Annotated in this window: 104 protein-coding genes (1 of these 104 running past the window's edge); 54 read left to right on the top strand and 50 right to left on the bottom strand. The window is 67.8% G+C overall.

Translation table 11 applies throughout. From position 1 onward, the window contains the following. The 4 genes from ACFXOO_RS14285 to ACFXOO_RS14270 form a co-directional block, all read right to left on the bottom strand. On the bottom strand, window positions 1–1,358 hold a 1,358-nt coding region (locus tag ACFXOO_RS14285), incomplete at its 3' end, for a discoidin domain-containing protein (protein ID WP_394563918.1). Between the two features lie 173 nt (window positions 1,359–1,531). After that, window positions 1,532–3,811, bottom strand: a complete 2,280-nt coding sequence (locus tag ACFXOO_RS14280) for a family 78 glycoside hydrolase catalytic domain (protein WP_378841989.1) — start codon at window positions 3,809–3,811, stop codon at window positions 1,532–1,534. Between the two features lie 81 nt (window positions 3,812–3,892). Then, window positions 3,893–6,163, bottom strand: a complete 2,271-nt coding sequence (locus ACFXOO_RS14275; protein ID WP_378841988.1) for a glycoside hydrolase family 3 N-terminal domain-containing protein — start codon at window positions 6,161–6,163, stop codon at window positions 3,893–3,895. A 111-nt stretch (window positions 6,164–6,274) separates the two neighbouring features. Continuing rightward, window positions 6,275–7,300, bottom strand: coding sequence for a LacI family DNA-binding transcriptional regulator (locus tag ACFXOO_RS14270; RefSeq protein ID WP_378841986.1), 1,026 nt, complete (start codon window positions 7,298–7,300; stop codon window positions 6,275–6,277). 239 nt (window positions 7,301–7,539) lie between these two features. Here ACFXOO_RS14270 and ACFXOO_RS14265 point away from each other — a divergent pair, with 239 nt between their 5' ends. From ACFXOO_RS14265 to ACFXOO_RS14235, 7 genes are all read left to right on the top strand, one after another. Then, entirely contained in the window at window positions 7,540–8,817 is a 1,278-nt protein-coding gene (locus ACFXOO_RS14265; protein ID WP_378841985.1) for an ABC transporter substrate-binding protein, read from the top strand. A gap of 93 nt (window positions 8,818–8,910) precedes the next feature. Beyond that, window positions 8,911–9,831 carry a carbohydrate ABC transporter permease gene (locus ACFXOO_RS14260; protein WP_378841983.1) on the top strand — a complete coding sequence of 307 codons (921 nt, stop codon included), beginning with the start codon at window positions 8,911–8,913 and terminating at the stop codon, window positions 9,829–9,831. Window position 9,832: 1 nt separating this feature from the next. Next, window positions 9,833–10,654: a carbohydrate ABC transporter permease gene (locus ACFXOO_RS14255; protein ID WP_378841981.1), complete on the top strand. Its 822-nt coding sequence runs from the start codon at window positions 9,833–9,835 to the stop codon at window positions 10,652–10,654. A gap of 151 nt (window positions 10,655–10,805) precedes the next feature. After that, the gene (locus ACFXOO_RS14250) at window positions 10,806–11,246 is read left to right on the top strand and encodes a fluoride efflux transporter FluC (protein ID WP_378841979.1); all 441 of its coding nucleotides are present in this window, start codon (window positions 10,806–10,808) and stop codon (window positions 11,244–11,246) included. Beyond that, complete coding sequence (gene crcB, locus ACFXOO_RS14245) at window positions 11,243–11,623, top strand: fluoride efflux transporter CrcB (RefSeq protein WP_378841977.1); 381 nt, start codon at window positions 11,243–11,245, stop codon at window positions 11,621–11,623. The genes ACFXOO_RS14250 and crcB overlap by 4 nt, the downstream gene beginning before the upstream one ends. Before the next feature lie 102 nt (window positions 11,624–11,725). Beyond that, the gene (locus tag ACFXOO_RS14240) at window positions 11,726–12,235 is read left to right on the top strand and encodes a redoxin domain-containing protein (RefSeq protein ID WP_378841975.1); all 510 of its coding nucleotides are present in this window, start codon (window positions 11,726–11,728) and stop codon (window positions 12,233–12,235) included. 54 nt (window positions 12,236–12,289) lie between these two features. Then, the gene (locus ACFXOO_RS14235; protein WP_378841973.1) at window positions 12,290–12,784 is read left to right on the top strand and encodes a DsbA family protein; all 495 of its coding nucleotides are present in this window, start codon (window positions 12,290–12,292) and stop codon (window positions 12,782–12,784) included. 112 nt (window positions 12,785–12,896) lie between these two features. Here ACFXOO_RS14235 and ACFXOO_RS14230 read toward each other — a convergent pair whose 3' ends face one another. Continuing rightward, entirely contained in the window at window positions 12,897–13,157 is a 261-nt protein-coding gene (locus ACFXOO_RS14230; protein WP_378841971.1) for a hypothetical protein, read from the bottom strand. A 23-nt stretch (window positions 13,158–13,180) separates the two neighbouring features. Beyond that, window positions 13,181–14,308, bottom strand: coding sequence for an FAD-dependent monooxygenase (locus tag ACFXOO_RS14225; RefSeq protein WP_394563917.1), 1,128 nt, complete (start codon window positions 14,306–14,308; stop codon window positions 13,181–13,183). A 251-nt stretch (window positions 14,309–14,559) separates the two neighbouring features. On the opposite strand from ACFXOO_RS14225, the gene ACFXOO_RS14220 reads away from it, so the two are divergent. The 5 genes from ACFXOO_RS14220 (at window position 14,560) to ACFXOO_RS14200 (ending at window position 18,198) form a co-directional block, all read left to right on the top strand. Beyond that, window positions 14,560–15,282 (top strand): alpha/beta fold hydrolase, encoded by a 723-nt coding sequence (locus tag ACFXOO_RS14220; protein ID WP_378841967.1) that lies wholly within the window; start codon window positions 14,560–14,562, stop codon window positions 15,280–15,282. Window positions 15,283–15,307: 25 nt separating this feature from the next. Then, window positions 15,308–16,924 (top strand): MFS transporter, encoded by a 1,617-nt coding sequence (locus tag ACFXOO_RS14215; protein WP_378841965.1) that lies wholly within the window; start codon window positions 15,308–15,310, stop codon window positions 16,922–16,924. Window positions 16,925–17,146: 222 nt separating this feature from the next. Continuing rightward, window positions 17,147–17,485, top strand: coding sequence for a hypothetical protein (locus tag ACFXOO_RS14210; RefSeq protein ID WP_394563916.1), 339 nt, complete (start codon window positions 17,147–17,149; stop codon window positions 17,483–17,485). 11 nt (window positions 17,486–17,496) lie between these two features. Next, on the top strand, window positions 17,497–17,880 hold the full coding sequence (locus ACFXOO_RS14205; protein ID WP_378853793.1) for a nuclear transport factor 2 family protein: 384 nt from the start codon (window positions 17,497–17,499) through the stop codon (window positions 17,878–17,880). Window positions 17,881–17,913: 33 nt separating this feature from the next. After that, window positions 17,914–18,198: a hypothetical protein gene (locus tag ACFXOO_RS14200; protein ID WP_378841960.1), complete on the top strand. Its 285-nt coding sequence runs from the start codon at window positions 17,914–17,916 to the stop codon at window positions 18,196–18,198. Window positions 18,199–18,203: 5 nt separating this feature from the next. Here the strand turns inward: ACFXOO_RS14200 and ACFXOO_RS14195 are convergent, their stop codons facing one another. Then, a complete protein-coding gene (locus ACFXOO_RS14195; RefSeq protein WP_378841958.1) occupies window positions 18,204–18,866 on the bottom strand; it encodes a YoaK family protein in 663 nt (220 codons plus the stop codon). Between the two features lie 270 nt (window positions 18,867–19,136). Here ACFXOO_RS14195 and ACFXOO_RS14190 point away from each other — a divergent pair, with 270 nt between their 5' ends. Further along, complete coding sequence (locus ACFXOO_RS14190) at window positions 19,137–20,354, top strand: cupin domain-containing protein (RefSeq protein ID WP_378841956.1); 1,218 nt, start codon at window positions 19,137–19,139, stop codon at window positions 20,352–20,354. A 176-nt stretch (window positions 20,355–20,530) separates the two neighbouring features. On the opposite strand, the gene ACFXOO_RS14185 is transcribed toward ACFXOO_RS14190, so the two are convergent. Further along, the gene (locus tag ACFXOO_RS14185; RefSeq protein ID WP_378841954.1) at window positions 20,531–20,728 is read right to left on the bottom strand and encodes a hypothetical protein; all 198 of its coding nucleotides are present in this window, start codon (window positions 20,726–20,728) and stop codon (window positions 20,531–20,533) included. 218 nt (window positions 20,729–20,946) lie between these two features. Beyond that, entirely contained in the window at window positions 20,947–23,640 is a 2,694-nt protein-coding gene (locus tag ACFXOO_RS14180; protein ID WP_378841952.1) for an AAA family ATPase, read from the bottom strand. Between the two features lie 182 nt (window positions 23,641–23,822). Here ACFXOO_RS14180 and ACFXOO_RS14175 point away from each other — a divergent pair, with 182 nt between their 5' ends. After that, a complete protein-coding gene (locus ACFXOO_RS14175) occupies window positions 23,823–24,548 on the top strand; it encodes an alpha/beta fold hydrolase (protein ID WP_378841950.1) in 726 nt (241 codons plus the stop codon). 1 nt (window position 24,549) lies between these two features. Further along, window positions 24,550–25,656: a PucR family transcriptional regulator gene (locus ACFXOO_RS14170; RefSeq protein ID WP_378841948.1), complete on the top strand. Its 1,107-nt coding sequence runs from the start codon at window positions 24,550–24,552 to the stop codon at window positions 25,654–25,656. 150 nt (window positions 25,657–25,806) lie between these two features. Here ACFXOO_RS14170 and ACFXOO_RS14165 read toward each other — a convergent pair whose 3' ends face one another. After that, window positions 25,807–26,655, bottom strand: coding sequence for a helix-turn-helix transcriptional regulator (locus tag ACFXOO_RS14165; RefSeq protein WP_394563915.1), 849 nt, complete (start codon window positions 26,653–26,655; stop codon window positions 25,807–25,809). A 149-nt stretch (window positions 26,656–26,804) separates the two neighbouring features. On the opposite strand from ACFXOO_RS14165, the gene ACFXOO_RS14160 reads away from it, so the two are divergent. The 4 genes from ACFXOO_RS14160 to ACFXOO_RS14145 all read left to right on the top strand — a co-directional run bounded on the left by ACFXOO_RS14160 (window position 26,805) and on the right by ACFXOO_RS14145 (window position 29,595). Then, window positions 26,805–27,545, top strand: coding sequence for an SDR family oxidoreductase (locus ACFXOO_RS14160; protein ID WP_378841944.1), 741 nt, complete (start codon window positions 26,805–26,807; stop codon window positions 27,543–27,545). Between the two features lie 129 nt (window positions 27,546–27,674). Continuing rightward, entirely contained in the window at window positions 27,675–28,454 is a 780-nt protein-coding gene (locus ACFXOO_RS14155; RefSeq protein WP_378841942.1) for an SDR family NAD(P)-dependent oxidoreductase, read from the top strand. Between the two features lie 82 nt (window positions 28,455–28,536). Beyond that, window positions 28,537–28,878: a hypothetical protein gene (locus ACFXOO_RS14150; protein WP_378841940.1), complete on the top strand. Its 342-nt coding sequence runs from the start codon at window positions 28,537–28,539 to the stop codon at window positions 28,876–28,878. Between the two features lie 108 nt (window positions 28,879–28,986). Beyond that, the gene (locus tag ACFXOO_RS14145; RefSeq protein WP_378841938.1) at window positions 28,987–29,595 is read left to right on the top strand and encodes a nucleoside deaminase; all 609 of its coding nucleotides are present in this window, start codon (window positions 28,987–28,989) and stop codon (window positions 29,593–29,595) included. A gap of 15 nt (window positions 29,596–29,610) precedes the next feature. Here ACFXOO_RS14145 and ACFXOO_RS14140 read toward each other — a convergent pair whose 3' ends face one another. Both ACFXOO_RS14140 and ACFXOO_RS14135 read right to left on the bottom strand, forming a co-directional pair. Continuing rightward, entirely contained in the window at window positions 29,611–30,648 is a 1,038-nt protein-coding gene (locus tag ACFXOO_RS14140) for a methionine synthase (protein ID WP_378841997.1), read from the bottom strand. A gap of 17 nt (window positions 30,649–30,665) precedes the next feature. Next, entirely contained in the window at window positions 30,666–31,658 is a 993-nt protein-coding gene (locus tag ACFXOO_RS14135) for a DUF1852 domain-containing protein (protein ID WP_378841936.1), read from the bottom strand. A gap of 123 nt (window positions 31,659–31,781) precedes the next feature. On the opposite strand from ACFXOO_RS14135, the gene ACFXOO_RS14130 reads away from it, so the two are divergent. After that, the gene (locus tag ACFXOO_RS14130) at window positions 31,782–32,723 is read left to right on the top strand and encodes a LysR family transcriptional regulator (protein WP_394563912.1); all 942 of its coding nucleotides are present in this window, start codon (window positions 31,782–31,784) and stop codon (window positions 32,721–32,723) included. 16 nt (window positions 32,724–32,739) lie between these two features. On the opposite strand, the gene ACFXOO_RS14125 is transcribed toward ACFXOO_RS14130, so the two are convergent. Further along, window positions 32,740–33,312: a flavin reductase family protein gene (locus ACFXOO_RS14125; protein WP_378841932.1), complete on the bottom strand. Its 573-nt coding sequence runs from the start codon at window positions 33,310–33,312 to the stop codon at window positions 32,740–32,742. Window positions 33,313–33,529: 217 nt separating this feature from the next. Here ACFXOO_RS14125 and ACFXOO_RS14120 point away from each other — a divergent pair, with 217 nt between their 5' ends. Together ACFXOO_RS14120 and ACFXOO_RS14115 are read left to right on the top strand one after the other, a co-directional pair. Further along, on the top strand, window positions 33,530–33,970 hold the full coding sequence (locus ACFXOO_RS14120; protein WP_378841930.1) for a TlpA family protein disulfide reductase: 441 nt from the start codon (window positions 33,530–33,532) through the stop codon (window positions 33,968–33,970). After that, window positions 33,957–34,508, top strand: a complete 552-nt coding sequence (locus ACFXOO_RS14115) for a DUF4395 domain-containing protein (RefSeq protein WP_378841928.1) — start codon at window positions 33,957–33,959, stop codon at window positions 34,506–34,508. Before ACFXOO_RS14120 ends, ACFXOO_RS14115 begins: the two co-directional genes overlap by 14 nt. Window positions 34,509–34,610: 102 nt before the next feature. Here ACFXOO_RS14115 and ACFXOO_RS14110 read toward each other — a convergent pair whose 3' ends face one another. After that, the gene (locus ACFXOO_RS14110) at window positions 34,611–35,447 is read right to left on the bottom strand and encodes an alpha/beta fold hydrolase (protein WP_378841926.1); all 837 of its coding nucleotides are present in this window, start codon (window positions 35,445–35,447) and stop codon (window positions 34,611–34,613) included. Between the two features lie 160 nt (window positions 35,448–35,607). Beyond that, a complete protein-coding gene (locus tag ACFXOO_RS14105) occupies window positions 35,608–36,441 on the bottom strand; it encodes a helix-turn-helix domain-containing protein (protein WP_378841924.1) in 834 nt (277 codons plus the stop codon). An 87-nt stretch (window positions 36,442–36,528) separates the two neighbouring features. Between ACFXOO_RS14105 and ACFXOO_RS14100 the strand changes: the two genes are divergently transcribed. Continuing rightward, a complete protein-coding gene (locus ACFXOO_RS14100; RefSeq protein ID WP_378841922.1) occupies window positions 36,529–37,521 on the top strand; it encodes a phytanoyl-CoA dioxygenase family protein in 993 nt (330 codons plus the stop codon). Between the two features lie 21 nt (window positions 37,522–37,542). Here ACFXOO_RS14100 and ACFXOO_RS14095 read toward each other — a convergent pair whose 3' ends face one another. Further along, entirely contained in the window at window positions 37,543–38,565 is a 1,023-nt protein-coding gene (locus tag ACFXOO_RS14095) for a LacI family DNA-binding transcriptional regulator (protein WP_378841920.1), read from the bottom strand. Window positions 38,566–38,722: 157 nt separating this feature from the next. Between ACFXOO_RS14095 and ACFXOO_RS14090 the strand changes: the two genes are divergently transcribed. The 5 genes from ACFXOO_RS14090 to ACFXOO_RS14070 all read left to right on the top strand — a co-directional run bounded on the left by ACFXOO_RS14090 (window position 38,723) and on the right by ACFXOO_RS14070 (window position 46,250). Continuing rightward, window positions 38,723–40,798, top strand: a complete 2,076-nt coding sequence (locus ACFXOO_RS14090) for a beta-galactosidase (RefSeq protein WP_378841918.1) — start codon at window positions 38,723–38,725, stop codon at window positions 40,796–40,798. After that, complete coding sequence (locus ACFXOO_RS14085) at window positions 40,795–41,736, top strand: carbohydrate ABC transporter permease (protein ID WP_378841916.1); 942 nt, start codon at window positions 40,795–40,797, stop codon at window positions 41,734–41,736. Before ACFXOO_RS14090 ends, ACFXOO_RS14085 begins: the two co-directional genes overlap by 4 nt. Continuing rightward, on the top strand, window positions 41,733–42,671 hold the full coding sequence (locus ACFXOO_RS14080) for a carbohydrate ABC transporter permease (protein WP_378841914.1): 939 nt from the start codon (window positions 41,733–41,735) through the stop codon (window positions 42,669–42,671). The genes ACFXOO_RS14085 and ACFXOO_RS14080 overlap by 4 nt, the downstream gene beginning before the upstream one ends. 49 nt (window positions 42,672–42,720) lie before the next feature. Continuing rightward, window positions 42,721–44,055: an ABC transporter substrate-binding protein gene (locus ACFXOO_RS14075; RefSeq protein WP_378841912.1), complete on the top strand. Its 1,335-nt coding sequence runs from the start codon at window positions 42,721–42,723 to the stop codon at window positions 44,053–44,055. A gap of 131 nt (window positions 44,056–44,186) precedes the next feature. Further along, a complete protein-coding gene (locus tag ACFXOO_RS14070; RefSeq protein ID WP_394563910.1) occupies window positions 44,187–46,250 on the top strand; it encodes an alpha-galactosidase in 2,064 nt (687 codons plus the stop codon). Between the two features lie 16 nt (window positions 46,251–46,266). Here ACFXOO_RS14070 and ACFXOO_RS14065 read toward each other — a convergent pair whose 3' ends face one another. From ACFXOO_RS14065 to ACFXOO_RS14055, 3 genes are read right to left on the bottom strand one after another with little or no spacing between them, the layout of a single operon-like run. Next, on the bottom strand, window positions 46,267–46,740 hold the full coding sequence (locus ACFXOO_RS14065) for a YdeI/OmpD-associated family protein (protein ID WP_378853775.1): 474 nt from the start codon (window positions 46,738–46,740) through the stop codon (window positions 46,267–46,269). After that, window positions 46,737–47,426, bottom strand: a complete 690-nt coding sequence (locus ACFXOO_RS14060; protein WP_378841903.1) for a response regulator — start codon at window positions 47,424–47,426, stop codon at window positions 46,737–46,739. The genes ACFXOO_RS14065 and ACFXOO_RS14060 overlap by 4 nt, the downstream gene beginning before the upstream one ends. Then, a complete protein-coding gene (locus ACFXOO_RS14055; protein WP_378841902.1) occupies window positions 47,423–48,628 on the bottom strand; it encodes a sensor histidine kinase in 1,206 nt (401 codons plus the stop codon). Before ACFXOO_RS14055 ends, ACFXOO_RS14060 begins: the two co-directional genes overlap by 4 nt. A gap of 167 nt (window positions 48,629–48,795) precedes the next feature. Here ACFXOO_RS14055 and ACFXOO_RS14050 point away from each other — a divergent pair, with 167 nt between their 5' ends. The 4 genes from ACFXOO_RS14050 to ACFXOO_RS14035 all read left to right on the top strand — a co-directional run bounded on the left by ACFXOO_RS14050 (window position 48,796) and on the right by ACFXOO_RS14035 (window position 52,337). Continuing rightward, a complete protein-coding gene (locus tag ACFXOO_RS14050; protein WP_378841901.1) occupies window positions 48,796–49,491 on the top strand; it encodes an ABC transporter ATP-binding protein in 696 nt (231 codons plus the stop codon). Beyond that, window positions 49,488–50,792 carry an ABC transporter permease gene (locus ACFXOO_RS14045; RefSeq protein ID WP_378841900.1) on the top strand — a complete coding sequence of 435 codons (1,305 nt, stop codon included), beginning with the start codon at window positions 49,488–49,490 and terminating at the stop codon, window positions 50,790–50,792. Before ACFXOO_RS14050 ends, ACFXOO_RS14045 begins: the two co-directional genes overlap by 4 nt. An 85-nt stretch (window positions 50,793–50,877) precedes the next feature. Beyond that, entirely contained in the window at window positions 50,878–51,816 is a 939-nt protein-coding gene (locus ACFXOO_RS14040) for an alpha/beta hydrolase (protein WP_378841898.1), read from the top strand. A 92-nt stretch (window positions 51,817–51,908) separates the two neighbouring features. Next, window positions 51,909–52,337: a VOC family protein gene (locus ACFXOO_RS14035; protein WP_378841896.1), complete on the top strand. Its 429-nt coding sequence runs from the start codon at window positions 51,909–51,911 to the stop codon at window positions 52,335–52,337. A 20-nt stretch (window positions 52,338–52,357) separates the two neighbouring features. Here the strand turns inward: ACFXOO_RS14035 and ACFXOO_RS14030 are convergent, their stop codons facing one another. Further along, window positions 52,358–53,992 (bottom strand): Na+/H+ antiporter, encoded by a 1,635-nt coding sequence (locus ACFXOO_RS14030; protein WP_378841894.1) that lies wholly within the window; start codon window positions 53,990–53,992, stop codon window positions 52,358–52,360. Between the two features lie 265 nt (window positions 53,993–54,257). Between ACFXOO_RS14030 and ACFXOO_RS14025 the strand changes: the two genes are divergently transcribed. After that, window positions 54,258–55,154 (top strand): ATP-grasp fold amidoligase family protein, encoded by an 897-nt coding sequence (locus ACFXOO_RS14025; protein WP_378841892.1) that lies wholly within the window; start codon window positions 54,258–54,260, stop codon window positions 55,152–55,154. Between the two features lie 22 nt (window positions 55,155–55,176). Here ACFXOO_RS14025 and ACFXOO_RS14020 read toward each other — a convergent pair whose 3' ends face one another. Then, window positions 55,177–56,364: a helix-turn-helix domain-containing protein gene (locus ACFXOO_RS14020; RefSeq protein WP_378841890.1), complete on the bottom strand. Its 1,188-nt coding sequence runs from the start codon at window positions 56,362–56,364 to the stop codon at window positions 55,177–55,179. A gap of 93 nt (window positions 56,365–56,457) precedes the next feature. On the opposite strand from ACFXOO_RS14020, the gene ACFXOO_RS14015 reads away from it, so the two are divergent. Continuing rightward, complete coding sequence (locus ACFXOO_RS14015) at window positions 56,458–58,725, top strand: helix-turn-helix domain-containing protein (protein WP_378841889.1); 2,268 nt, start codon at window positions 56,458–56,460, stop codon at window positions 58,723–58,725. Here ACFXOO_RS14015 and ACFXOO_RS14010 read toward each other — a convergent pair. Genes ACFXOO_RS14010 through ACFXOO_RS13995 form a run of 4 tightly spaced genes read right to left on the bottom strand, consistent with a single transcriptional unit; the run spans window position 58,714 to window position 63,593 of the window. Beyond that, window positions 58,714–59,817: an alpha/beta fold hydrolase gene (locus tag ACFXOO_RS14010; RefSeq protein ID WP_394563908.1), complete on the bottom strand. Its 1,104-nt coding sequence runs from the start codon at window positions 59,815–59,817 to the stop codon at window positions 58,714–58,716. The genes ACFXOO_RS14015 and ACFXOO_RS14010 overlap by 12 nt on opposite strands. After that, the gene (locus ACFXOO_RS14005; RefSeq protein ID WP_378841885.1) at window positions 59,699–60,643 is read right to left on the bottom strand and encodes a glycoside hydrolase family 43 protein; all 945 of its coding nucleotides are present in this window, start codon (window positions 60,641–60,643) and stop codon (window positions 59,699–59,701) included. The genes ACFXOO_RS14010 and ACFXOO_RS14005 overlap by 119 nt, the downstream gene beginning before the upstream one ends. Continuing rightward, window positions 60,634–62,538: a glycoside hydrolase family 2 protein gene (locus ACFXOO_RS14000; RefSeq protein ID WP_378841883.1), complete on the bottom strand. Its 1,905-nt coding sequence runs from the start codon at window positions 62,536–62,538 to the stop codon at window positions 60,634–60,636. Before ACFXOO_RS14000 ends, ACFXOO_RS14005 begins: the two co-directional genes overlap by 10 nt. An 11-nt stretch (window positions 62,539–62,549) precedes the next feature. After that, entirely contained in the window at window positions 62,550–63,593 is a 1,044-nt protein-coding gene (locus ACFXOO_RS13995; protein WP_378841881.1) for a LacI family DNA-binding transcriptional regulator, read from the bottom strand. A gap of 153 nt (window positions 63,594–63,746) precedes the next feature. Between ACFXOO_RS13995 and ACFXOO_RS13990 the strand changes: the two genes are divergently transcribed. Genes ACFXOO_RS13990 through ACFXOO_RS13965 form a run of 6 tightly spaced genes read left to right on the top strand, consistent with a single transcriptional unit; the run spans window position 63,747 to window position 70,871 of the window. Further along, window positions 63,747–65,057 carry an ABC transporter substrate-binding protein gene (locus ACFXOO_RS13990; protein WP_378841879.1) on the top strand — a complete coding sequence of 437 codons (1,311 nt, stop codon included), beginning with the start codon at window positions 63,747–63,749 and terminating at the stop codon, window positions 65,055–65,057. Beyond that, on the top strand, window positions 65,050–66,033 hold the full coding sequence (locus tag ACFXOO_RS13985; protein WP_378841877.1) for a carbohydrate ABC transporter permease: 984 nt from the start codon (window positions 65,050–65,052) through the stop codon (window positions 66,031–66,033). Before ACFXOO_RS13990 ends, ACFXOO_RS13985 begins: the two co-directional genes overlap by 8 nt. After that, on the top strand, window positions 66,030–66,932 hold the full coding sequence (locus tag ACFXOO_RS13980; RefSeq protein ID WP_378841875.1) for a carbohydrate ABC transporter permease: 903 nt from the start codon (window positions 66,030–66,032) through the stop codon (window positions 66,930–66,932). Before ACFXOO_RS13985 ends, ACFXOO_RS13980 begins: the two co-directional genes overlap by 4 nt. Further along, a complete protein-coding gene (locus tag ACFXOO_RS13975) occupies window positions 66,929–67,909 on the top strand; it encodes a glycoside hydrolase family 43 protein (RefSeq protein ID WP_378841874.1) in 981 nt (326 codons plus the stop codon). The genes ACFXOO_RS13980 and ACFXOO_RS13975 overlap by 4 nt, the downstream gene beginning before the upstream one ends. 43 nt (window positions 67,910–67,952) lie before the next feature. Continuing rightward, a complete protein-coding gene (locus ACFXOO_RS13970) occupies window positions 67,953–68,813 on the top strand; it encodes a phytanoyl-CoA dioxygenase family protein (RefSeq protein WP_378853771.1) in 861 nt (286 codons plus the stop codon). A 60-nt stretch (window positions 68,814–68,873) separates the two neighbouring features. Further along, window positions 68,874–70,871 carry a family 43 glycosylhydrolase gene (locus ACFXOO_RS13965; RefSeq protein WP_378853769.1) on the top strand — a complete coding sequence of 666 codons (1,998 nt, stop codon included), beginning with the start codon at window positions 68,874–68,876 and terminating at the stop codon, window positions 70,869–70,871. 60 nt (window positions 70,872–70,931) lie between these two features. Here the strand turns inward: ACFXOO_RS13965 and ACFXOO_RS13960 are convergent, their stop codons facing one another. Together ACFXOO_RS13960 and kynA are read right to left on the bottom strand one after the other, a co-directional pair. Further along, entirely contained in the window at window positions 70,932–72,176 is a 1,245-nt protein-coding gene (locus ACFXOO_RS13960; protein ID WP_378853767.1) for a kynureninase, read from the bottom strand. Then, a complete protein-coding gene (gene kynA / locus ACFXOO_RS13955) occupies window positions 72,173–73,021 on the bottom strand; it encodes a tryptophan 2,3-dioxygenase (RefSeq protein ID WP_378853765.1) in 849 nt (282 codons plus the stop codon). The genes ACFXOO_RS13960 and kynA overlap by 4 nt, the downstream gene beginning before the upstream one ends. Before the next feature lie 223 nt (window positions 73,022–73,244). On the opposite strand from kynA, the gene ACFXOO_RS13950 reads away from it, so the two are divergent. The 8 genes from ACFXOO_RS13950 to ACFXOO_RS13915 all read left to right on the top strand — a co-directional run bounded on the left by ACFXOO_RS13950 (window position 73,245) and on the right by ACFXOO_RS13915 (window position 83,417). Then, window positions 73,245–73,616 carry a hypothetical protein gene (locus ACFXOO_RS13950; protein ID WP_378841864.1) on the top strand — a complete coding sequence of 124 codons (372 nt, stop codon included), beginning with the start codon at window positions 73,245–73,247 and terminating at the stop codon, window positions 73,614–73,616. Between the two features lie 189 nt (window positions 73,617–73,805). Further along, complete coding sequence (locus ACFXOO_RS13945) at window positions 73,806–74,972, top strand: anion permease (protein ID WP_378853763.1); 1,167 nt, start codon at window positions 73,806–73,808, stop codon at window positions 74,970–74,972. A 5-nt stretch (window positions 74,973–74,977) separates the two neighbouring features. Further along, entirely contained in the window at window positions 74,978–75,301 is a 324-nt protein-coding gene (locus ACFXOO_RS13940) for a hypothetical protein (protein ID WP_378841860.1), read from the top strand. A gap of 94 nt (window positions 75,302–75,395) precedes the next feature. Continuing rightward, window positions 75,396–75,944 (top strand): cysteine hydrolase family protein, encoded by a 549-nt coding sequence (locus ACFXOO_RS13935; RefSeq protein WP_378841858.1) that lies wholly within the window; start codon window positions 75,396–75,398, stop codon window positions 75,942–75,944. A gap of 58 nt (window positions 75,945–76,002) precedes the next feature. Continuing rightward, window positions 76,003–76,848: an alpha/beta fold hydrolase gene (locus tag ACFXOO_RS13930; protein ID WP_394563907.1), complete on the top strand. Its 846-nt coding sequence runs from the start codon at window positions 76,003–76,005 to the stop codon at window positions 76,846–76,848. A gap of 204 nt (window positions 76,849–77,052) precedes the next feature. Further along, the gene (locus ACFXOO_RS13925; RefSeq protein ID WP_394563906.1) at window positions 77,053–77,868 is read left to right on the top strand and encodes a VOC family protein; all 816 of its coding nucleotides are present in this window, start codon (window positions 77,053–77,055) and stop codon (window positions 77,866–77,868) included. Window positions 77,869–78,041: 173 nt separating this feature from the next. Continuing rightward, window positions 78,042–80,375: a beta-galactosidase gene (locus ACFXOO_RS13920; protein ID WP_394563905.1), complete on the top strand. Its 2,334-nt coding sequence runs from the start codon at window positions 78,042–78,044 to the stop codon at window positions 80,373–80,375. A gap of 27 nt (window positions 80,376–80,402) precedes the next feature. Then, window positions 80,403–83,417, top strand: a complete 3,015-nt coding sequence (locus ACFXOO_RS13915; protein ID WP_394563903.1) for a DUF5107 domain-containing protein — start codon at window positions 80,403–80,405, stop codon at window positions 83,415–83,417. Here ACFXOO_RS13915 and ACFXOO_RS13910 read toward each other — a convergent pair. Genes ACFXOO_RS13910 through ACFXOO_RS13895 form a run of 4 tightly spaced genes read right to left on the bottom strand, consistent with a single transcriptional unit; the run spans window position 83,368 to window position 87,082 of the window. Further along, window positions 83,368–84,249 (bottom strand): helix-turn-helix domain-containing protein, encoded by an 882-nt coding sequence (locus tag ACFXOO_RS13910; RefSeq protein ID WP_378853751.1) that lies wholly within the window; start codon window positions 84,247–84,249, stop codon window positions 83,368–83,370. The genes ACFXOO_RS13915 and ACFXOO_RS13910 overlap by 50 nt on opposite strands. Before the next feature lie 54 nt (window positions 84,250–84,303). Further along, window positions 84,304–85,629 (bottom strand): LLM class flavin-dependent oxidoreductase, encoded by a 1,326-nt coding sequence (locus ACFXOO_RS13905; protein WP_394563902.1) that lies wholly within the window; start codon window positions 85,627–85,629, stop codon window positions 84,304–84,306. Further along, window positions 85,626–86,951, bottom strand: a complete 1,326-nt coding sequence (locus tag ACFXOO_RS13900) for an O-acetylhomoserine aminocarboxypropyltransferase/cysteine synthase family protein (protein ID WP_394563901.1) — start codon at window positions 86,949–86,951, stop codon at window positions 85,626–85,628. Before ACFXOO_RS13900 ends, ACFXOO_RS13905 begins: the two co-directional genes overlap by 4 nt. After that, a complete protein-coding gene (locus ACFXOO_RS13895) occupies window positions 86,948–87,082 on the bottom strand; it encodes a hypothetical protein (protein WP_378853745.1) in 135 nt (44 codons plus the stop codon). The genes ACFXOO_RS13900 and ACFXOO_RS13895 overlap by 4 nt, the downstream gene beginning before the upstream one ends. A gap of 262 nt (window positions 87,083–87,344) precedes the next feature. On the opposite strand from ACFXOO_RS13895, the gene ACFXOO_RS13890 reads away from it, so the two are divergent. Continuing rightward, entirely contained in the window at window positions 87,345–87,698 is a 354-nt protein-coding gene (locus ACFXOO_RS13890; protein ID WP_378841841.1) for an ATP-dependent DNA ligase, read from the top strand. A 9-nt stretch (window positions 87,699–87,707) separates the two neighbouring features. Here ACFXOO_RS13890 and ACFXOO_RS13885 read toward each other — a convergent pair whose 3' ends face one another. From ACFXOO_RS13885 to ACFXOO_RS13875, 3 genes are all read right to left on the bottom strand, one after another. After that, window positions 87,708–88,415, bottom strand: a complete 708-nt coding sequence (locus ACFXOO_RS13885) for a GAF and ANTAR domain-containing protein (protein WP_378841839.1) — start codon at window positions 88,413–88,415, stop codon at window positions 87,708–87,710. A 22-nt stretch (window positions 88,416–88,437) separates the two neighbouring features. Next, complete coding sequence (locus ACFXOO_RS13880; RefSeq protein ID WP_378853743.1) at window positions 88,438–89,142, bottom strand: GAF and ANTAR domain-containing protein; 705 nt, start codon at window positions 89,140–89,142, stop codon at window positions 88,438–88,440. Window positions 89,143–89,268: 126 nt separating this feature from the next. Continuing rightward, complete coding sequence (locus ACFXOO_RS13875) at window positions 89,269–90,345, bottom strand: fatty acid desaturase family protein (protein ID WP_394563900.1); 1,077 nt, start codon at window positions 90,343–90,345, stop codon at window positions 89,269–89,271. A 204-nt stretch (window positions 90,346–90,549) separates the two neighbouring features. Here ACFXOO_RS13875 and ACFXOO_RS13870 point away from each other — a divergent pair, with 204 nt between their 5' ends. Further along, on the top strand, window positions 90,550–91,293 hold the full coding sequence (locus ACFXOO_RS13870; protein WP_394563899.1) for an alpha/beta fold hydrolase: 744 nt from the start codon (window positions 90,550–90,552) through the stop codon (window positions 91,291–91,293). Window positions 91,294–91,348: 55 nt separating this feature from the next. Here the strand turns inward: ACFXOO_RS13870 and ACFXOO_RS13865 are convergent, their stop codons facing one another. From ACFXOO_RS13865 to ACFXOO_RS13845, 5 genes are all read right to left on the bottom strand, one after another. Continuing rightward, window positions 91,349–92,296 (bottom strand): manganese catalase family protein, encoded by a 948-nt coding sequence (locus ACFXOO_RS13865; protein ID WP_394563898.1) that lies wholly within the window; start codon window positions 92,294–92,296, stop codon window positions 91,349–91,351. A gap of 121 nt (window positions 92,297–92,417) precedes the next feature. Further along, complete coding sequence (locus ACFXOO_RS13860) at window positions 92,418–93,332, bottom strand: carbohydrate ABC transporter permease (protein WP_394563897.1); 915 nt, start codon at window positions 93,330–93,332, stop codon at window positions 92,418–92,420. Then, the gene (locus ACFXOO_RS13855; protein ID WP_378841827.1) at window positions 93,329–94,219 is read right to left on the bottom strand and encodes a carbohydrate ABC transporter permease; all 891 of its coding nucleotides are present in this window, start codon (window positions 94,217–94,219) and stop codon (window positions 93,329–93,331) included. The genes ACFXOO_RS13860 and ACFXOO_RS13855 overlap by 4 nt, the downstream gene beginning before the upstream one ends. A 2-nt stretch (window positions 94,220–94,221) precedes the next feature. Then, window positions 94,222–95,517, bottom strand: coding sequence for an ABC transporter substrate-binding protein (locus ACFXOO_RS13850; RefSeq protein ID WP_378841824.1), 1,296 nt, complete (start codon window positions 95,515–95,517; stop codon window positions 94,222–94,224). 128 nt (window positions 95,518–95,645) lie between these two features. Continuing rightward, window positions 95,646–96,326, bottom strand: coding sequence for a PhzF family phenazine biosynthesis protein (locus tag ACFXOO_RS13845; RefSeq protein WP_378853735.1), 681 nt, complete (start codon window positions 96,324–96,326; stop codon window positions 95,646–95,648). A gap of 120 nt (window positions 96,327–96,446) precedes the next feature. Between ACFXOO_RS13845 and ppk2 the strand changes: the two genes are divergently transcribed. Then, complete coding sequence (gene ppk2 / locus ACFXOO_RS13840) at window positions 96,447–97,340, top strand: polyphosphate kinase 2 (protein ID WP_378841820.1); 894 nt, start codon at window positions 96,447–96,449, stop codon at window positions 97,338–97,340. 42 nt (window positions 97,341–97,382) lie between these two features. Here ppk2 and ACFXOO_RS13835 read toward each other — a convergent pair whose 3' ends face one another. From ACFXOO_RS13835 to ACFXOO_RS13815, 5 genes are all read right to left on the bottom strand, one after another. Continuing rightward, entirely contained in the window at window positions 97,383–98,144 is a 762-nt protein-coding gene (locus tag ACFXOO_RS13835) for a ParA family protein (RefSeq protein WP_378841818.1), read from the bottom strand. Window positions 98,145–98,259: 115 nt separating this feature from the next. Then, window positions 98,260–98,556 carry a hypothetical protein gene (locus tag ACFXOO_RS13830; protein ID WP_378841816.1) on the bottom strand — a complete coding sequence of 99 codons (297 nt, stop codon included), beginning with the start codon at window positions 98,554–98,556 and terminating at the stop codon, window positions 98,260–98,262. A 1-nt stretch (window position 98,557) separates the two neighbouring features. After that, the gene (locus ACFXOO_RS13825) at window positions 98,558–99,910 is read right to left on the bottom strand and encodes an APC family permease (RefSeq protein ID WP_378841814.1); all 1,353 of its coding nucleotides are present in this window, start codon (window positions 99,908–99,910) and stop codon (window positions 98,558–98,560) included. A 360-nt stretch (window positions 99,911–100,270) separates the two neighbouring features. Beyond that, on the bottom strand, window positions 100,271–101,743 hold the full coding sequence (locus ACFXOO_RS13820; protein WP_394563896.1) for a phytoene desaturase family protein: 1,473 nt from the start codon (window positions 101,741–101,743) through the stop codon (window positions 100,271–100,273). Further along, the gene (locus tag ACFXOO_RS13815; RefSeq protein WP_378841812.1) at window positions 101,740–102,237 is read right to left on the bottom strand and encodes an SRPBCC family protein; all 498 of its coding nucleotides are present in this window, start codon (window positions 102,235–102,237) and stop codon (window positions 101,740–101,742) included. The genes ACFXOO_RS13820 and ACFXOO_RS13815 overlap by 4 nt, the downstream gene beginning before the upstream one ends. 215 nt (window positions 102,238–102,452) lie before the next feature. Here ACFXOO_RS13815 and ACFXOO_RS13810 point away from each other — a divergent pair, with 215 nt between their 5' ends. Then, a complete protein-coding gene (locus ACFXOO_RS13810) occupies window positions 102,453–102,908 on the top strand; it encodes an SRPBCC family protein (protein ID WP_378841810.1) in 456 nt (151 codons plus the stop codon). Window positions 102,909–102,934: 26 nt separating this feature from the next. Then, the gene (locus ACFXOO_RS13805) at window positions 102,935–103,129 is read left to right on the top strand and encodes a hypothetical protein (protein WP_378853725.1); all 195 of its coding nucleotides are present in this window, start codon (window positions 102,935–102,937) and stop codon (window positions 103,127–103,129) included. 34 nt (window positions 103,130–103,163) lie between these two features. On the opposite strand, the gene ACFXOO_RS13800 is transcribed toward ACFXOO_RS13805, so the two are convergent. Both ACFXOO_RS13800 and ACFXOO_RS13795 read right to left on the bottom strand, forming a co-directional pair. Further along, entirely contained in the window at window positions 103,164–103,733 is a 570-nt protein-coding gene (locus tag ACFXOO_RS13800; RefSeq protein ID WP_394563895.1) for a hypothetical protein, read from the bottom strand. A gap of 50 nt (window positions 103,734–103,783) precedes the next feature. Then, the gene (locus ACFXOO_RS13795; protein WP_394563894.1) at window positions 103,784–104,923 is read right to left on the bottom strand and encodes a zinc-dependent alcohol dehydrogenase; all 1,140 of its coding nucleotides are present in this window, start codon (window positions 104,921–104,923) and stop codon (window positions 103,784–103,786) included. Window positions 104,924–105,134: 211 nt separating this feature from the next. On the opposite strand from ACFXOO_RS13795, the gene ACFXOO_RS13790 reads away from it, so the two are divergent. After that, window positions 105,135–105,452, top strand: a complete 318-nt coding sequence (locus ACFXOO_RS13790) for a hypothetical protein (RefSeq protein ID WP_394563893.1) — start codon at window positions 105,135–105,137, stop codon at window positions 105,450–105,452. On the opposite strand, the gene ACFXOO_RS13785 is transcribed toward ACFXOO_RS13790, so the two are convergent. From ACFXOO_RS13785 to ACFXOO_RS13770, 4 genes are all read right to left on the bottom strand, one after another. Continuing rightward, window positions 105,449–105,715 carry a hypothetical protein gene (locus ACFXOO_RS13785; RefSeq protein WP_394563892.1) on the bottom strand — a complete coding sequence of 89 codons (267 nt, stop codon included), beginning with the start codon at window positions 105,713–105,715 and terminating at the stop codon, window positions 105,449–105,451. The two genes, ACFXOO_RS13790 and ACFXOO_RS13785, sit on opposite strands and share 4 nt — an antisense overlap. 145 nt (window positions 105,716–105,860) lie before the next feature. Beyond that, a complete protein-coding gene (locus ACFXOO_RS13780) occupies window positions 105,861–106,562 on the bottom strand; it encodes a hypothetical protein (protein WP_378853715.1) in 702 nt (233 codons plus the stop codon). Between the two features lie 77 nt (window positions 106,563–106,639). Then, complete coding sequence (locus tag ACFXOO_RS13775; RefSeq protein WP_394563891.1) at window positions 106,640–107,932, bottom strand: hypothetical protein; 1,293 nt, start codon at window positions 107,930–107,932, stop codon at window positions 106,640–106,642. Next, window positions 107,929–108,932 carry the 3' portion of a glycosyltransferase gene (locus tag ACFXOO_RS13770; protein WP_394563890.1) on the bottom strand. The gene runs 214 nt beyond the window's last position, so 1,004 of the gene's 1,218 nt are visible here — the last part of the coding sequence; the start codon falls outside the window, past its right edge — the gene reads right to left on this strand; the stop codon is at window positions 107,929–107,931. The genes ACFXOO_RS13775 and ACFXOO_RS13770 overlap by 4 nt, the downstream gene beginning before the upstream one ends.

The raw sequence follows: 108,932 nt of genomic DNA, 5'->3' as shown, positions 1-108,932 counted from the left end.
GCCGTACCGGTCTGCGTGAGCCGGAAGAACCGCAAGGCCTGCGCAGTGAAACCGATGTTCGTCGCCTTCACAGAACCCACCCCCACCGCCACCGTCGACCACAACACCCCATCACGCGACACATCCAAGCGGTACCCGCGAGCCCAGTCGCCTTCGTCTGTGGCGTCTCGTGCCGTGTCGATGGAGACGTTGTTCAACGTGACCAAGGCGCCAAGATCGACTTCGATCTCCTGCCCGGGGTTCTGGGCGACCCCCGTCGTCCATCGCGAGGTGACGTCGCCGTCCAGAGCGTTGGTGGGAGCAGAGCCTTCCGAGGCAGTGATCTCCCACGTGGAGCGATCGAGGATGTTTCCCGTCGAGATCGATACCTCCGCGATCGACCACCACTCCGAAGCAGCGCCATGGGAGACGATGCGCAGATACCTCGCGTACTTCCATGCCTTGAAATCCGCCTCGACGATCCTGTTCGTGCCGTACCCGCTCGCCACCGGCGTGAAGATGGCGTTGTCATCGGAGGTCTGAAGCTCCCACTGCCGCGGGTAATCGTCCGGATGCGCCGCGCCCGAGTCGACCAGCACCCGATCCATCTGCACAGATCGACCGAAATCCACGGTCACGGTTTGTCCCGGCGCTTGAGGGACCCCGCTTTGCCACACGGTGGAAAGCGCCCCGTCCATTGCTGCAGACGGCGTCACGCCAGGACCGCTGCTAAAAGCCTCGACGCGTTGCGGCGGGTTCGTCAGAACAGGGTCGAGGAACAGATTGAGCTCTCCGACGGACCAGAAGTACTCGGCAGTCGATGTCTGAGTAAGGCGAACGAAGCGCGAGGCCTGCATCGCGAACTTGACGGTGGTGACGCCACTCGTTCCGGGTTGGGCCGCGACGGACTCCCACGTGGAGCCATCCGAGGACACCTCGATGACGAGTGCGCGCGGAAAATCGCCAGACGCACCGCTGTCATCGAGGGAGAGTCGATTGAACTGCGTCGGTGCACCCAGATCGAGGTGCAGCCACTCGGTCCCGGACTGTAGCTCGCCGGTCGTCCACCTCGTGGCCTGCGATCCGTCCAAGACCGCCGCGGCCTCTCCCGAAGATACGGTGGCAGACCAACCGTGCCGATCGATGGCGAACTCGCCAAGAGGCGACATCCAGTCTTCTTGCGCCAGCCAGCCGCCGACGTTCGTCCCGCGAAGGTTGATCACATCCCCCGACCCGGACCCCGTCCGCAGAACGCTCCCGTCTGCTGTGAGGAAATCGGATCCGTCCAGAGCATCAGCGGCATGCGCCGGGAGCGGTGGCGCGAACGGGGTGACCAGCAGCACGGTTGCGGCCACGGCGAGCACAAATGACGTTCTCATCGATCCTCCTTGATCAGTCCCGTCGACCTGGCGCGCACAGTTGTGTGCTGCGGCCGGGCCATCGAGCGAGAATCTCCAGTCTCACCCGTCGCCGAGGAGCTCGTCAATCGGTTTACGCGAATTCGTCGACCGGTTGACGAAAGACCAGTGCCGTCAGTCGGCTGAGGGCTTGCTCACGCTGCCGCTTCGAGTTCAGCGGGGGCCGGGACGGAGATGCGATGGATGCCGGGGGTCAGTACCCGTTCGAGGTGATCGGGCCACTCGAATACGGCCGTCGTCCCCGTCGGGAGGACGATCTCGAAGTCGATGACGTCGCGGGCTCGTTCCCATTGCACGCTGACCGTGCCGTGAGGTGAATTGAGAGATGTGCGTGCCCAGTCGATGCCTGGTCCGATTTTGGGCGCGATGAGAACCTGCTGGTAGCCGGGGGAGAGGGCAGCGATGCCACCGATCTCCCGATGCATCCAATCCGCGACAGCTCCGAGCGCGTAATGGTTGAAGCTCGTCATGTCCCCCGGATTGATGCTGCCATCCGGAAGCATCGAGTCCCACCTCTCCCAAATCGTCGTCGCACCCATCGTGACCGGGTAGAGCCACGACGGGCACTCGCGCTGAAGAAGCAGGCGGTAGGCGGTGGCGGTATGACCCGTCGAGGTCAACGCGTCGGCGATGAAGGGCGTGCCGGCGAAACCCGTCGATATGTGGAAGCCGCTGTCGGCGACGAGCTCCGCGAGCCGGCGACCGGCCCACTGTTGCTGCGTCTCATCGAGGAGGCCGAAGACGATCGCCAGCGAGTACACGGTGGTCGAGTCACTGTGGATGCGATCACCACGCACGTACTCGGCAACGAATGCTTCTCGAAGATGGTGCGCGTGCTCAGTGAATTCAGCTTCTTCCGCAACGTGCCCGAGGATGCGGGCGGACGCGGCGATTCGGTGAGCTGTGCGATACGCGCATGCAGTGGCCACGACGCCGGGATCGGCTTTCGCAGAACCGGGGCTGTCTGCGGGAGCGTCAGGATCGAGCCAGTCTCCGAACTGGAACCCTGTATCCCAAACCCCGCTGGGTGAGAGCAGCGACTGCACCCGCCGGCCGTGGCTGAGCATGGACTCGAAAGAGCGGGCGAGGATGCGCGCGTCACCGTAGGCCTCCCACAGCGCCCACGGTACCCAGACGGCGGCGTCGCTCCAGAATGCTGCGGCCTCCTCCGCTCCCGCACCCGGCTGGGGGATGGTCGCGTTCTTGAGGATGTCCGGCACGATATACGGCACGACGCCATCATGATGGGCTTGTTCGAGGGCAAGATCCTGCAGCCAGTCGGCGAGAAACTCCTTGACATCGAAGAGGAATGCGGCCGTGGGCGCGAATGCGGATATGTCGCCAGTCCAGCCGAGCCTCTCATCGCGTTGCGGACAGTCCGTGGGGATGTCGATGAAGTTGCCGCGCATCCCGCGAACGATGTTGTCGTGCAGCTGGTTCAGTTCGGGAACGGAACATTCGAAGAGTCCGGTGCGGCGAAGGTCGGTGGAGATGACGATCGCGGTCACTGCTGCGGTGATGTCATCATCGCTTCCCGGCCAGCCTGTGATCTCGGCGTAGCGGAAACCGTGGAAGGTGAATGTCGGTTCGAACGCATCGTCCCCACCGCTGAAGATGTACCTGTCGACGGAGGACGCTGAGCGGAGTGTGCGCACGGCGAGTTCACCGTCTTCGAGGACTTCCGCGTGACGGAGTGTCAGTCGGTCTCCGCGCGGTCCACGGACCTGTACACGGAGAAATCCCACGATGTTCTCGCCGAAGTCGACGAGCGTGGCGCCACTCGGGCTCTTCCAGATCTGCCGTGGCCGAAGTTCATCGACGCGACGGACGGGTGGTGCCGGGTCTTGGTCGAACCTTTCAGGAACGAAGTCGACAGCGTGCGTGCGACCCCATAACGCGTCGTCGAATCCCGCGCTCTTCCAACGGTCGTCGTGGAGCCGTGCGTCGATGTGCTGGCCGTCGTAGAAGTCGTTGAAGGTGATCTCGCTGCCGCCGACTCTCCAGGTATCGTCCGTGACGATCTGTTGCTGGTATCCGTCGGCGTAATCTACGACGAGCTGAGCGTAGGCGGCGATCTCACGTCCGTACCGTCGCGTCTCGATCCATCCCAGCCTTCCGCGATACCAGCCGTTGCCGACCGCGATGGCGATCGTGGATTCCTGCGCCAGAAGGCGGGTCACGTCGTGCTCGACGTAGTGAACTCGCCACTCGTAGCTCGTCCACCCGGGTGTGAGCAGATCGTCAGAGACTGGCATCCCGTTGATCCAGGCCTCGCAGATTCCCAGCGCGCTGAGCTTCAGCGTGGCCGAGACGACGGCGCCATGGTCCGGCTCGAGCGAGAACTCGCGCCGGAACAGCGGAGCACTTTCGGGCTCGGCATCTGCGGCGATGAATCGTGCGGTCGGGGAGGACATCAGCAATCTTTCTCGTTGGTGGGCGTGGACCTCGTGCACTCGCAGCTCAGCGAGATGGGGCCGGAACTTCGGCCTGCGCTGTCACGCGGGGGCGCCGTTCACGATGAAGGTTTTCGTGAGGAGGTCGCGCGGTCGCGAGCTGCGCCCGACATGGAGTTCGAATACGCCCGATTCCACCGTTCGCGTGCCGGCGGCGTTGACGATACTGCATGCCGAGACGGGAACCGTCACGGTCACGTCCCTTCGCTCTCCAGGCTCGATGGTCACTTGTGTGAAGGCCTTGAGCTCCTTCTCGGCCCAGGTGGCGCTGGTCACGAGATCGCTGATGTATGCCTGCACGGTTTCGACTGCCGGGCGTTGCCCGGTGTTTTCGAGGGTGATCGTCGCGGCGACGGTGTCATCGGGGTCGAGCTCGGAACTCGTCAAGCGGAGGTCGGAGTATTCGATGGTGGTGTAGCTCAGGCCTTCACCGAAGACGAAGAGGGGCTCTTGGGTGAGGTCGGCGTACCGTTCTCCGTGTTGGCCGCGGACGGTGTTGTAGTAGACCGGCAGTTGGCCCGCATGGCGCGGGAAGGAGATCGGAAGACGCCCAGAGGGGTCGATGACTCCGGTGAGCAACTCTGCGATTGCTCGACCTCCCTGCATTCCCGGATTGAACGCCTCGATGATCGCCGCGGCGCGATGGGCGGATTCGGGTAGGACGCTGGGTTTGGAATGAACGAGAACCAGGACGACGGGGGTAGCAGTCTCGACCAGCGCGTTCAACAGTGCGGCCTGGGCTCCCTGCAGTTCCAGGGTCGCGGTCGATTTGCTCTCGCCGGTGAGGGCGACGGTGTCGCCGAGGACGACGACTGCCCAGTCCGCTCCCGCGGCTGCCTCGATGGCTTCGGCGATCAGAACCGGGTCGGGCGACGACGGGACGAAGACCTGGGGGCGGGGTTGTCCGTCCCGGAGTACCTCACCTGCGGGGTCGGGGCGCTCTTCACCGATGTCTGCTCCGCGAGCGTAGGTGACGGACCAGTCGCTCGGCGCGATCAGCCGAATCCCGTCCAAGACGGTCGTGGTGAGCTCGCGGGGATGTCCTTCCGGCAGCCAGGGAATCTGACCCGAAGCCCCGGCCCAGTCGCCGAGCTGGGCATGCTGATCATCGGCGTTCGGACCGATGACAGCGATGCGCGGCGGTCGGGATGCGTCGGGCGAGGGCTGGAAGGGAAGGATCCCGTCGTTGCGAAGCAAGACGAGGGAGCGGCGGGCCATCTCGAGATTGATCCGCGCGTGTTCCACGCTCCCGATGACGCTTCGTCCCGGCCGGCTGCTCCGGCGGGCGTTGCCGAAGAGCCCCAGGTCGAACTTCAGGGTGAGGATGCGGCGCACGGCGTCATCGATCAGGGCCTCCTCAAGGCGCCCGTCTGTCACAGCCTGCCGGGCGGCGTCGAAGAATTCGGGGGTGGTCATCACGAAGTCGTTGCCGGCCTCGACGGCGACGATCGCCGCCTCGACGTGGTCGGCGCAGACATGCTGCTCCCACACCATCCGGCCGACGTTGTCCCAGTCGGTGACCAGGGTGCCGGTGAACCCCCACTCGCCCTTGAGGACGTCTTTCAGCAACCATTTGTTCGCGGTGATCGGGACGCCGTCAATGGCTTGGTACCCCAGCATGAAGGTGCGGCATCCGGTCTCGACGGCCCGTTGGAAGGGCGGCAGGAACCATGATCGAAGTTTGCGTGGGCTGAGGTCGGCTTCGCTGGCGTCCCGGCCACCCTGCGTCTCGGAGTATCCCGCGAAATGCTTCGCGGTGGACAGGATCGCGGTGGGATCAGAGAGACCCGCCCCCTGGTACCCGCGGATCATCGCAGCGCCGAGTTCGCCGATCAGGTGGGGGTCCTCGCCGAATGTCTCGTCGACGCGACCCCAGCGCGGATCTCGGGCGATGCACAGCACGGGGGAGAAGGTCCAGTGCAAGCCCGTGGCCGACACCTCCATCGCCGTGGCGCGCGCGCCTCGTTCGACGAGTTCGGGATTCCATGTGCAGGCCATTCCGAGCTGTGTCGGAAAAATGGTCGCGCCCGGCCAGAAGGAGTGGCCGTGTATGCAGTCGTCGGCCATCAGCAGAGGAATGCGGAGGCGGGTCTTCGCGACCAGACGGTCCGCCTCGTCGATACGCTCCGGCGAAGCGTGCAGAAGCGACCCGGCCAGCTGGCGGGAGACGAGATCATCGAGGTCGCCCCGTGCGTCCGACTGCATCATCTGGCCGACCTTCTCGGCAAGTGTCATCGACCTCAGCAGCTCATCGACGAATGCAGGGCCCGTCTGCGAGGCGTGTTCGTAAGCGCTTTCCGGTGAGCCGGTCATCCTGTGCCTCCACCCGGATTGTGCACCGGTCTACATCGACGATTCGACCACCGTACGCACGAGGACGCCATCGTGTCAACCGATACACGTCCTCAGACGTGCGGGGATCGGTCACACCGTTTGCGTAGACGTGCGTGCGCGCAGTTCCGGCGAGATGACCTCGTGACGCGCCTCCGTCCGACCCTGCTGGATACGCTCGAGCAGCAGCCGAATGGCACGGATGCCAGACTCACGGCCGAATTGGTCCACGGTGGTGAGGGACATGATCGGATGAGACGCCAGGTCGATGTCGTCATAGCCCGCGATCGAAACGTCTGCGGCAGTGAGGCCCAGTTCGATTCGCGCACGGAGCGCGCCGATGGCGAGTGTGTCGTTCGCGGCGAAGATCGCGGTGGGTCGGTCGGACGCGCTCAGAAGACCCATGCTCGCGTCGTACGCCTCGGGCTCCAGCGGCCCGGAGAACACGGATCGCGGTGACAAACCGCGCGAGGCCATCGCGGCGTCATAGGCGCGACGCCGAATGGTGTGGGGGAGGAGGTCTTCCGTCACCTGCGGATACGCGGTGATCGAGAGATGCGCGATACGGCGATGGCCGAGCTCGAAGAGGTGCTCCATGACGAGCTCGGCGCCCCGGGCATCATCGTTCGTGACGGTGTCGTAGTTGATCGAGGGATCGTGCCGGCCCAGGAGCACGATCGGGATGTCGAGCCCGAGGCGCTCGAGCCAGTCGGGGGCTACTTCCGGGGAGATCGCCACGAAACCGTCCACCTGCCGGTCGACGAGCGCATTCAAAACGGGCGCACCCTTCAGGTCGCCGATGGCGGGAGCGATGATCAGCTGGTACCCCGATCCGCCCAGCTCGTCGGCGGCGCCCTGCATGATCTGCGTGAAGAAGTCGTTTCCGAGTTGCGGAATCTCGAAGCCGATCGTGTAGCTCGCCCCCCGCATCGAGCGGGCAGCGATACTCGGGCGATACCCGAGTGCGTCGATGGCAGATTCGACTTTCGCTCGCATTCCCGGGCTGACGCCATAGGCGTTGCGGATGACCTTCGACACGGCGGCCTTGGAGACGCCCGCGGCCGCGGCGACGTCGTCCATCGATGGACGCGACTTCCGCTGCACGTCGGGTGCCGTCATCGGTGAACTCCTCTGTCGCGGAAGTATCCGCCGCCTATCCCCCTCGCGAAGAGCGAGATGACTTCATGATACGTCGATCGATCTACATCGAACGGATAACGGGAACGTAGACCGGTTGACAAAAGCTGGACAAGCCGCTTATCGTCATGAACGCGCCACCGTGCCGCTTCTCCGCCGATGACGCACAACCCGCCCCGGGCGATAGGCCGGGATCACCCTGAAGTCCAATGGAGCATTTCATGCGAAAAGCAACAGCAGCAGCACTTCCCGTCGTCGCGTTGACGACGCTGGCACTCGGCCTGGCCGGCTGCTCTTCCGGACCACAGTCCGGCTCGGGCGGCGGCTCAGACGGCGACACCGTCCTCACCATGTCGGCGTGGGCGGACGATGACATCGCCGCGGCGCTCATCAAGAAGTTCGAAGCCGACAACCCTGGGGTGACCATCGACTACACCGGTCTCCCCTGGCCGGGTATCACCACCCAGATAAACACCGAACTGGTCTCGGGCACAGCCTCCGACATCGTTGTCGTGTTCCCCGGCAACGGCGGCCCCATCGCCGCGCAGGTCCTGGCGAAGGGTAACTACCTCGCTGACCTCAGCGACGCGGAATGGGTGGGCAACTACAACGACGCCAACAAGGCGGTCATGGGCGCTGACGACAAGATCCTGATGGGCTCGAATGGGTTCACGATCATTCCCGCCGTCTACAACACGCAAGCGCTCGAGGCCGTCGGCGCCACCGCACCGACGACCTGGAGCGAAGTGCTCGACCTCTGCTCCACCGCGAAGGCCCAAGGCAAGGTCGCTTTCGCCCTGGGTGCGCTGGCAGGAGGCAATTACAACTACCTCCCGTACGCCCTGTCCGCCACCCTGGTTTACGGCCCGAACCCCGATTTCGTCGAGCAGCAGACGTCGGGCGACGCGTCGTTCAGCGATTCGGAGTGGACGACCGTGCTCGACAAGTATCGCGAGCTCACGGATGCCGGCTGCTTCAGCGCGGACGCCACGGGAACGAGCCTCGAGGTCGCTCAGGGCCAGGTAGCCAAGGGCGAAGCGCTCGGCATCGTGACGGTCAGCCCCCAGATCAGCGCAATCGAAGAGATGGCACCGGAGGGAACCACGTTCGAGACGGCAGCCTTCCCCGCGACCGATGACGCGTCCGAGACGGTTCTCCCCGTCGGACTCGGTGCCGGCTACGGAGTCAACGCCAAGTCTGAGCACATCGACCTCGCCAAGAAGTTCGTCGACTTCTACCTCTCCGAAGAGGGGCTGAACATCGCCCTCACCACGGGATCGATGTTCCCCAGCGCACCGGTCGACGGCTTCGCTGCCCCCGAGGCTCTTGCCGGCGTCACCGAGCAGGCGCAGGGGGACAAGACGTTCTCCTTCCCCGACCAGACCTGGCCTAACGCCGTCGTGAACCAGACTTACGTCGACGGCCTCCAGGCTTTCCTCGGTGGCCAGACCTCCGCATCCGACCTTCTCAAGCAGATGGACGACGCCTTCAAGGGCTGAGGCCAGCCGACCTTCCGGGTCGCAGTGCCGGGGTGTTCACGACCCTGGCACTGCGACCCGCACCATGAAGGTCCCTAGTTAGGAAGCAACACCATGGCAGCAGTACCAGTTGTGCGGTTGGACAAGCGGCCGCGCGCAAGACGTCCCTATCGCGGGTTCGCCCACTCCGTGTGGTGGTTCGTCCTGCCGGCAGCGGCTCTCTACGTCTTCGCCGTCGTCTACCCCAGCATCCGCGGAAGCCTCTACGCCTTCACTGATTGGGACGGCGTCTCTCTGGACCCCAGCTGGGTCGGCCTCGATCAGTTCGCGCGCATCTGGTCGGACCCGAACGGTCTCACGGCGATCAGGAACACGCTCCTCATCGCCTTCGCCGTGACGGTGATCCAGAACGCGATCGGGCTGCTGATCGCACTCGCCGTCAACTCCCGTATCAAGACGAGGAACATTCTCCGGGTGCTGATCTTCGCCCCCGTCGTGGTCACGTCCATCGCCGTCGGCTTCCTCTGGAAGAACCTCTACGCGCCCGAAGGCGGTATCAACCAGATCCTCGAATCGGTCGGGCTCGGCGCGCTTCAGCAGAACTGGCTCGGCGATCCTTCCGTGGCCATCTGGTCGATCATCATCGTCATGTTCTGGCAGTTCGTCGGCTACTCCATGGTGATCTTCCTCGCCGGCCTGCAGGGCATTCCCGAGGAGGTCCTGGAGGCGGCGGCCATCGACGGGGCAGGCCCGATCCGACGATTCTGGTCCGTGATCCGTCCGCTCCTCGCACCCGCGATCACGATCAACGTGATGCTCTCCCTCATCGGCGGACTCAAGCTGTTCGATCAGGTCTTCGTCATGACCCAGGGCGGACCGGGCGGTGCGACCAACACCATCTCCACTCTGATCTACTCGAATGCGTTCGCGCTCGGACGTTTCGGCTATGCCGCAGCCCTCGCCGTTGTCCTGGCCATCTTCGTCGCCGTCGCGTCGATCATCCAATACCGTCTTCTCGCCCTCCAGGAGCGCTGACATGTTCCGCTACACCTGGCGCACAGGGGTCCTCGAGATCGTGATGATCATCGTCGGTCTCGTCTTCCTCTTCCCCATCTACGTCCTCGTCAACCTGTCCCTGAAGGCCCCCGGCGACCAGAGCGCCACGCTCGCCCCGCCACTGCAGCCCACCTTCCAGAACTTCATCGACGCGTGGCAGCAAGGCGGACTCGGTGGCGCCCTACTGAACAGCTTCATCGTCACCGTCGTAACAGTCGGCCTCACCGTGATCTTCGCCGCATCCGCCGCCTACCCGCTCTCGCGGCTAGGAGCACGGTGGTCGAAGCTCACCTACTTCGCCTTCCTCGCCGGGCTCCTCCTGCCCGCGCAACTCGCGCTGCTGCCGCTCTACCAAACCATTCGCGACCTGGGCCTGCTGGGAAGCCTCGCCGGCGTCATCCTTGTCGGCGTCGGAGGAAGCATGCCGTTCTCCGTCTTCCTGTACTCCGGATTCCTCCGGGCGCTCCCTGCCGAGTACGAAGAGGCGGCTGCACTCGACGGCGCGAACGCCTTCCGGACGTTCTGGTCGGTCGTCTTCCCCCTCGTCAGACCCATCACCGGCACGGTGGTCATCCTGACCGCGGTAGCGACGTGGAACGATTTCCTCACTCCGCTGCTCTACCTCTCCGGGAGTGACCAGCAGACGGTCACCGTTGCCATCTACGGATTCGTGGGGCAGTTCGGTGCGCAGTGGAACCTCATCTTCGCGGGCATCATCATCAGCATTCTGCCCATCCTGATCGCCTACTTCTTCCTGCAGAAGTACATTGTTCAGGGCTTCGCAGGTGGGTTGAAGGGATAGCTTCCGCCCCCACGGTTCGGTCAGCGTAGCGTTCTTGAACCGTCGCGGCGGCATGTGGGGGTTCAACCGGGGAGAGTTGCGACGAATGATGAAGCGCCATGCTGCGTGACATTCATAAGGTTCGGATCTGAGCAGACTCCCAGGAGAGCAGATGCATCCGAAAAGCAGCGCCGTTCCCATATCGTCTCGCGACGTTCTTCTTGTCGGCCTCGGTGGGTGCATCGGCACGCTCGTGCGGGCATGCCTGGTCGTGCTCATCCCCAGTGTCGGGCCGTTTCCCACCGCGATCTGCCTGATAAACATCAGCGGCGCATTCATTCTCGGCTGGTTGCTCGCGGTCCTGTCACCAATCAGTCCAGAGTCCGATCGGAGCCGCGCGGCACGCCTTTTCTTCGGGACGGGACTGCTCGGCGGCTACACCACGTACAGCACTTTCGCGGTGGATGAGCGAGGGTTCATCCTGGCAGGGGACATGGGCACGGCACTGCTGTTCGGTCTCCCCACGGCGGTCCTGGGCATCGTCGCGGCCGCTGCCGGGTCCGCTCTGGTGAAGACCTCGCATGCTCGTGGCATTCGGCGGACACGTTCATGAGCATCACCGTCCTACTGACCATCGCGGTCGCAGGGGGTTGCGGTGCTGCAGCGAGGTTTGCGCTGGACAGTGCGATCACCGCGAGCTCCAAGAGTCGAATCCCTGTCGGGACGCTGGTCATCAATATCAGTGGGTCGTTCTTGCTGGCGCTGGCGACCGGCCTGCTTGTCGGCAAACTGATCTCGGCTGACGTTCTTGCGATCGCCGGGACAGGCTTCCTCGGTGGTTACACGACGTTCAGCACAGCGAGCACGCAGACCGTCGACCTCATCAGAGACCGCCATTTCACTGACGCGGCGGTCTATGCCGCGGGGATGCTCCTCGGGTCCGTCGTGGCCGCCGCAGCCGGCTTCTGGCTCGCAACAGCGTGGGTGTGAAACCAGCTGATGTGAAATCTCGACATCTGTCCCGTGCCTCCCCGACCTGATGTCATTAGCGTTTCGAAGCACACGGAAGACATATCTGACGAGGATGATCCGATGACCGGTTACGTCGAGCACCACCCGAAAGACATCCTCGGCGTCGGCGAGAAAGCGCCCGACTTCGCACTCCACGACACCCCGGAACACACTCTCACTCTCTCGAGTCTTCGCGGTAAGCCCGTCATCTTGGTGTTCTACCCCGCGGACTGGAGCGCGGTGTGCGGAGACGAACTCAACGTATTCAACGCAGCCGAGACGTTGCTCAGTGCGGATAACGCCGTCGTGCTCGGCATTTCGGTCGACGGGGTCTGGTCGCACCAGGCGTTCGTCGCCGACCGCGGTCTCCGGTTCTCCCTGCTGAGCGACTTCGAGCCGAAGGGGGAAGTCTCCCGGCGATACGGTGCGTATGACTTTCACACCGGCACGAGCAAGCGGGCACTCTTCGTCATCGACGCCGCCGGCGTCATCGCTTGGAGCTACCTGTCACCCAACGACGTCAATCCGGGCGTCGACGGTGTCTTGGACGCGCTTGCCGCGTTGAAGGCACCGACCGAGCCACCTCATTGAGATTGGATCCCCATGTCACACCTTCGCATCCCCGTCTCCGATCACGACCACAGCTTGGGTCCGGCCGACGCGCCGATAACGCTCATCGAGTACGGGGATTACCAGTGCCCGTACTGCGGCGCGGCATTTCCTGTCGTGAAGGAGCTCCTCAAGAAATACGACGGAAAAATCCGCTTCATCTTCCGGAACTTTCCCATCGCAGAGATTCACCCCGAGGCCGTGGACGCAGCCTTCGTCGCCGAGTTCGCCTCGGAACACGGCGAGTTCTGGCAGGCCCACGACCTGCTCTACGAGAACCAGACCGATCTCGGGCCACAGCTGTACCAGCGGATCTGCGAAGCGCTCGGGCTGAGCGCCGCTGACCTGGAGCAGGCGGCGAAGGAGAACAAATACACCGCACGGATCAAGGCCGACGAAGACGGGGGCCTCCGCAGCGGCGTGAACGGCACACCGACCTTCTTCCTCAACGGCGCACTGGTCGAAGCCGGAACCGCCGGCCTCGCGGACGCGATCGCAGCCGAGATCGGGCACCTCAACACCGGAGGGTGACCCGTGCCGTCACGTGCCACACCGCTCGGATCGCCGCAGATGTCGCACACCGTGGGGTTCTGGTTGTCGCCACCGCGTTCCGCAGTGACGCTCCTAATGCGGACCCGGGACTTCACCCGAGTCCCGCACCTCGCAGCATCCGGCGGATCTCGAGGAGAGATTGCTCGGAGACGGGTGTTCCGCTGGGCTTGTGCAGGGTGAGCCGAACATTGTTCATGCGGACGATGAGTTGACTCCCTTCCTGCGTCGCCTCCACGTCAGCCACCTGCTCAAGCAGCGTAACCACCGCATCCCAGCTGATGTTCTGGGAAGTCGGGTGGTGCAGGATCTCAAACAGCGTTCGTTGCGCGGCGTCCGTCAGCGTCTTGTCCATGATTCCGTCCTCCTGCATTCGTGTCACAGCGGAAGCGATTCGCCGAGCTGCTGCCCATAGCGGGCGATGGTCCGACCGACAGGCAGCCGATCCTGGTTGTATTTTTCGAGTGCGTCGGCGACGGAGAGCTCCGTCCTCAGGAGGTCGACCAGGGCCATCGCATCGCCGGCCGCTTTCGCCGCTCCCATAGCGGTGTGGGGCCGAACGACGACGCCCGCATCACCGACGAGCGCAATGTTGTCTGTAGACAGACGAGGGGCTACATAGTCGTAGATGGCTTGGAGGAAGGGCTCCGGTTCGGCCGCGACCGCCTGCGCCATCGCCGGTGGAAGCTCGGTCGTCGCGGCCTGCACGAGCGTCTCGCGGAGGTCTGCGGGCAGGTCGCCGGGTGCGAGCGAGACTCCCGTCCGGCTGTGCCCACTCTGAACCATGAGATTCTCCAGGTCGGCGGGGGACAGCGAGCGGTACCAGACCCAGTTGTATCGCCTGAGGCCGCGAGTTGTCTGGCCGTCTGCCCCCGGGACGAGATAACCCAACATGTGCGCATGCCGGGCCGTGTAGAAGGCAAAACGGTCCAGGAGGACGTTGGCTGCTGGTTCTGGGAGCGCCTCCTCCGGGACGAGACCGCGCCAGGTGACGTACCCGACGTAGCTGTTGGCGGACTGTCCCGGAGCGACGGCGCCGCGGACTACGGAGTTGAGGCCGTCGGCGCCGACGACCAGATCGAAGGTTTGCTCCCGCCCCCTCTCGAGGTGGACGACCGCCTCGCGGCCCTGTGGACGCACCGCGGTGACCGCGCTTCCCAGCAGATAGCGACCGTCCGGGATGAGTGCCCGCAATCCGTCGTAAAGGTAGTCCCAGGAGAGTTGAGTCTGCGGCGTGGGATCCCGGTAGAGGACGTTGCCTCGGCGGTCGAGCGTGATCCGTTCGCGTGCTTCGACGCCGGAGCGCGCGACCGCTGCCAACTGCAGCCGGGCGAGGATGTCGTAGAGGTCCTGCTGACCGACAAGCCCCGCGCCCCGCCGCGCCAGCCCCGTTTGCGAGCGTTCGAGGACGGTGACGTGGTGGCCGGACTGATGCAACAACGCCGCGGTGAAGAGGCCGCCGAGCGATCCTCCGACGACGCCGACATTCAAGGGTGTGGTGGGCATCGGGCGCCTCCTAGATGGTGGGTGAGACGACGGTATCGATGGGAGGGAGTGCTCCGCTTCGACGTTCGCCGAAACTTCAGTCCACGCCCGGCGATGTCACGCGCCGTCGTCCCTCAGAGCCGGATGAACTTTCGCACCAGGCGAGGCGGCACGCGCAAAGTGGGAGCAACCTCTACGACTTCTGTCGAAAGAAGGTTGTGACTGCTCTTTATAGATTCGTTTGATCGCACCGGAACGACCGCGAGGTAACCATGACAGCAAGCACCACGGTCGTCCTCGTCCACGGAGCATTCACGGATGCCTCCACCTGGTGGCCAGTCGTGCTGCGTCTGCTCGGCGCCGGTCACCGCGTCCTCGCGCCGCCCGTCATCGGCCGGAGCTTCCACGCCGACTGCGATTACATCCGCGCTTTCGTCGAGCGCCTTGAAGGTTCAGTCCTCCTCGTCGGCCACGGCTATGGTGCGGCGGTCGTCACCGTCGCCGGCCACGCAGCCAACGTCAAAGGCCTGCTCTTCATCGCTGGGTACGTACCGGAGCGCGAGGAGAGTATCGAGGCGATGAATGACCTCTTCGCCCCGGCCGAAGCCTCCCAACACCTCGTTGCCGCGACATTTCAGGGCGACGGGGCGTCGGGCACGGAAATCACCATCGCCATCGATCAGTACCCGTACTTGATGGCCGAAGGTCTGCCTGACGACGAGACAGCTGTCCTCGCCGTGTCGCAGCGGCCGATCTCCGTCGCGGCTCTCGCCGAGCGCGCCGCAACCGATGCGTGGCGGACAACCCCAAGCTGGGGAGTAGTCGCGACCGAGGATCGAGCCGTGAGTCCCGAGTTGCAACGATTCGGCTACCAACGCGCACGCTGCCGGGAGGTCGCCGCCTTTCATGGCCCGCACCTGGTGATCCAAACTCACGCCGCGGAGATCGTGAGATTCATCGCCGCCATCGTGAGAGAGATCGCTGCAGATGGCTGACCAGCCGGTTGAACCTACACCCGCGGTGCAGACACGCGAATGGGCCGCAGGCTTCGCACCACTCACCGTGCCCATCTTCCGACTGGTGTGGCTGGCATCGCTCGTCAGCAACATCGGCAGCTGGATGCAGACGGTTGGAGCTCAATGGTTGCTTGTCGAGACGAACAGCTCCGCTTTGCTCGTGGCCCTCGTTCAGACGGCATCCGCTGCGCCCGTACTGATATTCGCCATCCCCTCCGGTGTCATCGGAGAGTTCTTGAACCGGCGGCTGGTGCTCCTGTACTCGCAGGCGGTACAACTCATTGTCGTCCTCGGGCTGACATATCTGACATGGATCGGTCAGACGACGACGTTGATTCTGTTGGCGTCCACGTTTGCGCTGGGAATAATCTCGGCCATCCAACTCCCCGCGTTTCAGGCGCTCGTGCCCGACATCGTTCCGCGGAACATGCTCGTCGACGCGGCGAGCCTCTCGTCCATCGGGGTCAACATTGCGCGCGCAATCGGTCCGGCCATCGCAGGTCTTGTCGTTGCGCAGTTCGGTGTCGCAGCTGTTTTCTTCCTCAACGCCCTCTCCTTCGTCGTCTTCCTGGGGGTGCTGCTTTTCTGGAAGACATACAAGCCACCCGTGGCCCGGCACGAGCCGTTCGTGGATGCCACCCGCGCGGGAACCCGATACGTGTTGCACTCCCACATCGTGCGGGTCATCCTGCTCCGACTCGCGATCTTCCTGGTCCCCGCGAATGCGCTTTGGGCACTCCTTCCGACGATCGCGAAGGGCTCCCTCGGACTGACGGCGAGCGGCTACGGACTCCTGTTGGCGGCCCTCGGGGCAGGGTCGATCATCGGTGCGTTCGTGCTGCCCTGGGCTCGGCGGGTGGCCGCGTTCAACGGTGTCATCCTCTTGTCCTCGGCCGTCTTCGGCGTGGGGCTCGTCGTACTCGTCCTCTCGCCGACCCTCTGGGTGACTTTTCCGGTTCTCGTGGCCACGGGGCTGGCCTGGATAGGGGTGGTGGCTACCATCAACGGCGCTCTCCAGGCATTCCTGCCCGTATGGGTGCGCACCCGCGGACTCTCGTTCTACCAGCTCGTGTTCTTCGGTTGCACGGCGGCCGGCTCAGCCGTGTCAGGGGTGCTCGCTGCCATCTGGGGATCCGAAGTCGTCGTCATCGCAGCCGGGATCCTGTGCGTCCTAGGCGCGCTTTCCCTGCTCGTCTCGCCGATCCCCAAAACCACAGGCATCGGACGCGACATCGTCGAAGTGCCTGGAGTCGACGACGAGCCGAGAGCAGACGGAAGCGATGACGCCGCCGTCCTCGTGCTGATTCGCTACACCGTTCCCCAGGATCGACGCGCAGAATTCCTATCGGTCATCACACAAGTCAAAGAGACACGGCTTCGCACGGGCGGCCGCGAATGGCATGTCTACAGTGACGCGGACGACGCCGACGTCATCGTGGAGGCTTACAGCGTCGGGTCATGGCGAGAGCATGTGAGCCAACACGAGGGCCGCACAACCGAGTTCGACGGCGCACTCATCTCCCGCGCTCGCGCCATGAGCGCCGTAGTGCCCACTGCGACGCACCTTCTCGCCATCCAGCCGACGCGCTTCCACAACCACATGCCCCGCGGCAACGGTTGAGCGCGGGGCGTGCTCCTGGAGCCTTCGCCGGGCAATGCGACAGGTTCCAACGGAAGTCGAAGAGCTCGAGCCGCTTCCCTCGCTACATTCGGCCGCACAGACCCCGAGGAGCGCCATGCTGACGATCGAGAGAATCGCGCCGCCGACCGTCCTGATGCGATGCGCGGCCGAGTTCGCCGACGCGCCCAGCATGCCGTCCCACGGTTGAAGATGGAGACCCCCGTGGCACTGCGAGCCCGATTCGGCACATTGCCTTCCGCCGTCGGCGGGGCGCTCGAGGCAGCATGCCGACATGACCTCTCCGAATTCTTGTCGTGCTTCACGAGGGACGCGAGCGTGGACGTGTGGGGGTGCTCTCACACGACATGCGCCTCCATCGAGTACTGGGCACGGGATCTGCTCTCGGACGACCAGTTCGGTTTGACGGACTTCATCTACGCGCAACTGGGCGAGATTACGGCTGTCCATGCACAGATGACGAGCCGCGACTATATCGGACCCGTCACCTTCGCGTTCACCCTCAACGGGGCACGCATCCGCGCGCTGCACATCACCACGTGAACGGAACGGATATGGACGAGCTTTCACGCGCGGCGAACTCCGCCATCGGGCAACTGGAGCTCGAACTGATAGTCCGCGATTTCATCACCGTACTCAACGAGGGTTCGCCTCGGGAGCTGCACGCCTTCCTCGCCGAGGACGTTCACTACAGACCATCCGCCGCCCGGACCATCTATGGGAGGGCGGCCGTCGTCGCCATGATCGAAGACATCAGGTGCGCGTTCGAGGAGTGGCGCACCTTCATGGTCGACGTGGCAGTGACGGGCGACGTCGTCTTGGCTGAGCAGTCCATGAGTCTTCGGCTGCCTGGAGGAGAACCGCACCTCGTGATGGGCTTCGCGAGCTTCCGCCTCGAGAACTTCCGTATAGCCGCTTGGCACCAGCTCCACGCCTAGTCCGACCAGCCGCACACCGAGAGAGAGAAAGCTATGCCCGATCAGCCGCTCACCGAGCACCTGTCAGAGAATCACCGCAACACGCTCTACCACCTCGAGCAGCACCCTACTTCCCACAACGTCGAGTGGCCGGACCTCCTCGCGCTCCTGGATGAGGTCGCCGATGTGACGGAAGAGCACAGCGGCAAATTCCGGGTCCGACTCGGGCAGTCCGAACTCTTCCTCACCAGACCGCATCACAAGGACATCGATGAATTGATGGTCATGGACGTGCGTCGTCTCCTCCGCATCAACGGCATCAGCACCGCGAAGAAGTAGCCCGGCTACGGCGTCGGCGCGTTCTGAGCGGGGTCCACCGGGCCTCGATGCGCGAGCGCCGCCGCGGCGAGCACGAGCAACGCGAGGGCCGCCGCGCCGAGGGAACTACCGACCCACCAACGGTCGATAGCAAAACCGATCCCACCACCCGCGGCGAACCCTACGAGAACGACGAGATACGCCCCCGCCTGCCGGAGGTGCGGTTGACCGTCCGTGGACACACGGTGTGCGAGCGCGCGCCCGACGAGGCTTGATGCCATCTGCAGAACAAGGGTCACCGCGACGTTTCCGTAGAGCATTCCGGATTCTCGGTGAAAAGCATTCCCCTGCACGCCGGCGAGAAAGCTGATGGCCCAGGCAACAACCACCGGCCCGAGAAGACCCGTCGAGTACAGCACCGCAAGTGCGATGAGGAACGCGGCCTCGACAACCAGAACCGGGACGGAGTAGGACGCACGCGCGCGCTCGAAGAGCAGAACCACAATGCTGCACGCGCACGCGCCCATCGCGAACGCGAAGATGGATACCAGCGCGGTGACCAGACGTTCGTACTCGCCGTCGACCAGAAGGTACCCGACGGACACGATGTTGCCCGACTGGACAGTGGCGAACGTGGACGCGTTCTGAAAGGTCCACGCGTTCAGGAGGCCCGAAACGACAGCGAGCACCACGGCTGAGTGAGGACGTTCGAGGACGGGGAAAGCGCGGGCCCCGCCCCGTGGTGCTGCAGATGGCATAGATGATCTCTCGCAGTAGACGGTGAAACGACGTCGCCCCACGCAATCGCGTTGCACCCCCGCCCGGCTACGACAAAGGTCGAATGATGACCCGCACCAAATCTTCAACATCTGTCGGAGAGATCGATGACGCGACACGAGTGTGCTGAGAGGGCGGGCCGAAGCTCGCGCACAGCTCGCGAGCTTGAACGGAGCCTCCTTATGAACGACAACGACAACCCCACCCCGCACCACGAGTCGCCCTCGCTCGGAAACCCGGACCTCCCCGCCGAGGGTGAGGCGAACACCGTCGACGACCCGGCCAGTCTGAGGATGACCGGCCCTCAGAACCGGATCATCGAAAGCCAGTTCCCGAGCCAGATGGACGCCCCCGGAACGGACATCTCGACCCAAGCGATCTTCTGGTCATCGTTCAATATCTCACCGCGCCGCGTGCAGCGCGGCGGCTGGGCGCGCGAACTCACAAAACAGGACTTCGCGATCTCCGACGAGATCGCCGGCGTCAATATGTATCTCGAGCCGGGCGGCATTCGTGAGCTGCACTGGCATCAGACTGCCGAGTGGGCGGTGATGACTCGCGGTCGTTGCCGTGTGACGACCATCAGCCGGTCCGGGCTACCCAGCGTCGAGGATGTGGAAGAAGGCGACCTGTGGTTCTTCCCCGGCGGGACCCCACACTCTCTCCAGGGCCTCGGACCCGACGGCGCCGAGTTCGTCCTGGCCTTCGACGACGGAGAGCAGTCGGAATCGAACACGCTGCTCCTGACGGACTGGTTCGCGCACACCCCTCCGGACATTCTGGCGAAGAACTTCGGAGTGGCCCAAGAGGTCTTCAGCGACATCCCACTGCACAACCTGTGGATCTTCCCCGGCGACGAACCCGGTGATCTCGCGAAAGACCAATCCGACGCGGGCGTGGAATGGGGTTCGGCAGAGCCCATCATCTTCCGACTCTCTCGGTCGCAGCCGCTGCACGAGAACTCCGGCGGACGGATCCAGGTTGCAGACAGTACGAACTTCCCTCTGTCCAACACTGTTGCCGCGGCACTGGTCACCATCGAGCCCGGCTCGATGCGGGAGCTGCACTGGCACCCCAACGCAGACGAATGGCAGTACTACCTACGGGGTTCCGCACGCATGACCGTCTTCAACACGGGCCCTCACGCGAACACCACCGACTTTCGTGCCGGGGATGTGGGCGTCGTCCGGAAGAACTTCGGGCACTACGTCGAGAACACCGGCGATGACGTCCTGCAGTTCCTGGAAGTCTTCAAGGCCCCGAAGTACGAGGAGATCTCGCTGGCGAACTGGCTGAGCCACGTTCCTCCGTCGCTCTTGGCCGCCCACCTGAACATCGACGAGGCAACTCTCGCGACGTTCCCGCGCGGCACGCAAGGCATCACCCCCATCCGCGATTGAAGGCCGCAATGCGCGTGGCGAGGGTGACCTGCCGGGACCCCGAACACCGCACCTTCCGCCCTCGCGCGCCCGGGGGAGCGCCGCGATCACGCTGACCGCCTCGACACGCGCCGAAGCGGGCCATGGGCCGAAGGCCATGGCCCGCTTCGGGTTCGGTCGCGGGAGGCCGCCTCCCGTCAGTAGTCCGAACGATTCTCCACCTCGGTGTCCACCTCTGTCGCGTCCTGCGCCCATGCCGCCAGAGCCAGGCGGAGCTGACGAGCCAGCCACTCCGTTCCGAGCTGCTCGACGTGGTCCTCGAGTGCGGTGAGTTGCGCGATTCGCTCGTCAACGCTCCCACTCAGGTCTGCGGGGTTGGAGTCTGTTCCGGTCATATCTCTCCTCGATCCTGTGACGACGTCGCTGTGCCGGTAGATCCGCGGCAGAGACGTGCGGTCACGATACGAGGTGATGCCGCCCCAATCATTCGACGGATGCCGAAAGTCATCGGAACATCAGCTACTGCAATGATCGGTCGAGATGCTCGCCAGGTGCCCGGAAAGTCTCTCGCGACAGGGCGCTATCCAGGAGCCCACCCTTGCGGGCCTGACGATCAGGGCTTGAGCTTCTTCAGCTCTGCCCGTCCCGAGATACCCAATTTCGGGTACGCCGAGTAAAGGTGTGCGCCGACCGTTCTGGGCGACAAGAAGAGAGCCTGAGCGATCTCGCGGTTGGTCATGCCGGTCGCCGCCAACCCGACCACCCGTTCTTCCTGCGACGTCAGTGCTCGCCCTGCGTCTCGCCTCTGCTTCGGGCTACGTTCTCCCGCCGCAGTCAGCTCAGCACGGGCCACGTCGCCCCACATCTGAAAGCCGAAATGGTCGAACGCGTCCCGCGCCTGCCTCAACCGCTCACGTGCCTCGCCGATCCTGTTCTGCCGGCGAAGCCATTCACCGTAACTGAGGTTGGCTCGAGCTCGAAGGTACGGCAGCGGATTGATCCTGTCGTCGGAAGCGCGAGCGAGGGCGTCCTCTCGCTCCTCGAGCGCCAGGACGGCGTGCGCGAACTGCAGTTCGCCACTCATTCGCTCGGATGCTGCGAACGACCTCATCGCCTGGTAATGCGTCAGCACGGGAAAGGCCAGCGAGCCGTTTCCGGATCGCGCCGCCGCATCCGCGTACTCCGCAAGACCGCGAGAACCGTAGAACCAGTGGTACGAACCTCCGGCCGGATCGACGAGCTCCGACAGTGTCTCGAATGCGTCCTGATGTCGACCACTCGCCGATTCGGACGTTCCGCGCGCGAGGAGGAAGTGCATCCGGAGGACGCCTCCCTGGAGGGCCGTTGCAGCCTCCGGATACTCTTGCTGCAGGGCGGCGGCGTCGACTGCGTGGCCCTCAGCGGCTCGTATCCACAACTGCGTGAGGCGGGCGGTGAGCCCGAGGAACGGCTCTTGAATCTCGCGAGCGTATGCGAGCGATTCCTCGCACGCCAGTCGAGCCTCACGCATCCGGCCCTGGAAATGCCGGTTGGTCGCCATGAGCACGAGCTGATGTCCGAGGCCGGCAATGCGGCCCCCTTCTTTCAACGCCTCGACGGCCGCGCTGCCGAATCGATCCGTTTCCATGACCGACCCCGCTGCCATGGCCGCGAACGCCAGCACCGCAAGCCCGTCCGCGTCGTTGATCGCGTGGACATCCATCGCGGCGAGCCGATCAGTGACACTCTCGGCGAGATCCGAGGGTGCCCCCAGAGCCTCGATCTGGAGTCGGCGAGGATCCATCGGGTTCGCGCCCCACGCCGCAACATCGTCCACGATCTGCCGCCAGTATGGACCAGGGATGGTCGTCGCCCCGTGGAAAGCCAGAGTGCTCAGGGCAGTGATGGCGTCGTCGTCATTCCCCGCTTCACGTAGTTTCTGGATCACGGCTAATGCCGCCACCCAGTCGCCCCCGCCGACCGTGCCGCCAGGGAGCAGCTGACGGATCCATGAAACCCGCGCCCGAACTGTGCGGTCGGTGGACGCGAGCTCGGTCTCGGTGAGAAGTGAGATGCTCTGCTCCGTCTTGAAACCGAAGAATGCCGTCTCGGCAGCGAGCAGAAGGCGGCGAGCGCGATCTGCCGGAGTAACACTCAGTTCGGCCGCGCGCCTGTAGGCGCTCACCGCGGCGTCCACCGCACCGAAGCTGCGAAAACGATTGCCACCTGCTGTGAGGGCATCTGCGAGAGCCTCGTCGGGATGTTCCGCGACCACAGCGAGGTGCCAGGTCGCTCGGTCGGAACCAGGCGGGAGAAGGGCCGCGACGGAGCGGTGAGCGCGCTCACGTTCTTGACTGGTCGCGCTCTGGACAACCGCGGAGCGAACGAGCGGGTGTTGAAAGATCAGATGTCCGCGTGAGCGGTTCACGAGGCCGGTGTCGATGAGAACGTTCAGCTCAGCGGGCATCACCACGCGACCGACGATTCGGCTGGTCGCCTCGAGAATGGCCGCCTGGGCGTCGTCACTGCTCACCGCGGCGACCAGCAGAACTGTGCGGGAGATCTCGTCCAGGGGCGCAAGCCTGTCGGTGAACGCGCGCTCGAGCCGCGCTGTCAGCGGCACGACGTCACCGCTTGCAGCGGTCCACGCGTGGGGTGACTCGCTCAGCTCGATCAACGCCAAGGCATTACCCATCGACCGCTCCAGAACGAGGTCCCGCGTCGACGTCGACAAGGTCGGCGCGACCGCGTCCAGCAGAAGACGCGCGTCTGTGGGGTCGAGTGCGCCGAGGCTGAGCCGCGTGAATTCCGCGTCATCCCACTCGGGTCGCGTATTGCCGCTCCGCTCGCCGACCAGCAGCATGATGGGCTCATCGGGAATCCGCCTCGCGACGAACGCGAGGATCCGCGACGTGACAGCGTCGACCCAATGCAGGTCGTCGATGACGATCAGCAGGCCGGCGCTTGTCGCGCGCTCAGACAACAACGTGAGGGTCGCGATGCCCAGAAAGAAGGCGTCAGCGGGCGAGCCCGCCATCTCGCCGAAGGCCACGCGAAGAGCATCTCGTTGCGGAGGGGGCAGCTCAGCGACGCGGTCCTGAAGCCCATGCGTCAGCTGGTGCAGGGCCGCGAGCGGAATATCCGACTCGGCTTGAACGCCGGTCGCGCGCAACACGTCGATACCGCGCCAGCGGGCATGTGCGATGACTGTCTCGAAAAGCGCTGTCTTGCCCACGCCGGGGTCGCCACTGACGATCACCACCCGCCCCGTGTCCGTGAGCGCGGAGAGGGCGTTCTGAATCAGCTGAAGTTCGCGATCCCGCCCCAAGAAGGGTCGCTCGTGCGCTGTCGGTTGAGTAATGGTCGGGCCAATCTAAGTAGCGTTCCGCAGCAACTAAGTCGGGTTTCCTGTGGCATGACCGCCGGGCCGTTTCTAGATTCGAGGAAGTTGCATCCCACGACTCTCCGGCCAGAAAGTCGTCGTTCCCTCTTAGCACGAAAGGTGCGATCGTGCCCAGGAAAACAACGATAGTGCTCGTGCACGGCGCATTCGTCGATGGAAGTTGTTGGGCATCGGTTGTCCGGATCCTGCTCGACCGTGGTCATGCCGTTCTCGTCCCTTCCGTGCCGAACCGGAGCCTCATCGGCGACGCCGCGTACATTCGTTCGTTCGTCGAGCAGATCGATGAGCCGGTTCTGCTCGTCGGTCATTCCTACGGTGGCGCGGTGATCACCGTTGCCGGTGTAGCGGAGAACGTCGTCGGACTGGTCTACGTCGCGGGCTACGCGTTGGAGGAAGGCGAGAGTCTCGGACAGCTCCAAGGACGATTCCCCGAGTCGGAGCTCGCATCGAATCTGGTGTACGCATCTTTTCCCAGCGGCAGGACCGAGCCGGGCATCGACGTCTCTGTCAGGATCAGCGCCTTCTACGACATCCTCGCCGAGGGCATGCCACCCGAGGCTGCGCAGGTGATGGCGCTATCGCAGCGACCTCTCGCGGCTGTTGCGTTCGGCGAGGCAGCGCCCGTCGCTGCATGGGAGAGCCGGCCGGGCTGGGGGATTGTGGCGAGCAACGACCGGACCATCAACCCGGTCGTCGAACGATTCGCCTACTCGCGAGCAGCGCTCCTCGAGGTGACCGAGGTCGAAGCCCCGCATCTGGTGATGATCACGAAGCCGGACGCCGTGGTCGCCGTCATCGAGACCGCGCTCGATGCGCTCGAAGCGAGCAGTTGACATGTCGATCGCTGAGGATGTCGTCCGCTCCGGCGCACATATAGACCTGCAGGGCGTCGTGAACCAGCTCTCGGAGACCCTGGCGCGGCCCATCGTCCTCGAGTCACGAGACGCGGCCGTTCAGGTGCGCAGTGACGAGCCAGACGGTGGCGTGTGCTCGACGGGGCACGTGGCAGGTCGAGATGAGCTCGATCTCGCCCGAGTCCAGATCGTCCGCGCCGGTGAAAGCGTGGGGTTTCTCTCCGCCCCGGTGGCGGGATTTCCCGCCCTCAGCCCCGCTCAATACGACGCGATGGATTCGGCTGCAGCGTTGCTGGGCGCGTTGCTCAGTGCAGACCGGGTGGACACTCACCGATCCGTTCGGGACGTCGTCTTCAGTGACCTCCTTTCCGAGGATCCCGATCGACGTCGAGCGGCGTACGCCACCGCGGTTGGGCATCGGTGGATCCCGCGCAGGGGAGAGATCGTCGTGCGAGCGTTGCTCACCGGCAGTGCAGCATCCGCCATCGATCTCGTGTCCTTCGGCAAATACTTGTCGACACTCCGGCCGACACCCCTGGCGCTCATCGCGCAACGTTCTCGTCTTCTGTTCACGGTCGGAACCCACATGGACGCATCCGTCGACACCCTGATCATTGCGGAAGGGCGTCGCCGCGGTGTCGAAGTGCTCGGCATCGGGACCGCGTCCGTGGACAACGAGACCGACGAGCTCTCCCGCGCTGCTGATCAGGCCGGCCTCGCTGCCAGGTTCGCATCCAGGATGAAGAGCTTCTATCCGTCCACGGATATCTCGAGTCTCGGCGGTTGGGTCTTCCTCGCGGGAGCTGACCTCGACCCATCGTGGTTGTCGTTGATCTCGCCCGCCGCAGCGGAATTACGGACTCAGGATGACTCGACGCTGCTGCGCACCGTCGAGGTCTACTTGGATGCTGGTGGCCAAGTCACGACCGCGTGCGCGCAGTTGTTCATCCACCGGACGACGCTCTATTACCGGTTGGAGAAGCTGCCGACGATCGTGCGCGAGGCACTTTCCGACGGGATGCAGCGAAGCACGCTGCACTTCGCCTTGAAGCTCATGCACCTCTGGGCGAGCCACGAGCGGATCTAGAGCAAGCTTGCGGATCAGCGCCGGTGTCGAGTCGATCGAGTGCGCCGTGCGCGCTCTTTCGACGACGCAGCAGGTCCGGACAGCATCAGCACGTCTCTGCGGCACTCGGGGACGGCGGCCTTGTTCTCTCGTGTTGGTCCTCGCGCGGCCCTACGACTCGTCCGACCCCGCCGCTGACGGCACCGAGGGGGTCGCGAGAGCGTCGAGCATGCGCAGTCGCTCGGCGCTCGGGCTGCCCTGCTCGGCGTAGTAGACGACGAGAACCAAGTCCTCGACCTGCATCTTCTCTCGATGGAGCTGCAAGTCCCCGACCATCGGGTGCTGGACCTGAACGGAGCCGCCGACGAAGTTCCTCACGCCCTGGCGCGCCCATTCCTCACGGAACCGCGCGCTTGCCAGCGAGAGCTCCCCGACAAGCTCGATCGCCCTGACGTCATCGACGTCGTCCGCGATCGAATGCCGGAAAAGCGCGATGAAAGCACTCACCGACTGCTCCCAGTCCCGATGGAACTCACGTTCCTCGGGGTCGAGAAGCAGGGAGCGGAGACGATTGTTGCCGGGAGCGAGACGCGGCGAGAAGGCGATGGCCGAAGGGTTCGCGGCGAGGACGTCGAAGTACCGACCTTCCACGAATGCCGGTGCGGCGATGGATGCCAGCAAGTGGTGCAGTCGAGCAGGGACGCGCTCTTCGCGCGGACGCCGACGGGAACGCGGACGCGGACTCCCGAGGCTCAGCAGATAAGCGGTCTCGACCTCGTCGAGCTGAAGCACCCGCGCCAGCGCCTCCAAGACCTGCAGGGAAGGACGACTGTCGCGTCCGCGCTCGAGCCGCAAGTAGTAGTCCGCGCTGATCCCGGACAGGAGCGCGACTTCTTCACGCCTGAGTCCCGGGACCCGCCGATTCGCCCCCGCGGTCAGACCGACTCGATCGGGAGTGAGGAGAGCGCGGCGGGCCTTCAAATACTCTCCCAGCCGGTTCGCAGTGCCGGAATCGTTCACGAACAACACGGTAGTTGCGATGTCCGCGCTGAGGGAGGCCCTGCCACTCCCCGGACCAGCGGGGACCTTCCTCCTCGACAGAACCTTCACGACCATTGGGTACGCGCCGCAGATTCGAGGGCGACCGATTGCAGAAGAAAGAAGACGCCATGAACATCCAAGGACGAACGGTCCTCATCGTGGGAGGAACCTCGGGCATCGGTCTCGGACTCGCTCACCGGTTCGCGGGAGCAGGAAGCACCGTCATCGTGGGCGGCCGAAACGTCGATCGCGTCGCCGACCTCGAGACCGTCCGGATCGATGTCACGGACCCCGACTCGGTGGCGAGTGCCCGAGACGAGGTCCTCCAGAACCACCCCGGCCTCGACGTCGTCGTCACCATGTCCGGTGTGATGATCCCCGAGGACCTCCGCGACCCCGCCCATTTCGCGATATCCGAAGTGACGATCGACGTGAATCTGCTCGGCACGATCCGAGTCATCGATGCGTTCACCCCGCACCTCATCGCCCGGGGCGGCGGCGACATCGTCACCGTGACCTCCGGAATCGCTTTCATGCCGTTTCCGGTCATGCCGACCTACGGTGCTTCCAAAGCGGGCGTGCACGCCTACACCGAAGCTCTCCGTCCTCAGCTCGCCGACGTGGGAGTCCGTGTCACGGAGATCGTTCCGCCGGCTGTCGCGACCGAGGCACAAGGCGGCATGAACCCTGCTGCCCTCCCGCTCGATGACTACCTCGATGAAGTCATCCGTTTGATCAGCGCGCCCGACGCCCCCGACGAGATCGTCGTCGACGCCGCGAAGCGTCTTCGCTGGGCCGAGCGCGACGGCACATACGACGAGCTTCTCGTTCAGCGTTCCCAGGCCCTCAAGATGCTTCCGGGGCACTGACCTCCGCGATCGTCGGGCCAGCCCGAATCCGACGGGGACACGGGCAGAGAGCGCGGGACAGCACCAGATCCCGCTCACGTCGTGAACGTCGCACAGGCGATGCCACGGAAAGAACAAAGGAGAACCACCATGACCGAATTGGCCGTCGTCACCGGAGCATCGTCAGGAATCGGACGCGAGTACGCCCGTCGGCTGGCATCGCGAGGCAGCGATCTCATCGCTGTCGGTCGCCGTCAGGAGCGGCTGGACGAACTCGCCATGGAGTTCCCCGGCGTTCACGTCCAGAGCGTTGTCGCAGATCTGTCGACGCACGAGGGCATCCAGAAGGTGATTGCGGCCGTCGGCGATCAGCCCGTCTCGCTCTTGATCAACAACGCCGGCGTCGCCCATTACAAGGCATTCATCGACCTGCCCGAGGACCAGGCCGCCGAACTCGTGGGGGTGAAGGTCCTCGCACCGACCCTCCTGACCCGCGCGATCGCGCCGGGCATGGTTCAGCGAGGTACGGGACAGATCGTCAACGTGGCAGGCATGATCGCCTTCAGCGGACCCGCCACTCTCGAGCAGGTCGGACTCCGCCGCGCCGTGTACGCATCCACACTCGCTTACACCGTCGCGCTCTCCCAGACGCTGAACGCCGAACTCGCCCCCCGTGGTGTGACGGTCCAGGTCCTCCTGCCCGGAGTCGTCGCGACCGAATTCCACGAGCGGCAGGGGATGGACCTGTCAGCGGCGCCCCGGATGAGCGCCGCCGACGTCGTCACCGCCAGCCTGCGCGGTATCGAGCGGGGTGAGACCGTCACCGCGCCGGGCGTGGAGCGGGGGGCCCTGCTGGAGGAGGTGTTCACGGCGGACTTGGCCGCGTTCGAGGGGCAGTCGCCCGCTCTCGCCACGCGCTACCAGTCCTGAGAGGTGAGCGGGCGTGATAGACGACACCGTCGGTTCTGGCAACCCGCTGTATCCCGGGGCGCCGGCGCGCTAGAAAGTGGGTATGAAGCGGATTGTCTACGCGGGAGCACGGTTGCTGACGGGCGACGAGATCGCGGACGCCGTCCTCGAGTACGGCGCAGCGCTGGCCGAGTCGGAGGCCGCCGAGACGGTGCAGATCCCGGTGCTGACCGAGGAAGGCCGACTCTCGACGGCGACACTGCTGCTCGGCCCATCCAGCCAGATCGTTGCCGAAGACGAGGTGACGGAGTTCGATGAACTCCTAGACCCGGACGCGGTCGAGGGCATTCAGGCCAAGACCCGCGCATATCGCCCGACGGTCAGGAGCACTCCGGATCGGGAAGACGGTGCGGACGATCATGGCGCGTGGACGGACGATTACTGACGCGCCGCGCGGGTGCGCCCGCAGAGCTCGGAACGTCCGACCCTTCTTCACGTCGGTGAAACGCGAGGGAAATCGGTCGCCCGTACTGTCGAAACCGACAGGAGCATCATGACTCACTCTTTCGCCACCCGCGTCTCCGCCCAGCTGCCGGAATGGCTGGTCGCCGAGCTCGACGCCTACGACATCGCTCCGGCCACCCACGGGGAGCGGATGGCGCTCGTCCACGGACTCGCGGGCCGCAACTACCGCGAGGGCAACGGTGGCCCGTTCGCCGCGATGGTCGTGGACCGGCGAACGGATCGCATCGTGTCGGTCGGTGTCAACGTGGTCCTCAGTTCTGGCTTGAGCGCCGGTCACGCGGAATTCATGGCGCTGTCGCTGGCGCAGGAGAAACTCGGCCGGTGGGATCTCGGAGCGTCGGCGGAGGATGATCTCGAGCTGGTCGTCAACTGGCGCCCGTGCATCATGTGCTTCGGGTCGCTGATCTGGTCGGGCGTGAAGCATCTGGTGATCGCCGGCGATGGCCCGGAGCTCGAGCAGCTCAGCGGGTTCGACGAGGGACCGGTGCCGGGCGGGGATTGGCGCGGCGAGCTCGAGGCGCGTGGCATCAGCGTCACGATGGACGTACTCCGCGACGAGGCCATCGCGGTGTTCGCCGAATACGGGGCATCCCGATCGATCGTCTACAACGCCCGGGGGACCGGCTCACGCATCTGACCGCGGTCGCAGCGGTCAGGGGTTCGCGGGATCGATCTCCGCGCGGACGATGGCCGCACCTGCGCTGAGCGCGCTCAGTTTTTCGAGTGCGACGCCGCGGGGCAGCGGCGCCATCCCACAGTTCGTGCTGGGGATGAGCTTGTCGGCATCGACGAACCTGAGCGCGTTCCGCAGGGTGTCGGCGACCTCCTCCGGGGTCTCGATCAGGGGGCTGGCCACGTCGATCGCGCCGAGCATGACCTTCTTGCCACGGACGAGCTCGAGGAGGTCCATGGGCACGTGGGAGTGCTGACACTCCAGCGAGACGGTGTCGATGGTGGACCGTTGCAGCAGCGGGAACGTGTGCTCGTACTGCCGCCATTCCGACCCCAGGGTCGCCTTCCAGTCGATGTTCGCCTTGATCCCGTATCCGTAGCAGATGTGCACGACGGTCTCCGCGCGCAGTCCCTCAGCAGCCCGCTCCAGCGCCGCCACCCCCCAATCCTGGACCTCATCGAAGAAGACGTTGAAGGAGGGCTCGTCGAACTGGATGATGTCGACCCCCGCGGCCTCCAGCTCTCTGGCCTCTTGATTCAAGATCGTCGCGAACTCCCACGCCAGCTTCTCGCGGCTCCCGTAGTGGCGGTCGGAGAGTGTGTCGATCATCGTCATCGGGCCGGGGAGAGCCCACTTGATCGGCTGATCGGTCTGCCGGCGGAGGAACTTCGCATCTTCGACGAAGACGGAGTGCTCGCGGCTCACCGCGCCCACGACGGTCGGCACGCTTGCGTCGTAGCGGTTGCGGATGCGAACCGTCTCACGGTGCTCGAAGTCGACACCTCCGAGATGCTCGATGAAGGTCGTGACGAAATGCTGGCGGGTCTGCTCCCCGTCGCTGATGATGTGGATGCCTCGCCGATGCTGCTCATGGACGACGCCGCGCAGCGCATCCTGCGTGCCCTCGACTAGCGCCTCACCCTCCAGCTTCCACGGAGACCACAGCGTCTCCGGCTCGGCGAGCCAGGACGGTTTCGGCAGACTGCCGACGATCGAGGTGGGCAGCAGCGCGCTCACCGACGACGCTCCGATGGTCATCGGACGAGGGTGGGGTAGTCGGCCGCCCACTGCTCCAGTGTTTCGCGGTGCGGCTTCACGAAGTGTTCCTCGGCGTACTTCCCCTGCTTCGCGGCGAGCTGACTGCGCTCCACGCGGTCGTAGGCGATCTGCGTGCGCGAGTAATCCTGCCGATCCAGGCTCGGTCGATAGATGCTCGCGGCGGCCGAATTCGCGTTGTAGATCTCTGGCCGATAGATCTTCTGGAACGTCTCCATCGTGCTGATCGTGCCGATGAGCTGCAGGGGGGAGTAGTCGCTCAGCAGATCGCCGCGGAAGTAGAACGCGAGCGGCGCGACGCTGCCGCGCGGCATGAAGTACCGGACCTGCAATCCCATGCGTCCGAAATAGTCGTCGGTCAGCGAGTGATCGTCCTGCAGGTACTCGACGCCGAGGACCGGGTGGCGATGATCGGTCCGGCGATAGGTCTTGCTGGTGGACACGCTGATGCAGATCACGGGGGCCGTCGGGAACCGTTCACGGTACGCGTCGGATTCGAGGAAGTGCTGGAACAGCTTGCCGTGCAGATCGCCGAAATCGTCGGGGACGGTGAACGTGCCGGCGGCCTCGGTGGCCGCCGGCAGCAGCACGCTGAAATCGAAATCCCGGACATAGGAGGAGAAGTTGTTCCCGACGATGCCTTGGTGGCGTTCGCCGGTTCGCCGGTCGATGATCTGGATGTCAAGGACCTCGAGCAGCGGGAATGCCCGATCCTCGGCCGCCGCGGTGAACTCGATCTCGACCGAGACGATCTCGAGCTCCACACCGTAGCGGTCGAGGTTCGGGTTGTCCTCGTGCGCGAGGTCGTTGAATCGGCGGTCGATCATCTCCAGCGCGTTGCGGAGGTTCTGCTGACGGTGCTCGCCACGGGCCAGGTTCGCGAAGTTCGTCGTGATCCTGGAGCTCTCGGACGGTGCGTAGTCTTCGTCGAAGCGGGTGGTGGAGATGGTGAACGCGAACTCGTTCGTCATGAGCGGCCAATCGTTGGCGAGTCGGCCGGGCAAGGCCGTGTGGACGTCTGTCCGGCTATCGTGCCCGGGTCGCACGACTATCGAGTAACTCGACTGACCTATGCAAGGCCATAGGCTTTGACTATGACCGGAGCATCGCGAGGGATCACCCTGCAACAGATGCAATACTTCGTCGAGGTCGCCGCGGAGGGGTCGATCAGTGCTGCCGCTGACCTGCTCTTCGTCGCTCAGCCGACCATGTCCGCGGCGATGAAAGATCTCGAGGTACGGGTGGGCCGCACTCTCCTCCTCCGCTCCGCCCGCGGGGTGACGCTCACCGCGGACGGCGCGGAATTCCTCGGGTATGCGCGGCAGGTCACCGAGCAGGTGGCGCTCCTCGAGCAGCGCTACCTCGGTCGGCCGCCATCGCGACGCCTGCTCGGCGTCTCGGCGCAGCACTACTCGTTCGTCGTCGACGCGTTCGTCCGGATGCTGAAAGGCAGCGGAGCGGCCGAGTACGAGTTCTCGTTGCGTGAGACCCGCACGTGGGACATCATCGAGGACGTCCGGACGCTCCGCAGCGAGCTCGGCATCCTTTACCGGAACGATTTCAACCGGAAAGTCATCGACAAACTGCTCCGGGACTCCGGCCTCGCCTTCCGACCGCTCTTCCTCGCCGAGCCGCACATCTTCATCTCACGGAAGAACCCACTCGCCTCTCGAGATCGCGTCGCCCTCGCCGATCTCGCCGACTCGCCGCGGCTCACCTTCGACCAGGGCGCGAACAATTCGTTCTACTTCGCCGAGGAGATCCTCTCCACCCTGTCGAGCACGCAGGAGATCAGGGTCTCGGACCGCGCGACCATCTTCAACCTCATGATCGGGCTCGACGGGTACACGATCTCCACGGGTATCGTCAGCGACGATCTCGATCCGGAGATCGTCGCCATCCCGCTCGACGTCGACGAGCGCATCGAGATCGGCTGGATCGGCCACTCGGCGATCCCGCTCACCGAGCAGGCGCAGCGCTACCTCACCGAACTGCGGGCGGTCGTGGCGGGCTTCGGTGTCGCGCTGATCGGCTAGCGGGGACGACTCGACGTCAGGGTACGTCGATGCGGGAATGATCTCCGAGGCGATGCCACTGGCGGTTCACGTAGACCAGACCACGATCGCTCGGCGTCTCGGGCACGTTGACCTGAAGCGCGTGCGCAACGATCACCGTTGACCCGCCCGCCTCGAATCGGTTGAGCACGCGCGCGCGAATCCACCGGGGCACCCCGTGGAACACCGGCTCACCGGTGACCAGGCGTGTCCACGAGCTCGTGTCGGCGAACCGGTCGACCCCGCTTGTCGCAGCCAGTCGCGCCAGGGGGAGATCATCCGCGTCGACGAGATGCACGACCACGGTCTCCGCTGTCGTGAGGGTGGTCGCGCTCGAAGACCGGGTCGACACCGAAAAGACGAGGAGCGGGGGGTCGGCGCTCACCGACGACACGGACGTCGCCGTCAGAGCGACCGGGCCGGTTCCCGCGTCGGCCGTGATGACGGATACGCCGCCGGGGTGGGCGCGGAACGCGGTCTTGAAGTCTTCGGCGGACACGATGCCGAACGCTCGGGCGGACGGCTGGTCGCCGTCGCTCGGGGACGGCTCGGAGCCGGCTCTGTACGTCATGGGTCCTCCGTGGTGGTCTCCTTCGAGCTTGCGCCACCGCGGGACCCGATGGGTCGGACGACGTCACTTCACGTCATAGTTTCGTGGCCGGCCCGATGCTGCTCGCCCCGGGCGCTGATGCACCTGCGGGGGCCGGGAGATGAGCCCGACATTACGCCGGATGTCGTGGAGCGACCCGGATCGCCGACCGCGGTCGGGGCGGTGATATTTTGGCGCGGTGGACCCGATCACCGCGCTGTGGGCGCTCGCCGCGCTCGTCGCAGGAGCGGCCGTCGTCGCCGTCGTCCTCCGGTCTCGCGAGGGTCGGGCGACATCCGTGCGGATGCCCGATCAGCTCGATCCGGCACTCATCGGTGCCGCGCGGTGGGGGGAGAGTGCGACGCTGCTGCAGTTCAGCACGGAGTTCTGCTCGCGCTGCCCGGGCGTGCGCCGCACGCTGGAGGCCATCGCGCGGGAACGCTCCGGCGTCGCCCACATCGATGTCGATCTGACGCACCGCGCCGACCTCGCGAACCATTTCCGCGTCCTGCAGACGCCCACCACCCTCGTGCTCGACCGCGACGGGGTGGTGCGCACCCGGTTCGGGGGAGCAGTCACCCGCGCCGCGCTGGAGCGGGAGGTTGACCGCATCACCGGAGGTCACCGTGTCGGAGTCTGACAGCACCGTCGTCTCGAGCGGCACCGCGGGCGGTATCGACCCGCGCGGACCGCGCTTCGCCGCTGCCATCACGTCGGCCGTCGTCCTGATCGCGACGTTCTTCGCGGCGACGGGCATCTCTGCCGCCCGTGACGGATCGACCTGGTCGCTTCCGGACGCCTCGCTCGCTCAGCGGGCGGGCGACGCCGGGTTCGTCCTGTTCGCCGTCATCGCCCTCCTCTTCCTCTGGGCGGTCGCGTTTCCTGCCAGCCAGCCCTACGGGGTGCTGTTCCGCACGGCGGTGAGGCCGCGATTGGCCCCTCCGGCCGAGCTCGAAGACCCTCGACCGCCCCGTTTCGCGCAGGGAGTGGGTCTGTTCGTCGTGACGGTCGGACTCGTGCTGCACCTGCTCGGCGTGCCTCTGGCGCTCCCGATCGCCGGCGCGGCCGCCTTCCTCGCGGCCTTCCTGAACGCATCGATCGGCCTGTGCCTCGGCTGCCAGCTGTATCTGCTGTTCGTCCGCGCCGGTGTCCTCGGCCGCCACTCCGCCACCGCCTGACCCCGAGTTCTGACCGGCCCGGCCGGGGTAGCGAGCGGGTGATGAAGAGACGGCGCACCCGAGGTCGTCTCGGGTGCGCCGTCTTTTCGTCGGGTGGTGCGGTTATTCCTGGATGAAGGCGAGGATGTCGGGGTTGATGACGTCGGCGTGGATGGTGAGCATGCCGTGGGGGTAGCCCTCGTAGATCTTCAGGGCGGAGTTGCTGAGGAGCTCGTGCTGTTTGAGGGATGCGTCTTTGTAGGGGACGACCTGGTCGTCGTCGCCCTGGAGGACCAGGACCGGGACGGAGATGGCCTTGAGGTCTTCCGTCTGGTCGGTTTCGGAGAACGCGGCGATGCCGAGGTAGTGGGCTTGGGCGCTGCCGGTCATGCCCTGCCGCCACCAGTTGTCGATCACCGGCTGTGAGACCTTGGCGCCCTCGCGGTTGAAGCCGTAAAACGGTCCGGAGGCGACGGCTTGGTAGAACTCGGCCCGGTTCGCTGCCAGGGCCTCGCGGAATCCGTCGAACACCGAGATCGGTGTTCCGTCCGGGTTCGCGTCGGTCTGGACCATCAGCGGGGGAACCGAGGACACGAGCACGGCTTTGGCGACGCGTCCCTGCGGTTCTCCGAACTGCGCGACGTAACGGGCGACCTGGCCGCCGCCGGTGGAGTGGCCGACGTGGACGGCGTTTCGCAGGTCGAGGTGTTCGACCACGGCGTTGGCGTCGCTGGCGTAGTGGTCCATGTCGTGGCCGGTGGAAATCTGCGAGGACCGTCCGTGACCGCGGCGGTCGCTGGCGATGACCCGGAAGCCCTTGTCGAGGAAGTAGAGCATCTGCGCGTCCCAGTCATCCGCCGACAGCGGCCAACCGTGGTGGAACATGATCGGCTGCGCGTCGCGGCTGCCCCAGTCCTTGTAATAGATCTCAGCGCCATCATCCGTGGTGACAAACGCCATGGTGCACCTCCAGGTTCATGTCGGCCCGAGCTGCTCTCAGGACGACGAGCGGACGCTCTCGGCCGGTGATCGGCGGGGAGCGCTCTCAAAGTAGCGCTCGACGCCGACCGGGGGGTTCCTACTTTTGTTCAGACTCTGCGGCCGTAGACGGACGGAGCGCTCATGATCCGGTCACCTGCGCGCGGCGCCAGGATGCGGGCGAGATCCCCGTCACCGCGGCGAATGCCGCATGGTAGGAGCTCGTGGACTGGAAGCCGACACGGGTTCCCACGGCGCCGGAAGGAAGGTCGGTCGTGAGAAGAAGACGTTGCGCCTCGGCCACGCGGTAGCGCTGGACGTAGCTCGTGATGCTGATGCCGAAGACGCCGCGGAAGGCCGCCGCGGCGCGGTGCGGATGAAGGTGCACGGCTCGCGCGACGTCGGGCACGCGGATGTCGCCGGCGAAGTTCGCTGCGACGAAGGTGGCCATGTCGGCCGCGCGTCGCAGGTCTTGCGACGATCGGCTGGACCCGGCCCGCGCTTCCGAGAAGTCGCCGTCCGACATCCGGATCACCAGCGCCTCGATCTCGAGCGCCGTCGCCCGCCGCGCGTTCTCGCTGGCCGCGCGCAGGTCTTCGGACCACCGTTCGAAACGCGACCCCAGGCCGTCGAACGCGTCGCGCCCGCGGAGGATTTCGCCGCCCAGCAGGCGGTCTTTGGCATCCGCGGGCACACGCCACGACAGGAAGCGTGCGAGCGGGATCGTCGCGTAGGCGAGCGGCACGTCAGGCGGGATGTCGACGAGCTGGTGGGGCGTCGCTCCCCAGAATGCGCTCGGCACCCCCGCGGGCAGGATCGATGTGCGACCCGCTGCGTCGTAGGTGACCGGCGCCGCACAGAAGTTTATCTCGATGTCATTGTGCGCGTGGGGCGCCGTCATCGCGACCGTCGTTCCGCGCCAGACCGCGAAGCCGAAGGTGTTGCCGGACAGACTCGGCGGCGACCAGAGACCCATGGTGACATTCTCGGAACGAAGGGGTGATTTTCACGAACTATGACGAGAATCTCGAGCCTAGTGTCGGTCAGGAGAGAAGGAGCAACCATGAGCCACACATCGCAGCCGACCGTGAACCGGGGGAGCGTCGCCGAGAACACCTACGCGCGCCGCGACTATCACCTCACGGAGGAGGAGATCGCGTTCTTCGACGAGAACGGCTATGTCATTCTGCGCAACCGCATCGGCGGCGATCTGCTGCGTCGGCTGCAGCAGGCATCCACCCGATGGATTGCCGACGGACACGCCCTGGAGAACGAGACGGATGGGGACGGAGACTACAACTTCGCCGACCGACCGTCAGGACGGGTGCTGTTCCGCGTCAACTACCTGCACAACAAGAGCGAGGCCGCCTCGCTCGAACTGCTGGGCAGCCCCGAAATGCTGGGTATCGCCGAGAGCCTCGCAGGCCCCGATTTCGTTCCCACTTACGAGTCGCTCGTCTTCAAGAACACCGGCGATGGGGCTCCGATCGACTGGCATCAGGACGCCGTGCACCCCCGCTCCCATCGCATCTTCAACGTCGACGTGTATCTGGACGAGAGTCGCAAGGGCGCAGGTTCGCTACGGGTGGCCCCCGGATCGCAGCGGCAGGTGGTGGACGTCTGCCAGCTTCAGGAGGAATTCGGGTGGGATGCTCCCGGTGTTGTGCAGACCGAACTGAATCCCGGCGATGTGCTGGTGCACGATGTCATGCTCGTGCACGGTTCCGAGGCGACAACGGCGGGCAAGCTCAGGCGCACGATCTACTACGAGTTCCGCGCCGCTGAGCAGATCCTCGACGAGGGTCCGTGGGACGCCGAGTTCATCGACCAGCGACTGAGACTCGTCGCGCTCGGCCGGGATGAGTGGAAGCGACGCCATCCGGACGCAGACGTCTTCGACTGGAACGTCTCTGCGGCTCTCGCCCCGCGGGTCGGCTCCGACGCGGCGCACGAGCTCCGGGTCGCGCACGGGGTCCACAGCCCCGGTTCGTACTGCAGCGCGGGCAGCGTGCCGTTCACACCCGAGTCGGCGGATACCGTGGGAACCGGCCTCTGACGGGCTCGTTGTCGCAGCTCGTCAGGCAGAATCTCGCCACACCACTTCGCAATCGAGCTCGACCTGCGAGGGGGCGGCGTCGCCGATGAGCTTGCCGAGTACCAGTCCCGCCGCGGTGGCTCCGAGCTCGCGCGCGGGTTGACGGACGGTGGACAATGCCGGTGTGGTGCGTCGCGACCACGCGCTGTCGTCGAATCCGACGATGCCGATGTCTTCGGGGATGCGGCGCCCGGCCGCCCGCACCGCCTCCATCGCGCCGGCGGCGACGGCATCCGACGCCGCGAAGATGCCGTCGAGGTCGGGGGCGCGCTCGAGGAGAGCCGTCGCCGCATCGCGCCCGGAGGAATAGGAGTACAGGGGAATGGCCTCGACCAGATCGGGATCGAACGCCGCACCCAGGGCGGCGCGGAAACCTGCCAGACGGTCTGCGCCGGAGTCCCTGTCGAGCGCCGCGGCGATCATGCCGATCCGGCGTCGGCCGGTGGCGGCCAGCCGCTCTGTGATGGTCTGCGCCGCGCTGCGGTTGTCGATGACGACGAAAGACGCCGAGGCCGGAGCGTCCGGGGGGCGCCCGACATACGCGGCAGGCAGTTCGAGTCGTTCGATCACGTCCGAAATGGGATCGTGCGAGCGCGCCGAGACGACGACCACCCCCTCGACGAAGCCCCCCGACAGATAGCGCGCGACACGTGCGGTGTCTCGTTCCGAATCGACCACCAGCACCACCATCTGATGGTCGGCGGCCGAGACCGCGGCGTTGGCGCCGAGAAGGATCTCGCCGATGTTGGGATCCTCCACGAAGGACGCCCCGGGTTCGTGGACCACGAACCCGACGGACTGGCTGCGCTGCATGACGAGGTTGCGCGCGGCGGTGTTGGGCACATACCCGACCTGGAGGATCGCCGCCTCGATCGCCTCACGTGCCGAGGCCGAAACGTACTGCTTGCCGTTGATGTAACGACTGACCGTGCCACGCGAGACGCCCGAATGGATGGCGACGTCGTGTACGGTCGCGCGCCGTTTTCTCGGGCGAGGAGTCTGCACGCCTTCACTGTATCGGGACGCGGCCTTGACGAAGCGGGAGCGAGATGACATTGTGTGTACGTGCACACACGGTGAGCCCATTTTTTTGGTTCGCTTCTGTGCACGTGCACAGAACCGCGCCCGCGGTACCACGATCAGCGCCGATCACTGGAGACACGTGAGTACGACTGCCACCCGCAGCCCTTCGGATGTCGACGTCCGGACGGACGAGAACGAAGGGCGTCCCCGCTTCACGCACCGGGGCATCGCGTTCGGCTGCGACTACAACCCGGAGCAGTGGTCGCCGGACGTCTGGCGCGAGGACGCGGCGCTGATGCGCGAGGCCGGCATCGATCTCGTGGCGATCAACATCTTCGGCTGGGCACGCCTTCAGCGACCGGACGGCACCTTCGACTTCACCGACCTCGATGCGGTGATCGAGCTGCTGCACGCTCACGGGATCCGGATCAACCTCGGCACCGGCACGGCGTCGCCGCCGCCCTGGCTGACGACGCGGCATCCCGAGATCCTGCCGATGGTCGAGGACGGCACGCGCCGCTACCCCGGCGGTCGCCAGGCGTGGTGCCCGAGCTCGGCGGTGTTCCGGCACGCCGCGCTCACCGTCGTCGCGGCGGTGGCCGAGCGCTACGGCAGTCATCCTGCGGTCGCCCTGTGGCACGTGTCGAACGAGCTGGGCTGCCACAACGCCTACTGTCACTGCGAAACCTCGACGAACGCCTTCCGGGCGTGGCTGCGGGCCAAGTACGCCACGATCGACGGCCTGAACGCCGCCTGGGGCACGGCATTCTGGAGCCAGACCTACACGGACTGGTCGGAGATCCTGACGCCGCGCGCGACTCTTTCCACTCGGAACCCCGGTCAGATGCTCGACTATCGACGTTTCTCCTCCGACGCCCTCCGGGAGTACTACATCGCCGAAGCAAACGTGATCCGACGGCACAGCGACCGGCCGGTCACGACGAACTTCATGGTCACCGCGCACATCAGTGCACTCGACTACTGGTCGTGGGCGCCCGAGATGGACGTCATCGCAAACGACCACTACCTCGATCATCGCCTCGGCGCGCCGGCCGCGGAGCTGTCCTTCGCAGCCGACCTCACGCGTGGCATCGCGCAGGGGGAGCCGTGGCTGCTGATGGAGCACTCGACCGGCGCGGTGAATTGGCAGCCGACGAATCTCGCCAAGCTTCCCGGCGAGATGCTGCGCAACTCGCTGGCCCACGTCGCCCGTGGTGCTGACGGGGTCTGCTTCTTCCAGTGGCGTGCATCGCTCCAAGGGTCGGAGAAGTTCCACTCGGCGCTGCTGCCGCACGCCGGCACGGCGAGTGCGGTGTGGGATGAGGCGCTCGAGCTGGGACAGGCCGTCGGATCCATCGCCGAGGTCCAGGGCAGCCGAGTGGTGTCGGAGGCGGCGATCCTGTTCAGCTGGGATGCCTGGTGGGCGACCGATGCCGAGAACAGGCCGTCCACGGCCATCACCTATCTCGAACAGGTGCACTCCGCGTACGAAGCGATGCGGGCTGTCGGAGTGACGGTGGACGTCGTGCACCCCGACTCCGACCTCACCGCGTACCGGCTGATCGTCGTCCCCGCGCTCCACCTCGTCACCGACCGCGCGTCGGCGCGGCTCGACGAGGCCGTGGCCGGAGGAGCGCACACTCTCATCACCTTCTACAGCGGCATCGTCGACGAGAACGACCGGGTCCGCCCGGGCGGGTATCCCGGCGCCTGGCGGTCACTGCTCGGGGTCCGTGTCGATGAGTTCGCGCCGGTCATGCCGGGAACCGCGCTCACGCTGACGTCGGGTGCGGGTGCCACGCTCTGGACGGAGCGGATCGTCGTCTCGGATGCCGAAGTCATCGACCGGTTCGCGGACGGACCCGCGACGGGTATGCCGGCGATCACCCGCCGCCGGTCCTCGGGTCCGACGGATGCTGCGGGCGACGCCTGGTACGTCGGCACGATGCTGAACCCCGCCGATCTCACCCGACTCGTCCAGCGGGTCGTCGAAGGCGCGGGCATCGTCCCCGAGCCCGGCGCCGGACCGGACGTCGAAGTCGTCCGCCGTCGGATGGACGACGGTCGCGCCTGGCGGTTCGTCATCAACCACAGCACGGACACCGTGGAGGTCTCGGGCTCCGGCACCGAGCTCCTCAGCGGTCAGCGGGTGAGAGGTGCACTCACGATCCCTCCCGGCAGCGTTCGCGTCCTCAGAGAGGAGTCTCAGAGATGAGCTCGATCAAGGCCTCCCCTTCGGTGCTCGCCCCGCCGCCGACAGCAGCGCCGCCGCACAGAAAACCTCGAATCCGGAACGCGCCGATCGGGGCACTCCTGATCTTCGTCGGGCCCTTCGCGGCGCTGTTCATCCTGTTCTACCTCGTGCCGATCTGCTACGCGATCTGGAAGTCGCTGCAGGTGGTCGAGCGCGAGGGGACATTCGGTGAAGCGAAGGAGGTGTTCGGCGGTCTCGCGCAGTACGCCCGGGTCTTCGAGAACGAGGTGTTCTGGCAGTCGGTCGGCCGAGTGCTCCTGTTCGGCGCCGTGCAGGTGCCCGTCATGCTCGGACTGGCGCTGATCTTCGCACTGCTCCTGGACTCGCCCCTCCTCAGGGGCAAGCGCTTCTTCCGGCTGGCCTTCTTCGTCCCGTACGCCGTTCCCGGCGTCATTGCGGCGATCATGTGGGGCTTCCTCTATTCCCCGCGGCTGTCCCCGTTCACCGCCTTGACGAGTCAGGTCGATCTGCTCTCGGCGGACTTCGTGCTCTGGTCGATCGCGAACGTCGTCACGTGGGTCTTCGTCGGCTACAACATGCTCATCATCTACTCGACTCTGCTGTCGATCCCGCCCGACCTGTACGAGGCTGCGCGCCTCGATGGAGCCGGTCAGCTGCGCATGGCCTGGTCGATCAAAATCCCGCTCGTCCGGCCGTCGCTCGTCCTGACCGCCGTGCTGTCGATCATCGGCACGCTGCAGCTGCTCGCCGAACCGCAGACCTTTCGCGCGTTCAGCTCGGCGGTCACCAGCACGTTCACTCCGAACATGACGATCTACGCCACGAGCGCCGTCCCCAACGTCCCGCTGGCGGCCGCCATGTCGGTGGTGCTCGCGCTCGCGACATTCATCCTGTCCTTCACGTTCCTCAGCCTCACGCGACGGAAGGCGGCATCATGAGCCTCGCGACGAATCCGGATGCTCCGCGCACGTCCTCGCTGGACACACGCGCTCTCGTGACAGGCTCCGGGCGGCGGAATGACCGCGCCCGCGGACCCCGCGAGGGGATCGTCCCCCGTGCCGCGGCGCTGCTCGTCATGACGGTGTTTACCCTGTACTTCCTGACGCCCATCTGGTGGCTGCTGGTGGCCTCGACCAAGTCGCGCGGCGACCTGTTCTCCACCAATCCCCTGTGGTTCGCCGAGCCGCAGTTCTTCGAGAACCTCACCGGGCTCTTCGGGTACCGCGATGGGGTGTACGCGCGGTGGCTGCTCAACAGTGCGCTCTATGCCGGCGTCGGGGCGCTCGTCGCCACGATCCTCGCGGGGATGTGCGGCTACGCGTTGGCCAAATACCGATTCCGTGGCCGCGAGACCATCTTCAACGTGGTTCTGGGTGGGGTCCTGGTGCCGGCGACGGCGCTCGCGCTTCCGCTGTTCCTCCTCTTCAGTCAGGTCGAGCTCACCAACACGTTCTGGGCGGTCTTCCTGCCCAGCATCGTCAGCCCGTTCGGCGTCTACCTCACGCGCGTCTTCGCCGAGGCATCCGTGCCCGATGAACTGCTCGAGGCGAGTCGCCTCGACGGGGCGGGCGAAGTGCGCACCTTCTTCACCATCTCGGTGCGTCTGATGTTCCCCGCGCTCGTCACGGTTTTCCTGTTCCAGTTCGTCTCGATCTGGAACAACTTCTTCCTGCCGCTGATCATGCTGCGCAGCGAGGAGCTGTTCCCGGTGACCTACGGCCTGTACGCGTGGAACTCCACGATCAACCAGTTCCCCGAACTGCGGACGTATGTGCTCATCGGCTCGCTCCTCTCGATCATCCCGCTGATCATCACCTTCCTGATCCTGCAGCGCTTCTGGCGCAACGGGCTCGGGGCAGGCGCCCTGAAGTAAACCCCCGCCCGCACCACGGACGGTCCACCCCCACCAAGAAAGAGAGATCATGCGCAAGACATCACGAGCGGTCACTGCAGCCCTGCTCGCAACCGCAGCACTCACCATCGCCGGCTGCTCCGGCGGTGGCTCCAGCACCACCGATCCTGCGGCGGGCGGCGACTGCGCCCCCTCCGGCGGCGATGTGACGCTGTCCTTCACCACCTGGATCCCCGGCATCGAGGACGCCGTGGCGATCTGGAACGAGGCCAACCCCGACATCCAGGTCGAGGTGCAGACCGGGCCGTCCGGCAATGCCGGTACGTACCAGAACTTCTTCAACCAGCTCGAAGCGGGGAACGCGCCCGACCTCGGACAGATCGAGTACGACGCACTGCCCAACTTCCGCGTGCAGGATGGCCTGGAAGACCTCTCGGCGTGCGAGGAGGTCGTCGCGGCCGAAGACCAGTTCCTCCCGTGGACCTGGGGACAGGTCACCCTCGGCACGGAGAACGAGGTTTACGGCGTTCCTCAGGACCAGGGGCCTATGGGTCTGTTCTACCGCTCGGACCTCTTCGAGCAGAACGGTATCCCCGTGCCGACGACGTGGGCCGAGTACCGCGATGCTGCGGTGAAGATCCGGGCACTGGGCGGCTACATCACGAACTTCTCACAGACCGACATCAACCAGTTCGCCGGGTTCGTCTGGCAGGCCGGCGGCGAATGGTTCAGCAATGACGGCGATGCGTGGTCGGTCGATCTGACCAGCCCCGAATCAGTCAAGGTCGCGGACTACTGGCAGGACCTGCTCGAGAACGATCTGGTGTCGACCTATCCGGCATGGACCGACGAGTGGAACAACGCCTACAACTCCAGTGAGGTGTGGACCTGGAACTCCGCCGTCTGGGGTGCGAACTCGATCCTGAGCGGCGCTCCCGACACCTCGGGCAAGTGGTCCGTAGCCCTCGCGCCGCAGTGGGAAAGCGGGCAGGAAGCCGCCGGTAACTGGGGTGGATCGTCGGTCGCCGTCTTCAAGGGCACCGAGCACCTCTATGAGGCGGCGAAGTTCGCGCTGTGGTTGAACACGGATGCCGAGGCTCTGACCTCGCTCAACAAGACGGCCCAGATCTACCCGGCCACCACCGCCGGTCTCGAGCTGCCGTCATTGTCGGAAGGCGTCGAGTTCTACGGCGGACAGAAGATCTACGACGTGTTCGCCGAAGCGGCGACCCAGGTCAGCCCCGACTTCGTGTGGGGCCCGACCATGACGCAGACGTACGCCGACGTGTCGGACGGCTTCAAGGCATCCGCCTCGGGGAGCGAGACGCTCGCCGACGCCCTGGCCGCCAGCCAGGCGTCCACGATCGAAGCGCTGAAGGCACAGTCCATCCCGGTCGCGGAGTGACGGCTTCATGATCACCCACCTCCGCGGGGGGGGGGGGGGGGGGGGGTGTTGGGGGCAGGATGCGGGGGCCCCCCCCTTTCTCTGCGCTCTCCCCCCCCCCCCCCCCCCCCCCCCCCCCGGGGGTGCCGTCCGTGATCCACTGGGGCGCGGACCTCGGTCACCTCGATGAGCGTTCGCTCGCCGCCTTGGCCGAGGCATCCGTCCCCGCAGTTCCGCCGTCGTCGATCGACGTGCCGCTGACCGTCTCCCTCGTGCCCACCATCGGCGAGGGCTGGACCGGCAGGCCGGCGCTGGCAGTCTCGCGTCCTGAGGGATCGAGGGGAGCATCGCAGGCGAGAGCGCTGCGGTTGCGTCGGGTCGGAGAGGCCGGTTCGAGCCCGGCGCAGGCCGTCGTCTACGCGCTCGCGGACGAAGAGGCCGGCGTCAGGGTCGAGATCGAGATGGAGCTCACCGACCAGGGCGTGCTGCGTTCGCGCGCGGTGGTCACCAACACTGGGTCCGATGGGCTCGGGGTGGCCACGGTCGCGATCGTGCTCCCGGTCCCCGAGCGGGCCGATGACCTGCTCGACTTCTCGGGTCTCTGGGCGCACGAGGGCCGTCCCATCCGCCGTCCGCTCGATCACGGAGTACATGCCCGCGAGAGCCGGCACGGCCGTGGTGGCCACGACAACCCCGCCCTGCTCTCGGCGGGCGTCGCGGGATTCGGCTGGGAGACCGGCGAGGTCTGGGCGCTGCACGCGGCGTGGAGCGGCGACACCGACCTGTGGGCGGAGCGGTCCGCTCTCGGGCGATCCGTCCTGGGCGCGGGCGAGCTGCTCGCGCCGGGCGAGATCGTGCTCGCCGCGGGTGAGTCCTACCGCTCCCCGTGGGTGATCGCGATCTACTCCTCGGAGGGGATGAACGGCATCAGCGATCGCGTGCATCCGTGGGTGAGGTCGTGGTCATCGGTGCCGCGTCTGCCCCGGCCGGTGGTGCTGAACACGTGGGAGGCGGTGTACTTCCGGCATTCCCTGGAGGCACTGACGCCTCTCATCGATGCGGCGCGAGAGGTCGGGATCGAGCGCTTCGTGCTCGACGACGGCTGGTTCCACGGACGCACCGACGATCGGAGGGCGCTGGGCGACTGGAGCGTCGATGAGACGGCCTGGCCGGATGGACTCGAACCTCTCATCCGCCGGGTCCATGAGGCAGGGATGCAATTCGGGCTGTGGGTCGAGCCGGAGATGATCAGCGTCGACTCCGACACTGCGCGAGCCCATCCGGAGTGGATACTCGGCCGGGAGGGCGACCTCGAGTGGCGCTTCCAGCGCGTGCTCGACCTCACGGCGCAGGGCGCCGCAGCCCACGTCTTCGACAGGATCGATGAGCTGCTCCGCGCCCACGACATCGCCTACCTCAAGTGGGACCACAACAGGGACCTGCTGACGGCCGGCGCACATCAGCAGACGGCGGCCGTGTACGCCCTCATCGATCGGCTGCGTGCCGCCCACCCCCACGTCGAGATCGAATCCTGCGCGTCCGGCGGCGCACGTCTGGATCTGGGGATGCTCTCGCGTGTCGATCGGGTGTGGCCCAGCGACACGAACGATCCGCTCGAGCGGCAGCGCATCACCGCATCCAGCGGGATCCTGATCCCGCCCGAGTATCTGGGAGCGCACGTCGGCGCGGAACGCGCCCACACCACGCACCGACATGCGGACGCGTCGTTCCGCTTCGCCACCGCCCTGTTCGGCAGCGCGGGTGTCGAGTGGGACCTGTCGAGGGCGACCCCGGAGGAGCGCGGCACCGTCGCCGGATGGATCGCCCAGCACAAGCGCCTGCGCTCGCTGCTGCACACCGGACGTGTCGTCCGTGCGGACACGGCGGATCCGGGACAGGTGGTCCACGGCGTCGTCGACCGATCGCGTCGCCAAGCCGTCTTCTCGATCGCGATCGTGGATTCCGCCCGCGGCGCCCTTGCTCCACCGGTGCGCTTCCCCGGCCTCGACCCGGACGCCCGGTACGCCGTTCGGCCACTGGACCTCGGGGCACCGGTCGTCACGATCGCCGACCGGCCACCGCCTTGGTATGCCGCGGGCGGCGCGCTCCTCGCGGGGCGGCTCCTGGTCGAGGTCGGACTGCCGATGCCGCTGCTGGCTCCGCAGCATGCGCTCGTCCTGCACCTGGTCGCCGTCGGCGAGAGCTCGTCCGACTGATCGGGCGGGCCCGTCGTCACAGGGCGTCGACGACCGCCTGGATGCGGCGGGCCCGCGTCGTCGCCGTGGCTGCGGCCTCGACGGGCGCGAGCCGTCTGCGACGTGCAGCAGGCGGCAGAGATTCCCACGCCGCGCGGGTTCCAGCTGCATCGAGGGAGTGAGCGACGTCCGGGGGCAGTGGAACGTCGTCGGGGTCGACGGGCGCGAGGTGGCCCCGAACGGGGTCTCCGGCTTCGAGGCGCAGGCGCCGGAGCAGGGATGCTCCCGCCCAGACGAACGTCCCGTCGAAGACCGGCGCCCGCGTCAGGGCGAGGTTGACGGGCACCCCTTCGAGCTCACCGGCTATGCGCCTGGTTCCGACCGACTGCGCCGCCTCGACCAGCGCCGGCGGCACTCGGATCACGGTGTACACCGAGGTGCCCCACGGCATCGGCTCGATGAACCCGTCGATGGGATGCTCGGGCCCCAGCGCCGGCCACTGAGGGCTCATGGCCCGGTGTCCCAGCCGGGCGCGAGCAGGCGGCTCTCGTAGGCGATGATCACGAGCTGGGCCCGGTCGTGGGCGTGGAGCTTCGCCATGATGCGGTTCACATGGGTCTTCGCCGTATGCGGGGAGATCACCAGGGTCTCGGCGATGTCCTGGTTGGACTGCCCGCGCGCGACCAGCAGCATGACCTCGCGTTCGCGGTCGGTCAGAGGTTCGAGCTGCGGCGGCACGGCCGGGGTCGTCCCATGGCCGGGCTTCGCGGTCGGGACCACGTATCGGGTGATCAGGCTGCGCGTGGCCGCGGGCGACAGCAGTGCGTCCCCGGCATGCACCGACCGCACCGCACGCGCGATGTCTTCGGGCTCCGCCCCCTTGCCGATGAATCCACTCGCCCCGGCTCGGAGCGCGGCCACGAGATACTCGTCCTCCTCGAACGTGGTGAGGATGAGCACCCGGGTGTCGACGAGTTGCGGATCCGAGCAGATGGCCGCGGTGGCCCCGATTCCGTCGAGGACCGGCATCCGGATGTCCATCAGGACGACATCCGGTCTCAGCCGGCGGGCGAGCGTGATCGCCGCCGTGCCGTCGGCCGCCTCGCCGATGACGTCGATGTTCGATTCTGCCGACAGGATGTCGGTGACCGCCTGTCGGATGAGGGATTGATCGTCGACGACGAGGACCGTGGTCACGACGGCTCCCCCTCTCGGGTGGGGAGACGGGCGGCGAGACGCCAGCCGCCCGGATGGGCTCCCGCCTCCATGGTTCCTCCGACCGACGCGGCCCGCTCACGGACGCCGAGCAACCCGTGCCCTCCCGAACGCAAGCCGTCCGCGGTCTCGGCGAGCGTTCCCCCCGCTTCGGCGGTGGGATTGGTGATGACCACGATGGTCTCGCCTTCTCCGACCTCGACGAGCACGTGCGCGCGGTGGAGGGCGCCGTGCTTGTGCGCATTCGTCAGGCCCTCCTGAACGATCCGGTAGCCGACGAAGGAGACGGCATCCGGCAGAGCGGCCGGATCGCCCTCGACGCGGGTGGTGACGGCGAGCCCCGCCGCAGCGAATTCGGAGACCAGCTCGTCGAGGTCGTCGAGTCCGGCCTGGGGACGGGCGACGTTCGGCCGCTGGTCCTCCCCGCGCAGGACTTCGAGCAGACTGCCGATCTCGCCGAGGACGGTCCGGGAGGCGTGGCGGATGCTCGCGAGCGCTTCCCGCGCGCGCTCGGGACGCGTCTCGAGCGTCGACGATGCGACGCCGGCGTTGAGGCTGATTACCGAGATCTGGTGCGCGACGGCATCGTGGAGATCGCGGGCGATGATCAGTCGTTCCTCCGCCACCCGGCGGCTCGCCTCGGCCTCTCGCGTCGACTCGGCGCGTTCCGCGCGTTCGGTCATCACCCTGATGTACTCGCGGCGTGATCGGTTGGCGTCCCCCGCCGCCGCGGCGAAGGCGATCGTGACGGCGAACTGCAGAGAGCGGGGATCGAAGACGCCACCCTCGGCCACGAGCAGACTGAGGAGCGTCACCGCGACCGCCGCGGCGACCGCGATGATCGCACTCGTCCGGCGGGGGAACCGGTTGGCGATGGTGAACATGGAGATCGCCGTCGCGAGGACGATTCCGGGCGACAGGGTGCCCAGGAGCGCCGCGACACCGTAGAGCCCGATGATGAGCCCCAGCACCACGACCGGCCACCGCCGGCGCGCGGGCAACAGCGCCGCCGGCGCGACCACCACGGCGAGGACGACCGCGTCGGCGGGACGGAACTCCGCCTGCGGGAAGGGGATGAACGCCGCCCAGACGACCACCACCGCGGCCAGGATGTCTCCCACCCAGGCGGGCGGCCGGCGATGGGGCGCCGCAGCGTCCCATGCATGCCGGGTCGCGTCTGCCATTCGACCAGTGTGCCGGGCGGCGGCCGGCACCGAGTCAACCCCACGCGGCATCCGACGTACCGCGATCGCGGTATCGAGGTGACTCCCGGCGGGGGACGCGGGGGGAGAGCATCCCGATCAGTCTGGGATCAGCCCGAAATCAGCCGGGTCTACGGAGGAGACGAACCATGACGCCGATCATCTCGGTCAAGGACGTGCGCAGGTCGTACGGACGCGGCCAGAACCGCTTCGAAGCTCTCAAGGGGGTGAGCTTCGACATCTCGGAGGGCGAGAGCGTCGCGATCGTCGGAAAGAGCGGGTCGGGGAAATCGACCCTGATGCATGTGCTCGCGCTCCTGGACGGTCCCACGTCGGGCGTTGTGGAGCTCGAAGGAGTCGACACGCGAGGTCTGCGCGGCCGACGGCTGAACCGCACGCGCAACAAGACCTTCGGCTTCGTGTTCCAGCAGTTCTTCCTCACCGCGAACGCCTCGGTGCTCGAGAACGTGATCCTGCCCCTGAAGATCGCGGGCGTCAGCCGAGGCGAACGACGGCGGCGAGGTCTTGCGGCACTCGAGCAGCTCGAGCTCGCCGACAAGGCGAAGAGCAAGGCCGTGAATCTGTCGGGCGGGCAGAAGCAGCGCACCGTCATCGCGCGCGCCCTGGTGAACAACCCGCGCATCATCTTCGCGGACGAGCCCACCGGCAATCTCGACACCGCCACCGGTGCGGTCGTGGAGGACATCCTCTTCTCGCTCAACCGGGAGCACGGCATCACGCTGATCGTGGTGACCCACGACGAAGATCTGGCCGCGCGCTGCGACCGCCGCATCTTCATCCGCGACGGCCTGCTCGTCGAAGACTCCCGGGCGGTGGCGGCGTGAAGACCATCGACCTGATCGGCGCCGCCGTCTCGAACACCTTCCGCTCGAAGACCCGCACGATCCTGACCATTCTGGCCATCTTCGTGGGAGCCTTCACGCTCACCCTCACCAGTGGGCTGGGCACCGGCATCAACGCGTACATCGACGACACCGTCTCGGGAATCGGCGCGTCCGACACCATGATCGTGACGAAGAACTCCGACGAGACGAGCGCGTTCGGCGCATCCGGGCCCCAGGAGTACAACCCGGATTCGATCGCGAGCTCTCAGGCGGGCCCTCCCGGAGCGACGGTCATCGCGCTCGGTCCGGATGACCTGGACCGGCTGGCGCAGGTGGACGGGGTGCTCGACGTGCAGGCCACGAAGTCCATCAGCGCGGACTACATCGTGGCAGGCGGGGGAACCGAATACGTCGTGAGCGTCGGCGCACTCGTCGCCGGGCAGACCGTCAACCTGCTCGCCGGGCAGGAGGCGTCCAACGACGCCGATGAGTTCGAGCTCGTTCTGCCGGCGTCGTACGTCGAGCCCCTCGGCTTCGCCAGTGACGATGACGCCGTGGGCCAGACCGTCTCGATCGGCATCACGGACGCGCAGCGCACCCCGCACGTGATCGTCGCGACGATCACCGGTGTCGCCGAAGAGAGTATCGCCTCCCCGACCGGCGCGGCGATCGTCCCGAACGACGCACTGACCGACGAGCTCTACGAGACGCAGAACATCGGGGTGCCCGCCGACCAGGTGGAGCGGTACGCGCAGGCGACCATCCGGTTCGCCCCCGACGCCACCGATCAGCAGATCACCGATCTCAAGGCGCGGCTGACGGACGCGGGCTACACCGGCACGACGGTCGCCGATCAGCTGGGCACGGTCAAGACCGTGATCGACGGCATCGTGCTCGTCCTGAACGCCTTCGCCGTCATCGCGCTGCTCGCCGCCAGCTTCGGCATCGTGAACACCCTGCTCATGTCGGTGCAGGAGCGCACACGCGAGATCGGCCTGATGAAGGCGATGGGCATGGGAAGCGGCAAGGTCTTCGGGCTGTTCAGTCTCGAGGCCGCCTTCATCGGATTCCTCGGCAGCGCCATCGGGGCGGCGGTCGCGATCCTCGCCGGAACCGGCATCAGCGCGGCGCTCTCGGGATCGCTGCTCGCCAACCTGCCCGGACTCACGCTGATCGCATTCTCGCCGGGATCGATCGCGATCATCATCCTCATCGTGATGGTCATCGCCTTCCTCGCCGGCACCCTGCCCGCGGCGCGAGCCGCCAAGGCCGACCCGGTGGAGTCCCTCCGCTACGAGTAGAGCCCCGCGGGAGTGCCCGCGGCGTCGATCAGCGGTCATCCGCTCTCATCGACGCCGCGGGTGACGCCGCGGGTAAGGTCGCACCATGGAGCCACTCGCCCCGGGGATGCGGCGCCTCGGCAAGGTTCTGCGCCGCATGCCGGGATCGTCGATCGCCACGGCGACCGACCCGCAGATCGAGCGCAGCTCCGGCGCCGAGGTTCCGGAACCGGTCGCCTCCGTCCTGATGGGCCGCAGTCCGAAAGGTGTGCGCGTCTCCGACCGCGTGGTCGGCGGAATCACCGTGCGCGTCTACACACCGGGCACACCGGGCACCCCCGGCAGCGGGCGCCCACTCGTGGTCTTCTTCCACGGCGGAGGGTTCGTGTTCGGAGATCTTCGCGGTGGTGATTGGATGTGCGGCACCGTCGCGAAGCGGCTCGATGCGATCGTCGTGTCGGTGCGGTACCGGCTGGCGCCGCGGCATCCGTTCCCCGCCGCTGTGGACGACTGCTACGCCGGGTTGGTGTGGGCAGCGGAATATGCGGCGGACCTGGGAGCCGACCCGTCTCGTGTGGGCGTCATGGGCGAAAGCGCGGGCGGCAACCTCGCCGCCGTCATCGCCCTCGCGGCACGCGACCGGGGGGGTCCGATGATCGCTCACCAGGCGCTGCTGTACCCGGCGACCGGCGCCGGCGACACGGAGTCCCGCAGAGCCAACGCCGACGGGTTCATCCTCACCGCGGCCGACATGAAGCGTTTCGGTGAACTGTACGGCGGAGACGAGGACGACTGGCGCGTGTCGCCGATCAGGGCGGTCTCCCTCGCCGGACTGCCGCCTGCCGTCGTCGTCGTCGCCGGCCACGACCCACTCCACGACGACGGGATCCGCTACGCCGAGAAGCTGCGGGAGGCGGGTGTCCCGGTCGATCTCATCGACTACCCGGCGATGCCGCACGGCTTCCTCAACTTCCCGCGCTTCGCGCGCGACGCCGAGCCGGCCATCAATGCCGTCGTCGAGGCGCAGCGGGCGGCACTCGCCTGACCCGAGGACGGGGAGGGGCGGCGATCCGACCGATCCCCGGGCGGGGTATTCGGTCCTGACGTTCCGGGCCGCAGCGGACTATCTTCGACGACATGGATGCTCGGGTCACCTTCATCACGCTCGCCGTCGCCGATGTCGCGGCCTCGCGGGGCTTCTATGTCGACGGTCTGCGCTGGCAGCCCGAGCTCGAGGTCGACGGGGAGGTCATCTTCTTCCGCGTCGCGCCGTCGGTCACGTTGTCGCTGTGGAGCAGGTCGCAGTTCGAGGCGGAAGTCGGGCCGGTGCAGTCCGGTCCCGGAGCACCTCCCCTCACCCTGGCGCACAACATGCCCGATCGACGCGGCGTCGATGAGGTGCTGGCGGATGCCGCGGCCGCGGGCGCCCCCGTCGAATCCCCCCGGGAGCGGGAGTGGGGTGGGTACTCCGGATACTTCCAGGACCCGGACGGGTATCGGTGGGAGGTCGCGTACAACCCGGGACCCATCGGGGTCGATCTGATGAAGGCCGCCGGGCTCGTCTGAGCCTGCACGGCGGTCGAACGTCAGTCGACCGGCTCGACTCCCGTCACCCGCAACTGCTCGACGTCCAGGCGGGTCTGGACCGTGCGGGCGACGGCGTCATCGATGACCCCCTCCCGCAGCAGCTGCAGGAGCACTTCGCGCTTGCGGTCCAGGACCGCGAGCCGCAGCTGATTGGACGCCTCTTCGCGCGCCACCGGGGCGGGAGCCTGGTCGTCTCCGCCCGACGCACCGCGGTCCGACATCGGGGGAGAGTCCTCTGAGGCGAGATCCGCCCGCGCCTCGACCAGCTCCAGCCGCTCGCGATACTCCTGGGTGAGGCGCTCGCGCGCGTCATCGGCCACGTCGAACCGCTCCGCGAGACCGTCGATCGCATCGATCGCCGCCTGAAGCGTCACGCGCTCCGCGTGTTCGAGTTCATCGGCCTCCTCGGTGTCGTCGGGCAGACGTGCCCACCGCACCACGAGGGGGAGCAACGGACCCTGGACGAGGAGGGTGAGAAGGATGACACCGGCCGTGATGAACAGGATCTCGTCGCGCCCGGGGAACGGGTCTCCGTTCGACACCGTCAAGGGCACCGACAGCGCGATCGCCAACGACACCGCACCGCGGAAGCCCGCGACCGTGCTGACGATGCGGGCACGGTAGGTCATCCGGCGGTCGCGTTGCGCGGGACGGCGATCGAGCAGACGGATGAGCTGCACGCTGACGGTCTGGAAGCCGAATCGGACCACCAGCAGCGTGACCCACACGGCGATCGTGATGAAGATGAGCGAGGAGACCTGCCGCATGTCGATCTCCCGCACGACCGCCTGCACCTGCAGCCCCACGAGCACGAACAGCGCCCCGTTCAGGAGGAGGGATCCGAGCGGCCATACCCATTCCGTCTGGCGTCTCGACGCGGGCGTGCTGATCCGGGGGGAGAGGAAGGTGATGATGAGCCCGGTGGTGACGACGGCGAGCACGCCCGACGCTTCGACGAGTTCAGCGAGGAGATAGGCGGCGAACGGGATGATCACGAGGGCCACGTTGATCAGCATCGGGTCGCTGAGCCGTCGCATCACGAGGTAGGCGACAGCGGCCACCAGCGCGCCGGCGACGAGGCCCCCGCCGTACGACAGCAGCAGGAGACCCGAGATCGACAACGGGGTGTACTGCCCGCCGACGGCAACACCCACGGCGATCGCGTACACCACCAGTGCGGTGCCGTCGTTCGTCAGGCTCTCGGCCTTGAGCAGCATGAAGTTGCGGCGGGGGAGTGTGCGTCCGAGGGCGGCGACCGCTGTGGCGTCGGGCGGGGCGATGGCGGCGCCCAGGATGAGCGCAGCCCCCCACGGGAGGCCCATCAGATGCGCGACCGCCGCGGCGCCGAGCGCGGTGGCGACCACCAGGAGCGTGCTCATCAGAACGATGCCGCGAAGGGCGCGCTTGATCGACCTCAGCGAGGTCGTGAGGCTCTCCCAGAACAGGATGACCGGCAGGAAGAGGAGAAGCACCGCCTCGGGCGGAAGCTCGATGGCGCGCAGCTGCGGCACGAACCCGAGACCGAGCCCGAAGACGAGCAGGATCAGGGGCAGGGCCACACGGATCCGCGGTGCCAGGACGGCACCCGCGAACACGGCGATGCCGAGGATGACGATGACCTCAAGACCTTGCATGGCGTGAACCTCCCGTTCAGCGCCGCAGAGCCAGCGAGTACGCTGCAGACGATCGGCCGCGAGCCTCCGGGTCACGCAGAAGGGTGAACCCTCGGAGGAAGCGCCTCCGCCCATTCTACGACCGCGCGCGAGCGGGGGACCGGTGAAGCCCGACGGGTTCTCGGACATCCGGGCGGTGCGCAACGCTCTCCGTCGAGCAGGTGTCCCCGCTCACGTGCGCACTAGCGTGTACACCTGTGCATCCGAGCGCACCACGGGGGATTCGATGAACGAGAAGCAGGTGCGCTGGCGCGAGCGAAGCCGTCTCGTGCGGGCGGCGCGACTGTGGCGGACGCGGCATCCACGCACCTTCCGAGAGAAGGTGCGCTACAAGATGCTGCGGGACCACCGGGAGCTGCTGGTGACCTTCGCCGACAAGGCCGCCGTCCGTCAGTACGTGGCAGCGCTCGTCGGAGAGCAGTACCTCCCCGTGGCGCACGCCGTCTTCGACGACCCCGGCATGCTCGACCGGGTGGAGCTGCCGGCCGCCTACGTGGTCAAGCCGACGCACGGCAGCGGCGCCGCGCTGATCGTCTCGGAGTCGGCGCCGGCGGATGCCCGTCTTCCGCAGGACGGGCAGAGCTGGACGTACAGCCACGTTCGTCCCGAGCACGTCACGCGCGAGCAGATCGCGCGACTGAGCAGGGGATGGCTCGACCAGGTCTACGGGCAGGGCCCCAACAAGGAGTGGGCCTACGGACGCGTACCGCGCGGCGTGATCATCGAGGAGATGCTCGTCGGCGCCGACGGTGGTGTGCCTGCGGACTACAAGTTCTTCGTCTTCCACGGCGCCTGCGCCTTCGTGCAAGTGGATGCCGGCCGCTTCGGGACGCGGACGCAGGACTTCTTCGACCCGCAGTGGCAGCACCTCGCACTGAGCGGCGGCCCGCCGTGGGCCGACCCCCCGCCGGCAGCGCCCGCCGCGCTGGCGGAGATGCTGGACGTGGCCGCACGCCTGGGAGCGGGGACCGACTTCGTGCGCGTCGATCTCTACGACGTCGCGGGCCGCATCGTCTTCGGTGAGCTCACGAGCTACCCCGCCGGCGGTGACAGCCCCTTCCACCCGGAGAGCTTCGACGAGGAGTTCGGGCGTCCGTGGGTGGTTCCGCGTCGATACCGATGATCGAGTGGGGGAGGACGTCGCCTCAGATCCGGCCGCTCGCCTCCCACACGCGCGTCAGTTTGAGGGCCAGATGCAGCGTGCTGCGCTGCATCCCGTCGGCCATCGCCGTGCGCACGACCTCCGGCATCTTCTCCAGCCGGTAGTAGAGCGTCGCGCGGTGGACGAAGAGCAGCTCGCACGCCCTGCTGACCTGCCCGCCGGCATCGAGAAGGGTCTCGATGGTGCGGCGCTGCGTGTCGTCGGCCTGCGCGACGAGCGCCTGCGCAGCGGGCGAGAAGACACCCAGCCACGAGGGGTCGGCCCCGATGGCGCTGAGCATGGCCCACCCGCCCAGTCGATCGATGTCGACCGAGGGGTGGAATTCCTCGAAAGACGCGGAGAGCTCCGCCGCCGCGACGGCCTGGTCGGCGGCGGCCCCGAGGTCGGTGGCCGAGCGGGTGGGTGACGCGGTGCCGATGCCGAGAATCCGGATGCCACGGCGTGCGCCCTCGTCGATGACCGCGTGATCGACCGACGCGTCGACCGACGGACCGACTGCGAAGATGATGTCCGGACGGACGCCCGCGAACCAGAGCGGCACGGGTCGCATCGTCGACAGGAAGTGCCCGAATGCCTGACACTGCACGTCGTTGACCGCGGTGCCGATGGCGAGGGCTCGCACGACCGTTCCCTGACCGCGCTGCAGCCAGCGACGACCGAGTGCGGTCTCGTACGAGCGGGCGCGGTCGTCGAGGCGCCCGGACAGGAGCGCGCCCATGACCTCCTCGCGATCGGATCCGACCGCGGGCCTTCCATCGCTCAGGATGGCGGTCACCAACATCACGGCGGAGTCGACGGCCTCCCACTGCGCAGCCGTGAGAAGGGGGAGCTGCGGGTGGGAGATCTCGAGCCGCCCGAGGGTCGTCGACGCGACGCGGACGTCCACGCCGGTGGTGTGCGGCTGCGGGTGGTCGGTGTCGGAGAGGGCGCGCAGGACGGTTCGGCCGGTGCTCGCGGCAAGCTCCGAGCCGTCGGGTCCGCGCAGGCAGACAGGTCGGTCCACGGCATCGGCGAGTTGATCGATCACGTCTCGCAGCGACGCAACCCCCGGTTCGTGAGCGGCGAGGTCGAGGTTGGTCATACGCATGATTCCCATCTGCCGGATACCGGATGCGTCGGCCCTCTGCTCGGCTTGTGCAGCAGTGGTGCGGACTGGGACTCTGAATGACATGGCCCCCGCATCCATCAGACCGCTGAGCACTGCGCGCGCACCACGAGGAAAGCATGAAGTTTCGGTATACACACCTGCGCGGGCCCGTCCCTGATGGCCGATCGCACTCTCGGTGAGCTTCTTCGGGCCCACCGATTGGCCGAGGACCTGACGCTCGAGGCGCTCGCCGAGCGCGCCACGGTCAGCGATCGCACGATCAGCGACATCGAGCGGGGCGTGAGTCTCGGCCCGCGCCGCAGTACCGTCGATGCCCTCGCCGCCGGTCTGCAGCTCGACCCCCGCGCACGCGATGAGCTGGTGACCGCCGCCCGTACGGGCAGGCGGTCCGCGGCCGCTTCTGCGCCGCATCTCGACCGTCAACCGCGCCGGCTGAGGGACTTCACCGGACGGGAGAAGGAGATCACCCGTCTCGTCGCCTTCTTCGCCGACGCCGCCGCCGACGCCGACCTGCCCGCGACGGCCGTTGCCGTGTTGAGTGGCGCGCCGGGTGTCGGGAAGACGACGATCGCCGTCGAGGCAGCGCACCGCGTAGCCGACGGCGACCGTGTGCGTCTCTTCGTCGACCTCGGCAGTTCGGGCGGCGCACGCCTTTCGCCTGTCCAGGTTCTGCAGGCTCTCCTGCGGCAGGTGACCCACGGCGCGGACGAGTCCCGCACGCTGACAGAGGCCAAGTCGGCGTGGTCGGCGGCGACGGAGAGATTCGGCGTGATCGCCGTCCTCGACGATGCGGCATCGGAGGCGCAGGTGCGTCCGGCGCTCAACGCCGCCGAGAACGCGATCGTGCTGGTGACCTCCAGGCGCAGCCTGGCGGGGCTCGAGGGCGCCCGTCACTTCTCCGTCGGCACCCTCGCCCGCAGCGAGAGCGTGCGTTTCCTCGAAGAGACCATTCCGGCGGACCAGAGGCGGGCCGGCGACCTGGACGAGCTCGCGGCGTTGTGCGGCGACCTCCCGCTCGCGCTGCGGGTCGCCGCGAATCGCATCGCGTCGAGACCCGCCTGGGATGTCGACGATTTCCTCCGTCGGCTCCGCTCCGAGCGCACCCGCCTGCGCAGCCTGGTCGCGGGCGATCTCGGCGTGGCACCGGCCTTCGCCGCGTCGTACGCCGATCTGCCGCCTCAGACGCAGGACTTCTTCCGCACGTTGTCGCTGCTGCACGGCTCCTCCTTCACCGCTCGACTCGCGGGCGCGGCATCCGGAATCGAGGAGGACGCGGCGTACGAGCTGCTGGAAGAACTCGTCGATCTCGGACTGGTCGAATCGCTCCGTGGCTACCGCTATCGTCTGCACGACCTGCTGAGGATCTATGCGGCGGAGAGATTGTCTGCCGACGTGCCGGCAGACGTCGTCGCCCGGCGCGAGCAGGCACTGCGCAGCTGGCTTCTCGCCACGGCGGCCGACGCGGGTCTCATGTTCGCCTCGGCTCGGCGCGGCGGGGAGGGCGCCGGCCCTTCCCGAGGATCGTTCGAGACCGCCGAGCATGCTCGGGCGTGGTTGATGGGTGAGGCCGACGCCTGGTTCTCGGCCTATCGGGAGACCGCCGCCCGCGGCCTGCACGGTGAACTCGTCGAGGCGGCCGCGGGCATCACACCCTTCGGTGACCGGTGGCATGCGTGGGGACACTGGCACGAGTTCTTCGAGCTCGCCGCCTCTTCTGCGGCAGCCGTGGGCGACGGCAGCGCGCAGGCGGACGCTCTGAACAACCTCGGACACATGCACGGGCACGAGACGTTCGATTTCGCTGCCGCGTTGGAGGCCGGGCGGCGAGCGCTGGCCGTCGCGCAGGAGTGCGGTGATGAGCGACAGATCGCGTGGGCGGGGGTGACCATCGGCTTCAGCGCGTACCACCTCGACGACATGGATCTGGCGCTCTCGTCCTCGAGCGAGGCGATCTCGCTCTTCCTCTCACTGGCCGACGCGGAAGGTGAGCTGCAGGCTCGCGCAACCGTGGCGTTGGTGCTGATGAGCCGCGACCCGGCGGCGGCGCTCGCCGAACTGGAAAGGATCCTGGACGTCACGGACGCACCCACCGCTGCGCTGTCGGAGCACTATCGGCACATCACCAGGCTCAACTCGTGGAACGCTCGCGCGAAGGCCCTCCTGAGTCTGGAACGCTACGCCGAGGCGGCGGATCAAGGATCGGCCCTCATCCGCGTCGCGGAGCTGTCCGTCCCCATCGACGACGCCGGGCGAGCCCGCGGTCACCGACACCGAGGCTTCGCGCGCCTCGGGCAGGGCGATCTGAAGGAGGCTCGGCGGGAACTGGAGAGAGCGCTCGAGCTGGCGGGCGAGCACCGTCCCGAGTACTGGGCGGACGAGATCCAGGCGGCACTCGATTCGCTGCCTCCGGGCTCAGACGATTGAGGGCTTCTCCGACAGAAAGGCGAGGATGTCCTGGTCGAGGGCGGCCTGGTAGGACCCGCTGATGCCGTGCGGCGCGCCGGGGTACACCTTCAGGGTGCCGTGCGAGACCAGGGCGATCGACTTCTCGGCGGAGACGCCCACCGGAACGATCTGATCGTCGTCGCCATGGGCGAGGAAGATCGGTACATCGAGCGCCCTGAGGTCGTCCGTGAAGTCCGTCTCGGAGAACGCCTCGACGCCGTCGTACGCGGCCGCCAGATTCAGGAGCTGTCCCTGGCGCCAGAAGTCACGTCTCACTCCCTCCGAGATCGCACCGCCCGGCCGGTCGGCACCGTAGAACGACTCGGCGAGCTCGATCCAGAACTGCGACGCATCCCGAAGCACGCCCGCGCGCATCGCATCCAGGGTTTCGATGGGGGTCCCGTGGGGGTTGGCCTCGGACTCCACCAGGATCGGCGCCACACCGCCGACGGTGAAGATCCGCCGCACGCGTCCCGCCCCATGCTGCGCGGCGTACCGGATGACCTCGCCGCCACCCGCGGAGTGCCCGATCAGAGAGACCTCGTCGAGGTCGAGCTGCTCCACGATCTCCGCGAGATCGCGGGCGTAGGTGTCCATGTCGTTGCCGGCATATGTCTTCGCGGATCGGCCGTGGCCGCGGCGGTCGTGGGCGATCGCCCGGTAGCCGCTGTCGGCGAGCAGTTTGACCTCCACCTGCCACGCGTCGGAGGACAACGGCCAGCTGTGGCTGAGGATGACGACGGGACCGCGCCCCTGGCTGGTGTAGTAGAGCTCGGTTCCGTCCGACGTCGTGATGTACGGCAGGGTCGTTCTCCTTCGCGACGAATGCCCGTTCGGCAGTCCGAAGGTAGGGCGGTCGGTGCGACCGCGGCATGGACATCCGTCGACTCCTCGTGCGACAGATGTCGAACCCCCGGCGACCCATCGCTGCTCGCGACCGGCGGCGCGCGACCTACCAGGGCGGGAGGACGACCACCGGACTGTCGGCCAGGAACCGAATCGGGGCGACGTGCATCTGCCGGGCCGTGCCCGCGGCGTTCCACGCGTGGAACACGATCGCGTCCGATCCATCGGGCGCCTGGACGAGCGAGTTGTGCCCGGGCCCGATGAGGCCGCCGCCGCTCGCGAGGAGGGCGGGCGCGCCGAGGGGAGCGTGCTGCCACGGGCCGCGCGGGTGGGGCGCGGATGCCCACGACACGGCGTATCCGGCACCCGTCCACGCGCCACCGGAGAAGGTCATCCAGTACGTCCCGTTCCTGCGCACCACCGAGGGGCCCTCGAGCGTGTGCCAGTCGTACACGCCGTCGTACATCGATCGATCGCGTTCATAGATCTGCCAGTCGGCAAAGGGTGCCAGGACCGACTCCACCCTCGTGAGCTCGGTCGGAGAATCGAGATCCCCGACGGCGAGATGCGTTCCCGGGCGGTCGGCGTCGAGGACGTCGCGGGCGTAGAAGAGGTACCACCGCCCGTCCGCGTCTTCGAACGGATGCGGGTCGATGGCGAAGCGCTCGCCCGGCGTCAGATTCACGCCGAGGTCGACGAAGGGTCCGGCGGGGCCGTCCGCCCTGGCGACCCGGATGTGGTGTCCTGAGATGTCGTGGCCCACGGAGAAGTACATCCACCACGCGCCGTCCCGTTCGCAGACCTCCGGCGCCCAGTACTGGTCTCCGATGTCGGCGGGCACGCGTTCGAGGGCCGGTCCCGCGCTCGTCCAGGTGACGAGGTCGTCCGAGAGCAGCACTTCGAAGACGCGGGCGCTGTCGGATGCTTCGGGGTGCGTGCCGTACGCGGCGTAACCTCCGCTGTCGAGCCTCACCACGAAGGGGTCGGCGAAGTAGCCGGGCCTCACCGGCGGACGCAGCCGGTCGTCGGTGCGCACGTCGTTCACGGCCACGCCTGGTCTTCGGCGTGCTGCGCCTGCTCCTCGACGGACTCCCACTGCTTCTCCTCCGTGAGCGCCCTCCGGCCGAGCATGGTCTTCCGGATGGTCTTGACGGGGAGCTTGGGTGTGCGGTCGGCGCGGACGAGTCCGTTCGTCTCCTGGAGGGTGTCGGCGAGCTGCGTGTAGCAGTAGCCCGCGAGCACCTGACTGTCGTGCACGGCGCTCATTACCGCGTCGAGGCGCTCGTGGAAGTCGCCGTCGGAGGACGCCTCGGTGTAGCCCCACGCGTTCTTCGTGCGCTCCACATCGAATTTGATGCCCCCGAACTCCGTGAGCATGACCGGCGCCTTCGACACGTCGCCTTCCACGACCAGACGTCGCCCGGCGGGGCCGATCCCCTCCAGCATCCGCTCGATGGCCGCTCGATCCCGATAGCGCCGTCGCAGGATCTTTCCGCTGCCCTCGTAGTCGTGGATGGCGAGGATGTCGGTGTTCACCTGCTCCCACCCGTCGTTCGAGACGACCGGGCGGGTGGGATCGAGTGCCTTCGTCAGGCTGACGAGCGATGCGGCGTAGTGCGTCATGGCGTCGTCGTGAGCGATGTGCTGAACGCCCCAGCTCTCGTTCAGAGGAACCCACGTGACGATCGACGGGTGCGAGAAGTCGCGATGGACGACCTCCAGCCACTCGCGGATCGTGCGCTGCACGGAGGTGGGCGTGAAGGTGAAGCTCGCGGGCGCCTCGCCCCACACCATGAGGCCGAGGCGGTCCGCCCAGTAGAGGAAGCGCGGGTCCTCGAACTTCTGGTGCAGCCGCGTCGCGTTGAAGCCCAGGTCCTTGATGAGCTGGACCTCTGCCCGGAGGGCATCCGCCGAGGGCGCCGCGAGGTGCGACTGGGGCCAGTAGCCCTGCGCCAGCACGGATCTGACGTACAGCGGCCGGTCGTTCAGCAGGAACGCGCCCCGGTCGACGGAGGTGCTGCGCATCCCGAGGTAGGACGCGACCACGTCGAGGTCCGCACCGCCGGCGGAGACTTTCAGCGTCGCATCGAGGAGGCGGGGGCGCCGGGGCGACCACAGCAGCTCCTCGTAGGCCTGCCCGTTGGTCTGCCGGGTCAGCGGCACGTGGAGCTCCACCTCTGCGCTGTCCACGGCCACCGCGGCTCGACCGAGGACGGTTCCCCGGTAGCGCAGTTCCACCTCCACCGTGGCGCCGGGGGGAGGTGTGGCGCTGAGCCCGATCCGGGCGTGCACCTGCGCCGTGGCGCCGTCGCTCCGCCAGTGGATCCAGTCGATCGCCGGCGTCGGCACCGACTCCAGCCAGACGGGCTGCCAGATCCCACTCGTGCGGTGGTACCAGATGACGTGCGGGGTCTCGCGCCAGTCCTGCTTCCCGCGGGGTTGACTGACGTCCGACGGGTCGTCCTCGACGCGCACGACGACGTCGTCACCGCCGTCGCCGCCGCGGACCACATCGGTGATGTCGACCGAGAAGGGAGTGTGCCCGCCCTCGTGCGATCCGACTCTCTCTCCGTTGACCCAGACGACGGCGCGGTAGTCGACCGCTCCGAAGCGCAGCATCAGCCGGCGCCCGACCGCGTGCCCCGCAGTGGCGATGTCTTCCGCGCTGAGCCGGCGGTGATACCAGAGCGCTCTGTGGAAGCCCGTGTCGTGCACGCCGGATGCGGCGGACTCCGGCGGGAACGGAACCAGGATCGTCCGGTCGAACTCAGGATGCTCGTACCAGCGTTCGCGGAGACCGATGTCGTCAGGGTCGAAGGCGAAGTTCCATGGCCCGCTGATGTCGACCCAGGCGGAGCGCAACAGCTGCGGCCGGGGGTGGCTGCCGTCCTGATGGGTCGCCGAAAGCTGAGCGGTCCGGTCGTCGTTGATCATGACGACCAGCATGCCTCAATTGTTCAGCGCTGTAAAACACTCTCCTGCGTCCGATCGGAGACGGCCGGGGCGCTTTCCCGGATGACGAGCCGGTGGCCGACCAGCTCATGGCGACCCGCGCCTTCCATCCCTTCGATGCGCTCGACCAGCATCTCCATGGCCCGGAGCGTCAGCGCGGCGGTGTCGGGGGCGAGCGAGGTGATGCTCGGATGCGTCACCCGGCTCATCATGATGTTGTCCCAGCCCGTCAGCGCGACGTCGTCCGGAACGCGGATCCCGCGTTCCTGCAGAGCCCGCAGTGCGCCGATGGCGGCGAGGTCGTCTCGGCAGACCAGACCGTCGAAGCGGGTTCCCTCGTCCAGCGCCCTCCCCACCCCGAGGACGGCCGCCATCGGCGTGACCGTGTCGCGGGGGAGGAGCAGCTGCGGATCGGGCGCGATCCCTGCGTCCTCGAGCGCCTGCTGGTAGCCCATGATGCGCTGGGAGGAGGCCGCCGACAGCTTGCCCGATTCGTGGCCCGCGAAGGCGATCCGCCGGCGTCCCAGCGTGATCAGGTGGTTCGTGGCATCCCGCGCAGCGCTGACGTTGTCGATCATCACGCGGTCCATGGTCAGCGGGGCGGCGCCTTCGCCCAGGATCACGATCGGCACGGCACTGCGGTGTCGAGCGATCTCGAGTGAAGACACCACGGCCGGTTGGAACAGCATTCCGTCCACGAGCCCGGCCTCGAAGCTCTCGAGCACGGCACGCTCGCCCTCGAGCGTGCCGTCGGTCTCGTCGACGAGCACGCGGTAGCCCATCGAATGGGCTGCCGCCGACACGAGCCGCGACAGCTCGGCGAAGTAGGGGATGCCGACGTTGGAGAACGAGAGGGCGATGAGGCCGGTGCGACCCGTCGCGAGGGTGCGTCCCATGAGGTTCGGTCGGTAGTCCAGCTCGTCGATGGCCCGTTGCACCCGGTCGCGCGTCGAGGTGCTCACGTGCTTGTAGCCGCGGACCACGTTGGAGACCGTCTTCATCGAGACTCCGGCCAGTTCGGCCACATCCTGAAGGCGAACTCCGCCCATGCGTCCCCCTTGTCCAGGCATCCGGTATCCGGGGTTCAGGGTACACCTTGACATCCGTTTTCCAGCGCTGTAAATTTCACACCAGCGACCGGTCGTCCTGTTTCCGGTCGCGTTCCATCCGGAAGGCCGGATAACTCAAAGGAGAGCAATCACATGAAGAATCCGTGGGCTCGCCGAGCGCTGAGTGCCGGAGTGGCACTCGCTGTCGGCATCGCACTCGCCGGATGCGCGTCGTCCGGCTCCACAGGCGGTGGTGCGGTCTCCGGCGACGGGGAATACACCGGACCCGCCGTCGACGTGACGTTCTGGCACGGCTGGACCGGGGGCGCGGCACCGTCGATCGTCCCGAAGCTGATCGAGCAGTTCAACTCGGAGCACGACAACATCACGGTGAAGGCTGTTCCGCAGGAGTGGGGCGACATCACCGCCAAGATGCCGCTCGCCATCAAGGCGGGCAAGGGCCCCGACGTGGCCGTGCTGCACGGCGACGACCTCGCCACCTACGCGGCGCAGAACCTCCTGCAGGACGCCGGCGGCATCATCGACGGTCTCGGCTACACCGCCGACGACTTCCCGCAGGGCGTGTTCGACAAGGGCAACTTCCGTGACGCGCAGTACGCGGTGCCGTGGAGCGTGACGCCTCTCGGGCTCTACGTGAACAAGACCGTGCTCGCCAAGGCCGGCATCACCGAGATCCCCACGGACGCGGCCTCCTATACCGCGGCGCTGGAAGCGCTCAAGGGCGCGGGCGTCGCCGGCGAATGGGTGGACGGGTACGTCTTCACCGGCACGTTCGAGTTCCAGAGCCTGATCTGGCAGTTCGGCGGCGACCTCTACAACGAGGACGTCACCGAGGCCACGTTCAATTCGGAGGCCGGTGTCAAGGCGCTCACGTGGATGACGGACATGGTCGACAAGGGATACAGCCCCGCCGACGTCGCCCAGGACGGGAACATCAAGGCGCTGATCTCGGGCGACACCGCCTTCAACTGGAACGGCGTGTGGCAGACCACGAACACGGCATTCGCTGATCTCGACTGGGCTGCGGCGCCCGTGCCCCAGATCGGCGACGAGAAGGCCGTCTGGTCCAGCTCGACGCACTGGGTGTTCCCCGCGAACAAGGGTCAGGACGAGAACAAGACGACCGCGGCATCCGTGTTCGTCAAGTGGATGAACGACAACTCACTGGGCTGGGCCGAGACCGGCGAGCTCCCCGCGGCGAATTCCGTCCGCGAGGATCCCGCGCTCCTCGAGCAGTACCCCAACCTGGAGCCGTTCATGAGTCAGCTCGACTACGCGCACTACGAGACCGTCTCTCCGGGACTCACCGAGGCCAACGCGCAGATCACCCTGGCGTTGAACGAGGCGCTCACCGGCAAGAAGGACCCGAAGACCGCGCTGGATGATGCCGCGAACAAGGCGAACCAGATCATCGAGCAGAACCAGGCCAAGTACGGTGACTGAGACAGCCACCCTGGTCGCCGCCCCTCAGCGCTCCGGCGCTGAGGGGCGGTCCCCCCGCACCTCACCGAGCGCGCGGTCCGCCTCGCGCAAGAAGACGCTGACGGCCTACCTGTTCCTGGCGCCGTTCCTGATCCTCTTCTTCACGTTCATCGTCGCACCGGCCGTCTTCGGGCTGTGGATGAGCCTCACGAACTGGAGCCCGTTCCGCGACGTCCAGAGCTTCGTCGGGCTGCAGAACTACATCGACCTCTTCACGCCCGGCACGGTCGTGTCGGCGGACTTCTGGAAGTCGATGAGCGTCACGGGCATCTTCGTCGTGGCCAGCGTCCCGTTCCTGGTGGTCGTGCCCCTGCTCATCGCGATGCTCCTGAACCAGCGCATCCGCGCGGCGGCGACGTTCCGCACCATCTTCTTCGCGCCGTACGTCCTGGGTGTCGCCGTCATCGGCGTGATCTGGGGCTACATCCTCGACACGCAGTCGGGCGTCCTGAACTACCTGCTCGGACTCCTGGGGCTGCCCTCCGACATCCCGTGGACCGTCAACGTGCCGTGGGCGTGGGTCTCGCTCGTCGGAGTGACGGTCTGGTGGACGATGGGCCTGAACACGATCATCTTCCTGGCCGGCCTCAAGGGGATCAACGCCGATCTCTACGAGGCGGCGTCCATCGACGGCGCCGGGGCCGGGCGCAAGTTCACGAACGTCACGCTGCCGGGTCTCCGACCGGTGATGGTCTTCATCACGACGACGACGATCCTGGCCTCGGCGAACATGTTCGGACAGTCCTACCTGCTCACCAAGGGCGGCCCGGGCACCGAGACCCGCACGGTGATCATGTACATCGCCGATCAGGGCCTGTCGCAGAACAACATGGCCCCGGCCGCGGCGATGAGCTACATCCTGTTCGCGGCGCTCGCCGTCATCAGCATCCTGAACTTCCGCTTTTCGCGTGAGCGCGTCGAGAAGGGCGTGAAATGACCACCACCACGACACCGTTGGCGGCCATCCCGCCGACCGAGACCGAGGCGAAGGCCCCGCGCCGACCCGGCCGCACCAAGGCTGCCTGGGCGCAGGTGGTGCTCTACGCCATCCTGATCGCTCTCGCCCTCGCGATCGTCCTGCCGCTGATCTGGATGCTCATCACGTCGTTCAAGACCGATGCGGATGCTGTGCGGTCGCCGTACTCGCTCCCCGACCCGTTCTCGATCGAGGCGTATCAGACGCTGCTCACCTCTGGTCAGCAGCCCATCTTCCTGTGGCTGTGGAACAGCTTCGCCGCCGCCACGCTGCAGACGGTGCTGATCCTCGTGACCGCGTCGATGGGCGCCTACGCCCTGGCGCGACTGGAGTTCCCCGGGAAGAAGATCGTGTTCGGCGCGATCATCTCCACTCTGCTCGTGCCGCCGGTCGTCTTCCTGATCCCGAACTACCTGATCGTGCAGAACCTCGGCTGGCTCGACACGATCTGGGCCATCACCGTGCCGGGTGCCGCCGGCGCCTTCGGCATCTTCTTCCTTCGACAGTTCTTCGTCGGGCTGCCGCCCGAGATCGAGGAGGCGGCAAGGATCGACGGCGCCGGCGACATCCGCATCTTCCTGCAGATCGTGCTCCCGCTCGCCCGGCCCGCCCTCGCCACCCTGGCCGTGCTGTCCTTCCTCGGAAACTGGAACGACTTCCTGTGGCCGGTGTATGTCCTGCTCAGTCCCGAGAACCTCACGCTGCAGCCGGGTCTGAATCAGTTGCAGGGCGCGTATTCGACGCACTTCGCGATCGTCATGGCCGGTGCCGTCATCGCCTCCGTCCCGGTCCTGATCCTGTTCGGCATCGCGCAGCGCCAGATCGTGGAGTCGGTCGCAGGCTCCGCGGTCAAGGGATGAGGGCGTCGGTGCGGCGGGCGGCTCTCGGGGTCGCGCTGGTCCTCGCGACCGGAGCGGGAACGCTCACGGCATGCGCACCCCCGCCCGAGCCGGCAGCCGGACCGACGATCGCCCCGTTCCTCATCGACCAGGATTTCGCCGATCCCGATGTGCTGGAGGTGGACGGACAGTACGTCGCGTTCGCGATCAACACCGGCGGCGTCAACGTGCAGTTCGCCACCTCCGACGATCTCACCGACTGGGATGTCTCCCTCGACGACGCCCTGCCGACGCTGCCGGCGTGGGCGAGCCGCGGACGCACCTGGGCCCCGGACGTCTCGGAGCTCCCCGCCGGCGGATACATCATGTACTTCGTCGCGGCGCACACCGCGTCGGACAAGCAGTGCATCGGAGTCGCGACGTCGCCCGACGCGACCGGGCCGTACACGCCCGTCGAGGGCGATCCGATCGTGTGCACGCTGGACGAAGGCGGCGCCATCGATCCGGCCGTCTTCACGGACGACGACGGCACCCGCTACCTCGTCTGGAAGAACGACGGCAACTGCTGCGCGTTGGACACCTGGATCCAGCTCGCGCCGCTCGACGCCTCGGGCACGGCGCTGGCGGGTCCCACCACGAAGCTCTTCACCCAGACCGAGGATTGGGAGGGCGCGCTGGTCGAGGGGCCCGTGCTGGTCAAGCACGACGGTGTCTACGCCCTCTTCTATTCAGCCAACGACTACGGCACCGAGGATTACGCGGTCGGAGTGGCGACAGCATCCGCTCTCACCGGCCCCTACGTGAAGCAGTCCGCACCGCTGCTCTCCTCGGCCTCGAGCGACGGCCTCTTCATCGGACCGGGCGGGCAGGACGTGGTCTCGACGCCCGACGGCGACGAGCTGTTCTTCCACGGGTGGAACGACCTGTTGATGTATCGCGGCCTCTACAGCGTGCCGCTCACCTGGGACGGCGGCCGGCCGGCCGTGCAGCTCCCCTGACGACGTGATCGCCGCCGGCGGTCGCCGCGACCGAGAGGACCTCATGAACACCGTGCCACGGGTGGAGCCCGACCTTCCTGCGCTGGACCAGCTCGACGAAGACACAGCAGCGACGGTGCGTTCCCTGTACTCCGACGGCGTCGACGGACGCAAGGGGCTCTTCACCGCCGAGTGGGCGGATGTGCTGCGCGAGGACCTCGAGATCGCGTATGCCGAGGCTCTCGGTCGAACAGGCGGCGCGGTGGGCCGCGGGACCAATCGCCACTACGTCGAGATCCACCCCGAGCAGATGCGCGGTTGGCTCGACCTCGTCGACCATCCGTGGGTCAGATCCGTCTGCACCGGCGTGCTCGGACCCGACTACGAGATCGTGGAACTGGGTTTCGACGTGCCCAATCCGGGGGCCAAGGATCAGCCGTGGCACCGCGACTTCCCGATGCCCGACGAGACGAAAAACAGGGGCCGGCTGACATCGCTCGCCTTCAACGTCACCGCCGTCGACACCGAGGCGGACATGGGGCCCTTCCAGATCGCGCCCACGACGCAGTGGGACCTCCCGGTCGGTTTCGAGCACGAGATGTTCCCCTCGGTCGCGCTCTACCCGCGCTTCCGGTCGCTCGGGGTCACCCGGTTCCCGCAGCGTGGTGACGTGTCGGTCAGATCGGCGCTCACCGTTCACCGGGGCACCGCCAACACGTCCTCGAAGCCGCGGCCGGTGCTGGTGCTCGGTGTGGACGCGCCGGGTGCCGGCAACGCCGAGCATCACGACATGGCCGTGACGCGGCGGTTCCACGACTCGCTGCCCGCCCGGGTGACCAGACATCTCGCCTGCCCGATCGTCGACGTCCTCACGCCGATCACCCAGAAGCACTCCATCGAGGGCCTCATGATGGGCGACGCGTAGCCGCACTCGCCGAACACCGACGCGGGCCGCACGGTTCCGCCCCACCTGAAGGAGTAGTCGATGAAGACGTTCCATTCCCCCCGATCGATGACGGTGACCGCGCTCCTCGCGGCCCTCATCGTCGTCGCGCCCGGCGGCATCGCCGCCGCCGACCCCGGACCTGATCCGGTCGACACGCCGTCGACGTCGGCCGACCGGTCATCGCCGGCGTCCGATCCGGCATCGGCGGCCGATCGACGCCCCGGCAAGCCGGGCCGGTACACGAACCCGCTTCTCCCGCAGGTCCCCGGCGGCGGGGCGGTCGAGAGCTGTGCCGACCCGAACGTGCTGCGCGGCCAGAGGCCCGGCGACACCGACTGGTACCTGTACTGCACCACCGATCCACTGAACGACGAGGACGTCGACGCGAACGGCGATCCGGTGTTCCGCAAGGTGCCGGCGATGACGTCACAGAACCTCGTGGACTGGACGTACGCGGGGGAGTCGTTCTCGACGCTCCCGAGCTGGGCCGAGCCGGACGCCGCGCTGTGGGCACCGGACGTCGTGTATTCGAGCACGTTCGATCAGTACTACATGTTCGTGGTGGTGACCGATACGGTCAGCGCGGTCAGCGGCGTCGAGGACTGCGCCAGCGACAGCGCCATCGGCGTGGCGACCAGCCGTGAGCCGACGGGGCCCTGGACCTTCTCCGACACCCCGGTCGTGGCCCCCCGCTCAGGCGGCGACGGCTGCAACTTCCAATGGACGTACGACCCCGATGTGCTGGGCGACACGGTCACCGACGCCGGCATCCTCTACTACGGCAGCTATTTCGGCGGTGTCTACGGGGCCTCGCTCCAGGTCACCGCAGACGGTGCCGTCGCCGACACCGACGGCGCGACGATGGTGGCGATCGACAACAAGTACGAGGGCGCGAACGTCGTGCAGCGGGACGGGTTCTACTACCTGTTCCTGAGCGCGACCAACTGCTGCAACGGTGCACTCACCGGTTACAGCGCCTTCGTCGGTCGGTCCGCCGATCCTCTCGGTCCGTTCGTGGACCGCGAAGGCGTGTCGCTCGTGGCCGAGCGCACCGGCGGGACGCCCTTCCTCACGATGAACGGCAACCGCTGGGTCGGCACCGGGCACAACACGGTGTTCACCGACGCGAACGGGGACTGGTGGACGATCTATCACGCCGTCGACCAGCTCGATCCCTTCTTCGCCTTCCAGACCGGCTTCACCAAGCGGCCGGCGATGCTCGACGCGGTCGACTGGGTCGACGGGTGGCCGACGGTCAACGGCGGCAGCGGTCCTTCGGTGGACCGCCAGGAGGCGCCGGCGGGTCAGCCGGGTCAGGTCTCGCGGCACCGCTACCGCCCCGCGACGGTGCAGGAGCCCCGGCGTGCGCTGACGGATTTCTCCGATGAGTTCGACGGCATGGCGCTGAGTCGTGACTGGGCGTGGCAGCGCGACGACATCGCCCCGTCTGCGACCGTCGCCGGCGGAACGCTGAGCGTTCCCGTACAGTCCGGCGATCTGTACGTCGACGCCGACAGCGCTGCGGTCCTGCTCCGCGACGCCCCGCGCGGGGACTACATGGTCGAGACGAAGGTGCGGATGGACGTGCCCGACGGATGCTGTTTCAACTACGCGCAGGTCGGCGTTCTGGCCTACGCCGGTGACGACGAGTACGTGAAGCTCACGGAGACGTCCATCTGGAACACGCGTCAGACGGAGTTCGCGAAGGAGATCGCCACGGCACCGGAAGGGTGGGCGCGCTACGGGAACACGATCGTCGGCCCTCCCGGCGACGATTGGACCTACCTCCGGATCGCCGTGCAGAAGCTCTCCGGATCGGAACGGCGCGATGCCGGCGACGGTACGCATCGGTTCACGGCGTACACGAGCCAGGACGGTCAGGCGTGGGTCACGGGCGGCACCTGGACGCACACCCTGGGCAAGGACGCGCAGATCGCCCTCGTCGCGTACGGCCTGCAGGACCCGGCGGTGCAGCTCACCGCCGAGTTCGACTACGTGCGCGTATCCACGGTGAGAGAGCGCAGCCCTCGCGACTGATCGCGTCCCCGCGCAGGTGTGCCTCGATCGCCCCGAGCACACCTGCGCGGGACTCCCCCGTCAGGCGGGCATCGCGGATGCGATCGCCAGAACGCCGTGGACGACCTCCGCGTGCGTGGTGCTCAGCGGGGAGAGCCCGACACGGATGCCGCGCGGTCCGCGGAAATCGGGGATGACTCCGTCATGCCACAGCCGCTCGGTGACCGAGCGGAAGGACGGATGCCCGAACAGCACGTGCGATCCACGCAGGTCGCTGTCGCGCGGCGACAGCAGCTCGACCCCGCGGGGGGCGAGGGCGTCGTCGTACGCGCGCACGGCGAGGTCGGTCAGCGTGCGACTCTTCTGCCGGACCGCGCCCAGCCCGGCGGATTCGATCAGATCGAGCATCCCCTGCATCGGAACCATCGCCGCCACGGGAGGGGTGCCACTGAGGAACCGTCGCATGCCCGGGGCGGCGCGGTACTCGGGACCCATCGAGAACACGTCGGCGGCTCCCATCCATCCCTGGATCGGCTGCTCGAGCACGTCGTGCAAGCCGCGGCGCACGTAGGCGAAGGCCGGTGATCCCGGCCCTCCGTTCAGGTACTTGTAGGTGCAGCCGACCGCGAGGTCGACTCCCCAGGCGTCGAGCTGCGTCGGGATGACGCCGGCGCTGTGGCACAGATCCCACAGGATGATCGCGCCCGCGCCGCGCACGAGCGCCGTGATCCCCGCCATGTCGGCCACGGCGCCGGAACGGTAGTCGACGTGACTGAGCACGACCAGCGCCGTGGTTTCGGTCAGCACAGCCTCGAGGTCTTCGGCGACGACCCCACGGATCGGATCGGGGTCGATCCGATCGACCACGAGGCCCTTGGTGGTCGCGATTCCGTCGACGATGAAGCGATCGCTGGGGAAGTTGCCGCGCTCGATCACGATGCGTCCGCCCGCCGGGGTGCGGGCCACGGCGGCGGCGATCAGCTTGTACAGCAGCACGGTGGTCGAGTCCGCGACCACGGTCTGGCCTGCGGCGGCTCCCAGCGTGACGCGACCGATGCGGTCGCCGAGCTCGAGGGGCAGCTCCATCCATCCCTCGTCCCACGACCGGATGAGGCGGGTGCCCCAGTCCTCCCGGACGAATCGCGCGATGCGCTCCGGCGTCCCCCGGACGGGGCGGCCGAGGGAGTTGCCGTCGAGGTAGGCCGAGACACCGGGTGCGGGCTCGAACAGGTCGACGAAGGAAGCAAGAGGATCGACCGCATCGAGAGCGGACGCCTCGTCAAGGAGAGCCGTCGCGCGCGGGTGGGCGGTGGTGTCCGCGGTCATGCCCCGAGCTCCGTCCGCACGCGGTACAGCTCGGGGAAGAACGTGAGACTGAGCGCACGCTGCAGGAAGTCGGCACCGCTGGACCCGCCGGTGCCGGTGGAGAATCCGATCGTGCGCATGACGGTGCGCATGTGCCGGAACCGCCACAGCTGGAAGTTGTCCTCGATGTCGACGAGCTCCTCGCACGCTTCGTAGAGGTCCCAATACGTGGCCGGATCGCCGTAGATCCGGCGGAAGACGGGCACGAGGTCCTCGTTGAGGCTGTATGCCTCGGTGATGTCTCGCTCGAGGATGTGCGCGGGAACGTCGAAGCCCCGACGGGCGAGCAGACGCAGGAACTCGTCGTAGAGGCTGGGCGTCGCGAGCTCGGCAGCGAGCGCCTCGCGGCTGTCGGGCTCGGCGTCGAAGACGGAGAGCATGCGGCGGTTCTTGTTGCCGAGGATGAACTCGACGACGCGGTACTGCGCCGACTGGAAACCCGACGAGTTGCCGAGGTCTTCGCGGAACTGCCCGTACTCGGACGGGGTCAGAGTGGCGAGCACCGACCACTGCTGAGTCATGACCTCCTGGATGTGCTTGATGCGCGCGATCCGCTTCAGAGCCGTGCGCAGATCGTCGGCGGCCAGGAGCGCGCGTGCCGAGACCAGCTCGTGCCGGACCAGCTTGAGCCACAGCTCCGTCGTCTGGTGCTGGATGATGAACAGCAGCTCGTCGTGGTGCTCGGGAGCGCTGAGCGGATGCTGCGCCGACAGCAGTCGATCGAGATCCAAGTACCCGCCGTAGCTCATCCGATCCTGGAAATCAGTGACGATGCCGCCCTCGAGGGGGCGTTCGTTCTCCGGCATCCCGAGCTCCTTCCGTTGTCGCGCCCGCACGGGCTCCGTCGAACCTATCGCCGTACGCACGCCGTCGGTCACGCGTGATCCGGGGAGGAGAAGCATCCGCTCTTCGCCGTCCCCGTTCACCGCCACCCTCTTGCGCCGACGGGCGACAGGCCGTACGGTGGCGCTCGACTGGCCCCAGACCCCGGCCGTCTTCCTTCATGGCGGACGACAGGCGGGGATGAACGTGAGCACAGGCGCTTTCCACACGGCCGCAGGAACGCACGATCACGGCGCGGAGGCCCGCACGGTCTCGGTTCTGCGCCGACGCGTCTCCTCCCCTCCCGACCTCACGTGGGTGGTGCCCGAACCCGGCCTGCACCGGGCTGTGCGCGGGAACGACATCGTCGGCCACGTCGTGGTGGCGGACGGCATCTTCATCGCCTTCGATTCGCGGGCCCGGCCGATCGGGCGCTTCGACAGCCTCCGTGCTGCACAGCGCTCCGCGACGGCCGGCACGGCATCTCCGCAGAGTTTCCCACCACCGCGGGTGCTTCCCGCCATCGCGACCCTGGCGCGGCGCCTGGGGATCTACGCCCGCACGTCCGGCGACCAGTAGAGGTCCCCGACCGTCCCCTCGAGTGCGCAGGCACTCGGCGCCACGTCGTGCGGTCGGCGCGCGCCCCGGTCCGGGGTGGGTTTGTTCGCCGCCTCTTCACCTGCCGTTCGAACCGGTGGCGCGGCGGCAGTCCTAACGTGTCTGCGGGACTCTCGCCGGTCCGATCAGTCGACGAACGGAGGCGCGTCTGTGGACGTGATGGTCTTGGTCCTGCTGGTCGTCGCGACGTCGATCTTCTTCGACTTCACGAACGGCTTCCACGACACGGCGAATGCGATGGCGACGTCGGTCGCCACCGGCGCACTGCGACCCAAAGTGGCTGTGCTCATCTCGGCGGTCCTCAACCTGGTCGGCGCCTTCCTGTCGACGGCCGTCGCCAAGACGGTGTCGTCGGGGATCCTGACCGAGGACGACGCCGGACTTCCGGGAATCACCGTCACCATGATCTTCGCCGGACTGGTGGGCGCGGTGCTGTGGAATCTCGGCACGTGGTGGCTGGGCCTGCCGTCGAGCTCGACGCACGCGCTGTTCGGGGGCCTCATCGGTGCGGCGGTCATCGGCGCCGGGTTCGACGCCGTCAACTGGGCGGGCGTCCTGTCGAAGATCGTCCTGCCGGCGCTCCTCTCGCCGTTCATCGCGGGCACGATCGCGCTGGTGGCGACGTACCTCGTCTACAAGATCACCCGGATGGCGACCGCCGCCGGATCGACCTCGGCATTCCGGCACGGGCAGACGGTATCGGCATCCCTCGTCTCTCTCGCCCATGGCACGAACGACGCGCAGAAGACGATGGGCGTCATCACGCTGACCCTCATCGTGGCGGGCTACCAGGAGACGGGCACCGGTCCGCAGGTGTGGGTCATCATCGTCTCGGGTCTGGCGATCGCGCTGGGCACCTATCTGGGCGGGTGGCGCATCATGCGCACCGTGGGCAAGCGCATCACCGACATCAAGGCGCCGCAGGGGTTCGCGGCCGAGACGAGTGCCGCGGCAACGATCCTGACCTCCTCGACGCTCGGCTTCCCGCTGTCGACGACACAGGTGACGTCCGGCGCGGTCATCGGCGCCGGCGTGGGCAAGCATCTCGCCAAGGTGCGGTGGGGCACGGTCGGGCGCATCGCGACGGCGTGGCTGTTCACGATGCCGGCCGCCGCCCTCGTCGGCGGGCTCGCCGCCTGGATTGGAGGCTCGAGCACCTTCGGACTGGTCGCCGTCGCCGTCGTCGGCGTCGGGATCGGACTCGGGTTCTTCTTCCTCGCCCGCCGCACGCCCGTCACGCACGAGAACGTGAACGAGGCCGGCGACCCTGCGGAACCCGGCGACTCCCCGACCGCATCCATGGAAAAGGCACGGTGACCGCGATGATCGCACCTCTCGCAGCAGCAGCCGAGACCCCGTGGCTCGGAGTCGACTGGGGGTCGATCGGCCTGGTCTTCGTCGTGAGCCTCGTCGCGACCGTGGTCGTGGCCGGCTCGTACGCGTTCGGCACGAGGTTGCTCGCGGTCGGCGCGCCCGACATCGAAGTGCCGGAGGGGAGCGAGGTCGACGGCCCGGAGGCGATCGTCCGTCCCCGGACCCGACCGCGCCCCGCGTCGGCGACCGCCGCGGCCTCCCTCTTCTTCGCCGTCGGAGTGGCTGCGACGATCTACGGGATCTACCTCGTCATCCCGATCTTCCATCAGTAGCCCGGAGCGGTGGTCGAGCGGGTCTGCCCGCACCCGCAGACCGCGGGTGCATCTCCGCCCCCGACCGGTCGCCACCCCCGACTAGGGTCGGGGCATGACCTCAGTCCTGGTGCTCGTCGACATCCAGCGCGACTACTTCCCCGGAGGGAACCTGCCGCTCGTCGCCCCCGACGACGCCGCCGACCGCGCCGCCTCCCTGCTCGAGCATTTCCGCGCGAGCGGACTCCCGGTGATCCACGTCCGGCACGAGGGGGAACCGGATGCCGGATTCCTGGTCGCCCGGACGGCGGGGGCGGAATTCGACGACCGTGTGGCACCGCGACCGAGCGAGCCCGTCGTCGTGAAGAAGAATCCGAATGCGTTTCTCGACACGCCTCTGCAGGAGGAGCTCGACCGATACGAGGAGGCGCAGCTCGTCGTCGCCGGGATGATGACGAGCATGTGCGTCGACGCCACCGTGCGCGCAGCATCCGATCTCGGCTTCCCGGTCACCGTCGCCGCCGACGCGTGCGCGGCTCCCGATCTCGCATACGGCGGCACAACCGTGCCGGGCGCCATGGTGCACGCCGCGTTCATCGCCGCCCTCGGCAGCGCGTACGCGCGCGTGCAGACGGTCGAGGAGATCACCGCCTCGACGGCATGATCTGCAGGAATTCCGTTTGGCTATTGACTATAGCTAAAGAGAGATGCAGACTAGCCACATGACCTCCTCAAGCCCCTCCTCCGCCCTCCCGACCCGCTACCTCTCGCGTCCGCAGGGTCGCGTCGCCTACGACCTGCAGGGCGACGGACCTCTGGTCGTGCTCGTGCCCGGCATGGGCGACCTGCGCTCGTCCTACCGCTACCTCGCGCCCGCGCTCGTCGCAGCCGGGTACTCGGTCGCGACGATGGACCTGCGGGGCCACGGAGACAGCGACACCGGGTTCACGTCCTACGGCGATGTCGCGACCGCCGGCGACGTGGCGGCGCTGATCGACGAGCTGGGCGGAACGGCCGTGATCGGCGGGAACTCCCTCGCCGCCGGTGCCGCGGTCATCGTCGCCGCCGACCACCCCGAGCAGGTCGACGGCCTGGTGCTGATGGGCGCGTTCGTGCGCAACCCGCCGGCGAGCACCTTCACGCGCCTGATGTTCCGCGCGATGATGTCGCCGCTGTGGATCGCTCCCGTGTGGAAGGGGTACATGCCCACCCTCTATGCCGGCCGCAAGCCCGACGACTTCGAGGAGTACCGGACCGCGGTCGTGTCGAGCCTGAAGCGCAAGCCGTACGGAAAAGCGTTCTCGCAGACGACCCGGCAGACCGACCACGCCCCGGCCGAGGCCAAGCTCCACGCCGTGACCGCCCCGGCGATCGTCATCATGGGCGATCGGGACCCCGATTTCAAGGATCCGGCCGCCGAGGGCCGTTTCATAGGCGATGCGCTCAAGGCCGAGGTGGTGATGGTGGCCGACGCGGGCCACTACCCGCAGGCGCAGCAACCCGAGGTGACCGCGACCGCCGTGCTCTCGTTCCTCGACGCCCTGCCTCGCACCGGCGGCACACGGTGAGCGGGGCCGGCCCGGCGGAGTGACGGGTTGTGGGTGGGCGGAACTCCTCACATCCGAGCACTGCGGGGCCTCGCGACGGCCTCTTCCTGGAGGCGGGGACGGTCTTCGAGGAGTTGTGCCCGCGAACACCCCCGCCGCCGGTCGGGTGATGACGATGTCGGCGGCCCATCCTATGGTCTGAGGCACACGGAGACGGAGGACGACATGGCCGGCATGACACGGACCTACCCGCAGGGCGTTCCCTGCTGGGTCGACCTGAACCAGTCTGACCTCGACGGAGCGATGCGGTTCTACGGCGGCCTCTTCGGCTGGTCCTTCAGCAACGCGATGCCGCCGGATGCTCCCGGTGCCTACATGATCGCCACACTCGACGGGCAGGATGCGGCGGCCCTGGCTCCGGGCGGGGGCAGTGACGGGTGGGTGAGCTACATCGCGTGCGACGACGCCGACCAGACGGCGGCGGCGATAGCCCGCGCGGGCGGCACGATCGTCGACCCTCCCGAGGATGCCGGGCCGGGTGGCCGTGCGGCCACCTGTCTCGATCCCCAGGGAGCGCGATTCCGCCTCTGGCAGGCGCGGCGGCGTCCGGGTGCACAGGCTGTCAACGAACCGGGAGCCTGGAACTTCAGCGACCTGGCCACCCTCGATGCCGAGCAGGCGATGCGCTTCTACCGCGACGTCTTCGGCTGGGTCGTCAGTCCCGAGCTCGGAGCGGGCATGGTCAGGCTTCCGGGATACGGCGACTTCCTGGCATCCGGCCCCGATCCGGACATCCATCGGAGGCAGGAGTTCGCGCCGGAGGGATTCGACGACGTCATCGCCGGCCTCTCGGCAGCCGATTCCGAGGCCCGTTGGTGGATCCGATTCGCCGTCGCGGACCGCGATGAATCGGCGGACAGGGCGAGGTCGCTCGGCGGGATGGTGACCTCCGTGACCGACACGGAGTGGACGCGCGAGGCCGTCATCGAGGACCCGCAGGGCGCGGCCTTCATCATCAGTCAGCTCGTCGTTCCCGGGTGACTCTCCGGACGCGGGGCGGCGTCGAAACCAGGAACGCACATCGATTCGTCGGATCGTCCAGCCGCTGCCCCGCTTCCTCTATTCACCCGAGGGAATCGCCGCCGTAGCGTGGCAGGGCCGGGGCGGGATCATCCCGCCAGAACCGACCGCACGACGCAAAGGCGCAACCCTCCGTGATTCACTCTCTGACCGCCCGTCCCGCCCCGATCGCCGAGGACGGGATCGCGTCGCTCACGGGCATGGGTGAGCCCGACGGTCGACCGGGCGCCGTCTCGTTCACCGACCGGTTCGTCACGCGCGACGGCGCACCTTGGTTCCCCGTGATGGGGGAGTACCACTTCAGCCGTGACGATGCCTCCCGGTGGGAGACCGAGCTGCTCAAGATGAAGGCCGGCGGCGTGACGGTCGTGGCGACCTATCTCATCTGGATCGCCCACGAAGAGCGCCGTGGCGCCTTCCGGTGGGACGGCGACCGCGACGTACGGCGCTTCCTCGCGCTCGCCGACGCCCACGGACTCAAGGTCATGATGCGTCTCGGGCCGTGGGTGCACGGCGAGACTCGCAACGGTGGCTTCCCCGACTGGGTGCAGGCCCTCGACATCCGTCACCGCACGAACGATCCCGCCTACCAGGCGCTGGTTCTGGCCTGGTACGCGGCCATCGCCGGTCAGGTCGGCGACTTCGTGCGCACCGAGACGACGCCGGATGCCGCGATCATCGGGTTCCAGACCGACAACGAGCTCTACGACCAGCCCGAACACCTCGCGTGGCTGCGCACCGCCGCGGAGGGCGTCGGTCTCACCGCCCCCCTGTGGACCGCGACGGGCTGGGGCGGCGCGCAGCTGCCGCCCGATCTGATGCCCATCTATGCCGGCTACTCCGACGGCTTCTGGGCGGAGAGCGACGAGCTCTGGCCCGCGTTCGGCCGGACCCACTTCGAGTTCTCGAGCGTTCGGGACGACCTCACCGTGGGCGCCGACGTCCGCGGCACGGCCGCCGTCGCGCGCACTCAGGACGAGCGCTTCCCCTGGGTGACCTGCGAACTGGGCGGGGGTATGACGGTGGCCTATCACCGTCGCCCGCTGGTCGAACCCGCCGATGTCGCCGCGCTCGCTCTGGTCAAGCTCGGCAGCGGTTCGGCGTGGCAGGGCTACTACATGTACCACGGGGGGACGCACTTCGCGGGAGAGCTCGGCCCGACGCAGGAGTCGCACGCGACCGGCTACCCGAACGATATGCCCACGACCGACTACGACTTCTATGCGCCGATCGGCGCACTCGGCCAGCTGCGAGAGCACTACCACCTGCTGCGGCAGCAGCATCTCTTCGTGGAGCGCTACGCCCGAGAGCTCCTCGAGTCGACGACCGTCATCGCTCCGACCGTGGCGGGCGACCCGCGGTTCTCGTTCCGCGGCGACGAGACCGGCGGCTTCCTCTTCGTGAACAATCATCAGCCTGCGGCGGATCCCCTGCCCGAGCTGCCGGACGTGCAGTTCCGTGTGGAGCTCGCCCAGAGCGAAGTCGTCCTGCCGTCGGCGCCCGTCACGATCCAATCGGGAGCCTCGTTCATCTGGCCGGTGCGACGGCCGCTGGGCGGACTGCAGGCGGTGTCGGCCACCGTTCAACCGATCACCGAGGTTGCAGCATCCGAGGGCCCTCTCGTGCTGGTGAGCTCGACGGCCGGGGTGCCCGTCGAGTTCGTCTTCGAGGGTGTCGCGGTGGCGGACGTCGACGGCGGACGCGTCGTGGCCGCCGACGGCGATCGCATTCTCGTCGCCGTCGACGAGACTCCCGGGGTGCATGCCGTGCTGCGGGTAGAGGACACCACGATCGTCGTGCTCGACCCGCACACGGCGAGCCGCGTCTGGCGAGGGGTTGTCGGCGGAGTCGACACGGTCCTGCTCTGGGAGCAGGGTCTCGTCTTCGACCGGGGCACGCTGCGCCTTCTCGCGACGGACGCCGGGCAGCTCCTGCGGGCGTTTCCGCCGCTTCGGGCGACCGGCGCGGGAGTGGAACGCATCGATGACCGATCGGGTGTACTCGCCGTGTACACCGTCGACGGGCCCACCCCGCAGGCCATCGACCCGGTGATCACGGTGCACCTGAACGGCGCCGTCCCGGCTCCGACTCGACGGGGAGGGTCTGCGGATCGATTCTCGGCGCCCGCCGATGAAAGCTTCGACCGGGCCGCGACCGCCGTCATCACGATCCCCGAGGCGGCGTTCGAGCGTGCGGATGAGATGGCGCTGCTCTCCGTCGAGTGGACGGGTGACGTGGGTCGCGCGTCGGTGGACGGGCGCAGAACGGTCGACCAGTACTGGTACGGACGCGAGTGGGACCTCGCTCTGACTGCGGGCGATCGGCAGGTGCGGCTGACGGCGCTGCCTTTCGACCCCGCGTCGGGGGTCTTCGTCGACCCGCGGGTGCGTCCCCGCGCGACGGAACCCGTGCTCGGCATCGACCGAGCCCGCATCACGCGCGTCCGCTCCGTCGACGCCGCCCACTGAGACACCCTCGAAGAAGGCGGACAACATATGACGAACGACACCACCCGCGCACCCGCTCGTGGAGCGCATCAGGCTTCCGGGCGTGCGCGCCTCGTGCTGCCCGCTGCGCCCGCACACCTGCAACGACGACTCGATGAGGGGGCGACGATCGCCTGGTCGGAGCCGGTGAGTATCTCGACCTACATGCCCGAACCACCCTCCACGTACCCGATGTTCCTCGATCACCGCGTCTACCAGGGGTCGAGCGGCCGGGTGTATCCGCTGCCGTTCTACGAACGCGTCGCGTCGACACCCGAGTCCCGCCCGTGGCAGGCCATCCACCTCGAGAACCGATTCGTCCGCCTGATGATCCTCCCCGAGCTCGGCGGCCGTATCCACATCGGCTACGACAAGACGACCGGGTACGACTTCTTCTATCGCAACAACGTGATCAAGCCCGCGCTCGTGGGGCTCACCGGCCCGTGGGTGAGCGGGGGCGTGGAGTTCAACTGGCCGCAGCACCACCGACCGGCGACGTTCCTCCCGGTGGAGACGCTCATCGAGGAGTCGCCCGACGGCAGCGTCGTGGTCTGGTGCAGCGATCACGACCCGTTCACGAGGATGCAGGGCACCCACGGCATCCGGCTGCACCCCGATCGCTCGGTCGTGCAGATCGATGTGCGCCTGCACAACCGCACGAGTGACACGCAGACCTTTCTGTGGTGGGCGAATGCCGCCGTCCGCGTGCACGACGACTACCAGTCGTTCTTCCCCGAAGACGTCGGGTACGTCGCCGACCATGCGAGACGAGCCCTCACCCGCTTCCCCTCGGCGGACCGCCCGTACTACGGCGTCGACTACCCTTCGCGTCAGGCCGAGCAGGCCGGTTCGGACCGCATCGACTTCTACCGCAACATCCCGGTGCCGACCTCCTACATGATCGTCGACACCGCGCAGGACTTCTTCGGCGGCTACGATCACGCGGCCGGCGCCGGGGTGGTCCACTGGGCTGACCGGCGGATCGCCCCGGGCAAGAAGCAGTGGACGTGGGGCGATGCCCCGTTCGGGCATGCGTGGGACGCCCATCTCACCGACGACGACGGTCCCTACGTGGAGCTCATGGCCGGCGTGTACACCGACAATCAGCCCGATTTCTCCTGGCTCGCCCCCGGCGAGACGAAGCGCTTCAGCCAGTTCTGGTATCCGGTCGGCGCGATCGGGGTCGTGCATCAGGCGACGCCGGATGCCGCGGTGCACGTCGATCGAGAGGGTCCGGTCGTCGCGCGCTTCGCGGTGACGTCGCCGCGTTCCGGCGCGCGAGGTGTCATCCGAGACGCCGAGGGACTGATGCTCGCCGAGAACAGGATGGATCTGGGGCCGGGTCAGGTCATGGTCGTCTCGTCCGACGCGCCCTGGGCCGCGGGGACGACCGCCGAGCTGCAGGCTGCCGACGGCAGAGTGCTCGTCGCGTGGGAGGCGGTGAATGTCCTGGCCGACGAGCCGTGGACCGCGGACGAGCCGCCCGCCCCCGTCGATATCGAGAGCGTCGACGAGCTCTACCTCACGGGACTTCACCTTCAGCAGTACCGGCATCCCACCCGCTCGCCCCTGCTGTACTGGAACGAGGCGATCGCGCGGGACCCACGCGACGCCCGCGTGCGGCTGGCATTGGCAGATCTCGCCTATCGCTCCGGCGACTACGAGACCGCCCACGCCCACGCGATGATCGCGCTCGAACGGGCCGCGCGCCGGAACGCGAACCTGCGGGACGGCGAGGCCTACTACCTGATGGGGTTGATCGAGGACCGCCGAGGTCACCCCGACCGGGCGGCGACGGCATGGGCACGTGCGAGGTGGGATGCCGCCTTCTTCGCTCCCGCCGGCCTCGAGCTCGTCCGGCAGGCGGCGAGGGCGGGGAGTGATGCCGCAGCTCTCGCCGACCTCGAAGAGCTCGCGCAGCTCGGCGGGAACGATCGCCGGCGCGCCGTGCTGTTCGTCGTGCTCCTGCGCCGACTCGGCCGCACCGACGACGCGGAGCGTGCGCTCGACCGCGGCCTCGCGGAGGACCCGCTCAACCCGGTGCTGAGACATCTCCGCGACGGCTCGCTCCCCGAAGACGGGCGCACGAGGAAGGATGTCGCCGTGGAGTTGGGTCAGGCCGGGGAGGTCGAAGCGGCCCTCCGGGTCTTCGATGCCGCGGCAGAGTCCACACCCTCGGGCGCCGGCAACGTGTCTGCGGTCGCGCGCTATCACAAGGCTCTCCTTCTGCAGCGCGCCGGACGAGAAGAGGTCGCCGCAGCCGAGCGTCGCCGCGCCCGGACGGCCGATCTCGAGTGGGCGTTCCCGGCCGGACTCGACGACCACGACGCCCTCGTCGCCGCCGTCGCCACCGGGGACGACGTCGTCGCGGGCGGGCTACTCGGGGGTCTGCTGTATGACGCGGGTCGCCGGTCGGAGGCACTCGCTGCCTGGCGGGCGTCCATCGAGGCGGGCAGCACCGACCCCGTGGTCCTCCGCAACGCCGGTCTGGCGTCGTTCAACATCGCCCACGACGACCATGCCGCGGTGGAGCTCTACGAGCGGGCGCTCGCGCTCCGCCCGACGGACCCGCGGCTTCTCTTCGAGCGTGATCAGCTGGCGGCGCGGCTGGGCGAGAGCGCTGCGCACCGGGTCGCGCGACTCGAGGCGCGACGGTCGCTGGTGGTGAAGCGGGACGACCTGGTGGTCGAGTTCGCCGACCTCCTGGTGTCGGTCGGTCGCCCCGCCCACGCGCTGGCTTTGCTCGAGAGCCGCCCGTTCCAACCGTGGGAGGGGGGTGAGGGTCGGGTCCTCGCCGCGTGGGACCGCGCACGCCTGGCCCTGGGCCTGCCGCTCGGGGACCCTCCGCGCTCGCTGGGCGAGGCCCGTTCGCCGTTCACGGCACCGGTTGCCCGCCACGACACCGGCGAGGTCGACTACTTCGCCACGAGCCTCCCCGAGCTGCTGCTCTTCTCGCGGGAGGAAGCCGAGCCCGTCACGTCGCCGGCTCGTCCCTCGACCGCGCGCGGAAGACCGTCGGACTGACGCCGTTGATCGAGCGGAACTGTCGGGAGAAGTAGAAGGGATCGGCGTAGCCGACGGCCTCGCCGATCTCGGTCACCGATCGGTCGGTCGTGATGAGCAGCTCGCGGGCCCGAGCGCTGCGCAGTCGCTTGATGTACTCGACCACGGGGATGCCGGCCGTCGCCTTGAACAGCGCGGAGAAGTGGGAGGCGCTCAGCCCCGCCAGCCGGGCGAGCTCAGCGACCGACAGAGAGCTCGAAAGATGGGAGCGAAGGTACTGCTGGACGATCTCCATCCGGTCGTTGGTCAGAGCGGGTCCGCGCAGTCGATCGGCCGCCAGCTGCGCGAACAGCCTCCACGCGGCACCCGAGGCGACGTAGAGCGCGGCCGTGGTCTCTTCGTCCTCCATCGCGGTGAGCGCCTCGTCGATCCCCGCGATGGCCGAATAGGAGTCGCGCAGGCGCACGACCGGGTCGTCGTCGCGGACGATCTCGGTCACGAGCTCGTCGACATCGGGGCCGGTCGCGTGCACCCACCAGATCGACCAGGGGTCGTTGCCATCCGCGCGATATCGGTGCGGCCGACCGGCCGGTATCACCGCCGCCGCTCCTGCCTCGATGCGCACCGGCGGCGTATCCTCCAGCTCGAGCCACCCGGCGCCGCTCGCACAGATGATGACGATCGCCTGCGCCGCCCCGCGCGGCCGGGAACGCCCGTGGGCGGCGGCATGCGGAAAGTATCCGGCATCCGTCACCAGCAGGCGATCGGTGAGCGGACTCGTCGCGGCGCGTGCGGCCAGCGGAGCCGAGAGCACCCGCAGCCGCTGGCCGAGGAATCCGTCTCTGACGTACACATGGCCACGCTAGAGCATCGGATCATCCAGGCGCACCGACCGCGGGCTCGACCGTCAGAACGACGACAGGTTGGCGCGCAGTCCTCCGGGCGCGAATTCGGTGCGGAGGATGCCGCGGCGTCGCAGGATCGGAACGAGGTCGTCGAGCATCCTGTGCAGCGTCACGGGGTGCAGATCGCCGGAGAACAGGAGCCCGTCGTTGTCGGCCTCCTCTCCGAGCTCCTCGATGAGGTCCGCGATCTCGTCGGCGGTGCCCACCGCGCCGCCGTCGCCGTCGCCGATACGGCCGAGGCGGGCTTTCGCGGCGAGGACGTCACGCAGCGATGCGTCCGCGAAACTGTCGTAGCGTCCGCGGAGTCCTTTGATGGTGCCCTGCGACACGTGCTCCCCGAAGACCGCAGGATCGAGGGGTCGATCGAGATCGAGCGCCGTCAGATCGGTCTCCAGGTCGCTGGACCACGCCTCGGCGACCTCGCGCAGGGCGGCGTCGTCGGGGTGGAGCGAGGCGCGCACGAGGCGATCGGCCTCCTCCGCGCTCGCCGTGACGATCGGCTTGAAGACGAAGAGCGTCTTGATGTCTGCGGCGTCGCGACCCTGCAGGGTGGCGGCCGCACGGACCTTCTCGCGGTAGGCGCGGACGCTCGCGACGTCGAGACGGGTCAGCGCGAGCTGGATGCCCGAGTTGCGGGCCGCGAAGTCGATGCCGCGGGGAGACCCGCCCGGGGACGCCACGATCGGATCCCCCGCGGGGAACGGCTCGGCGTTCAACGGACCGTCGAAGGAGTAGTACTGCCCGCGGTGCCGGAGCGCGCCGATGCGGCTGCCGTCGGCGTAGTGCTGGGATACGGGGTCGGCGATGAGCGCGTCATCGCCCCAGCTGTGCCAGAGCTCGCGCAGCGCGTCGATCCACTCCTGGGCACGGTCGTACGCGGCGTCGTGCGGCAGCCTCTGCTGCCCGAAGTGGTGCGCGCTGCCGACGTCGGTGACGAGGTTGACACCCAGCCGGCTGCCGCTCAGATGCTGCAGCGACGCGAATTGCCGCGCGGCGGTGTACGGCAGGAATCCCGCCGGGTTGGCGGTGGGGATCACGCCGAGGTGCTCTGTGGCGGCGAACAGGTACGGAGTGAGCGTCCACGGGTCGTGCTTGGGTCCGCCGTAGGCCTTCCGCACCCGCAGGTCGAGGGTCTCCGGACTGATCCCCAGTGACAGGGCGTCCTCGATCAGCACGAAGTCGAAACCCGCCTGCTCGAGGGTGCGCGCTCCCTCCTGGTAGATGCCGGGCTTCTGCCAGTCGTAATTCCATTCGTAGTAGGGCCGCGCCCACCCGTGCGGGCCGAAACCGCGCGACAGGAACCATCCGAAGTGCTGGAGCCTGCTCATCGGATGCCGGCCCGTTCGAGCAGTTCCGATGCCTCGACGGCCGCGAGCGCGCGGTCGAGGTCGGCAATCAGGTCCTCCGCATCCTCCAGCCCGATCGAGACCCTCAGGAGCCCTTGGCCGATCCCCGCAGCGACCCGCTCCTCCTCGGAACGACCGGCGTGCGTCGTCGAGGCGGGGTGCAGCACGAGCGAGCGCACGTCACCCAGGTGCGTCATCCGGGTGAACAGCTCTACGGTGTCGACGAACGCGCGCGCGGCATCCCGCCCTCCGCGGAGGGTGAAGGAGAACACCGATCCCTGGCCGCGGGGGAGGTACTGCTCGGCCAAGGCCCGGTGCGGACTCGACTCCAGGCCGCTGTAGTCGACCGACGCGACCGCCGGGTGCGCCTCGAGCCACTCCGCGATGCGCCGCGCGGAATCGGAGTGCCGCTGGACGCGGAGCGACAGCGTCTCGATGCCCTGCAGGATGAAGAAGGCGTTGAACGGAGAGGGTGACGGCCCCTGACGCAGGGCGATCACCGATCGCGCATAGGTGAGGAATGCGGCCCGGCCCGCACGCTCGACGAACGTCCGCCCGTCGGCGCCGCGATTCTCCGTCAGATGCGGGTAGCGGGCACCGGTGGTCGACCACTCGATGCGACCGGCGTCGACGATGACGCCGCCGAGCACCGTGCCGTGACCGGCGAGGAACTTGCTCGCCGAGTGCACCACGACATCGGCGCCGTGCTCGATCGGCCGGAGCAGATACGGCGTCGCCAGCGTGTTGTCGATGATCAGCGGGATCCCGTGGCGGCGTGCGACCGCGGCCACGGCGCGGATGTCGACGACGTCGTTCTTCGGATTCGGGATCGACTCGGCGAAGAGCACGCGTGTCTCGGGACGGATGGCCGCCTCCCACGCCGCCGGATCGTTGGCGTCGTCGACGAACGAGGTGGTGATGCCCAGCCGCCCGAAGTTGTCGCGGAAGAGCTCGCGCGATCCCTCGTAGATGCTGTTCGCCGACACGAGGTGGTCCCCGGCTCCGACGAGGGCGAGGATCGCCGTCGACACGGCGGCCTGCCCGCTGCCGACGAGAAGCGCCCCCGCGGCCCCTTCGAGGTCGGCGATGCGTCGCTCGACCGCGGCGTTCGTCGGGTTGCCGACCCTCGTGTAGCTGTATCCGTCGCCGGACGGGGAGAACCGCTCGTTCGCCTGCTCGAAGTCGTCGAACACGAACCCGGCCGTCAGGTAGATCGGCGTCGCCCGGGGCCGGTGCAAATCGTCCCGCTCCGCTCCGGCATGGATCTGCCGGGTGGCGAAGCCGAGGTCCTGCGGCGACGTCACCGGAGCGCTCCGGCGTCGACGTCGAACGACGGTGAAGGCGCAGCGGCGGTGCTCGACGGCGAGGCCTGCACCTGAGCGAGGTGCTGCGCGTGCCAGATCTCGATCGGCGGAATGGAGCGGCGGGAAACCATGGAGGGAGACTATGGTGAGCGCGCCGTCCGGCGCGGGTCGTCTGTTACGCGCCGAAACATGAGCGGGATGAGGTTCGCGTCCCGGGGGGCGCGGATGACGTCAAGCCCCCTGTCGCCACGGCCTGGTGTGTGAGATCGTTGGACTATCAGTCACCTGTCGGGAGCGGACTGCAGCGGTTGCTCCTCGCGCGTGGACGGCTCACCTTCGAGCCGTTGCCCCCAGACCTCGGAGCCCTCTGATCCCCACATCGAGAGGTCTGTCATGGGCAAGTTCATCTACGACTCCACGATCAAGGTCGATTTCGACGATCGCCTCCTCGCACACCTTCAGCTCGTCATCGGAGCGAAGCTCCGTCGCGGCGAATCGTTCCACTTCACGTGGCGCGACGAAGCGAGCGTCGGCAGCGGACGCACGATGGTCTGGGTGCACCCCACCGTCTCGTTGGCGTACAAGTTCTACGGCAGCAGGCAGCCGCAGGTCAATCGGGCATGGGTCGAGGCCCTCATGTACACCGCGAACGCCCCGACCGGTCTCTACGCCGTGTCGGAGCCGCCGGAGGGGGCGCTGACGATCGCCGACGCGCTGAACCTCAAGCTCTCTCACGAGATGCAGTGAGGCCGGGCGTCAGAGGGCGAGTCGCCCCGCGATGATCTCTGCGGCGACGGTGCTGAGAGCGGTCTGCGACGACCGGGCGTGCGCGCGGATGAGGCGGAACGCGTCGTCCATGTCGACGTCTTTGCTCTGCGAGACGTAGCCCTTCGCCTGCTCGATCAGGACGCGACTGTCGAGCGCCCGCTGCAGTTGACCCTGGGCGATCATCGACTCCTCGACCAGACGCTGCTGCAGGATGCTGATCGTGGCGATGTCGGTCAGGGTCTTCGCCGCCGCGGCGTCGTTCGCGTTGAGCGCTCCGACGCGGTCGCCGAAGAGGTTGAGTGAGCCGATCACGGTGTCGCGGAGGCGCATCGGGATGGCGTGCAGTGACGCGAAGCCGGAACGGCGGGCGTCGGCGGCGAACTCGGGCCAGCGGTCCGCGACATTGCGGAGATCCTCCACCGACACCACTCGGCCGGTGGTGACGGCTTCGACGCAGGGTCCCTGCCCCGCCCGCAGCTGCATGAGACCGACGAATTCGCTGCGTTCGCTGGTCGAGACCAGCACCTCCAGATCGCCTGACGGCCCGACGATGAGGATGCCGGCGGCGCTCGACGCGAAGATCTTCGCGGACTCGTCGACCAGCAGCTGGAGAAGCTCGACGACGTCGAAATCGTCGACGAGCGAGTCGGCCAGTGTCGCCACGGTCTGCAGCAGTTGGTCTTCTCTTGTGCTCATAGTTGAGTGTATGCCGCTCTGTTCAGGGGATGAAGGTGAGTCGCCGCGCGACGACGTCGGCTGCGATGTCCCTCACGGAGCGACCCGAGGAGAACGCCCGCCCGCGCAGCACGAGGAGGCCCTCATCCACGCCGACACCGAGCTGGGCGGCGACCATTCCCGTCGCCTGATGCACTTCGCGGCGAGAGTGGGGGCCATCGGCCATGCCTTCGTCGGCGGTGTCGAGATCATCGAGCGCACGCCGCAGGATATGTCGCGACGCGATCGCCGCGAGCACCGTGACGTCCTCGATGTCGACGAGGGAGAGCTGCCGATGAGGCAGCGAGTAGAGGTCGACCGACCCGACCCCCAGGTCTCCCACGAAGAGCGGGAACGCGTAGACGGCGCCGACGTCGAGGGCGCGGAACGCCTCGCGCGCGCCGGGCCACCCGTCGCCGCCTGTGCGCCGGATGTCGGATTCGAGGACGGGCCGGCGTGTGCGCAGCGCGTCCCAGCACGGTCCTTCGCCGAGATCGATCTGGATCTCGTCGATGCGCGCCGCCACCGGATCGCTCGCGCAGACCACCTGGCTCCCGAGCGGTCGGCCGAGCGTGGAGATGGACGCCCCCGACACGCCGACGGCCCGGACGAAGGGACCGCACAGGTCGCCGTCTGATCCGGCGGTCGTGAGACCCCTCAGGGCCTGGGCGAAGTCGTCTCGATCATCGCCCGGTAATGACGCAGCCATGTACTCCCGCCTCGCCTCTGTCAGATGACGAGTCGCGTGGGTGATGGTGCCGTCGATCCGAGGCTACACGGGGGATGACGTTTTCCCGGGAGGGGGCCGTCGCACGTGAAGCCGGACGGGACTCCATCAGATCGCCCGTCTCTGAGCCACGAGCGGGCAGTCGAAGGGATCGCGCTCGCCGAGGCCGACACGGTTGATGTAGCGCAGCACGATGCCGTACGACTGCATCAGTCCGGTCTCGGTGTACGGGATGTCGAGCCGCTTGCAGTAGGCGCGCACGATGGGCGCCGCGTGCCGGAGATGCGGGCGCGGCATGGAAGGGAACAGGTGGTGCTCGATCTGGTAGTTGAGGCCTCCCATGAGGGTGTCGACGACAGGTCCTCCCCGGATGTTGCGACTCATCAGTGTCTGCCGCCTGAGGAAGTCGAGTTTGAGCGTCGCCGGAACCATCGGCATGCCCTTGTGGTTCGGCGCGAACGACGCGCCCATGTAGAACCCGAAGAGGCCGAGCTGCACGGCGAGGAACGCCACGGCGAGGCCGGGCGAGAGCACGATGAATACCAGGGCGATGAATCCGCCGAGCCGGAGAGTGATGAACACGATCTCGACCCACCGTCGGTCCACGTGGTCACGGTGCAGGACGCGGGCGATGCCGGACGCGTGGAGGGATACTCCCTCGAGCAGGAGGATCGGGAAGAAGAACGCTCCCTGATGGCTGACGAGCCACCTCGTCACGGGATTACGGCGGCGCGCGGCCTGCTCCGGGGTGAAGGAGATCACCGGGAGCTCGATGTCGGGGTCCGCCCCCTGCTTGTTCGGGTTGGCGTGGTGGCGGGTGTGCTTGTGTCGCCACCATCCGTAGCTCATGCCGATGAAGAGGTCGGCGATGATGAGGCTCGTCCAATCGTTCCACGTGCCCGACGCGAAGATCTGCCGATGGGCGGCGTCGTGGCCGAGGAACGCGATCTGCGTGAACAGCACCGCGAACCCTGCGGCGACGAGCAGTTGCCACCAGCTCTCGCCGACCCGGATGAACAGGACGATGGCAGCGGCCAGCACGATCGGCGTCAGCGCGAGCTTCGTCCAGTAGTAGCCGTATCGGCGGCGCATGAGCCCCATCGCCTGGATCCGCGCGGACAGCTCGGTGAAGTCGCTGGGGCCGGTCGATCGCACTCGTGTGGCGACCCGGGTCGGTGTGGTCATGGTGGCTCCGGTCCTGCGCTCTCGCGCATCGACGACGATGGAGTCGACCGAGGTCTGGGGCAACTGGGCTGAACCTACGTCCGTTCGCTGCTCGGGTGGTTGAGGGTTGACAACAGGGGTGTGCGCTGATCGCGCCTGCGAGGGGTACGGTTGCGCAGTGAACGAGATGCAGAGCGGGCCGGGTGCGCGGTGGATGCGACGCTGATGATCCGCGAAAGCGTCGTGCGGGTCGGCGGTCTCTCCTTCCGGGTGAGGTCGTCCGACGGCCCCGAGGGGACGAGCAGGACGTTCGTGCTGATCCACGGCATCGGTGCTTCGCACCGCTACCTCAGCCGCCTCCACGAACGACTCGCGGCGACGGGCTCGGTGCACTCGATCGACCTGCCGGGATTCGCCGGACTGCCCAAACCCGACCACGCTCCCGACATCGCCGAGACGGCGACCGCGCTCGGTGACGTGCTGACGCGGCTGGGCGTGGAGCGGGCCGTGCTGGTCGGGCACTCCATGGGCGCGCAGTGGGTCGTGGAGCTGGGCGCGCAGCGGCCGGAGCTGACCGCGGCGGTCGTGGTCATCGGCCCCGTCACAGACAGCGAGCATCGCTCAGCGCCGGCGCAGGCCGTGGCCCTGACCGCCGACGTCCTCGGCGAGACACCGGGTGCGAACGCCATCGTGTTCACCGACTACCTCCGGTGCGGCCCGCGCTGGTACGCGCGGCACCTCCCGTTCATGATCGGGTACCCGATCGAGGAACGCGTCGCCGCCCTCACGGCGCCGCTCCTGGTGATCCGCGGTGGCAACGACCCCGTCGCCGGCATCCGGTGGTGTCGGCGCTTGCGCGACAGTGCGGCCGAGGGCTTCGTCGCGGTCGTCCCCGGGCACCGCCACGTCGTGCAGCACACCGCGCCCGGTGCGGTCGCCTCCGCGATCATCGCCCACCTCCGCCGCTGACGACGAGCGGGCGACGACCGTGGTCGCCGCCCGCCCGTCGTTCCCGTCGTTCGGGCTACATCCGGCCGAACGTCGCGTCGATGTCGGACATCTCCATCGCGGCCGTGGCCTCGATGAGCGCCATGAGGTCTTCGTCCGCACCGGGCGCGAACTCCTCGAACCGCTCGGGCGAGATCGTCAGGGGAGCGCCCTCCGGTGCCTGCTGGCTCGCGTCGAGGGTGGTGCCGTCCTTCGACGGCGACATCCCCTGGAAGATCTTGCCGGCCTCGGACTGGTCTCCGAGGTCGAACGAGTACTGCTTGCTCTGCAGGCCGAGGTCGAGCAGCCGCTTGACCTCGGGGAAGCTCTCGGCATTGGTCTTCGGGATCGGCAACGTCTTGTTCCACTGCACGCCGAGCGTCTCGAGCGCCTGGGCGTAGGCGTTCTCGTGCGCCTGGTCGCGCACGATGAGGTAGGCGATCGTCGACCGCGCCGTCTTGTTGTCGGTCATCTCGTAGAGACGGCACTTCTGCAGGCGGCCGGTCGATTCGAGCATCAGGTTGTACAGCAGGTCGAGCACGAGGTTGCCCGAGTTGTACACGTAGCTGCCGAGCCACGGGTTGCCCGCCGCGTCCACGGGCATGGCGCCCTGCGCCCCCACGAGGTAGTGGTGGATGTTGCCGTGGTCCAGAGCGATGTTCAGCGGCGTGGCTCCACCTGCTCCGGGCTTGTCGAGCGGGTCGGTGAGCTTGCCGTGATACTCCGGAGCGCCGTCCAGCAGGCGTGAGATCGTCGTCCCGATCAGCTCGACGTGGCTGATCTCCTCGGTGCCGATGCCCTGGATGAGGTCGCGGTAGGGCTTGGCAGCGGGCCCGCGGAAGTTCATGCTCTGGAAGAGGTACTGCATCATCGTGCGCATCTCGCCGAACTGGCCGCCCAGGCCCTCCTGAAGGGCGTTCGCCGCCGCCGGATCCGGCTCGTCCTGCTCGATCTCGTTGATCAGCTGCTGCAAGTGGAAATACATCAGGGCCTCCTTGGCACGGGTTGTGTGCGCTCATCGTGCGTCGGAACCGGCCCGAAACCCGCGGGCCTGGACAACGCATGACCGAGTGCGTACGATCGCGCGCGCCCCGCAGCATCCGTCCCTATTTGATGCCGCTGCGCGCGAACCCGGCGATGAAGTACTTCTGGAAGAACAGGAAGACGATGGCGATCGGCACGACGTTGATGAGCGCGAAGGCCATCGTGGCGCCGTAGTCGCTGTTCGCCTGCCCCTGCAGGAAGAGCAGGCCGATCGGCAGCGTGAACAGCTGGTTCTCCTTGAGGGCGATGAGAGGCCAGGCGAAGTCGTTCCACGACTGCAGCAGGCCCATGAAGACCAGCACGGCGATGAGGGATTTCGACATCGGCAGCACGATGCGCAGGAAGATCTGGAAGTGGCTCGCGCCGTCGAGGCGCGCCGCCTCGATCAGTTCGCGCGGGATGCCGAGGATGAACTGTCGGGCGAGGAACAGGCCGAAAGCGGATGCTGCGCTCGGAAGGATCACGCCCCAGTAGGTGCCGTACAGCCCGAGGCCCGTGATGAGGCGGAACAGCGAGACCATGATCACCTGGACGGGCAGCACGAGGGTTGCCAGCGCAACGAAGAACAGCGCCGTCGACCCGGGGAAGCGCAACTGGGCGAACGCGTACCCGGCCAGCAGGCTGGTGGCCACCGACAGCGCGGTCACCACGACGGCGATCGCCACGGAGTTGCCGAACCACGTCGCGACCGGGAACGACCCGAACACGCGCTCGAAGTTCTCGAGGGTGAGTTCGCGCGGCCACAGCCGGAAATCACCGCCGCTGAGCAGCTCCGAGCGGGTGGAGAAGGCGACGGCCAGCATCCAGTAGAGCGGCGAGATCGTGAGCAGCCCGATGACCAGCACGATGACCGTGCGCACGACGGTCGCCCACCGCGAGGACCGCTGTTGGGCCGACCTCGGTCTTCGCGCGCTCGGCGACGACCCCTCGGGTGCGAGCGGGTCCGCTGCCGTCCTGTCCACTTCTGCGGTGCTCATTCGACGAGATCCCTTGTTCGGCTGGCGCGCCATTGACCGGCGGCGAACAGCAGCGCGAAGACGAACAGCACCATGCCGATGGCCGCCGCGTAGCCCTGGTCACGCGTGACGAATCCGGTGTCGTACGCGTAGGTGACGAGGACCGATGTCGCGCCACCGGGCCCACCGCCGGTCAGGACGAAGACGATGTCGAACACCTGGAACGAGTAGATGACGTTCAGCACGACGAGGAAGAACGTGGTGGGTCCGAGGAGAGGCACCGTCACGTGGCGGAATCGCTGCACGACATTCGCGCCGTCGAGGCGCGCGGCCTCGTAGAGATCCGCCCCGAGGCCCTGCAGGCCGGCCAGGTAGATCAGCATGTTGAAGCCCGTGCGCCACCAGACCGTCGCGATGACGATCGACGCGAACGCCGGTGCCGGCTGAGACTGCCAGTCGATGTACGGAAGGCCGAACAGCTGCGCGAGCTTGTTCAGCACCCCCGAGTTCTGGTCGAAGATCAGGATGCCGATGAGAGCCGTGGCGACGCCCGACACCGCCATCGGCAGGATGAGCAGCGATCGCAGCACGGGCCTTGCGGGCAGCGCGGAATTGAGCAGCACGGCCGCGAGCAGACCGAACAGCATCGACAGCGGTGTGACGATCACCGTGAACAGCAGCGTGTTCCCCAGCGAGCGCCAGAACAGCGGATCCGACGCGAGCCGCGCGTAATTGTCGAACCCGGTGAAGGTCCCCTCGCCGAATCCGTCCGTGCTCTGCAGGCTGACGATGAACGCGCCCGCGAGGGGGAGCAGCACGAAGATCAGCAGGAGTGCGTAGTTCGGCGCGATGAACGCGTAGGCGGCGAACGCCTCCTTGCGCGCACCGGCCCGGCGGGCGCCCGCCATCCCTATGCCCCGGTGGCCGCGGCGATGCCGCGCTGCAGCCCGTCGACGGTGGCCGAGGCATCCTGTGCACCGGTGAAGGCGAGATCGAGCTGCTCCTTCAGCACCGGGATGATGGCCGACATCGAGGGAGACGCGACCTGGGCGACGTCCTGCGGCTGCACGGTGCTGGCCTGCGCCGCATAGATCGGCGCGAGCTCGGGACGCACGTCGAACAGCAGATCCGAGTTGAGCAGATCGGCGCGGGTCGGCAGCAGCGACGCGGCTTGGCAGAACGATGACATCTGCGGGGCGTCGGTGAGGAACTCCAGGAACGACGCGGCGAGCTCCGGCTGGGCGGTCTGCGCCGTGGCGACCAGGGCGTTGCCGCCGAAGTCGCCGCCGCCGCGTACGTCACGGGGAGCGAAGGTCGCCGTCCAGTCGAACGACGCGGTGGCGTCGGCGTCGGGAAGCTGGAACGCCCCCGACCACACCATGGCGACCGACTGCGAGAACCAGGACTCGCTGGCGTAGCTCGACGAGGCGATCGTGTTGTTGGCGGGTACGTAGCCCTTCGAGAAGAACGAGCTCGAGAACTCGATGGCCTTGCGCGCGGCATCCGAATCGATCGCCGGAGTCTTCTGATCGGACTCGAGGAACGCGCCGTCGGCCTGGAACAGCAGACTCAACCAGCGCGTGACGCCGTTGCCCTGCCAGTTGTACGCGAACGGATAGCGGTCGGCAGGCAGTGCCGCGCGCAGGCGGTCGCCGATGTCGGCGAGCTCATCCCAGGTCCAGGCGTCTTCGAGCCTCTCGGGCACCTCGGTGATACCGGCGGTGGCGAGCATCTCGCGGTTGACCAGGATCGCCGACGTGTCGGTGTGGTGGGGGAGGCCGAAGACGCCGCCGTTGTTCTGCACCGCCTTCCACGCGGTCGGCGTGAACTGCGCCTCGCGGTCCGACGACAGCAGCGGCTTCAGGTCGAGCAGCTGGCCACGCCCCGCGTAGGCGCCGAACGTGTAGTACGGCACCCGGAAGATGTCGGGCGGGTTCCCCGCCTGCAGCTGGGCGTCGATGTTCGTGAACATCTGCTCGTAGGGCACTGCATTCAGGGTGACCTTCTGACCGGGGTTGGCGGCTTCGAAGGCGGCGATCGCGGACGTGAAGCCCGCGAGCTCGGCGTCGGTGCCCCAGGTCGTGAACGTCAGCGTGCCGGTGCGCGCGGAAGGGGTGCTCTGGGGCACGAAGCCGCATCCGGCCAGGAGGACGGGAAGCGTCAGCGCCCCGGCACCGGCGAGGAACCCGCGTCGGGAAATAGTCATGGCGTCACTCCATCGGTCGTCGAACCAGAACAGAAGTGAACGCCGCGAGTTGCGTCGCCTCCTGCAGATAACTTATGGGCGCTCGGAGCAGGCGAGGGCCATCGGAGACCGAAATGTGATGCGGGACCTCAGCGCAGCTCGATGGTCCGCGCGCTCGACACACGCCCGCCCACCTCGACCTGCTGACCGAGATAGCGATTGTGGGTGTACAGCCTCGAGCCCTGGCCCTGGAAGACCTCGAGGTCTCGACCCAGGGCGGCCGTGAGGCGCACCGCCGCCGACCCCGTCGCCTCGTCCTCGCGGATCCCGAGATCGGGCGCGAACATGCGTGCGCGCACCCGGCCGGCCTCCTCGTCGGCCCACGCCCAGACGTAGACGGCGCTGTAGCCGAACGCGTCCGGATCCACGACGCCGACTGCGGCGGGCCCATCGAGCTGCACGAGTTCGAACTCCGGGGCCCACTCCGAACGTGCGGTGACGAAGACGAGGTCGCCCTCCACCCGCACGCGGGCGCTGCCCGCGGGGACGTCGATCTGCCTGACGTCGTCACCGCTCGCGTGCAGCCACGCCGCGAGCCCCACGGTGGGGTGACCCGCGAACGGCAGTTCCCGCGTCGGGGTGTAGATGCGGGCCCGCGCCGAGCCCCCGGCGACGGCGTCGACGAAGATCGTCTCGCTGAACCCGAGGTCGGCGGCGATCTGCTGCTCTCGGCGCTGTGTCGCGGACGACGCCCACACGATGGCCAGCGGATTGCCGTGGTCGCCGTCCTCATCGACGAAGACGCGTACGACGTTCACGAGGAGGCTCACGAGAACCGATCCTCGCAGACATGCCCGAAACCCACGACGGCGCGCTCCGTTCACCGTCGCGTCACCGGCGGCGACGATAATGCCCGGAGGACACCCCACGGGTGGGAAGGGACGACGCGCATGGGCGACGGGTTGCAGCAGTACATCGAACAGCTCCGGGAGGAGGGGTACTCGGTTCGAGACGGTCACACTCCCGACCCCGACCTCATCGACCCGAACGGCGCCCCCGTCTACACGTGGCAGGAGGGGTATCCCTACGCGGAGCGGATGGACCGCGACGAGTACGAGTTCGAGAAGTACCGTCTGCAGGTCGAGCTGGTGAAGTTCCAGTACTGGCTCGAAGACCACGGCAAGCGCGCGATCATCTTGTTCGAGGGGCGGGATGCCGCGGGCAAGGGCGGCACGATCAAGCGCTTCACCGAGCACCTCAATCCCCGCACGGCTCGGGTGGTGGCCCTGGCGAGGCCCACCGAGCGCGAACAGGGGCAGTGGTACTTCCAGCGGTACGTGCAGCACCTTCCGACGGCCGGCGAGATCGTCATGTTCGACCGGTCCTGGTACAACCGCGCGGGCGTGGAGCGCGTCATGGGCTTCTGCTCGGACCAGGAGTACGAGACGTTCATGACGCAGGCGCCGCAATTCGAGCGGATGCTCATCGACAGCGGCATTCACGTCACCAAGTTCTGGTTCTCGGTCTCGCGAACCGAGCAGCGCACCCGCTTCGCTCTCCGACAGCTCGACCCCGTCCGTCGGTGGAAGCTCTCGCCGATGGACCTCGCGTCCCTGGACCGCTGGGAGGACTACACGGCGGCGAAGGAGGAGATGTTCCGTCGCACGGACAAGAAGCATGCCGCGTGGACGATCGTCCGGTCCAACGACAAGAAGCGCGCCCGCATCAATGCCATGCGCTTCTTCCTCGGGCAGTTCGACTACGACGGACGCGACGACGCGGTCGTCCGCGAGCCCGACCCTCTCCTGGTCATGCGCGGTCGGCAGGAGACGGCGGACGAATAGCCGACGGACGAGCAGCGGGGACGCCCTCCGCCCCCGCGGTGGTCAGCGCTTGCGCTTGCGCGCCTTCGGCGAGACCAGCGCCCGCACCTGACTCCAGAGCTCGCCGTACGCCTGCGCGGCTTCGGTGGTGGGAGCGTACGAGCCGAGCGGCGCGCGGTGCGTGCCCATCCGCTCGATGTGCACCGTCGCCGGCACGACCACGTCGGTGACGGCCGCCTGCGTGGCGGGCAGCTGTTCGACGGCTGCACGGTGCGCGGTCTTCCGGCGGTCGACCATCGACAGGAAGGCCACGACCGGCGCCTTCGAGACGGATGCCTCGACGAATTCGGTGACCTGCTCCAGAGAGCGCATCGACAGCGGCGAGGGCACCAGCGGCACGACGACCGCGTCAGCGGAGAACACCGCGTTCTCGGCCACCAGCGACGCCCCCGGTGGGCAGTCGAGGATCACGACGTCGTAGTCGGACTCCACCTGCTCGAGGATCTTCGCGACCCTCCGCTCAGACTTCTTCGCGTGATCGAAGACGAGGTCGAGATCGCGGTAGCTGGCGTCGGCGGGCAGCACGTCGAGATGGTCGAAGGCGGTGGAGCGGATCGCCGCCGACACCTTGCTGTCACCAGCCACGAGGGCTCCGACGCCGCCCTTCACTTTGGGCTTCACCTGCAGGAGGAAGGTGGTCGCTCCCTGCGGATCGAGGTCCCACAGCAGCACCCGATAGTCCTTCGCGGCCTCCCAGGCGAGGTTCACGGCGGCGGTCGTCTTCCCGACCCCGCCCTTCGTGCTGTAGACCGCGACGACCTTCATGCGCCGTTTCCCGTCGTTCGCAGCATTCCGAACCTCCACCTTCGCGGCCGCGGCGGGCCGTTGTGTCCCACCGTACTGATCCGCGGCACCCTCGCGGGGCTCGGGGGCCGGCCGATCACCCCTGCGGCCTGCGGCGCGGGGGCGGACGGTGCGGGATCGGTATGGGTTTGGAGGCGCCGTCGGGGCGGTCCTCCCACTCCTGGAGGCTGTCGAGGGCGTCGCCGACCGTGGCGAAGAGTACGGGCAGCGGGCGAGGGGGCACCCAGACCGCGTCGACCTGATCGTGCTCGTTCAGCGTGAGATGCGCCACGGGGTGCGCGCCGGGCTCCGTCGTGCCGGCGTACGTGATGACCCACGTGAAGAGGTCGGTTCGGTGCAGTCGGTACCGCTGTCTTCGCGCGGGCTGTCCCACCTCAGGCTCCGCCCGACGCACGACCTGCGGGCACGGCGTGGTGGTCGCCACGGCGAGCACGCGTCCAGCGGGAGAGGAAGTACAGCCCCACGCCCACGGCGAGGAGGATGGCCCCGAACAGCCAGACGATCGGACGCTGCTGCGTCATCAGCAGGATGCACGAGGCGATGCCGAGGATGGGGACGAAGGTCCACACCCGGAAGTGGGAGTGCTCCACGGTGTCGCGGCGGAGGACCAGCACCGAGACGTTGGCGCTGAGGAACACGAACAGCAGCAGGAGGACGACCGTCTCGGCGAGCGTGGCCAGGTCGCCGACGAGCGTCAGCAGCATCGCCACGACCGTGGTCGCCAGGATCGCCGCCCACGGGGTGCGACGCTTCGGCAGGACGCGCGAGAGCACACCAGGGAGCAGCCCCTGGTCGGACATCCCGTAGGCGAGGCGACTGGCCATGATCATCGTGAGCAGCGCGCCGTTGGCGACGGCGATCAGAGCGATGACGCTGAAGAGCCACGACGGGATGCCCACCCCGCTCGCCGCGACCACGGCGAGCAACGGCCCGCTGGAGGCCTCGAGTTCGTCGGCCGGGAGGGCGATCGAGCTCGCCAGCCCGACCAGCACGTAGACGACGCCCGCGGTCGCCAGCGCGGCGAAGAGCGCCCGCGGGTACATCTTGGACGGCTCTTTCACCTCTTCGATGACGTTGGCGGACGTCTCGAACCCCACGAACGAGTAGTACGCGATGATCGCGCCCGCCAGCACCGCCGAGGCGACGCCGGTGCCTTCGGGCACCTGAGTCACGCGCGAGATGTCGCCGCCGCCACCGGCCACCAGGAACGTCACGGCGACGACGACGATGACGAGCCCGCTGACCTCGATCGCGGTCATGACGAAGTTGGCCCCGAGCGATTCGCGGATGCCGCGTGCATTGAGTGCGGCGATGATTCCGAGGAAGACGATCGCGACGGGGACGGGCGGCAGGTCGATGAAGGTCCCCAGGTATTCACCGGCGAAGGCGAGCGAGAGACCCGCGGCGCTCGTGACACCGGCGGCCAGCATGCTGAAGCCGACGAGGAACGACACCAGCCGGTTCTTGAACGCCCGCTCCGCGAAGACGGCCGCTCCGCCGGCACGCGGGTATTTCGTGACGAGTTCGGCGTACGAGCCCGCGGTCAGCAGCGCCAGCAGGAGGGCTGCGAGGAGCGGTGCCCACAGCATCCCGCCGACACGGCCCGCGAGGACGCCCATGAGCGCGTAGATGCCGGCGCCGAGGACGTCTCCGAGGATGAAGGCGAACAGGAGTGGGCCGGTGATGCCGCGGTGGAGCGTGGACGGCGCGTCGGTATCGGTGGTCATCGGGCCACCGTAGGAGCCGGCCGGCGCTATGCGACTGCGGGTTGACAGCGCGCTTCGCCCGTGCGTCGGTGGGGCGGCTCCCGGCTCCCGGCTCCCGGCTGCGGATGGCTGCTGATCCCCGGCTGCTGCATGGCTGCTGATCCCCGGCTGCTGCTCCCGGCTGGTCGTGGCTGCTGCGCCCGCGTGTCGGCGGAGGCGGCGCGAACAGTCGCGACACGCCGCGCCGCGCCGGGACGGCCCGCGGTAGGCGGCGTGTCGCGACCGTTGGCACGGCCTGGGCCCGCGCACCCACCCGGGCGACCCGGCCGCTGCCCACCGCGCAGCCCACCGCGCAGCCCACCCAGCGCCGCGGCCGCGACCTCAGGGGCGCGGCGACAGGTCCGGCAGCGCGCGCGACCCGAATTCGTGCCGGAGCGCGCTCAGTGCGGCGAACCACCCGGCGAGGCCGTGCACGCCGGGCCCGGGCGCCACCGAGGCGGAGGCGAGGTAGACGCCCGGCATGGGCGTGCGCCACGGCTCGGCGCCGAGGACGGGACGACGGATGATCTGCCGCAGCGACGGTGTCCCGGCAGCGATGTCGCCACCGGGGTAGTTCGGGTTGTGCTGCTCGACCTCGACCGCGCTGCGGGAGCTCGTCGCGAGGATCGTGTCGCGGAAGCCCGGGGCGAATCGCTCGATCTGGCGGATGACCGCCTCCTGCCGGTCCTCGGCGCTGCCGGCGGGGACGTGCGTGTAGGTCCACAGTGTGTGGCGTCCGCGGGGTGCGCGCGATTCGTCGAAGACGGACGGCTGCGACGCCAGCACGTAAGGACTCTCCGGCAGGCGTCCGCGGCTCACGTCGTTCTCGGACGCGGCCAGTTCCGCCCGCGTCCCGCCGACGTGCACCGTCCCCGCCCGACGCACCTCCGCGTTCGCCCACGGCACCGGGTCGCTGAGCGCGAAGTCGATCTTCGCGACGCCGTCGCCGTAGCGGAACCCTTCGAGCGCCCGCCGATAGCGCTGCGGCATCCGCGACCCCGCCATGCTGATCAGCGCGCGCGGCGTGACATCCAGCAGCGTGACCCTCGCTGCCGGCAGTTCGCGCAGCGACCGTACGTGGCGCCCGGTGACCAGTTCGCCGCCGTGCGCGCGCAGGTCGTCGACCAGCGCGTCGACGATGCTCTGGCTCCCGCCGATCGGAATGGGCCATCCGCGTGCGTGCGCGTACGCGCCGAGCGTCAGCCCCGCGCCGGCGGCGGCGAGGCTGGGCTGGGGAAGGATGCTGTGTGCGGTGATCCCCGTCAGCATCGCGGGTGCCGCCTCGCCGTGGAAGCGCACGTTCCACGCCGGGGTGCCCTGCTCGAGGGTGCGGAGCCCGAAGGCGACGGCGGTCAGCGGGTCGCGCGGGATGCGCAGCAGCGGGGAGCCGGTGAGCTCGGCGACGGCGCCGGCGCGGTCGACGAGGGGCCGCATCAGCCGCTCCCATGCCCGGCCGTCGCGCCCCAGCTCTTCGCGGGTACGGGTGAGGTCGAGGTAGGCGATGCCGGCGCGACCCCCGTCGAGCGGATGCGCGTACGACACGTCCGGCGTGACGAACGGCACGCGTTGCGCGAGTCCGAACTCGCGGAAGAATCGCGACATGAACGCCAAGGGGTGCACGGCCGAACAGACGTCGTGCAGGAATCCGGGCAGCGTCAGTTCGCGGGTCGCGGCGCCTCCGCCGGCGCGGTCATCGCGCTCGTACACCCGCACCTTCAGGCCGGCGCGCGCGAGCGTCACGGCGGCGGCCAACCCGTTCGGTCCCGCCCCGACCACGACCGCGTCCACCTCGTCCCGCTCCCCGCTCTGCGTCACGACGCCGACGCCCACTCCGTCTGCAGCTCGCGCTCGGCCGAGGTCACATCCGACGGATGTTCCGACAGGCCTTCGGCGAGATAGGCCAGCCGATGCAGCGTCTCGCGGTTGCGCCAGTGCAGCAGCGCATCCATCAGCGTCTGCGGCACGTATCGTGCGGGACCGGCGAGAGGCTCCTCCTGCAGGCGGACGGCGCTGCCGAGACCGCGGGGTTTGACGTTGATGGTGATGAGGGCCTCTCCGATCGGCCAGCCTTTCGCCCGCATCACGATCAGCCGGGGCGGGTCGTACTCCTCGATGACCGTGGCATCGTCGATCAGCGCCGGCCAGACGCCGAAGGAATGGTGCAGGCGCGAGCCGACGTTCGGCCAGGCCTTCTCGACGTGGCGCATCCGCGATGCCCCCACCACCCAGGACGGGAACAGCCATCCATCGTCCAGCACCCGGAAGACGTCTTCGGGCGAACACTCCACGACCCTCACATTGCGCGACATCCCACGTCCTCTCCTCGGTGCCCGAGCGCTGCTGGGCGACGCCCCACTCTTTCGCGCGAGAAGGATACCGCCGAGGGTCTGGCCAAAACCTGCGCGAGCCGCTAGCTCCTCCCATCGAGGGTGATCGCTTCGGCGCCTGTCAACCCCGTCCCTATCGGGGCCCTCGTCCGGCTGAATAGACATGTACACCCCTGACGACGAGCAAGGAGCATCCCATGGTGCAGATCATCGAGACCGTAGACGTGGACGTCCCCGTCCGCACCGCCTACAACCAGTGGACCCAGTTCGAGAGCTTCCCGGAGTTCCTCGACGAAGTGGAGTCCATCACCCAGACCGACGACACCCACACCCACTGGGTCGTGAGCGTCGCCGGTGCGAAGCGCGAGTTCGACGCCGAGATCACCGAGCAGCACCCCGACGAGCGCGTCGCGTGGAAGAGCACCGGCGGGGACACCGACCACGCGGGCGTGGTCACGTTCCACAAGCTCTCGGACTCGACGTCGCGCGTCACCGTCCAGATCGACTGGGAGCCCGAGGGCCTGCTCGAGCGCGTCGGTTCGCTCGTCGGCGTCGGTTCGCACGCCGTGAAGAAGGACCTCAAGAACTTCAAGGAGCTCATCGAGAGCCGGGGCGCCGAAACGGGTGCCTGGCGCGGCGACGTCGAGGCGTGACCCCCGACGTGGACGACGCTGATCGGATGCTTCCTCCCGACGCCGCTTCGGAGTCCTCGGTCGACATGACCGACGAGGAGAAGCGTCGGGATCAGCTTCTGCGCGCGGCGGGGTCCACCGAAGAGGACGCGGCACCGCGCATCGAGACCACCAGGCGCGGCAACATCACGCGGATCGACATCGTGCCGGACGCCGTCGTGCGGCCCGGTACGGCGGACTGATCCACCGGCACCGTGTGCGCCCGGCTCCCTCGGGTCACCCGGGGGCTCGAAGGAGCCGGCGCACCGCTGCGGAGCCCGCCACGACGACCAGCACCCACGGACCGACCACGAGGATCGGGTCGAGCCAGGCGTGTTTCAGGTCGACGCGCCCGCGTCCGAAGCGTGAGGCGACGGGGTGGTGCCCGCGCTCGCCGAGCACACCGCTCTGGGTGATCGGATCGTCCGGACGACCCGACACGAGCGACCGGGCGTGCGCGGTGGCGGAGTCCACCCGATCGGCGGCGATCAGCAGCAGCCAGTGAGCGGTCTGGCCTTCGCTGTAGACGCGGTAGGCACGTCGACGGATCGCACCGGCCATACCGTGCAAGGGCTGAGCCGTCCCGAACACCGGTGTCAGGCGGAGGTGCTCGACCGACCTCTCGCGCCCACGCCCGCCCGCCTGCTGCGGGGGAAGCTCCTCGCGCGCCCCCGTGTCGATCCCCGGCTGCTCGCGGGGGAACGCGGGCCGATCGGCGTGGTCGAGATCGGCGCCCCAGCCGGGGATTCGCGCCCGCAGTTCGTCGGGCGATGGCCTGTGCTCGTGGTCTCGTGCGGTGTAGGGCATGGTGCTCCTTGCGGATGGTCGGCCGGCAGCGTTGCCGCGTGTGCGGCGGTTCAGGGTGTGATGACGGTCTTGATGCAGTCGTCGAGCTTGGATGAGAAGACGTGGTACGCCTCGGCGATGTGCTCGAGGGGCATGCGGTGGGTGATGAGCTCGTGGGGCGCGATGTGCCCGTTGCGGATGTGCTCCCACAGCCGGGGCCACTGCCTTTTCACCGGTGCCTGGTTGGTGCGGATGGTCAGGCCCTTGTTCACCGCATCGCCGAGCTTCACGGCGCTGAAGAGCGGCCCGTAGGCGCCCATCACCGAGACCGTGCCGCCCTTGCGGACCGCGTCGATCGCCCAGTTGAGGGCGACGGGCGAGCCTCCCTGCAGTTTGAGCTTGGCGGCCGTGACGTGCTGGAGGACATGGCCGTCCGCCTCGGCGCCGACGGCGTCGATGACGACATCCGCCCCCAGGCCGTCGGTCGCGTACTTCAGATGGCGGACGATGTCGCCGACCTGCCCGAAGTTCACGGTCTCGGCGAAGGCGAACGTCCTCGCCTTCTCGAGGCGGTAGTCCAGATGATCGACGACGATCACCCTTCCCGCGCCCATCAGCCAGCACGATCTCGCCGCGGCCAGTCCGACCGGTCCCGCCCCGAACACGACGGCCGTGTCGCCCTCCGCGATGCTCGCGAGCTGGGCGCCGAAGTACCCCGTCGAGAACGCATCGGTCAGCATGAGGGCATCCTCGTCGGAGATGTCCTCCGGGATGATCGCCGGGCCCACGTCGGCGAACGGCACGCGGACGCGCTCGGCCTGCCCGCCGTCGTAGCCGCCGGCCGTATGGGAGTAGCCGTAGATGCCGCCGACGGCTGTGGCGTTCGCGTTCACGTTGTGGCAGTTCGAGAACAACCCCCGTGCGCAGAAATAGCATGATCCGCAGTAGATGTTGAAGGGGACCATCACGCGATCGCCCACCCGGACGTTCTGCACCGACGAGCCGACCTGCTCGATCGTCCCGATGAATTCGTGGCCGAACGTGTGGCCCACCCGGGTGTCGGGCATCATGCCGTGGTAGAGGTGCAGATCCGAACCGCAGATCGCCGCGAGCTCGACGCGCACGATCGCATCGCCCGGATGGGCGAGCTCCGGTTCCGCTTTCTCTTCGACGCGGATCTGGTACGGACCGCGGTAGGCCATCGCCTTCATGTCGTCCCTTTCGTCGTCAGCACCATCGCCGTGCGGAGGGGTCGAGATCAAAAGGCTTGACAAACCGGATGCCTCACCCCCGCGTTCGCCGGGGCGGCACGGCGACCGCGGGGCGAGCACATCTCGGAGCTCAGATCAAGGGCGACGTCGGGACCGTGCCTGGTGGTACTTTTGCTGGCGGTCACCCGGGACCCGGAGGAGAAGGCAGCGCATGGGCACACTGTTCTACGATGACGCGCGGTTCGTCCTGGACGACCGGCTGCTGGCGCACCTGCAGATCATCATCAGCCTTAAGCTGCGCCGCGGCGAGAGCTTCTTCCTGTCGTGGAAGAGCAGCGAGTCCGAGGCTGAGGGCCGCAACGTGATCTGGATCGACAACGGCGTGCCGCTGAGGATGCGGTTCGACGAGTCGGAGACACCGAAGATCAACCGGGCCTGGGCTGAAACCCTGGCGCTATCGGCCAACACCAACAACGGACTGGTCATCACGGGCGAGAGCATCGAACCCGCCGACCAGCCGGAGGCCTAGCCCCACTCGAGCCACCAGTCCATGTCGGCGTGCTCGGGAGCATCCCGTGCCCCCTCGGGGCGGCTTTCATCATCGCCCGCGGCAGTCGCGGTCTGCTCGATGCGAACGGTGGTGTGCGGAGTGATGAGGACTTCCGCGCTCCCACCGGTGCCGACGTCGAAGCTCACGAATCCTCCACCGTCACGGACGGCGGAGAGGATCGCGGAGCGGACGTCGTCGATGCGCTCGTCCGACACCGCGAAGTACTGATCGTGGACGTTCACGTAGTACATCGGATCCACGTCCCCTCGGCGTCGAACAACCTGTGAGCGTCGACATTACGCAGATCCGCCCCGTGGAGCCCCCGGGTTGCCGGTGAGACGCGCCCGTGGTAACCGGCGTCCGCACCGATCCCCGCGCGGGTCCCGTTCACTCGGCGAGGCCGGCGCGGTCCACTTTGCGGTGATACCTCATGCCGGCCAGGCCGCCGAGGACCGCACCGATCAGGGCGACGGCCAAGGCTCCCAGCGCGGTCAGCACACCCGTGACCGTCGCGGTCTCGGGCGTCACGGGGATGCGCGGGAAGCTGTCGAGGTTCGCCAGGACGTCCCACTGGCTGCCGGCGATGGCAGTGACGGCCGCGACCACGATCGCGATCGCGACGGCCCAGATCCAGACGGCCAGGCCCTGCTTCGCACCGCTGAAGCGCGCCATCCGCCCCGCGACGTAGCCGCCCGCGAAATACGCGACGAGCAGGACGAGACCGAGGACGATCGCGCTGACCACGGCGATGGTGCCGGCGTTGTCGGCCGCCGCGTCGCCCGCAGAATCACCGGCGCTCACGCCGACGGCGGCGCCGACGGCGGCCACGATCGTCGCCAGGATGACGGCGGCGCCCGTGGCGGTGAGCCAACCGAAGAAGGCGGTCCCGAACTTGATGCCGCCGAACTTCGCCTTCTCGCGCGCATGGACATCGCGCAGCAATGCGTCCTTGCGCTCGCCGGTCGCGACCTCGGGGATGTGCGCGTCGCTCGTCACGCCCTGGGGCGCCCGGTCGGCGTCGTCGTGGGACGTGTGCGCGTCCACGCGCCCGATGTCACCCGTTCTGCGCTCGGCGGGGGGATTCAGCATGTCGGCTCCGATGATCGTGAGTGGTCGGATCACTCTGGGGGCGCGGAGCCGGTTCGCGTGAGGCGGTAGACAGGGCATCACTCCCGCGCTACAGTCCGAGCCCATCGGGCGGCGACCGGTGCGGCATTCGGGGCGTATGCCCGCCGGACGGCCTCTGCCATCGGCGTCTCGGCCGGTTCGCCGGCGGAGACGTCGAAGACACCGGCCTCATACGTGACGGTACGATCCGCGGAGGCGTCGACGCTCGTGCAGAGGGTGTCCCAGTCGAACGATCCCAGGAGGCTCCACGCGGTGACCGCGCAGACGATGCTTCCGTGCGACCGGGCGTGCTCGACCTCGCCCAAGGCGGCCTCCCACCAGGCGACCCGTGCGACCGCGTCGCCGTCCACGTGGATCTCGGTCACGGCGACGGCGCCTCCGTAGCGCGCCGACGTCTCCCTGATCAACGACGAGAGCGTCGGCGCGACGGCCAGGGCGACGTCGGAGGCCGCGACATCCGCATATGCCATCCGGCCGTTGCTGCCGTGGTCGGCGGGGTCGAAGAGCTCGCGTCGGTGATCGAGCCATCGATTGCTGCGCGGGTAGTGATTGATGCCCAGGACGCCCGGTACGGATGGGTGGTCGACGAACCATGCCAGAGCTGCGGCATCGGCGCCCCCCGACGAGGTCAGGTAGTCGTGCAGCGGATGCTGCGGCGTGACCTTTCCGCTGAGCAGGTCGTAGGTCAGCCAGCGGCGGTCGTTCTCGAACGTCACCTGATCCTCGAGCGGAGGGGTGCCGGTCGCTCGCCCCAGGTCTTCGGTCTGGATCAGTCGCGCCGCTGGATTGACCCGACGGATGCTGCGCATGGCCAGTACGGTCGCCCGGGCCTGCAGCACCAGCATCCGCACGAAAGATCCGTCGTTGCGACCGTGCGGATACCAGTGACCGTAGAGGCCGGAGAAGCGGGCGGTCGTGAGTGGCTCGTTGATGGGCGTGTAATCGTCCACCCACGGGTACCGGCGGGCGACCGCCTCGGCGTAGACCGCGAACCGCTCCGGAAAGCCCTCGTCGTCGAGGGACGTCCACGCCGGGCCGCTCCCGTGGTGCAGCAGTCCGACGACGGGGCGCACGGGACCGGCACCCAGGTGCCCGAGGGCCCGGTCGGACTCGCGGAAATCGAACACCCCGCGCACGGCTTCGACGCGCTCCCAGAGCACGGGGTAGCGCAATCGTGCGATGCCCAGCGTCACGAAACGGTCGAGGTCAGCTTCGATCCGAGCAGAGTGTCCGCTGGCATCCAGCTGGCTGTGGAACCGCCCGCCCACGCGATTGTGCGTGCACTCGATACCGCCCCAGACCTCGGGGCGCGTGAGCGGGCCCGGCGTCACCGCACGTCCGCCGCGTTCTCGCGCTGCCCTTCTCCGACCGGGCCGGCGGAGGGCGGCTCGGGCAGCGATCTCTGCTCCAGCGCGGCCATCTGCTCGAGCGCGGCCATCCGGCTCCAGATCGAGTCCCAGGACACGTCCTTGAGAGCGTTCGTGACGGCACGGAGCCGCGTCGGGTCGTCCTTCACCCCGACGGCGGCGTCGATGGCCGCCGCGAACGCCGCCGCGTCGTCGGCGATCGCCACGAGCCCCGGCTCGCCGTAGGTCCGCACCACATCGAGGATGCCGGTCGACACGACCGGGAGTCCGGCGGCGAGATACTCCGGCGTCTTCGTCGGACTGATGAACCGGGTGGCCGCGTTACGCGCGAACGGCATGATCGCGACATCCCACTCGGCCATCAGATCCGGAAGGTCGGCGTACTCGCGCAGGCCCAGGTAGTGGATGTTCGCGCGCCGGGGGAGCTCGGCGGGGTCGATCTTCACGATCGGCCCCACCATGACGAACTGATGATCGGGGCGCAGGTCCGCCACGTCCGCGAGCAGCCCGATGTCGAGCCGCTCGTCGAGCACGCCGGCGAAGCCCACCCGCGGACCCGTGGGCAGGTCCATCACCTCGGTGAGGCAGTCCGTCGCTCCGTGGATGTGATGACGGGCGCGGGCGAAGTGCGCCGCGTCGATCGCACTGGGGAGGCAGTGCACGTTGGGGTGCTTGGACCGCTTCGCCTCGTAGAGCGCCCGCCCGCCCGTCAGCACCAGGTCGGCGCGACTCAGCAGCTGCTTCTCGTTGAAGGCGAGGGCGGGCGGCGCGCCGTGGAAGGCGCCCAGCTCGTCCATGCAGTCGTAGACGACCGCGCCGGCGAGGTCCAGGGGCGCGACCGGCAGCGACATCGGGGTCTGGAACCAGAACGTCGGAGACGGCGTCCCGTGCTGCTCCACGAAGTCCGACAGCAGTCCGCGCTGCAGGGCGATCGCGTCACGGTCGCCCTGGTCCTCCGGGAGGA

The sequence above is a fragment of the Microbacterium sp. P03 genome (assembly GCF_043556235.1).
Classification (GTDB): domain Bacteria; phylum Actinomycetota; class Actinomycetes; order Actinomycetales; family Microbacteriaceae; genus Microbacterium.
The sequence above is the reverse complement of the archived record's forward strand: the minus strand, read 5'-3'. Positions and strand labels throughout refer to the sequence as shown.

Excerpts from the sequence above, each read along its gene's own strand:
- ACFXOO_RS14280 (WP_378841989.1), bottom strand. The coding sequence starts at position 3,811 with ATGTCCTCCCCGACCGCACGATTCATCGCCGCAGATGCCGAGCCCGAA.
- ACFXOO_RS14275 (WP_378841988.1), bottom strand. The coding sequence starts at position 6,163 with ATGACCGGCTCACCGGAAAGCGCTTACGAACACGCCTCGCAGACGGGC.
- ACFXOO_RS14270 (WP_378841986.1), bottom strand. The coding sequence starts at position 7,300 with ATGACGGCACCCGACGTGCAGCGGAAGTCGCGTCCATCGATGGACGAC.
- ACFXOO_RS14265 (WP_378841985.1), top strand. The coding sequence starts at position 7,540 with ATGCGAAAAGCAACAGCAGCAGCACTTCCCGTCGTCGCGTTGACGACG.
- ACFXOO_RS14260 (WP_378841983.1), top strand. The coding sequence starts at position 8,911 with ATGGCAGCAGTACCAGTTGTGCGGTTGGACAAGCGGCCGCGCGCAAGA.
- ACFXOO_RS14255 (WP_378841981.1), top strand. The coding sequence starts at position 9,833 with ATGTTCCGCTACACCTGGCGCACAGGGGTCCTCGAGATCGTGATGATC.
- ACFXOO_RS14250 (WP_378841979.1), top strand. The coding sequence starts at position 10,806 with ATGCATCCGAAAAGCAGCGCCGTTCCCATATCGTCTCGCGACGTTCTT.
- crcB (WP_378841977.1), top strand. The coding sequence starts at position 11,243 with ATGAGCATCACCGTCCTACTGACCATCGCGGTCGCAGGGGGTTGCGGT.
- ACFXOO_RS14240 (WP_378841975.1), top strand. The coding sequence starts at position 11,726 with ATGACCGGTTACGTCGAGCACCACCCGAAAGACATCCTCGGCGTCGGC.
- ACFXOO_RS14230 (WP_378841971.1), bottom strand. The coding sequence starts at position 13,157 with ATGGACAAGACGCTGACGGACGCCGCGCAACGAACGCTGTTTGAGATC.
- ACFXOO_RS14225 (WP_394563917.1), bottom strand. The coding sequence starts at position 14,308 with ATGCCCACCACACCCTTGAATGTCGGCGTCGTCGGAGGATCGCTCGGC.
- ACFXOO_RS14220 (WP_378841967.1), top strand. The coding sequence starts at position 14,560 with ATGACAGCAAGCACCACGGTCGTCCTCGTCCACGGAGCATTCACGGAT.
- ACFXOO_RS14205 (WP_378853793.1), top strand. The coding sequence starts at position 17,497 with ATGGACGAGCTTTCACGCGCGGCGAACTCCGCCATCGGGCAACTGGAG.
- ACFXOO_RS14200 (WP_378841960.1), top strand. The coding sequence starts at position 17,914 with ATGCCCGATCAGCCGCTCACCGAGCACCTGTCAGAGAATCACCGCAAC.
- ACFXOO_RS14190 (WP_378841956.1), top strand. The coding sequence starts at position 19,137 with ATGAACGACAACGACAACCCCACCCCGCACCACGAGTCGCCCTCGCTC.
- ACFXOO_RS14185 (WP_378841954.1), bottom strand. The coding sequence starts at position 20,728 with ATGACCGGAACAGACTCCAACCCCGCAGACCTGAGTGGGAGCGTTGAC.
- ACFXOO_RS14170 (WP_378841948.1), top strand. The coding sequence starts at position 24,550 with ATGTCGATCGCTGAGGATGTCGTCCGCTCCGGCGCACATATAGACCTG.
- ACFXOO_RS14160 (WP_378841944.1), top strand. The coding sequence starts at position 26,805 with ATGAACATCCAAGGACGAACGGTCCTCATCGTGGGAGGAACCTCGGGC.
- ACFXOO_RS14155 (WP_378841942.1), top strand. The coding sequence starts at position 27,675 with ATGACCGAATTGGCCGTCGTCACCGGAGCATCGTCAGGAATCGGACGC.
- ACFXOO_RS14150 (WP_378841940.1), top strand. The coding sequence starts at position 28,537 with ATGAAGCGGATTGTCTACGCGGGAGCACGGTTGCTGACGGGCGACGAG.
- ACFXOO_RS14145 (WP_378841938.1), top strand. The coding sequence starts at position 28,987 with ATGACTCACTCTTTCGCCACCCGCGTCTCCGCCCAGCTGCCGGAATGG.
- ACFXOO_RS14135 (WP_378841936.1), bottom strand. The coding sequence starts at position 31,658 with ATGACGAACGAGTTCGCGTTCACCATCTCCACCACCCGCTTCGACGAA.
- ACFXOO_RS14130 (WP_394563912.1), top strand. The coding sequence starts at position 31,782 with ATGACCGGAGCATCGCGAGGGATCACCCTGCAACAGATGCAATACTTC.
- ACFXOO_RS14125 (WP_378841932.1), bottom strand. The coding sequence starts at position 33,312 with ATGACGTACAGAGCCGGCTCCGAGCCGTCCCCGAGCGACGGCGACCAG.
- ACFXOO_RS14110 (WP_378841926.1), bottom strand. The coding sequence starts at position 35,447 with ATGGCGTTTGTCACCACGGATGATGGCGCTGAGATCTATTACAAGGAC.
- ACFXOO_RS14105 (WP_378841924.1), bottom strand. The coding sequence starts at position 36,441 with ATGGGTCTCTGGTCGCCGCCGAGTCTGTCCGGCAACACCTTCGGCTTC.
- ACFXOO_RS14100 (WP_378841922.1), top strand. The coding sequence starts at position 36,529 with ATGAGCCACACATCGCAGCCGACCGTGAACCGGGGGAGCGTCGCCGAG.
- ACFXOO_RS14085 (WP_378841916.1), top strand. The coding sequence starts at position 40,795 with ATGAGCTCGATCAAGGCCTCCCCTTCGGTGCTCGCCCCGCCGCCGACA.
- ACFXOO_RS14080 (WP_378841914.1), top strand. The coding sequence starts at position 41,733 with ATGAGCCTCGCGACGAATCCGGATGCTCCGCGCACGTCCTCGCTGGAC.
- ACFXOO_RS14075 (WP_378841912.1), top strand. The coding sequence starts at position 42,721 with ATGCGCAAGACATCACGAGCGGTCACTGCAGCCCTGCTCGCAACCGCA.
- ACFXOO_RS14065 (WP_378853775.1), bottom strand. The coding sequence starts at position 46,740 with ATGAGCCCTCAGTGGCCGGCGCTGGGGCCCGAGCATCCCATCGACGGG.
- ACFXOO_RS14055 (WP_378841902.1), bottom strand. The coding sequence starts at position 48,628 with ATGGCAGACGCGACCCGGCATGCATGGGACGCTGCGGCGCCCCATCGC.
- ACFXOO_RS14050 (WP_378841901.1), top strand. The coding sequence starts at position 48,796 with ATGACGCCGATCATCTCGGTCAAGGACGTGCGCAGGTCGTACGGACGC.
- ACFXOO_RS14040 (WP_378841898.1), top strand. The coding sequence starts at position 50,878 with ATGGAGCCACTCGCCCCGGGGATGCGGCGCCTCGGCAAGGTTCTGCGC.
- ACFXOO_RS14035 (WP_378841896.1), top strand. The coding sequence starts at position 51,909 with ATGGATGCTCGGGTCACCTTCATCACGCTCGCCGTCGCCGATGTCGCG.
- ACFXOO_RS14030 (WP_378841894.1), bottom strand. The coding sequence starts at position 53,992 with ATGCAAGGTCTTGAGGTCATCGTCATCCTCGGCATCGCCGTGTTCGCG.
- ACFXOO_RS14025 (WP_378841892.1), top strand. The coding sequence starts at position 54,258 with ATGAACGAGAAGCAGGTGCGCTGGCGCGAGCGAAGCCGTCTCGTGCGG.
- ACFXOO_RS14020 (WP_378841890.1), bottom strand. The coding sequence starts at position 56,364 with ATGTCATTCAGAGTCCCAGTCCGCACCACTGCTGCACAAGCCGAGCAG.
- ACFXOO_RS14015 (WP_378841889.1), top strand. The coding sequence starts at position 56,458 with ATGGCCGATCGCACTCTCGGTGAGCTTCTTCGGGCCCACCGATTGGCC.
- ACFXOO_RS14010 (WP_394563908.1), bottom strand. The coding sequence starts at position 59,817 with ATGGATCGGACGCGATCGTGTTCCACGCGTGGAACGCCGCGGGCACGG.
- ACFXOO_RS14000 (WP_378841883.1), bottom strand. The coding sequence starts at position 62,538 with ATGCTGGTCGTCATGATCAACGACGACCGGACCGCTCAGCTTTCGGCG.
- ACFXOO_RS13995 (WP_378841881.1), bottom strand. The coding sequence starts at position 63,593 with ATGGGCGGAGTTCGCCTTCAGGATGTGGCCGAACTGGCCGGAGTCTCG.
- ACFXOO_RS13990 (WP_378841879.1), top strand. The coding sequence starts at position 63,747 with ATGAAGAATCCGTGGGCTCGCCGAGCGCTGAGTGCCGGAGTGGCACTC.
- ACFXOO_RS13980 (WP_378841875.1), top strand. The coding sequence starts at position 66,030 with ATGACCACCACCACGACACCGTTGGCGGCCATCCCGCCGACCGAGACC.
- ACFXOO_RS13975 (WP_378841874.1), top strand. The coding sequence starts at position 66,929 with ATGAGGGCGTCGGTGCGGCGGGCGGCTCTCGGGGTCGCGCTGGTCCTC.
- ACFXOO_RS13970 (WP_378853771.1), top strand. The coding sequence starts at position 67,953 with ATGAACACCGTGCCACGGGTGGAGCCCGACCTTCCTGCGCTGGACCAG.
- ACFXOO_RS13965 (WP_378853769.1), top strand. The coding sequence starts at position 68,874 with ATGAAGACGTTCCATTCCCCCCGATCGATGACGGTGACCGCGCTCCTC.
- ACFXOO_RS13960 (WP_378853767.1), bottom strand. The coding sequence starts at position 72,176 with ATGACCGCGGACACCACCGCCCACCCGCGCGCGACGGCTCTCCTTGAC.
- kynA (WP_378853765.1), bottom strand. The coding sequence starts at position 73,021 with ATGCCGGAGAACGAACGCCCCCTCGAGGGCGGCATCGTCACTGATTTC.
- ACFXOO_RS13940 (WP_378841860.1), top strand. The coding sequence starts at position 74,978 with ATGATCGCACCTCTCGCAGCAGCAGCCGAGACCCCGTGGCTCGGAGTC.
- ACFXOO_RS13935 (WP_378841858.1), top strand. The coding sequence starts at position 75,396 with ATGACCTCAGTCCTGGTGCTCGTCGACATCCAGCGCGACTACTTCCCC.
- ACFXOO_RS13930 (WP_394563907.1), top strand. The coding sequence starts at position 76,003 with ATGACCTCCTCAAGCCCCTCCTCCGCCCTCCCGACCCGCTACCTCTCG.
- ACFXOO_RS13925 (WP_394563906.1), top strand. The coding sequence starts at position 77,053 with ATGGCCGGCATGACACGGACCTACCCGCAGGGCGTTCCCTGCTGGGTC.
- ACFXOO_RS13915 (WP_394563903.1), top strand. The coding sequence starts at position 80,403 with ATGACGAACGACACCACCCGCGCACCCGCTCGTGGAGCGCATCAGGCT.
- ACFXOO_RS13905 (WP_394563902.1), bottom strand. The coding sequence starts at position 85,629 with ATGAGCAGGCTCCAGCACTTCGGATGGTTCCTGTCGCGCGGTTTCGGC.
- ACFXOO_RS13895 (WP_378853745.1), bottom strand. The coding sequence starts at position 87,082 with ATGGTTTCCCGCCGCTCCATTCCGCCGATCGAGATCTGGCACGCGCAG.
- ACFXOO_RS13890 (WP_378841841.1), top strand. The coding sequence starts at position 87,345 with ATGGGCAAGTTCATCTACGACTCCACGATCAAGGTCGATTTCGACGAT.
- ACFXOO_RS13885 (WP_378841839.1), bottom strand. The coding sequence starts at position 88,415 with ATGAGCACAAGAGAAGACCAACTGCTGCAGACCGTGGCGACACTGGCC.
- ACFXOO_RS13880 (WP_378853743.1), bottom strand. The coding sequence starts at position 89,142 with ATGGCTGCGTCATTACCGGGCGATGATCGAGACGACTTCGCCCAGGCC.
- ACFXOO_RS13875 (WP_394563900.1), bottom strand. The coding sequence starts at position 90,345 with ATGACCACACCGACCCGGGTCGCCACACGAGTGCGATCGACCGGCCCC.
- ACFXOO_RS13870 (WP_394563899.1), top strand. The coding sequence starts at position 90,550 with ATGATCCGCGAAAGCGTCGTGCGGGTCGGCGGTCTCTCCTTCCGGGTG.
- ACFXOO_RS13865 (WP_394563898.1), bottom strand. The coding sequence starts at position 92,296 with ATGTATTTCCACTTGCAGCAGCTGATCAACGAGATCGAGCAGGACGAG.
- ACFXOO_RS13860 (WP_394563897.1), bottom strand. The coding sequence starts at position 93,332 with ATGAGCACCGCAGAAGTGGACAGGACGGCAGCGGACCCGCTCGCACCC.
- ACFXOO_RS13855 (WP_378841827.1), bottom strand. The coding sequence starts at position 94,219 with ATGGCGGGCGCCCGCCGGGCCGGTGCGCGCAAGGAGGCGTTCGCCGCC.
- ACFXOO_RS13850 (WP_378841824.1), bottom strand. The coding sequence starts at position 95,517 with ATGACTATTTCCCGACGCGGGTTCCTCGCCGGTGCCGGGGCGCTGACG.
- ppk2 (WP_378841820.1), top strand. The coding sequence starts at position 96,447 with ATGGGCGACGGGTTGCAGCAGTACATCGAACAGCTCCGGGAGGAGGGG.
- ACFXOO_RS13835 (WP_378841818.1), bottom strand. The coding sequence starts at position 98,144 with ATGAAGGTCGTCGCGGTCTACAGCACGAAGGGCGGGGTCGGGAAGACG.
- ACFXOO_RS13825 (WP_378841814.1), bottom strand. The coding sequence starts at position 99,910 with ATGACCACCGATACCGACGCGCCGTCCACGCTCCACCGCGGCATCACC.
- ACFXOO_RS13815 (WP_378841812.1), bottom strand. The coding sequence starts at position 102,237 with ATGTCGCGCAATGTGAGGGTCGTGGAGTGTTCGCCCGAAGACGTCTTC.
- ACFXOO_RS13810 (WP_378841810.1), top strand. The coding sequence starts at position 102,453 with ATGGTGCAGATCATCGAGACCGTAGACGTGGACGTCCCCGTCCGCACC.
- ACFXOO_RS13805 (WP_378853725.1), top strand. The coding sequence starts at position 102,935 with ATGCTTCCTCCCGACGCCGCTTCGGAGTCCTCGGTCGACATGACCGAC.
- ACFXOO_RS13800 (WP_394563895.1), bottom strand. The coding sequence starts at position 103,733 with ATGCCCTACACCGCACGAGACCACGAGCACAGGCCATCGCCCGACGAA.
- ACFXOO_RS13795 (WP_394563894.1), bottom strand. The coding sequence starts at position 104,923 with ATGAAGGCGATGGCCTACCGCGGTCCGTACCAGATCCGCGTCGAAGAG.
- ACFXOO_RS13790 (WP_394563893.1), top strand. The coding sequence starts at position 105,135 with ATGGGCACACTGTTCTACGATGACGCGCGGTTCGTCCTGGACGACCGG.
- ACFXOO_RS13780 (WP_378853715.1), bottom strand. The coding sequence starts at position 106,562 with ATGCTGAATCCCCCCGCCGAGCGCAGAACGGGTGACATCGGGCGCGTG.